Annotated in this window: 95 protein-coding genes, 1 tRNA gene and 2 riboswitches (2 of these 98 cut by a window edge); of the genes, 31 read left to right on the forward strand and 65 right to left on the reverse strand. The window is 40.1% G+C overall.

Annotation, left to right across the window (positions count from 1 at the left end):
- From BLS33_RS10385 to mraZ, 21 genes are all read right to left on the reverse strand, one after another.
- Positions 1–589, reverse strand: partial view of an HAD-IIA family hydrolase gene (locus BLS33_RS10385; protein WP_089888325.1) — the 5' portion only. It extends 191 nt beyond the left edge of the window; 589 of the gene's 780 nt are visible here — the first part of the coding sequence; the start codon lies at positions 587–589; the stop codon falls past the left edge of the window.
- 111 nt (positions 590–700) lie between these two features.
- The gene (locus tag BLS33_RS10390) at positions 701–2,446 is read right to left on the reverse strand and encodes a RagB/SusD family nutrient uptake outer membrane protein (protein ID WP_089888863.1); all 1,746 of its coding nucleotides are present in this window, start codon (positions 2,444–2,446) and stop codon (positions 701–703) included.
- A gap of 12 nt (positions 2,447–2,458) precedes the next feature.
- Positions 2,459–5,626 (reverse strand): SusC/RagA family TonB-linked outer membrane protein, encoded by a 3,168-nt coding sequence (locus BLS33_RS10395; protein ID WP_089888328.1) that lies wholly within the window; start codon positions 5,624–5,626, stop codon positions 2,459–2,461.
- A gap of 16 nt (positions 5,627–5,642) precedes the next feature.
- A complete protein-coding gene (locus BLS33_RS10400; protein WP_245731382.1) occupies positions 5,643–7,250 on the reverse strand; it encodes a glycoside hydrolase family 32 protein in 1,608 nt (535 codons plus the stop codon).
- Positions 7,251–7,276: 26 nt separating this feature from the next.
- Positions 7,277–8,629: a sugar porter family MFS transporter gene (locus tag BLS33_RS10405; protein ID WP_089888333.1), complete on the reverse strand. Its 1,353-nt coding sequence runs from the start codon at positions 8,627–8,629 to the stop codon at positions 7,277–7,279.
- Positions 8,630–8,872: 243 nt separating this feature from the next.
- Positions 8,873–11,620, reverse strand: a complete 2,748-nt coding sequence (locus BLS33_RS10410; protein ID WP_089888336.1) for a substrate-binding domain-containing protein — start codon at positions 11,618–11,620, stop codon at positions 8,873–8,875.
- Between the two features lie 637 nt (positions 11,621–12,257).
- Positions 12,258–12,331 (reverse strand) — tRNA-Arg (locus BLS33_RS10415).
- 5 nt (positions 12,332–12,336) lie between these two features.
- Positions 12,337–12,786, reverse strand: coding sequence for a GatB/YqeY domain-containing protein (locus tag BLS33_RS10420; RefSeq protein WP_089888340.1), 450 nt, complete (start codon positions 12,784–12,786; stop codon positions 12,337–12,339).
- 95 nt (positions 12,787–12,881) lie between these two features.
- Positions 12,882–14,825: a cell division protein FtsZ gene (ftsZ, locus tag BLS33_RS10425; RefSeq protein WP_089888343.1), complete on the reverse strand. Its 1,944-nt coding sequence runs from the start codon at positions 14,823–14,825 to the stop codon at positions 12,882–12,884.
- A gap of 35 nt (positions 14,826–14,860) precedes the next feature.
- A complete protein-coding gene (ftsA, locus tag BLS33_RS10430) occupies positions 14,861–16,192 on the reverse strand; it encodes a cell division protein FtsA (RefSeq protein ID WP_089888347.1) in 1,332 nt (443 codons plus the stop codon).
- Positions 16,193–16,201: 9 nt separating this feature from the next.
- Entirely contained in the window at positions 16,202–16,921 is a 720-nt protein-coding gene (locus tag BLS33_RS10435; protein ID WP_089888350.1) for a cell division protein FtsQ/DivIB, read from the reverse strand.
- Positions 16,911–18,263: a UDP-N-acetylmuramate--L-alanine ligase gene (gene murC, locus BLS33_RS10440; RefSeq protein WP_089888353.1), complete on the reverse strand. Its 1,353-nt coding sequence runs from the start codon at positions 18,261–18,263 to the stop codon at positions 16,911–16,913. Before murC ends, BLS33_RS10435 begins: the two co-directional genes overlap by 11 nt.
- Positions 18,264–18,292: 29 nt before the next feature.
- Complete coding sequence (gene murG, locus BLS33_RS10445) at positions 18,293–19,387, reverse strand: undecaprenyldiphospho-muramoylpentapeptide beta-N-acetylglucosaminyltransferase (RefSeq protein WP_089888355.1); 1,095 nt, start codon at positions 19,385–19,387, stop codon at positions 18,293–18,295.
- Positions 19,374–20,573 carry an FtsW/RodA/SpoVE family cell cycle protein gene (locus BLS33_RS10450; RefSeq protein WP_089888358.1) on the reverse strand — a complete coding sequence of 400 codons (1,200 nt, stop codon included), beginning with the start codon at positions 20,571–20,573 and terminating at the stop codon, positions 19,374–19,376. Before BLS33_RS10450 ends, murG begins: the two co-directional genes overlap by 14 nt.
- Complete coding sequence (murD, locus tag BLS33_RS10455) at positions 20,574–21,908, reverse strand: UDP-N-acetylmuramoyl-L-alanine--D-glutamate ligase (protein WP_089888361.1); 1,335 nt, start codon at positions 21,906–21,908, stop codon at positions 20,574–20,576.
- A gap of 2 nt (positions 21,909–21,910) precedes the next feature.
- The gene (gene mraY, locus BLS33_RS10460; protein ID WP_089888363.1) at positions 21,911–23,134 is read right to left on the reverse strand and encodes a phospho-N-acetylmuramoyl-pentapeptide-transferase; all 1,224 of its coding nucleotides are present in this window, start codon (positions 23,132–23,134) and stop codon (positions 21,911–21,913) included.
- Between the two features lie 25 nt (positions 23,135–23,159).
- The gene (locus BLS33_RS10465) at positions 23,160–24,623 is read right to left on the reverse strand and encodes a UDP-N-acetylmuramoyl-L-alanyl-D-glutamate--2,6-diaminopimelate ligase (protein ID WP_089888366.1); all 1,464 of its coding nucleotides are present in this window, start codon (positions 24,621–24,623) and stop codon (positions 23,160–23,162) included.
- Complete coding sequence (locus BLS33_RS10470) at positions 24,620–26,626, reverse strand: penicillin-binding protein (protein WP_089888368.1); 2,007 nt, start codon at positions 26,624–26,626, stop codon at positions 24,620–24,622. The genes BLS33_RS10465 and BLS33_RS10470 overlap by 4 nt, the downstream gene beginning before the upstream one ends.
- 4 nt (positions 26,627–26,630) lie before the next feature.
- Positions 26,631–26,954, reverse strand: coding sequence for an FtsL-like putative cell division protein (locus BLS33_RS10475; RefSeq protein WP_089888867.1), 324 nt, complete (start codon positions 26,952–26,954; stop codon positions 26,631–26,633).
- 14 nt (positions 26,955–26,968) lie between these two features.
- A complete protein-coding gene (rsmH, locus tag BLS33_RS10480; protein ID WP_176801376.1) occupies positions 26,969–27,871 on the reverse strand; it encodes a 16S rRNA (cytosine(1402)-N(4))-methyltransferase RsmH in 903 nt (300 codons plus the stop codon).
- Positions 27,852–28,316: a division/cell wall cluster transcriptional repressor MraZ gene (gene mraZ, locus BLS33_RS10485; RefSeq protein WP_089888871.1), complete on the reverse strand. Its 465-nt coding sequence runs from the start codon at positions 28,314–28,316 to the stop codon at positions 27,852–27,854. The genes rsmH and mraZ overlap by 20 nt, the downstream gene beginning before the upstream one ends.
- 263 nt (positions 28,317–28,579) lie before the next feature.
- On the opposite strand from mraZ, the gene BLS33_RS10490 reads away from it, so the two are divergent.
- Together BLS33_RS10490 and yihA are read left to right on the forward strand one after the other, a co-directional pair.
- The gene (locus tag BLS33_RS10490; RefSeq protein WP_089888373.1) at positions 28,580–29,344 is read left to right on the forward strand and encodes an alpha/beta fold hydrolase; all 765 of its coding nucleotides are present in this window, start codon (positions 28,580–28,582) and stop codon (positions 29,342–29,344) included.
- 168 nt (positions 29,345–29,512) lie between these two features.
- A complete protein-coding gene (gene yihA, locus BLS33_RS10495; RefSeq protein WP_089888375.1) occupies positions 29,513–30,130 on the forward strand; it encodes a ribosome biogenesis GTP-binding protein YihA/YsxC in 618 nt (205 codons plus the stop codon).
- 12 nt (positions 30,131–30,142) lie between these two features.
- Here yihA and BLS33_RS10500 read toward each other — a convergent pair whose 3' ends face one another.
- A complete protein-coding gene (locus BLS33_RS10500) occupies positions 30,143–30,538 on the reverse strand; it encodes a GTPase (protein ID WP_089888377.1) in 396 nt (131 codons plus the stop codon).
- 98 nt (positions 30,539–30,636) lie between these two features.
- Here BLS33_RS10500 and BLS33_RS10505 point away from each other — a divergent pair, with 98 nt between their 5' ends.
- The 20 genes from BLS33_RS10505 to BLS33_RS10605 all read left to right on the forward strand — a co-directional run bounded on the left by BLS33_RS10505 (position 30,637) and on the right by BLS33_RS10605 (position 53,055).
- Positions 30,637–32,265, forward strand: a complete 1,629-nt coding sequence (locus BLS33_RS10505) for a metallophosphoesterase family protein (RefSeq protein ID WP_089888380.1) — start codon at positions 30,637–30,639, stop codon at positions 32,263–32,265.
- Between the two features lie 245 nt (positions 32,266–32,510).
- Positions 32,511–33,140, forward strand: a complete 630-nt coding sequence (locus BLS33_RS10510) for a GyrI-like domain-containing protein (RefSeq protein ID WP_089888382.1) — start codon at positions 32,511–32,513, stop codon at positions 33,138–33,140.
- Positions 33,141–33,254: 114 nt separating this feature from the next.
- The gene (locus BLS33_RS10515; protein ID WP_089888384.1) at positions 33,255–33,494 is read left to right on the forward strand and encodes a thioredoxin domain-containing protein; all 240 of its coding nucleotides are present in this window, start codon (positions 33,255–33,257) and stop codon (positions 33,492–33,494) included.
- A gap of 53 nt (positions 33,495–33,547) precedes the next feature.
- Complete coding sequence (locus BLS33_RS10520) at positions 33,548–34,147, forward strand: MarR family winged helix-turn-helix transcriptional regulator (RefSeq protein WP_089888387.1); 600 nt, start codon at positions 33,548–33,550, stop codon at positions 34,145–34,147.
- A 191-nt stretch (positions 34,148–34,338) separates the two neighbouring features.
- Positions 34,339–35,445 (forward strand): nickel-binding protein, encoded by a 1,107-nt coding sequence (locus tag BLS33_RS10525; RefSeq protein WP_089888389.1) that lies wholly within the window; start codon positions 34,339–34,341, stop codon positions 35,443–35,445.
- A complete protein-coding gene (locus BLS33_RS24840) occupies positions 35,426–36,553 on the forward strand; it encodes a nickel-binding protein (RefSeq protein WP_176801370.1) in 1,128 nt (375 codons plus the stop codon). The genes BLS33_RS10525 and BLS33_RS24840 overlap by 20 nt, the downstream gene beginning before the upstream one ends.
- A 14-nt stretch (positions 36,554–36,567) precedes the next feature.
- On the forward strand, positions 36,568–37,650 hold the full coding sequence (locus BLS33_RS10535) for a nickel-binding protein (RefSeq protein WP_089888391.1): 1,083 nt from the start codon (positions 36,568–36,570) through the stop codon (positions 37,648–37,650).
- A gap of 21 nt (positions 37,651–37,671) precedes the next feature.
- Positions 37,672–38,754 carry a nickel-binding protein gene (locus tag BLS33_RS10540; RefSeq protein WP_089888393.1) on the forward strand — a complete coding sequence of 361 codons (1,083 nt, stop codon included), beginning with the start codon at positions 37,672–37,674 and terminating at the stop codon, positions 38,752–38,754.
- A 492-nt stretch (positions 38,755–39,246) separates the two neighbouring features.
- Positions 39,247–39,777, forward strand: coding sequence for a hypothetical protein (locus BLS33_RS10545; protein ID WP_089888396.1), 531 nt, complete (start codon positions 39,247–39,249; stop codon positions 39,775–39,777).
- A gap of 307 nt (positions 39,778–40,084) precedes the next feature.
- Positions 40,085–41,131, forward strand: a complete 1,047-nt coding sequence (locus BLS33_RS10550; RefSeq protein ID WP_245731384.1) for a c-type cytochrome — start codon at positions 40,085–40,087, stop codon at positions 41,129–41,131.
- A gap of 97 nt (positions 41,132–41,228) precedes the next feature.
- Entirely contained in the window at positions 41,229–41,909 is a 681-nt protein-coding gene (locus tag BLS33_RS10555; protein ID WP_089888399.1) for a Tat (twin-arginine translocation) pathway signal sequence containing protein, read from the forward strand.
- Between the two features lie 45 nt (positions 41,910–41,954).
- A complete protein-coding gene (locus tag BLS33_RS10560; protein ID WP_089888401.1) occupies positions 41,955–42,371 on the forward strand; it encodes a DsrE family protein in 417 nt (138 codons plus the stop codon).
- Between the two features lie 21 nt (positions 42,372–42,392).
- Positions 42,393–43,193 (forward strand): sulfite exporter TauE/SafE family protein, encoded by an 801-nt coding sequence (locus BLS33_RS10565; protein WP_089888403.1) that lies wholly within the window; start codon positions 42,393–42,395, stop codon positions 43,191–43,193.
- Between the two features lie 426 nt (positions 43,194–43,619).
- Complete coding sequence (locus tag BLS33_RS10570; RefSeq protein ID WP_245731386.1) at positions 43,620–44,816, forward strand: acyl-CoA dehydrogenase family protein; 1,197 nt, start codon at positions 43,620–43,622, stop codon at positions 44,814–44,816.
- A gap of 141 nt (positions 44,817–44,957) precedes the next feature.
- Positions 44,958–45,191, forward strand: a complete 234-nt coding sequence (locus BLS33_RS25050) for a hypothetical protein (RefSeq protein WP_218129550.1) — start codon at positions 44,958–44,960, stop codon at positions 45,189–45,191.
- Positions 45,192–45,620: 429 nt separating this feature from the next.
- Positions 45,621–47,645 carry a helix-turn-helix domain-containing protein gene (locus BLS33_RS10580; protein ID WP_089888406.1) on the forward strand — a complete coding sequence of 675 codons (2,025 nt, stop codon included), beginning with the start codon at positions 45,621–45,623 and terminating at the stop codon, positions 47,643–47,645.
- 235 nt (positions 47,646–47,880) lie between these two features.
- A complete protein-coding gene (locus BLS33_RS10585; protein WP_089888409.1) occupies positions 47,881–48,384 on the forward strand; it encodes a YybH family protein in 504 nt (167 codons plus the stop codon).
- Positions 48,385–48,763: 379 nt separating this feature from the next.
- On the forward strand, positions 48,764–51,202 hold the full coding sequence (locus BLS33_RS10590) for a TonB-dependent receptor (RefSeq protein WP_089888412.1): 2,439 nt from the start codon (positions 48,764–48,766) through the stop codon (positions 51,200–51,202).
- Positions 51,203–51,589: 387 nt separating this feature from the next.
- Positions 51,590–51,802, forward strand: a complete 213-nt coding sequence (locus BLS33_RS10595) for an alpha/beta fold hydrolase (protein ID WP_176801371.1) — start codon at positions 51,590–51,592, stop codon at positions 51,800–51,802.
- A gap of 719 nt (positions 51,803–52,521) precedes the next feature.
- Complete coding sequence (locus BLS33_RS10605; protein ID WP_089888419.1) at positions 52,522–53,055, forward strand: dihydrofolate reductase family protein; 534 nt, start codon at positions 52,522–52,524, stop codon at positions 53,053–53,055.
- 27 nt (positions 53,056–53,082) lie between these two features.
- On the opposite strand, the gene gldC is transcribed toward BLS33_RS10605, so the two are convergent.
- Positions 53,083–53,418: a gliding motility protein GldC gene (gldC, locus tag BLS33_RS10610; RefSeq protein WP_089888421.1), complete on the reverse strand. Its 336-nt coding sequence runs from the start codon at positions 53,416–53,418 to the stop codon at positions 53,083–53,085.
- The gene (gldB, locus tag BLS33_RS10615; RefSeq protein ID WP_089888878.1) at positions 53,418–54,380 is read right to left on the reverse strand and encodes a gliding motility lipoprotein GldB; all 963 of its coding nucleotides are present in this window, start codon (positions 54,378–54,380) and stop codon (positions 53,418–53,420) included. The genes gldC and gldB overlap by 1 nt, the downstream gene beginning before the upstream one ends.
- A gap of 91 nt (positions 54,381–54,471) precedes the next feature.
- Between gldB and nadE the strand changes: the two genes are divergently transcribed.
- Both nadE and BLS33_RS10625 read left to right on the forward strand, forming a co-directional pair.
- Entirely contained in the window at positions 54,472–55,260 is a 789-nt protein-coding gene (gene nadE, locus BLS33_RS10620; RefSeq protein ID WP_089888423.1) for an NAD(+) synthase, read from the forward strand.
- Positions 55,261–55,431: 171 nt separating this feature from the next.
- Positions 55,432–56,061, forward strand: coding sequence for a response regulator (locus tag BLS33_RS10625; RefSeq protein WP_089888426.1), 630 nt, complete (start codon positions 55,432–55,434; stop codon positions 56,059–56,061).
- 63 nt (positions 56,062–56,124) lie between these two features.
- On the opposite strand, the gene dnaG is transcribed toward BLS33_RS10625, so the two are convergent.
- Together dnaG and BLS33_RS10635 are read right to left on the reverse strand one after the other, a co-directional pair.
- Positions 56,125–58,107, reverse strand: a complete 1,983-nt coding sequence (gene dnaG, locus BLS33_RS10630) for a DNA primase (RefSeq protein WP_089888428.1) — start codon at positions 58,105–58,107, stop codon at positions 56,125–56,127.
- Positions 58,108–58,178: 71 nt separating this feature from the next.
- Positions 58,179–59,447 (reverse strand): PQQ-dependent sugar dehydrogenase, encoded by a 1,269-nt coding sequence (locus tag BLS33_RS10635; protein ID WP_089888431.1) that lies wholly within the window; start codon positions 59,445–59,447, stop codon positions 58,179–58,181.
- A 149-nt stretch (positions 59,448–59,596) separates the two neighbouring features.
- On the opposite strand from BLS33_RS10635, the gene BLS33_RS10640 reads away from it, so the two are divergent.
- Positions 59,597–59,842: a zinc-ribbon domain-containing protein gene (locus BLS33_RS10640; protein ID WP_089888433.1), complete on the forward strand. Its 246-nt coding sequence runs from the start codon at positions 59,597–59,599 to the stop codon at positions 59,840–59,842.
- Here BLS33_RS10640 and BLS33_RS10645 read toward each other — a convergent pair.
- From BLS33_RS10645 to rsgA, 12 genes are all read right to left on the reverse strand, one after another.
- Positions 59,839–60,912 (reverse strand): porin family protein, encoded by a 1,074-nt coding sequence (locus tag BLS33_RS10645; protein ID WP_089888435.1) that lies wholly within the window; start codon positions 60,910–60,912, stop codon positions 59,839–59,841. The genes BLS33_RS10640 and BLS33_RS10645 overlap by 4 nt on opposite strands.
- A gap of 98 nt (positions 60,913–61,010) precedes the next feature.
- A complete protein-coding gene (locus BLS33_RS10650) occupies positions 61,011–61,754 on the reverse strand; it encodes a hypothetical protein (RefSeq protein WP_089888438.1) in 744 nt (247 codons plus the stop codon).
- Entirely contained in the window at positions 61,741–62,304 is a 564-nt protein-coding gene (locus tag BLS33_RS10655) for an RNA polymerase sigma factor (protein ID WP_089888440.1), read from the reverse strand. Before BLS33_RS10655 ends, BLS33_RS10650 begins: the two co-directional genes overlap by 14 nt.
- Before the next feature lie 162 nt (positions 62,305–62,466).
- Positions 62,467–63,444 carry a polyprenyl synthetase family protein gene (locus tag BLS33_RS10660; RefSeq protein WP_089888442.1) on the reverse strand — a complete coding sequence of 326 codons (978 nt, stop codon included), beginning with the start codon at positions 63,442–63,444 and terminating at the stop codon, positions 62,467–62,469.
- A 141-nt stretch (positions 63,445–63,585) separates the two neighbouring features.
- Positions 63,586–64,632 carry a dual-specificity RNA methyltransferase RlmN gene (rlmN, locus tag BLS33_RS10665; RefSeq protein WP_089888446.1) on the reverse strand — a complete coding sequence of 349 codons (1,047 nt, stop codon included), beginning with the start codon at positions 64,630–64,632 and terminating at the stop codon, positions 63,586–63,588.
- Positions 64,633–64,742: 110 nt separating this feature from the next.
- On the reverse strand, positions 64,743–65,792 hold the full coding sequence (queA, locus tag BLS33_RS10670) for a tRNA preQ1(34) S-adenosylmethionine ribosyltransferase-isomerase QueA (protein WP_089888448.1): 1,050 nt from the start codon (positions 65,790–65,792) through the stop codon (positions 64,743–64,745).
- A gap of 174 nt (positions 65,793–65,966) precedes the next feature.
- The gene (locus BLS33_RS10675; protein ID WP_089888451.1) at positions 65,967–67,196 is read right to left on the reverse strand and encodes a 3-phosphoshikimate 1-carboxyvinyltransferase; all 1,230 of its coding nucleotides are present in this window, start codon (positions 67,194–67,196) and stop codon (positions 65,967–65,969) included.
- Positions 67,197–67,297: 101 nt separating this feature from the next.
- Positions 67,298–67,624, reverse strand: a complete 327-nt coding sequence (locus BLS33_RS10680) for a nucleotide pyrophosphohydrolase (protein ID WP_089888453.1) — start codon at positions 67,622–67,624, stop codon at positions 67,298–67,300.
- A complete protein-coding gene (locus BLS33_RS10685) occupies positions 67,590–69,653 on the reverse strand; it encodes a DUF3857 domain-containing protein (RefSeq protein WP_245731388.1) in 2,064 nt (687 codons plus the stop codon). The genes BLS33_RS10680 and BLS33_RS10685 overlap by 35 nt, the downstream gene beginning before the upstream one ends.
- A gap of 5 nt (positions 69,654–69,658) precedes the next feature.
- On the reverse strand, positions 69,659–71,557 hold the full coding sequence (locus tag BLS33_RS10690) for a DUF3857 domain-containing protein (RefSeq protein ID WP_089888456.1): 1,899 nt from the start codon (positions 71,555–71,557) through the stop codon (positions 69,659–69,661).
- A gap of 79 nt (positions 71,558–71,636) precedes the next feature.
- Positions 71,637–72,089 (reverse strand): D-aminoacyl-tRNA deacylase, encoded by a 453-nt coding sequence (gene dtd / locus BLS33_RS10695; protein ID WP_089888458.1) that lies wholly within the window; start codon positions 72,087–72,089, stop codon positions 71,637–71,639.
- A complete protein-coding gene (gene rsgA / locus BLS33_RS10700) occupies positions 72,090–73,043 on the reverse strand; it encodes a ribosome small subunit-dependent GTPase A (protein WP_089888460.1) in 954 nt (317 codons plus the stop codon).
- Positions 73,044–73,225: 182 nt separating this feature from the next.
- On the opposite strand from rsgA, the gene BLS33_RS10705 reads away from it, so the two are divergent.
- Positions 73,226–73,669 carry a hypothetical protein gene (locus tag BLS33_RS10705; protein ID WP_089888463.1) on the forward strand — a complete coding sequence of 148 codons (444 nt, stop codon included), beginning with the start codon at positions 73,226–73,228 and terminating at the stop codon, positions 73,667–73,669.
- An 80-nt stretch (positions 73,670–73,749) separates the two neighbouring features.
- Here the strand turns inward: BLS33_RS10705 and BLS33_RS10710 are convergent, their stop codons facing one another.
- From BLS33_RS10710 to BLS33_RS10725, 4 genes are all read right to left on the reverse strand, one after another.
- Positions 73,750–74,832, reverse strand: coding sequence for a bifunctional 3-deoxy-7-phosphoheptulonate synthase/chorismate mutase type II (locus BLS33_RS10710; protein WP_089888466.1), 1,083 nt, complete (start codon positions 74,830–74,832; stop codon positions 73,750–73,752).
- Positions 74,833–74,925: 93 nt separating this feature from the next.
- A complete protein-coding gene (locus tag BLS33_RS10715) occupies positions 74,926–75,798 on the reverse strand; it encodes a prephenate dehydrogenase (RefSeq protein ID WP_089888469.1) in 873 nt (290 codons plus the stop codon).
- Positions 75,799–75,869: 71 nt separating this feature from the next.
- The gene (locus BLS33_RS10720) at positions 75,870–77,018 is read right to left on the reverse strand and encodes a pyridoxal phosphate-dependent aminotransferase (protein WP_089888472.1); all 1,149 of its coding nucleotides are present in this window, start codon (positions 77,016–77,018) and stop codon (positions 75,870–75,872) included.
- Positions 77,015–77,842, reverse strand: coding sequence for a prephenate dehydratase (locus tag BLS33_RS10725; protein WP_089888474.1), 828 nt, complete (start codon positions 77,840–77,842; stop codon positions 77,015–77,017). The genes BLS33_RS10720 and BLS33_RS10725 overlap by 4 nt, the downstream gene beginning before the upstream one ends.
- A 412-nt stretch (positions 77,843–78,254) precedes the next feature.
- Between BLS33_RS10725 and gldA the strand changes: the two genes are divergently transcribed.
- Together gldA and BLS33_RS10735 are read left to right on the forward strand one after the other, a co-directional pair.
- Positions 78,255–79,148, forward strand: a complete 894-nt coding sequence (gene gldA / locus BLS33_RS10730; RefSeq protein WP_089888885.1) for a gliding motility-associated ABC transporter ATP-binding subunit GldA — start codon at positions 78,255–78,257, stop codon at positions 79,146–79,148.
- 52 nt (positions 79,149–79,200) lie between these two features.
- On the forward strand, positions 79,201–80,403 hold the full coding sequence (locus tag BLS33_RS10735; RefSeq protein WP_089888476.1) for a redoxin domain-containing protein: 1,203 nt from the start codon (positions 79,201–79,203) through the stop codon (positions 80,401–80,403).
- A 94-nt stretch (positions 80,404–80,497) separates the two neighbouring features.
- Here the strand turns inward: BLS33_RS10735 and BLS33_RS10740 are convergent, their stop codons facing one another.
- The 17 genes from BLS33_RS10740 to BLS33_RS10820 all read right to left on the reverse strand — a co-directional run bounded on the left by BLS33_RS10740 (position 80,498) and on the right by BLS33_RS10820 (position 98,694).
- Entirely contained in the window at positions 80,498–80,965 is a 468-nt protein-coding gene (locus BLS33_RS10740) for a hypothetical protein (protein ID WP_143017601.1), read from the reverse strand.
- Positions 80,966–81,120: 155 nt separating this feature from the next.
- A complete protein-coding gene (locus tag BLS33_RS10745) occupies positions 81,121–82,254 on the reverse strand; it encodes a serine hydrolase domain-containing protein (RefSeq protein ID WP_245731390.1) in 1,134 nt (377 codons plus the stop codon).
- Between the two features lie 173 nt (positions 82,255–82,427).
- Entirely contained in the window at positions 82,428–83,264 is an 837-nt protein-coding gene (locus tag BLS33_RS10750) for a head GIN domain-containing protein (RefSeq protein WP_089888480.1), read from the reverse strand.
- A 12-nt stretch (positions 83,265–83,276) separates the two neighbouring features.
- Entirely contained in the window at positions 83,277–84,377 is a 1,101-nt protein-coding gene (locus tag BLS33_RS10755) for an acyloxyacyl hydrolase (RefSeq protein ID WP_089888482.1), read from the reverse strand.
- Positions 84,378–84,465: 88 nt separating this feature from the next.
- The gene (gene metF, locus BLS33_RS10760; protein ID WP_089888485.1) at positions 84,466–85,419 is read right to left on the reverse strand and encodes a methylenetetrahydrofolate reductase [NAD(P)H]; all 954 of its coding nucleotides are present in this window, start codon (positions 85,417–85,419) and stop codon (positions 84,466–84,468) included.
- 176 nt (positions 85,420–85,595) lie between these two features.
- Positions 85,596–88,322 (reverse strand): methionine synthase, encoded by a 2,727-nt coding sequence (gene metH, locus BLS33_RS10765; RefSeq protein ID WP_089888488.1) that lies wholly within the window; start codon positions 88,320–88,322, stop codon positions 85,596–85,598.
- Positions 88,319–88,678 (reverse strand): four helix bundle protein, encoded by a 360-nt coding sequence (locus tag BLS33_RS10770; protein ID WP_089888490.1) that lies wholly within the window; start codon positions 88,676–88,678, stop codon positions 88,319–88,321. The genes metH and BLS33_RS10770 overlap by 4 nt, the downstream gene beginning before the upstream one ends.
- A gap of 11 nt (positions 88,679–88,689) precedes the next feature.
- Complete coding sequence (locus tag BLS33_RS10775) at positions 88,690–89,691, reverse strand: homocysteine S-methyltransferase family protein (protein ID WP_089888491.1); 1,002 nt, start codon at positions 89,689–89,691, stop codon at positions 88,690–88,692.
- Between the two features lie 110 nt (positions 89,692–89,801).
- Positions 89,802–89,919: riboswitch (SAM riboswitch) on the reverse strand.
- A 154-nt stretch (positions 89,920–90,073) separates the two neighbouring features.
- Positions 90,074–91,135, reverse strand: coding sequence for an NAD(P)/FAD-dependent oxidoreductase (locus tag BLS33_RS10780; protein WP_089888493.1), 1,062 nt, complete (start codon positions 91,133–91,135; stop codon positions 90,074–90,076).
- Positions 91,128–91,727, reverse strand: a complete 600-nt coding sequence (locus tag BLS33_RS10785; RefSeq protein ID WP_089888495.1) for a precorrin-2 dehydrogenase/sirohydrochlorin ferrochelatase family protein — start codon at positions 91,725–91,727, stop codon at positions 91,128–91,130. Before BLS33_RS10785 ends, BLS33_RS10780 begins: the two co-directional genes overlap by 8 nt.
- 31 nt (positions 91,728–91,758) lie before the next feature.
- Positions 91,759–92,580: a uroporphyrinogen-III C-methyltransferase gene (gene cobA / locus BLS33_RS10790; protein WP_089888498.1), complete on the reverse strand. Its 822-nt coding sequence runs from the start codon at positions 92,578–92,580 to the stop codon at positions 91,759–91,761.
- Between the two features lies 1 nt (position 92,581).
- Positions 92,582–94,672, reverse strand: a complete 2,091-nt coding sequence (locus BLS33_RS10795) for a HEPN domain-containing protein (RefSeq protein ID WP_089888501.1) — start codon at positions 94,670–94,672, stop codon at positions 92,582–92,584.
- A 129-nt stretch (positions 94,673–94,801) separates the two neighbouring features.
- Positions 94,802–96,049 carry a sulfate adenylyltransferase subunit 1 gene (locus BLS33_RS10800; protein WP_089888504.1) on the reverse strand — a complete coding sequence of 416 codons (1,248 nt, stop codon included), beginning with the start codon at positions 96,047–96,049 and terminating at the stop codon, positions 94,802–94,804.
- 128 nt (positions 96,050–96,177) lie between these two features.
- On the reverse strand, positions 96,178–97,119 hold the full coding sequence (gene cysD, locus BLS33_RS10805) for a sulfate adenylyltransferase subunit CysD (RefSeq protein ID WP_245731398.1): 942 nt from the start codon (positions 97,117–97,119) through the stop codon (positions 96,178–96,180).
- 49 nt (positions 97,120–97,168) lie between these two features.
- A complete protein-coding gene (locus BLS33_RS10810) occupies positions 97,169–97,792 on the reverse strand; it encodes a phosphoadenosine phosphosulfate reductase domain-containing protein (RefSeq protein ID WP_089888507.1) in 624 nt (207 codons plus the stop codon).
- 18 nt (positions 97,793–97,810) lie between these two features.
- Positions 97,811–98,074, reverse strand: coding sequence for a DUF2061 domain-containing protein (locus BLS33_RS10815; protein ID WP_089888509.1), 264 nt, complete (start codon positions 98,072–98,074; stop codon positions 97,811–97,813).
- A gap of 194 nt (positions 98,075–98,268) precedes the next feature.
- On the reverse strand, positions 98,269–98,694 hold the full coding sequence (locus tag BLS33_RS10820) for an RrF2 family transcriptional regulator (RefSeq protein WP_089888511.1): 426 nt from the start codon (positions 98,692–98,694) through the stop codon (positions 98,269–98,271).
- A 195-nt stretch (positions 98,695–98,889) separates the two neighbouring features.
- On the opposite strand from BLS33_RS10820, the gene BLS33_RS10825 reads away from it, so the two are divergent.
- Both BLS33_RS10825 and BLS33_RS10830 read left to right on the forward strand, forming a co-directional pair.
- Complete coding sequence (locus BLS33_RS10825) at positions 98,890–100,728, forward strand: Xaa-Pro dipeptidyl-peptidase (RefSeq protein ID WP_089888513.1); 1,839 nt, start codon at positions 98,890–98,892, stop codon at positions 100,726–100,728.
- A gap of 149 nt (positions 100,729–100,877) precedes the next feature.
- Complete coding sequence (locus tag BLS33_RS10830; protein WP_089888515.1) at positions 100,878–101,243, forward strand: hypothetical protein; 366 nt, start codon at positions 100,878–100,880, stop codon at positions 101,241–101,243.
- 157 nt (positions 101,244–101,400) lie between these two features.
- On the opposite strand, the gene BLS33_RS10835 is transcribed toward BLS33_RS10830, so the two are convergent.
- Positions 101,401–102,432, reverse strand: a complete 1,032-nt coding sequence (locus BLS33_RS10835) for a metallophosphoesterase family protein (RefSeq protein ID WP_089888518.1) — start codon at positions 102,430–102,432, stop codon at positions 101,401–101,403.
- A gap of 496 nt (positions 102,433–102,928) precedes the next feature.
- Between BLS33_RS10835 and BLS33_RS10840 the strand changes: the two genes are divergently transcribed.
- The gene (locus BLS33_RS10840) at positions 102,929–104,437 is read left to right on the forward strand and encodes a TolB family protein (RefSeq protein ID WP_089888521.1); all 1,509 of its coding nucleotides are present in this window, start codon (positions 102,929–102,931) and stop codon (positions 104,435–104,437) included.
- A 340-nt stretch (positions 104,438–104,777) separates the two neighbouring features.
- Here BLS33_RS10840 and BLS33_RS10845 read toward each other — a convergent pair whose 3' ends face one another.
- From BLS33_RS10845 to BLS33_RS10865, 5 genes are all read right to left on the reverse strand, one after another.
- A complete protein-coding gene (locus BLS33_RS10845) occupies positions 104,778–105,944 on the reverse strand; it encodes a trans-sulfuration enzyme family protein (protein ID WP_089888523.1) in 1,167 nt (388 codons plus the stop codon).
- A gap of 78 nt (positions 105,945–106,022) precedes the next feature.
- Positions 106,023–109,409, reverse strand: a complete 3,387-nt coding sequence (gene thrA / locus BLS33_RS10850) for a bifunctional aspartate kinase/homoserine dehydrogenase I (RefSeq protein WP_089888524.1) — start codon at positions 109,407–109,409, stop codon at positions 106,023–106,025.
- Positions 109,410–109,461: 52 nt separating this feature from the next.
- Positions 109,462–110,736: an O-acetylhomoserine aminocarboxypropyltransferase/cysteine synthase family protein gene (locus tag BLS33_RS10855; RefSeq protein ID WP_089888526.1), complete on the reverse strand. Its 1,275-nt coding sequence runs from the start codon at positions 110,734–110,736 to the stop codon at positions 109,462–109,464.
- Positions 110,737–110,967: 231 nt separating this feature from the next.
- Positions 110,968–111,077, reverse strand: a riboswitch (SAM riboswitch).
- A gap of 134 nt (positions 111,078–111,211) precedes the next feature.
- On the reverse strand, positions 111,212–112,468 hold the full coding sequence (gene metK / locus BLS33_RS10860; protein ID WP_089888529.1) for a methionine adenosyltransferase: 1,257 nt from the start codon (positions 112,466–112,468) through the stop codon (positions 111,212–111,214).
- Between the two features lie 301 nt (positions 112,469–112,769).
- On the reverse strand, positions 112,770–115,343 hold the 3' portion of the coding sequence (locus BLS33_RS10865) for a carboxypeptidase regulatory-like domain-containing protein (protein WP_089888532.1). The gene runs 105 nt beyond the window's last position; 2,574 of the gene's 2,679 nt are visible here — the last part of the coding sequence; the start codon falls outside the window, past its right edge — the gene reads right to left on this strand; it ends in the stop codon at positions 112,770–112,772.

A 115,343-nucleotide genomic window follows, 5' to 3' on the forward strand; every position in this document is an offset into this window, starting at 1 on the left:
GGGCTTCCAAACCTAATGTTTTACGAGCAGCGCGCATCATTACCGGACTCGGTTTTCCAACAGAGAAGGCCTTTTTACCGGTTGCCTCCTCAATCATTGATACTATAGCTTTTATACCCAGATTAGACCAACCTTTTTTCTTGGGAGAAGGGTCTAAATTGGTCGCTATAAGTTTCGAACCGGAAAGAATCATGTCGACCGCATTGCTCACCATTTCCAAAGTAAAATTTCTTCCTTCACCCACAACAACAAAATCTGGATTCTGATTTACCAAGGTATACCCCTGTTGATGCAGACTGGTAATGAGTCCGCCTTCGCCCAGTACATAAGCTGTACCTTTAGGGTTCATAAAAGACAGGAACCAAGCTGTGGCCATGGCACTGGTATATACATTTTCTTCGGTAATATTTATACCCATTCTACTCACCTTGTTGACAGTATCTAAAGGTGTGCGTTGGCTATTATTGGTCATAAACAGAAAAGGTATGTTCTCTTTTTGCAGTGTAGCGATAAATTTATCGGCGCCTTCGATCATGGTATCACCACTATAGATAACGCCATCCATATCGATTAAGAATCCTTTTTTCATTTATTTAAATTTTCATTGAATTTACTAAAAAAGCACGGGTAACCATCCCGTGCTTTCAAAAAACTAACTCCAACTAACTCTAAGATTAAAATCAATCTTAAAAAGGGGGAACTAATACTTGGGGTTTTGTTTATAAACCCCGCCAGTAAAATCGATTTCTCTCTGGGGTATGGGATAGTATTCATCCCTACCTGCCGTAAATAAGGCATTTGACAAGAAGTCTCGTTTCGTGCTTTCTTCCGTTAAATAAGCATTCAGCACCTCAGCAGCTTCTCCCCATCTTACCAAATCGAACCATCGATGGCCTTCCATTGCAAATTCGAGTCTTCTTTCAAACTTTAAGGCTTTTAAAGCGAATTCCTTATCGGGAAAAGATGTGTATGTACCTATATTATAAATATCGGTAGCCCCGGCATCAATAGGTCGCTGCACGCTGGCTGCTGCACGAGTTCTTATCTGGTTGATGATTGGCATGGCTTCGTCCCATCTATCCAACTGAATAAGCGCTTCGGCTTTAAACAGCAATACATCGGCATAACGAATAAAATCCATGTTTTTAGAGGTTCCAACAAAAGGTCCTTCTTTCACATAACAGGAGCAATCAGGGGCCTGCTGTTCTTTCATGTTTCCAAAATAACCATATACCCCGGGGTCTCTAGCCCAACTAAAGTTGTAAACCATATCTCCTGTCTCATTTACCGTATTTCGATACTTGAACGGTCTTCCGGGAATTCCGATGGTATGATCTAATCTGGGATCAACGGTCAATCCGGCATCCGGAGGGGTTTCCCCATCCGTATTTACGGTTGAAAATATGTCAACATCATTAAAAGAATCAACGAGAGGTAAACCATCTGCGTCGGTCTTAAAGGCATTTACCATATTCTGGCTAGCCAAATGAAAACCACAACAACCATATAATCCTGTTCCGTGGGGAGAGTTCAATCCTGTTACGAAACTTACCCTTCCCACTGTAGTACCATCATTAATCGAAAATTGTGCGGCCCAAATCGACTCTGGCCCATTATCGAAGCCATCCAAATAATTGTTTCCGAAATCGGGCTCTAAACTCGCAGTCACCTCATCTGCAAAATCGATAACCTCTTGCAGCCGTGCAGGATTGATTGCGGTAACTTGATGGTCATCATTCTGTTCATAGGCCTGATATAGGCGTAACTTTGCCAAATAGGCCGTGGCCGCATTTTTATCGGCTCTTCCGACCTGGTCCTGTGATTGGGGCAGGTTGTTGTAAGCAAAAAGAAAATCTTCAGCTATCATATTCCACAAGGCATCATTATCTATATCATTACTGACCTCTGCGGCTTCTTCTTGAGTCAGCTCTTCAGTGATATAGGGAATTTTCTTAAATAACAACTTCAGTATAAAATGTGAATGTGCACGCAAGAAACGTAGTTCTGCCTGTCTTAAGGTTTTGTCGGCATACTCGCCCTCTGGAATATCATTGATAACCGATAGCGCAAAGTTTGCCCTTGAAATAGCCTTGTAATAGTTGGTCCATGTTCGCGGTCCGAACCAATCTAGGGGATCATCGGCCACAGTCAAATTGTACTGTTCATATCGGTCAACGATATCTACGTCACCTCTACCTCCGCCACCTTTGTAGGCATCGTCAGATCGCACACTACCAAAAGCCCACATATGGGTCAATGGCCCGACCATATCATCATTTGCTATACCTGCATAAGCAGCTACAACCAATGACTCCGCATTTTCAGCAGTAGCCACATTCTCGTTTGACAGCACTCCTTCGGGCTCGTACTCGAGAAAGTCCTCACCACAGGAAACTAGAAGAAATGACGCTAACATTCCTAGTATATATATTTTATTGCTTTTCATGATTTTCATTTTTTAAAAGTTCAAGTTAAGTCCTATAGAATAGACCGTTGGCACAGGTATTCCATCAATACTGGTTCTTTCGGGATCTGCACCAATGTAATCCTTAGGGGTCATCCAAAATAGATTCTCTCCCTGTAGATAAATTCTAAAACCTGTAAGTGCTCCCCATTTTTCAAGTAACTCTTCTGGGAGTGAATACCCCAATTGTAAGTTTCGCAACTTAAAATAATTGTTCTTTCTATAGTGGTAATCGGTATTATTAGGAAGGTTGTTCACCAATGTAAGTGAAGGAACATCGGTACTCGTATTGCTGGGAGTCCAAGAATTCAAAACTCCTAGACCGGCATTTTCCCTTCCTTGAACAAAATTATTATAGTTGATATACGGGTCAAGACCTATTCTCCCGGCAACCCCTGATCCAAAAGCTGAAAAATCAAAACTTTTGTAAGATAGGTCTATGCGGATACCATATTCAAGGTCAGGCAAAGTTGTACCCAAGAAATCCCTATCAGCTCCATCAATGACTCCATTATTGTCGCGATCAACAATTCTTATTCCACCAGGTCTTGCATTACCTGTTTGAATTCCACCGGTCGGATGGCTATCAACTTCAGCTTGACTTTGGAATAGCCCGTCGGTCTTGTAACCAAAAATAGAAAACTGAGATCGTCCAATAATTGAGTTCTCAAGTGTCCCCGGGAAAGAAGATACTACTTCATCCGGCAAGGCCGTTATTTCATCTTTAAACGAACCGAAATTTGTTGATACGCCTATGGAAAATCCACTCTCAAAAGTTTTAGAATACCCTAGGGCAAGCTCCCATCCTTTTGTTTTAGTAGTAGCTCCGTTCAACGTTCGTAATTGCCCTTCCCCAATAACCGAGGCAATTGGTGGAATGGTCAAGATATCACTAGTTTCCCGAGTAAAATAGTCAAATGAACCTGCAATCTGATCATTGAAAAGACTGAAATCTAACCCAAGGTTTATCTCCTTTGTGGTCTCCCATTTCAATTCAGGGTTTGCCGCTTGAATGGAAACAAATCCTGAAGGGAGATTTCCAGTATCCCCACCGTTAAGATCATAAGCGGTACCTACATTATAAAATGTGTTAAAAAAGAAATCATCTCCTGTAGCCTCCAATTGATTCTGTCCATATCTAGATTGAAACAAACCGAAACGGGCAACATCTCCAATTGACTGGTTACCTACTTCACCATACCCAGCCCTAAGCTTAAAGTTGGTGACGACTTTATTTTCAGGCCAAAATTCTTCATTGCTCACTCTCCAACCCAGCGTACCTGCAGGGAAGAGACCGTATCTATTATCGGCACCGAATCTTGATGAACCATCTCTACGAAGTGTGAAAGATGCCAAATAGCGATCTGAATAAGCATAATTCACTTTTCCGAATTGGGACAAAAGTCGGCTTCCTGTTGAAGAACCAGAATTTGTTCTCGCCCCAGTTGCTGCATCTAATTGAAAGAAAGATTCTGTTTCAACCGCAAAACCATCAGCTTGGGCGGCCACACTGGAAAAATCGTCTTTGATAGATTCCGCACCGACCAAAACACCGATTCTATGCTCACCAAGTTCAACATTATAATTTAGCGTATTGGTAAATACCACACTGGTAAATTTGTTGGTATCTTCAATTAGCCTGTTGTTCCCCCGTGTAATAAAACCATTGTTAACTTTAGGTTCTATATCCCTTCTTTTGAAATCTCCGTAATCGAGTCCGACGCTACTTCTAAAGGTCAAGTTGTCACTGATGTCGAACTCCCCATAGACATTTCCAAAAATCGTTGTACGGCCCGTATTATCCCATCGGTTCAAATACTGCATTAAAACTGGATTGTTACGGTCGGAATACCCAGCACCAAGGGGACCTGCAAACTCACCATTGGTATCATAAACGGGCAAAGTCGGAGCCAATGTAACTGCTAAACTTGGTACAAAGGCACTCCCCACATCGCGGGAAGCGAATCGTTCATCTGAAGTAGAAATTTGAGTATTGATTCCGAACCTTACCCGATTATCAAACAGATTAAAGTTTGAATTCAATTTAGCTGTAAATCTTTCGTACATAGTATTCTTTAAAATCCCTGTGTTTTTAAGATGACCTATGTTTATAAGGTGAAAGGAATTATCGGTTCCAGCAGATACCGTGAGCTCATTGTTGTACACATAACCAGCCTGATAGGTTTCATCTTGCCAATCAGTGTCGCCCGCAGGCACAGTCGAATCACCTCCAACAAAAGGTTGAACCGTAACACCGTTAAGTACCGGATTGGCATAATCATCGTTCCAATCAAAATTGTAGATTTCACCATAACCGCCGTTGGGATCAGCACCATCATTCACTGAAGCACGCCACAAGGCTTCGCCTCGTTGTACTGAATTCAACATATCATACCGCTGTTGTCTTTCAGACAAAACCGAGAGATTGGAATTAATACTAACCTTGAATTTCTCGCCACCTGCAGCCTTTGCCCTATTTTTAGTAGTCACAATAATAACCCCGTTACCTGCACGGGCACCATATAGTGACGATGCCGAGGCATCTTTTAAAACCTGAACCGATTCGATGACGCTAGGATTAATACTTTGAAAAACCTCAGGCCGAACTGTTGGCACCCCATCGATGACAAACAAGGGATTATTATCTCCTAAAGTTGTCGCTCCCCTGATGAGTATACTTGCCGATCCCGAGGGGTTACCCGATTTTTCGATAAAAAGACCAGGAACCCTACCTTGTAGTGCTTGAACAGGGCTACCAGAACTCATGCTCTGCCCTTCAACAGGACCCATTTCAACTACTGTAATCGCCCCTGTCAAATCAACTTTTCGCTCGGTAACGTACCCTGTGAGTACAACCTCTTCAAGTTGTTGGGCATCTGCCTGTAAGACCACATTGATTGTCGATTGGCCCGCGACAGGAACATCTTGAGCCGTAAAACCAATGTAACTGAATGCTAAAGTAGCATCTGAAGCGACATCACTTAGCACATAGTTACCATCAAAATCAGTGATAGTACCTGTGGTTGTGCCTACCACTATAACCGATGCACCGGGCAAAGGCATGCCATCATCGGCAGAGGTAACTGTGCCTTTTACCTCTTCTTGTGCCATCAGGCCAAAAGGAGCAAGGATCAAAAAATAAAATAAGAGTTTCCATTTCATAATAGTTGAGTTTTAATTAAAAGTTTAATTCATGTATTTCAAAGTGTTCAAGCATAAATTCGTTGTCTTCAGAATCGACCGAAAGCATCTCGAATGGCGCATTCGGAAAGAATATTTCAGTCATTACTGTCTGCCCATCATCATAAAACAGTTCAATCGATGTTTTGTCCAATAGGATAGTACCCTTGAGATCCGTATTATTGGAAGTTCTGGGAGCCGTAGTTGTTTCGTTGGCAAACTTTTCAGAGAAATCAGTCTTACCCGCTTTGGATCGTTCTATATAGAAATTTGTAGTCGAGGAGTTATAACCAAACACCAATTCGTTACCTAAACTATTGGAAAGCGTAAACTTGAAACCGGCATTTTTAATATCAGCGATTGCAAAGTTGATTTCGGATTTGGTTAAATCAACTGTTTTCGAATCTGTCAATTTCACATTTCCCTTAACTGAAATTGCCTCCTTTTTATATTTTTTACCGCGATATTGGTTAAGCTCATCAACTGGTAAAGAAGTCAAAACATAGCCATCGTCACTTTTTTGTAGTTTTAGTTCGCGTGCTATAGTCATTGCACTACGCCATGTTTCGGTAGGCACTACCTGTGCATAATCCCAATTTGACATCCAACCCATAAAAAGTTTCCCACCACTGGAGGTAGTTACGTTCGACCAGGTTACTCCGGCATAATTGTCACGTCCGAAATCAACCCAAAAATCATGTCTTTTATTTATAGCTTTTTCAAAACTGGGATCCATAGTAAATTGCTTACCATCGAAATCACCTATAAAATATTGAGTAGCACTGCCGCCATTCGGGCCACCTGGATTAATACTTACCAAATGCACCCATTTCACCTCATCAGAACCATCGACGGGTAACGGGAAAAGGTCAGGACACTCCCAAACTCCATCGTGATTCCCCACACCTTCCCCGAACTCAGAGAGCAGTTGCCAATCTTTAAGATTGGTGGAGCTGTAAAACAATGTTTTTTGACCTGCGGCCAATACCATAACCCATTGCTCCCGAATCTCGTCCCACATGACTTTGGGATCTCTAAAATCCCTATCACCTTGATTTTTAATTACCGGATTTCCCCTATATTTTGTCCAAGTGAGTCCTTCATCCAACGAATAAGCTATACTCTGACTTTCGACATCGGTTTTTTTCTCTTTCTCCTTAATTGGATCATGACTAGTGAACATGGCTACAATCGGTATAGCGCCATCTTTTCCAAATCCTGAGGAATTATTGTGATCGACTACCGCGCTGCCCGAGAAGATATAGCCCAGTTCATCGGGATAAATTGCAATGGGCTGCTCTTTCCAACTAATCATATCGGTACTAATCGCATGCCCCCAATGCATTGGCCCCCATTTGTTCCCTTCCGGGTAGTATTGGAAATAAAGATGATAATACTCATTATAAAAGAACATGCCATTGGGATCGTTCATCCAATTCTCTTTCGGAGTGAAGTGAAAATTTGGTCTGTACATCTCTTCTTCAGAATTCATTGTAATCTTCTCATCATTAACCTCAGAGTTTGTTTTTTCCTTTACCTCTTTGCATGAAGTTGCAAAAGCCATGACCATTAAAGCCATTATTAATTTTTGTACCCGGTTTTTCATTTTGCTCATTTAAAAGTTCTACTTGTTTATTTCTTGACATCGATAATCTTGCTGTTCACGTTTTTTTTATTGGTCAACATTTTACTCAGTTGCTCCAAGGATATTCCTTTGGTCTCTGGCATGATAAATACCACGAACAATAACTGCAGTACCATCATAAAGGCGAAGAAAGAGAATACGACACCTGGACCAATGGTGGTAAACAATATGGGAATCAACGAAGGAACGACTGCCGCCAAAATCCAATGGACGGAACTCCCGAACGATTGCCCAGAACCTCTTAGGTGGTTCGGGAAAATCTCCGATATGAATACCCAAATGACCGTACCTTGCCCAACCGCGTGAGACGCTATAAAGAGGAATAGAAAAATGGGAACCGCCATGCCCCCCCACTCAAAGAAAAAAGCACAAGACACCAAGGAAAGGGAAACGATATAACCCACTGAACCAATGTACATCAGTTGCTTTCGGCCTAATCGATCTATCAGATAAATTCCTAAAAGTGTGAATGCCATATTGATTACACCAATACCAATACTACTAAGCAATGCGGTGCTTTCACCAAGACCTGCTTCCTCCAAAATGCGTGGCGCATAATATAGAAATGCGTTTATGCCCGAGAGTTGGTTAAAAAAGGCGATTAAAAAAGCAAGCAGTAGAGGAAAGCGATACTTCTTCATAAAAATATTCTCACCTGAAACCGTGTTTTCATTTTCAGTTTTTATTTCCAACATCAATTTCTCGACATCTTGGTCTGGGTTTATCAGGCGAAGTACATTCTTGGCCTCATCATTCCTAAGTTTGGTAAGCAACCATCTTGGACTTTTCGGCACGGTTAGGGTAAACAGGGTATAAATTGCGGCTGGTATAGCCTCTACTCCAACCATCCAGCGCCACGCATTTTCCCCAATACCATTTAATAAATAGTTGGAGAAAAAAGCGACTAAAATTCCAAAAACAATGTTGAACTGGTATAGGCCCACCAATTTACCTCTGTCTTTGGCCGGTGCTATTTCAGATATGTAGGCCGGTGCGGCAATAGTTGATGCCCCTACACCAAGCCCTCCAATAAATCTAAAGACTGCAAAGGTAATCGGGTCATTCGCAAAAGCCGAACCCAAGGCGGAAACCGTATAGAGTACACCGATCCAAATCAAGGTTTTTTTACGGCCTATTTTATTGGTAGGTATGCCACCAAGTAATGCGCCGACTACAGTACCCCATAAGGCCATCGCCATGACTATGGTGCCATGAAATACGTCAGAGGAATTCCATAACATCTGTAATTTTTTATCGGCTCCTGATATGACTACGGTATCGAAACCGAAAAGGAAACCAGCTAATGCTGCAGTAATAGACCAGATCCATATTTTTTTCATAATCCTCAATTATTATACGACACAGCTAATGTATCCTTATAAATTGATGAACTATTTTGCTGATGTTGCAATCTCTTGTGATTTCGTTAAGAAACCCTAGATAAAATTCATATATTTGATTATCAGGTTTTTACGATATTTATTTTATAATTAGATTGCCTAGTGGTTACACTAAGGTTACATGAAGTTTAAAATTGATACATGCGCAGAAGGTAGAATCGAAAACGATAAGAGAAATTTGACTTATAATGTTTTTCTATAGGTCACCGGAGAAGTACCAAATCTGTTTTTAAAGGAAGTGGAGAAATAATTTGGCGAAGAAAAACCGTTGGCGTATGCAATCTCCGAAATACTCAACGATGTATTTTCAAGCATTGCCTTGGCTTTCTCCAATCGAAAATTGCTTATATAGTCGCTTACACTAATACCCATCATTGCCTTCACTTTGCGGTAGAGCTGCACGCGTGAAATGTTTAGGCTTTCAGCAAGATTTTCGACCGAAAAATCATCATTGTTCAAATTCTCCTTTACCAGTGCATTTAGTTTATTAACAAACTGCTGTTCTAGATTTCCGAAAGAATCGGTCTGTTCAATCTTATAGATGTTGTTGGTAAAATAGAACCGTAATCTTTCCCTATTGTACAATAATGATTTCAGTGACTGTATCAAAATTGAAAAACTAAAAGGTTTCGTCAAGTAAAGATCGGCACCCGATTGTAAGCCTTTTAGATAGGATTCCTTATTCTCTAAAGCGGTAAGGATTACCACAGGTATATGGGAAGTACGTAAATCCTTTTTTAATTGTTCACAGATTTCAAATCCGCTTTTATCAGGTAGGTTGACATCACATAGAATAAGATCGGGTATTGTTTCAAAAGCCCTCTCCGTAGCGTCGGTACCATCTGATAATATAATTTCATATTCCGACTGAAGCTTACTTTTTAGAAAGAACGATAAATCTCTGTTGTCTTCAATTATTAATATTGAAAATCTATCGACTTCAGAAGCTGCTTTTTCTATAAAAAAAGGTTCTTCCAAAACTATTTCCGAAGACAGATCCATCAATTGGGTATCATCCAATTCAGGCTCATTAATAACTTGGTCTTCATTAAAATGGGTTTTACCTTTGAATAGTTTGATGATAAATTCCGTTCCCTTGAATGAAGTTACCTTTATTTCTCCCAAGTGCAACTGTACGAACTGCTTACTTAAATGAAGACCTATTCCTGAACTATTCTTTCTATTGTTAGACCCTTTAAAAAAAGGTTCAAAAACCTTATCGATTTCTTTGGCAGGAATACCAATTCCATTATCCTTTATATGTATTTCAGCATCATTCCCTTCTGTATTATCTACGATATATATTTCTATTTTACCATTGTCAGGGGTGAATTTAAAGGCATTGGACAAGAGATTGAAATAAACCTTATCCATTAAATTTCGGTCAATAAACAATTCTAAAAACTCGTTATTGGTATGTACATTAAATTCAATATTTCTTTTCTTTGCCTCTCTGGCAAAATCGTTATGAATATTTTTTGAAAAGTTGTACATATTCGTTTTCGAAGCACGAATATTGAAATTTTTATCCTCTACCCTTCGAAAATCTAGTAAATTGTTGATTAGTCGAAGCAAACGATTGCTGTTATTGTGAATCAATTCGACCTCGTTCATCATTTTAGACCCACTTTCTCGGGTATTGTCGCCCATAGACTCTACAGAGCTCATAATTAAGGTAAGCGGTGTTTTGAACTCATGTGAAAGCCCTGTAAAGAAATTTAGTTTTGCTTCGTTACTTTCCTTGACCTCGGCGGCTATCTTTTCAATTTGGTTGCGCTGTACCGTAATTTTTTTATTGGTAAGCTCAAGTTGTCTGTTCTTTTTCTGAATCGCAAAAATGGAATACACGCTATAAATGGCAAGACTTAAGATAATGGCCAAAAGAGCCATGGTTATTTTTAAAAGATTATTTTGCGCATAGTACAATTCCCTTTGTTGGTGAATAGCTGTTAACTGTGTTTCGATTGCCGTACGTTGTTCATTAATTTTATCGAATTGATTCTTCATTATATCAGCGTTCACCTCATTAATGACCGTTGTTGATAGAATATTGTTTTTTGAAACCGGTTCATTATTCAAAATTCCCAAAGCAAATTTTATTGCCTCGTCACCTCCCGTAGGATATAATACCGTTGCTTCTAAAATACCGTCCTCCACCATTTGAATACCTCCATTAGGCCCGTTAAGACCATCTACACCAATAAAAGACATCTTTTTTTCGAGTCCTAGTTCACGAGCTACCTCCCATGCTCCCTTTGCCATTCGATCATTATGCGCAAAAACATAATCGACATTTCCATCTTGTTGTAAAAACGCCCTGAATTTATCTTGAATAGATTCCTTTTCCCAATCTCCTTGAATCTGAGATACTATCGAAACATTATCATATTGATCAATAACCTGTCTAAATCCTATAGTACGCTCTTCAGCAGGAGAGGAGCCTGCCATTCCTTGTATCTCTACTATTCGGACCCTATCTTGAGCTTTTGAAGCAATAATTTCCTTAGCGGCATTTCTTCCTACCTCAATATTATCAGCCCCCAAATAGGCGGTATAGTTCTGATTCTCCGTTTTTCGATCTACTACCAACACGGGAATGCCAGCATCCAACGCTTTTTGTACCACTGGGGTAATCGGTTTTGATTGGATAGGAGAAACGATAAGAATATCAACACTATCGGCAATAAATACTTCAATCTGATCTATTTGCTTCTGTATTTCATAATTGGCATCTTGGATAGTCAAAACGATATTCGGGTATAAAGATGCCTGCAGCTGCATTGAATTGTTCATCGAACGCCGCCAATCATCTTTAGTCATCGCTTGGGAAAAGCCGATACGTATCTGATCTTCATTACTTCCCTTTTTACAGGAAAATAAAAAACATAACACCATGACAGTGACAACAAACAGTGTTCGATTACATTTCATTTAGGCAGAATACTTTAGGTAAACTTAATGAAAATCAATCAAAACCCTATCGTACAAACAAAAAATGGAACAGCCCCAAAAACGTAATACCAAAGATGAGAACACGATTTTATCCGCAGGCCTAATAATCATTCTTCCATAAAAGACCAGGTCTATATAGTGGGAGTTTTCCTTTGAATTAAAAAAACTTGGATAATTTACTATCTAAAAGAAAGGAAACCGTATTTCTATACGACTCATATAATATTCCTCAGTTTTCACCACTTGTACTTTAAATAATAGCTCATTTTAAACATTAGAGCACGTCTGAGCAACTAGGAAAAATGATTGAGCGCCAATGCACAACTGCACCAGCAAAACATGACAGTCTAGACGTCCTGTTTTTGAACTGTACACTAAAATGACCTCCTTGTATATTTGATATTGGATATACAAAACCGCCACAAGCAAATACCGGTTTGACGGGAGAAGCAGATATCGTGATTACAAAAACAATCTATGCTAAAGATAACATTCCTATTCCCTTATTCTTTGAGTATCAAATTCTGGAATAAACTGGACCTACCCATTCTAGTATGGTCCTTCAGAAATGCTATATAAATAAAAAACCACGTCTAAAAGACGTGGTTCCTTATAGTGACCGCGAAGGGATTCAAACCCCCAACCCTCAGAGCCGAAATCTGATGCGCTATTCAGTTGCGCCACGCGGCCTTATTTTAAGCTAATTTTTTCTTTACAATTGTAGAAATGGTCTTTCCATCGGCCTGACCCGCCAATTCTTTGGAAACCATTCCCATTACCTTTCCCATATCTTTCATTCCTGAAGCACCTATGGCTTCAATGGTCTGAACAACAACTTTCTCAATTTCCTCTTCGGTTAACTGTTCTGGCAAAAATTGCTCGATAATAGCTACCTGTGCCAACTCTGGTTCGGCCAAATCGCTTCTACCTTGTTCTTGAAATATAGCGGCACTATCTTTACGTTGTTTGACCAACTTCTGTACCAATTGTATTTCTGACTCCTCACTCAAGCCATTACCAGAACCAGTTTCTGTCTGAGCCAATAAAAGTGCAGACTTAATGGCACGAAGCGATTCCAAGGCTACCTTGTCCTTGGCCTTCATCGCCACTTTCATTTGTTCCATCACTTTGTCCTGTAAGGCCATCGATTTTATTTTGGACTGCGAATATAAATATAAACCCGAAAATATCACCTATTTTCGGGTTTAAAATTATTAAAGAAACACGTTACGTGTTATTCTTAATCTACATTGTCATGCAGAAAAGAATTGTTCGACCGTAATCGCATTTCATCATTGCTATCTTCACTCAAAGTAGTTCTTGAAATTCGACCTTCATTACTATTTTCGTTCAAATCTATTCTTTGACGTTTATACGCAGGTTCTTTCTCTATTTCATCGATGTTAGCAACGGTGTTGTTCTGAAATTTATAATTAAAATCTTTTAATTTTCTTCTACGTTCATCAGCCCTTTCCTTCAACAACTCTTCTATAGGGCTATCCATAGGATCAACTTTTTTAGCCTCTTCTTGAATGGTTTCCGTTTCACGCTCCACTTTCTTTCTTTCAAAAACCAACTCTTCCTCGACTACTTTAGGCTTGTAATTTTCAGCTTTTGATTTGGCACCGGTCAATTTCTTTTCCAATTCCATGTAATCATCCAAACTATAGCGGGTTTCCCCTTCCTTATTGTATTCCAATACCGGAATAACCTCAATGTGATCGTTAACGTCAATATCTTTTACATCCTCATCCAGACTAAACGTTATAACATTCTCTTTTTCTTCTTCCTCATCGTCCATATTAGCAAGGGGAAGATCAAAACTCATGGCAAACTGATCTTCTTCAAAACTTTTTGAAGAAACTACTTGTGGATCGATTACCTCTATATCGTTCAAGGTATCACGTGAGTCGATAATTATAAAATCTTCTTCTTTAACATCTTTGGCAACTACTTCATCAACCACTTCTTCGTAAAATACATTGAAGTTCTTGATATAAGTAGATGTTGGAATTAGGTCCATGCCCAGTTCCTTATCGCTTGCCAAAAAATTGCTCTTTGACGCAGGCTTAGCAGTCGGTTCATCTTCTGACAACTGATGTACAACATTTTTAGGTGTTAGGTCATGTTCCGCCTTTTGACCATCTTCAAGGGTATGGATAATTTTCTTTGACTCTGTGTTTACGATATTATCTTGTTGATCGCTATTAAAACCAGTTGCAATCACCGTAACCGCAATAGCCTCGCCCAGATCTTCATCTTCACCAACACCCATTATGATATTGGCACCATGACCTGCTTCAACTTGAATATGATCATTGATTTCGCCAATCTCATCAATCGTAATTTCCTGGGCTCCAGAAACGATTAGCAACAATACGTTTTTGGCACCTTTGATTTTATTATCGTTCAACAGTGGGGAGTCCAACGCTTTCATAATCGCCTCGTTGGCCCTTGCCGAGCCCGTAGCAATAGAAGAACCCATAATAGCGGTACCACTATTTGAAAGTACGGTCTTCGCATCACGTAAGTCAATATTCTGTGTATAGTGATGGGTAATCACTTCGGCAATACCACGGGCCGCAGTGGCCAATACCTCATCCGCTTTTGAGAAACCTGCTTTAAAACCTAAGTTTCCGTACACTTCCCTAAGCTTATTATTATTAATGACGATCAGCGAATCAACATTGGCACGTAACTTTTCGATACCCAACTGAGCCTGTTGGCATCGCATTTTACCTTCAAAGAGAAAGGGCATGGTAACGATTCCTACCGTTAGAACATCCATTTCCTTTGCCTGTTTGGCGATGATAGGAGCAGCACCAGTACCTGTTCCCCCACCCATACCTGCAGTGATAAAAATCATTTTTGTCGTGGTATTAAGCATAGCCTTTATTTCCTCCATGCTTTCCAATGCCGCCTGCTCGCCGACTTCAGGATTAGCGCCTGCGCCAAGACCTTCGGTGAGCGACACCCCCAATTGAATCTTATGTGGTACCGGACTATTGTCCAACGCTTGTTGGTCGGTATTAAGAATTACGAAGTCGACCCCATTTATTCCGGCCTGGAACATGTGGTTGATGGCATTACTGCCACCACCGCCCACGCCGATGACTTTTATTACGTTGCTTTGATTCTTGGGTAAATCAAAAGCTATACTTTCAAATTCGCTGTTGCTGCTCATACTATATATTTACTGGTTAATGTTTTCAATTTATTTTACTCCGCATTGTCTAAAAAGTCCTTCAATTTTTCCGACCATTTATCAAACACGGATCTTCGCTCTCTTCTTGGAGCTCCCTCTCCCTCAGCTTGCTTTTCATCGCCCGCCATGACAAGTTCCTCTTCCGGAGGGGTTTGTTCTTTTTCCTTTTCTGTAATCTTTTTTCCTTCGTTCTTCACTGCATTCATCAATAAACCGACGGCGGTCGCATATAAAGGACTTGCAATCTCATCATCGGAATCACCGGCCAAATGCTCATTGGGGTACCCGATTCGGGTATCCATACCTGTGATGTACTCTGTCAACTGCTTTAAATGTTTCAATTGGCTACCGCCACCGGTAAGCACAATACCCGCAATCAATTTTTTCTTCTGCTCTTCGTGACCGTAGTTTTTTATCTCTACATATACCTGTTCGATAATTTCAACCACTCGCGCATGAATAATCTTCGAAAGATTTTTCAGTGTTATCTCCTTAGGCTCTCTTCCCCGTAATCCAGGAATAGAGACTATTTCGTTATCCCTGTTTTCACCTGGCCATGCAGAGCCGAACTTTATTTTTAAAAGTTCGGCCTGCTTTTCAATTATAGAACAGCCTTCTTTAATATCTTCGGTAATCACGCCACCACCAAAGGGAATTACCGCGGTATGCCGTATAATTCCATCTTTAAAAATGGCAAGATCCGTGGTACCGCCACCTATATCTATAAGAGCCACACCGGCCTCTTTTTCTTCTTGGCTGAGCACCGCATCGGAAGAAGCCAATGGCTCCAAAGTGATATTACCCAAATCCAATCCTGCACTTTTAATACATTTACCGACATTCTTGATCGAGGTCACCTGCCCCACGACCACATGAAAATTGGCTTCCAAGCGCCCACCATACATGCCCATCGGTTCTTTCACTTCTGCCTGCCCGTCTACTTTATACTCCTGGGGCAGAACATGAATAATTTCTTCGCCCGGCAACATAATCAACTTATACACTTGATTACATAGTTTATCGAGATCTTCTTCATTGATCACTTCTTCAGAATCTGACCTGATGATGTAGTCACTATGCTGTAAACTTCGAATATGCTGACCGGCTATACCGACTACCACGGAACTGATTTTTATTCCCGCATTGGACTCTGCCTCTTCAACGGCCTGCTGAATCGATTTTATGGTTTGGGTAATATTGTTGACCACGCCACGGTGTACGCCCAAACTTTTGGACCTACCGATACCCTTGACCTCAATTTTACCATATTCGTTTTCCTTTCCGATGATAGCCACGATCTTTGTGGTTCCTATATCTAGCCCAACTGAATAATTACCTTGTTCCATTGATTTAATTTAAATTTTCGTACACACTACTTGATTGTTGAATTCTAAACTTACTACAGTAAAATCATCCAAAGTTTTATCTCTGTGTGCTTTGACGTAGAATGCTTTTAAATTGCTAAACTTCTTTTCAAGATTATCAACTCCTCCTAAATTCACCACAAACTGTTCAGTGCGAAACTTCAATTGGTATTTCTGCTCACCTTCAATATGGATTCCTATCACATTCTTATAGAGAAAATCATCTTTATTGATATATTTTAAAATTCTATATACATCTTCCAACCCTTTTCCCGTAATCTTACCTGTGATTATAGGCACCCGTGCTGAGTGACTTTTAGATAGCGGCATACGCTTTCCTTCATCATCTAAATAAAATTTCGGATTACCCTCAATACGTCCAATTGGTTTGCGTTGTACTATTTTGGACGTAAGCTCACCATTAATTGAAAGATAAACTTGGGCTTCTTTGACCATTTCATTGGCCCCAATGACCTTCTCTATCGTATTCAAAGCTAATTTTTCTTTGGGCACATTTGTAAGGCCTCCATATTTTTGTATTAACAATTTATTAACCGTGCTTTCTGTGATGTAAAGGTTCTGATCACCAACGAATTCAATATTCGCTGCCTTGACCATTTTCAGCTCGTTTCTGTGGTTCGAAAATGCGAAAAGCCCACCCAAAATCAGCAGTAAAACCAAGAGCTTTATGTAGTTCCAATTAATTCGCATATTCAAATTCCTTTTGTATTTTAGATACTTCAAGACCTATATCGCCTGCTCCCATAGTGATGACGATTTCGGGCTTTTGTTTTTTTATTTCTTCAATAATCGTTGATTTTTCGATTACTTTTTTATTCGGATTTTTAATTTTATCGGACAACCATTGTGAGGTGATTCCGAACATCGGTTCTTCTCTAGCCGGATAGATCGGCAGCAAAAGAACACTATCGAATTTTGATAAACTTTCGGCAAAATCATCGGCAAAATCCTTGGTGCGCGAAAATAAATGGGGTTGAAATACGGCCAAGGTTTTTTTATTCGGATGCATTTCTAAAACAGCCTCGTATACTGCATTAATTTCTGTAGGATGATGTGCGTAGTCGTCTATAAATACAAAGTCGTCCGATTTTATCTTATAGGAAAATCTACGCTGTACCCCTTTGAATGTATTTAGTGCTTCCGCCAAGCTATCTATGGAAGCGCCTGTTTGTTCCGCCATTGCAAAAGCTACCAAAGCGTTAAGCAAATTGTGTCTTCCAGGCTTATTAAATTTCACTCCGAACAAAGTGGTTTCAGGTGTATGCAAATCAAAAACATAAGCTCCCTGTTCGATCTGGACGTTTCGAATGCAATAATCGGAATCGTCTTCAATGCCGTACGTCAAGCCCTTCATCGGCAGACCTTTGCGAACAAATAACTTTCCTTCAGGCTTGATTTTTGCAACAAATGCCTCGAACGATTTTCGAAGCTCATCTTTGTTTCCGTAAATATCCAAATGATCGGCATCCATAGAGGTCACACAAGCGACATCGGGGTACAACCGCAAAAACGACCGATCAAACTCATCGGCCTCTACAACAGAGTACTCATCACCTTGGAAGAAAAAATTACTATCAAAATCCTCCGATATTCCACCTAAAAATGCTGTCATCGGAGTTCCCGCCTCCTTTAACAAATGGGCCAATATGCTAGAAGTCGTCGTTTTGCCATGGGTGCCCGCAACGGCCAGACAAAAAGTATCTTTGGTAATAACCCCCAAAACTTCAGACCGCTTTTTTACTTCAAAGTCATTATTCAAAAAATACTGATATCCGGAATGACTTGTGGGTACGGCAGGTGTATAGACAATGAGCGTACGCTCTGAATCAAAATAGGACTCCGGAACCATTTTCAAATCGTCTTCATAATGAATTTCGATTCCGGCCGCAACCAAATCCCGCGTGAGGGGACTTTCAGTTTTGTCATATCCCGATACACTTTTTCCGATCAGTTTAAAATATCGGGCCAAAGCGGACATACCAATACCTCCGATTCCGATAAAATAAACGTTATGTATCTTTTGCAAATTCATCTCAATTACCTCCTGACACGTTTAGTGTCTTATTTTTTCAATATTAATTTGTCAATCTCGTCTACAATTTGACTGGTGGCATGTGGCATGGCCATGCGTTTTATATTTTCTCCCAGTTGAGACTGCTTTTCCTTTGATTCGTACAATTCTTTAAAAACTTTTTCGAATTGGTCTTCAAGATCCTTTTCCTTCAACATCAAAGCGGCATCTTCGACCAATAAAGCCTCTGCATTTTTAGTCTGATGGTCTTCGGCCACATTGGGCGATGGTATAAAGACCACAGGCTTACCGACAATACACAATTCAGATACTGATCCCGCTCCGGCCCTTGATATGATGATATCGGCAGCAGAATAGGCATAATTCATATTATTCAAAAAATCGAATACTTTTACATCTTCCGATTCATACTTTTTATATTCTTCAAAATAGAGCTTACCACATTGCCAAATCAGCTGGGCGCCCAACGCTTTAAAAAAAGGCAATTGCTGTTCGATCAATTGATTGACCCGCCTAGCCCCAAGACTTCCCCCCAACACTAATATGATAGGATTATCGTTTTTCAACTTGAAAAAATCGATGGCCACACTTTGATCACTATTCGTTTCGACAAGATCACCGCGCACAGGGTTACCCGTCTTTACGATTTTTTCCAAAGGAAAAAATCGCTCCATACCATCATAGGCTACACAGATTTTTGCAACCTTGTTTTTTAATAACTTATTGGTTATCCCGGCAAAAGAATTCTGCTCTTGCAATACGCAAGGAATACCCCTACCAGAAGCCACTTTTAAAAGCGGACCACTAGCAAACCCCCCGGTGCCCACAACGGCATCAGGTTTAAACTTTGTCACTATTTTACCCGCTTTCAACAAACTACTTATCAGTTTAAAAGGAAACATCAAATTTTTAAGGGTTAGTTTCCGTTGTAACCCCGAAATCCACAAACCTTCGATTCGATAACCTGCTTGGGGAACTTTTTCCATCTCCATGCGGTCAGCAGCACCAACGAACAAAAATTCGGCATCCGGATGCCTTCTTTTCAATTCGTTCGCAATGGCAATGGCTGGGTAAATATGCCCCCCAGTACCGCCTCCTGATAGTATAAATCTATAATTGCCCACTCAACACTTCTAAAGGGTTCGTATCATCAATTTTCGATCTGCTTTTTTTCTTCACCTCTTCTTTTACACTTGCACTCAAAATAATTCCGATCGCCAGACAGGTCATCCAGCTAGAGGTTCCTCCCCTACTGATTAGAGGCAATGTTTGCCCCGTTACAGGAAAAAGCTCAACCGCCACTGCCATATTTATCAAGGCTTGAAATACAATCGGAAGTCCGACCCCAAGCACCAATAACTTTCCAAAAATCGTTTGATTGCCATTGGCGACCACTACGATGCGAAACAATAATAGCAGGTAAAAGAACATTAAGGTGAAACCACCTATGAGTCCGTATTCTTCGATAATAATGGCATAGATAAAGTCAGAATAACTCTCTGGCAAAAAGTTCTTCTGTATACTTTTTCCGGCACCTTTACCCACGATACCCCCGGTTGCAATCGCAATTTTCGCCTTCTCTATCTGATAATCCGCTTCGGTATCGGCGGGGTTTCTAAAATTTTCTATCCTACTCATCCAGGTATCAACACGGTTCGGGAAAATATCCGGTACCGCCTTGGCCAAAAGAACGAAGAGGGTAAGGCATAAAATTCCGCTACCTACGATACCCAACAAATATTTGATCGGATAACCTCCTAAAAAACACAACATCAAAACCATCGAAAAAATGATAGCGGCCGTTGACAAGTTGGCCGGCAATATCAGGATGACCACAAGAAATACGGGCAACCACAGCGGAAGGATACTCTCTGAGAAAGTAATGGTCTTATCTTTAATTTTGGTCAAATATCTCGCCACATATACCATCAATACGACCGAAGCCAAATTGGAGGTTTGAAATTTTATACCTACCAACGGTAACTGGATCCATCTACTCGCATTCGCCCCTTCATTTGTTGTGCCCTGCGCCAAGGTAAAGCCCAACAATACCAACACAATTGGCAATGCGATCAACGATAACCCTTTAAAAAAATGAGTCGGAATACGGTGAACTCCATAAATAATTCCGAAGCCCAGAATCAGCAACATGGCATGTTTGACCAAATGCCCCATAGTGGTACCAGTGCCGACAACATATTCTAAATTGCTGCTGGCACTGTAAACCGGTAAAAATGAAAAAAGGGCCAAAAGGGCCACTACGGCCCAAATAGCTTTATCTCCTTTTATATTTTCAAATACTGTTCTCACTTACAGGTTTTTGATAGCTTCTTTAAATTGGTTTCCCCGATCTTCATAATTTTCGAAAAGATCAAAGCTGGCACAGGCCGGCGACAACAAAACTGTATCACCACGCTCCGCAATCTTATAGGCCACTTTAACAGCTTCATCCATAGCAAAAGTTTCTACCATAAGATCCACCACATTACCAAATGCATCTTTTATCTTGGAATTGTCAAGCCCCAAACAAACAATAGCCTTTACCTTTTCTCTCACCAACGGCATCAACGTCTTATAATCGTTGCCTTTATCAGTACCCCCTACGATCCAAACTGTAGGCGAACTCATGCTATCAAGTGCATAATACGTAGCATTGATATTGGTAGCCTTTGAATCGTTGATATACTGAACATGATGAATTTTAAGTACTTTTTCCAATCGATGTGGTGCTCCCTGAAAATTCTCGATGCAATTTCGAATCGTCTCTTTTCGTATGCTCACCAATTTGGCAGCAGTAGATGCAGCCATAGTATTCTTAAGATTGTGTTTCCCTTCCAATGCCAGAGTGTTCGATTTCATTGTAATTTTTTTGTTTTGAGTGTTAATTTGTATGTCTTCATTTTCAATATATGCGCCTTCTTCCACTATTTTTTCTATGGAAAAAGGCAATTCTTTGGATTTGACCGGATGACTCTTTAACCAAGCTACCAAGACCTCATCATCAGCATCATAAATCAAATAATCTTCGGACGTTTGATTTTCAACTATGCGAAACTTCGATGCGATATAATTGTCAAACGTGTAGGAATATCGATCCAAATGATCAGGAGTGATATTCGTGATTATCGCAATATGTGGCCTAAACTTTTCAATACCATCCAGTTGAAAACTACTGATTTCCAATACGTAGTAATCAAAATCATTCTCAGCTACCATTTGTGCGAAGCTATCTCCAATGTTTCCCGCCATACCCACGTGTAATCCGCCATCTTTCAATAGCTGATATACAAGCATCGTAGTAGTGGTCTTTCCATTACTACCGGTTATTCCAATTATGGTGGCGTCGGTATATTGTGCCGCAAATTCGATTTCCGAAATAACAGCGATGCCTTTTTCACGCAACTTTATCACCAGCGGGACCGTATCCGGTATCCCCGGACTCTTCATCACCACATCAGCGTTCAGGATAAGCCCCTCCGTATGTTGGTTTTCTTCCCAATCAATCCCAAAATTTTTAAGAACGTCTTTATATTTCTGCTGAATCGGACCATTATCCGACACGAACACATCATATCCCTTTTTCTTCGCCAAAATAGCAGTGCCTACACCGCTTTCACCTCCACCCAACGCCACCAATCTCTTCATCGTTATCGTACTTTTAAAGTAACTATGGTTACAATGGCCAATAGAATTCCAATAATCCAAAAACGGGTCACTATCTTACTTTCGTGATATCCTTTTTTCTGATAATGATGATGAAGCGGCGCCATTAAAAAAATGCGTTTTCCTTCACCGAATTTTCGTTTGGTATACTTAAAATAGCTTACCTGCATCATCACAGAGAGTGATTCGGCAAAGAAGATTCCGCAGAGTACGGGAATCAATAATTCTTTACGAATAATAATGGCAATTACAGCTATAATACCACCTATGGTCAGACTTCCCGTATCACCCATAAAAACTTGGGCAGGAAAGGCATTGTACCACAAGAATCCTACTAGGGCGCCAAGAAATGCCGTGATGAACACCACGAGCTCGCCGGCCAAGGGTATAAACATGATATCTAGGTAGTTGGAGAAAATATAATTACCCGAAACCCAAGTAAAAACACCTAGTGTAAAGACAATTATGGCCGAGGTTCCGGCGGCCAGTCCGTCGATACCATCCGTAAGATTGGCCCCATTAGACACCGCAGTAACAATTAAGATAACAACGGGAATAAAAATCAACCAAGCATATTTTTCAGCTTCCCCTCCGGCCCAAGTAATAAAACTACTATAGTCGAATTCATTGTTCTTAAAAAAAGGTACCGTTGTCATCGTCGATTTAATTTCTTTCCCCTCTACTTTCTCGACTGTAAACGATTCAGTAATTATCGTACGGCCCTCTTCCTTCATGGTCACATCGGGATGAAAATACAGCACGGAACCAACGAAGAGTCCTAAAATGACCTGACCCATTATCTTGAACCGTCCTTTAAGGCCCTTTTTATTCTTTTTAAAAATTTTGATATAGTCGTCTGCAAAGCCGATCAACCCCATCCAAATCGTAGTAACAATCAATAAAATCACATAGATATTATCTAACCAACGCGCAAATAGCAAAACAGGAATCAAGGTTGACATTATAATAATCAACCCTCCCATCGTAGGGGTACCGGCCTTTTGCTTTTGTCCCTCAAGACCTAAATCACGAATGGATTCCCCAATTTGTTTGCGCTGTAGAAAAAGGATTACCCGTTTTCCATATGCCGTAGCTATGACCAACGCAAAAAGAATCGCCATAGCTGCCCTAAAGGTGATAAACTGAAAAAGTCCAGCCCCAGGCAATTGGTATTCTTTTTCCAAAAAATCAAACAGGTAATACAACATTTTTGTGGTGTGTTATTTAGTTTTCTTATTTGTTCAAGTCTTTCAACACATTGGTTACAATCTTGAAATCGTCAAAATCAATGCGTACGCCATTGGTTTCCTGGTAGGTCTCATGACCTTTTCCGGCAACCAGAATAATATCATTGGCCGATGCCAATTGACAGGCCGTTTTTATTGCCTGCTCCCGATTTTCTATCGATAAAATTTTTCTTGTATTTTGAGGATCGACCCCTTTTTCCATTTCTTCAATTATGGTCGCCGGGGATTCAGAACGTGGGTTGTCAGAGGTGAAAATGATTTTGTCACTCATTTCAGAAGCGATTGAGCCCATCACCGGGCGCTTCGACCTGTCTCTGTCGCCACCACACCCCACAACGGTAATGACGTTTTCATTTCCAGTTCGCAATGACTTGATAGTTTCAAGAACATTTTTTAGCGCATCCGGCGTATGGGCATAATCAACAATAGCCGTGATTTTCTCTTTGGAAATATAGTATTGAAACCGCCCATCGACATTCTCAAGTTCGCTCATTAGACGTAAAGTCTCCAACTTCTCCAATCCCAATAAATCGGCTGTCGCATAAATAGACAGCATATTGTAGGCATTAAAATGCCCGATTAACTTAGACCACAGTTCATTGTCATCGATTTTCAGTAGCTGCCCATCAAATTGATTTTCTAAGATTTGGGCCCTGTAGTTGGCAAATGTCCGTAGGGCATATGTATACTTTTTGGCCTTTGTATTCTGCAACATTACGAGACCGTTTTTATCATCGATATTGGTGAGTGCAAAAGCTTTTTTCGAAAGATTGTCGAAAAGTTTTTTCTTTGTATCCCGATATTCGGCAAACGTTTTATGGTAGTCTAAATGATCGTGGGAGAGATTGGTGAATACAGCCCCTTCAAATACCAGGCCGTCCGTTCTTTTTTGGGCAATACCGTGAGAGCTTACCTCCATAAAACAAAATTCGACCCCTTCATCGCTCATCATGCCCAAATGTTCATTAATGGTTAGAGCGTCGGGAGTGGTATGACTGGTATTGTATTCTTTATTGTCAACCATAATCTTAATGGTGGAAATCAACCCCACCTTATAGCCCGCTTTCTTGAATAGCTGATATAAAAGACTGGTGACGGTAGTTTTGCCATTAGTACCCGTCACTCCTACAAGCTTTAAGTTTTTTGATGGATTCCCATAAAAGTTAGATGCCATAATAGCCAATGCCGTATTGCAATTATTAACTTCTAAATAAGTGACACCATTGATTATTTGTTCAGGCAATTCTTCGCAAACAATTGCCCTTGCCCCCAAATTAATAGCTTTCTCAATGTATTGATGCCCATCAGTGATAGTACCCCTGATAGCTACAAATACATCATCAAGACGCACCTTTCTCGAATCGAAACAGATGGAATTTACCATAACGGTAGTTGTACCGCTTACCGCAGTAAGTCCCACTCCATATAATATGTCTTTGAGTAACTTCATGACAGTTCCAATACAATTTTCTTAACTTGTTTTAAATCGGTTCCTTGGGAGATGGATTGTCGCTTTACGCTTCCATTGCCCCTGACCTCTACTTCCAAACCTAGATTTTCCAATATGGAAATGGCGTCCATACCACTCATACCCTTTACATTGGGAACCTTGTTGTACTTTTTCTGTGCTTCGGCATAATATTTTTGATAGGAACGCTCCGTGGCTTTGTCTTTCGTATCTCTCATGTCAACCTCATCGACCAATGGCGAGGTAGCATAAATTTTTTGAGCTATGGATTTAAAGACCGGACCTGAAACGTCGGCTCCATAAAATCCCACATTTCGATCTGGCTCATGAATGACCACAATACAAGAATATTTGGGTTCATCGGCCGGAAAATAACCTGCAAATGTGGAAATGTACTGGAGCTTATCGGGATCTTTGGAAACGTAGTTTTTCTGGGCCGTTCCCGTTTTTCCTGCCATTGAAAAATTTGGTGAATACAATCGATGCCCCGTACCCCATGGTTGCTCTACTACATTTTTCAACAAAGCCTTCATTTGCACGGCCGTTTCCTTTGAACAGATAGCCGGATTCATCACTTCTTTGCTAAACTTTTGAATGGTAGTATTTAGTTCCTTTACTTCTTTTATCAATCTAGGCTTCACCATTTCACCATCATTGGCAATCGCATTGTAAAACGTGAGCGTTTGTAAAGGAGTCAAGGAAACTTCGTAACCATGTGACATCCATGCCAACGATATACCCGACCAACCTTTATCGCCCGGATATCGGATGACCGGTTTGCCTTCGCCCTTTACGGGAAGACCCAATTCTTTATGTAGCCCCATGCTCATCAACCGATTCACAAAGCGCTCTGGGTTATCCTTATAATTGTTATGGATCATTTTGGCAAATGCCGTATTCGAGGAAACTTCGAAAGCTTTTGCCGCGGTAATTTTTCCGTACCCACCATGTTTTGAATCACGCACCGTATTCTTATAAATGCGCCAAGTTCCTTTTTCGGTATCAAAAACAGTACTGGTATCGATGACCTTATCCTCCAAGGCCGCCACCATACTCATCAATTTAAAGGTAGAACCCGGCTCATGCGATTCTCCAATAGCATAATTCAAACGCTCATAATATTTGCCCTCGGGCGTTCTACCTAAATTGGAAATAGCCTTGACTTCCCCCGTCTTGGTTTCCATAACAATGACACAACCGTGGTCTGCCTTATATTTTTCAAGTTGTGCCAATAGGCCGTGATGGGCAATGTCTTGGATATTGATATCGATGGTCGAAATAACATCGTACCCATCTTTAGGTTCTACAATATTGTCAAGCCCAATGGGTTTCCACTGGCCGTTGGCAATTTTTTGTTTTAACCGTTTCCCCTCAACACCTCTCAGATACTCCCCAAAAGCACCCTCAAGCCCCACGCGGGTATAGTAGCCGTTTTCATCAACACGTTCATAACCCACACTACGCTCTGCAATCTTGCCTAATGGATGCTCACGAACAGTTTTCTGATCAACGATGAGCCCGCCTTTGTAAGGCCCTTTATTAAACAGCGGAAAATCTTTGACCGCCATATACTCGGAATAGTCAAGATTGCGGGCAACCAGGGCATATCGGTTTTTGTTCGTTTTCGCTTTTCGTAATAACTGCTGATAATGCGATGAAGATTTTCCCAACAATTTGGAAAGGGCCTCCGATAGCGGCTTAATATTCTCTTTAAAGTTGCGATCGCTTACCGTTACCGCATCAAAACGAATTGTATAACGCGACACCGAAGTAGCCAACAAACTGCCATCGTCGGAAATCAAATCGCCACGGTTAGGTTCTATGGTGAACATTCTTTCCGTTCTTTTTAGAGCCAACTTTTGGTATTTCTCCCCATCGATCAACTGAATGCTCACCAATTTGAACAATACCGCAGCCGCAAACAAAAAAAGGAAGCCTGCTACGACATATAATCGGGTCAATATGTTTTTGTCCGTTACGGCCATTCAATTATTCCTTTTCGGATGATTTTACCATTATTTTTTTTGGTGGGGTCTCTGAAGGATACAATCCCCGAACCTCAAGTGATTGTGCAATTTTTGATTCCAACTTCAAACGCTGAACGCTCGATCGTACATCTACAAATTCACTTCTCAATTCCTTTATCGTTTCGTTCAATGCCGCGATTTGATGTACTTTTCTATCGGCACTATGGGAACTGCCAATCATAACCGTAGCCAGAAAGGAAGCAAATATGATGAACAACCAATTTTTTGGTGCATCGCCACTGACCAAAAACTTTCCTTTTAATATGTCTAATAATCCGTTTCTCACTATTACTTTTTTCATCAAATTCGTTCGGCAATTCGCAACTTTGCACTACGTGCCCTATTGTTCAAAGCTATTTCCCCTTTCGACGGAACGATTAGCGGTCCTACTTTTTTAAAAGGAACATCAATATTTCCGTAAAAATCCTTTTCCGGTTCCCCTTCAAACTGACCTGCTCTGATAAAGCGCTTTACCAATCGATCTTCCAAGGAGTGGTAACTGATAATACTTAATCGGCCTCCTTCATCCAATAAATCAGGAGTTTGCCCTAAAAACTCTTTAATAACCTGAATCTCTTGATTGACCTCGATACGTATGGCCTGATAAATCTGTGCCAGTATCTTATGCTCCCTCCCTTTTGGAAGAAATTGGCGCAGCACTTCTTTCAAACGATCTGTTGTTCGTATCGGCGCTAGCTCTCGCTGCTCTAAAATCGTTTTCGCCATGGCGTTCGCATTTCGCAAATCACCATACTGAAACAAGACCCGACGCAAATCATCATATGTATAATCATTGACCACGTCGTTGGCAGATATTGCATTGCGCTGACTCATTCGCATATCGAGATCTGCATCGAAACGGGTCGAAAACCCACGTTCCGCCTTGTCAAACTGATGCGAGGAAACACCGAAATCTGCCAGTATCGCATCTACCTTCCGAATACCATAGAACTTTAAAAACTGCGTGATATACCGAAAATTCTCATTGATCAAAGTAAACCGTTCATCATTAATCGTATTGTCTAGCGCGTCTTCATCTTGATCAAAAGCGAACAGTTTTCCGTTACTGCCCAAATACTTGAGTATTTCCTTTGAATGTCCGCCTCCACCGAAGGTAACATCTACATACACCCCATCTTCCTTGATGGCCAGCCCTTTGACGGACTCTTGGAGCAATACCGGATTATGATACATCGTCCCCATCATCACCCATTACCTCTTCGGCCAAGGCCGCAAAATCTTCCGCAGTCTCGTCCAACACGTTTTCATAACTATCTTTATCCCAGATTTCCACAATGTTTATTGCCGAACTCAAAACCACTTCCTTTGAAATTCCAGCGATAGAAACCAAATTTTTAGGAATCAACAGTCTTCCTGTCGAATCGATTTCAACAACCTTCACCCCTGCCGAAAAACGGCGAATAAAATCGTTGTTCTTTTTCACAAAGCGATTTTTCTTATTCATTTTCTCCATTAACAGATTCCACTCCGCCATAGGGTATAATTCCAAACACGGTTGAAAAACCGATCGCTTGATTACAAAACCATCGTTCAATATGGGCGACATCTGATTTTTTAGGGCAACAGGGAGCATTACCCTACCTTTGGTATCTGCCTTACAATCATATGTTCCAATGAAATTGATCACGTAACTGACTGGTTTTTCTTTTAATAACTCAAATATATCAATTTTATTACCACTATTTACCACAAATTACCACATTGTTAATAAATTCCGTCCGTTTTGGAGTCAAAACACCCATTTCCGTCGTTGAACAACTGTGATTAGTTCGTAAATGCATTTACCATATGTAGGAAAACTTCGTCGATATTTTGACGCAACTTTGAGAGCGTACTGTTGTGTAATAAGTAAATGCCTATATTTGTCAATGAAGACCAGAAGTATTTTGAATGGAAAAACAGATTATTACCGAAGGAAAATTTAGGTATATCGAGATTGGGGAGGGTACTCCCATTATTATTTTACATGGTCTTATGGGCGGGTTGAGCAACTTTCAAGGCGTAACCGATCATTTCCCAAAAAAGGGATACAAGATATTGATTCCCGAGCTCCCTATCTATTCCCTACCCATGTTAAAGACGAATGTAAAGCAGTTCGCAAAGTTTTTAGAGCGATTTATCGAATTCAAAGGACTAAACGATGTCATTCTTTTGGGCAATTCACTCGGTGGCCATATCGGACTTTTACATACCAAATTATACCCCGAAATGGTACGGGCCTTGGTGATTACTGGAAGTTCAGGACTTTATGAAAGTGCCATGGGTGACGGGTATCCCAGACGTGGGGATTATGAATTTATCAAAAAGAAAGCGGAAAATGTTTTCTATGATCCCGCTATTGCTACAAAAGAAATAGTAGACGAAGTTTTTGCAACGGTCAACGACCGTAACAAAATTGTAAAAACACTTGCAATTGCCAAGAGCGCCATTCGCCATAACATGTCAAAAGACCTACCAAAAATGCGCACGCCTACGTGTATCATTTGGGGTGAGAATGATAGTGTGACACCGCCTGATGTAGCTAAATTGTTTCACGAATTGCTTCCTGATTCAGAACTGTTTTGGATTAAGGAATGTGGGCACGCCCCAATGATGGAACATCCTGAGGAATTCAATCAGGTCTTGGATGCCTGGTTGGAAAAACGTGGGTTTTAACACTTAAATAACGAAAAATCAAAAGACCACAGTTGACCACTCCCCTTTTCAAATCGGGATAGCTCAAACAAAGAGACCTAATTGATTTCTTACGCCTATTGGCGAGCCTGTGGTATACACAGTTACAAAAAAATCACCTATGTGCGCCTGCACTTTTAAATACAAATAGTGAAAATCAAAACCGCCAACTTTGTAATAAGTAATACGGATGTGGACAAATGCCCCAATGAACCCTTGCCGGAATATGCATTTATAGGGCGTTCAAATGTGGGTAAATCATCGTTGATCAACATGTTGACCGAACGGAAAAGCTTGGCCAAGACTTCTGGCAGACCAGGAAAGACGCAACTCATTAATCATTTTAAAATCAACGCCAACTGGTTCTTAGTCGATTTACCTGGCTACGGCTATGCCCGCACCTCTAAAAAAGATAAACGAACTTTTCAGAAATACATTACCAATTATTTTTTGAAGCGTGAACAGTTGCTCTGTGCATTTATTCTAGTCGACATTCGCCATGAACCCCAAAAGATTGACCTTGAATTTATGGAATGGATGGGTGAAAACGGTATTCCGTTCAGCATCATATTTACAAAAGCGGACAAATTAAAACCAAAAGTTATAGAACGTCAGGTCGGCGAGTATATTCAAAAACTTTTGGATGGTATGTGGGAAGAAGCACCTCCGTATTTTATAACTTCTTCAACACACGGCGCTGGTCGAGACGAGGTATTGAACTATATTGACACTATCAATTTGGGCTTTTTTGAGCAACAAAAAAAATAGAGAACTAACCCTTTACGACTGAGATTCCATCTTTGATAAACGGTTTTGCAGCAAGGCAATCAATTCCTCTAACTTGCCCAAACCATTCAATTCCTCTGTTGATACAAGGAGTTGTAGTTCGTCTTTTTCTTCGTACAATATCACAGGAAATGTAAACTTGTGGCCAAATTTGGAGGCATACAGTTTTTCAAACTCGTCTTTGTGTAAAAATTCCATTTCAGTTGCGCTGCCTTCTCGAAAAGACTTCCATAACTTATGCTCTCGAAATACACCATGGGTAAGGTCGCAAAGGCTGCATTCATAGGTACTAGGGCTTATCAGTTTGTGGGCAATATCCATTACACCATTACGAAGGCCCGAGTTCGCATTGTAGATAAAAATCAATCTTTTTGGTTTTCCGTTTTTCATAATAATTGCAAAATAGTACATTTAAGCTTTGTAGTTAGTCTGTAACCCAGAGCCTATCTTACAATTAATAGCATTTACATTCAATTTATCTAGCCAAAATGAAAAAAACTGTATCGTTTCTATGTCTATGCCTAGTGCTTATCGGATGTGCAGAAAATAAGAAAGATAAGATTGCCGAACGCATTCCGCCGGTAATAGCACCCTTTACCGGTCTCGATACATTGTCAGTCAACGATTGGTGGAATCGTAGTGACAACCCCATCGTTAATTTAAAAGTAGATAGAGACAGTGTGGTCGCATTTGGCCTTTACACCGTATCGAACCAGACCTTAAAATTAAGCGCCCAGCTATATCCGCTTTACCCTGAGGAAACTCGAGAAGTACGTCTGGAAATCGAGAAAAATGGCACCTGGCAAGAGGTGCAACGGCAAAAGGTCAACGATCTGGGATGGTCGGCCCTCTTTCGAATAGAAAATTGGGATGACACCCAAAATGTCAAATACCGAATCTTGCATGGCGAAAAAGCAAGTTTTGCAGGATTGATCAGAAAAAATCCGAAAGAAAAGAATGAAATACGATTGGCGGCATTGTCATGTAACTCGAATCAAGATCGAGGTCTTCGTGAGAATTATGTGCGCAATATTAACTTTCAAGACCCCGACCTCATGTTTTTTGCCGGTGACCAATCGTACGACCATACCGAGCACACAGCGGCTTGGCTCAAATTTGGCCTACAATTCAAAGAGACCTTTAGAAACCGTCCTGCTATTTCAATTCCTGATGATCATGATATAGGTCAAGGCAATCTTTGGGGCGAAAATGGAAAAAAATCTATAGAAAAAGGTTCCAACGATGGTGGGTACACCTATCACCCAGAATACGTTAAAATGGTGGAACGCTGTCAGACGGCGAATTTACCGGACCCATTTGACCCTACACCGGTGGAACAAGGTATCGGCGTCTATTATACCAACCTTGAGCTAGGAGGAATCGATTTTGCAATTCTTGAAGACCGAAAATTCAAATCTGGGCCGAACGGTAAAATTCCCCAACAAGGGCCGCGCCCCGACCATATTCGTAATCCTGATTACGATCCGGCATCAATTGATCTACCGGGACTAAAACTTTTAGGGGATCGCCAACTGTCCTTTTTAGAAACTTGGGGCGATACCAATTCCGATGCACTTAAAGTTGTACTCTCCCAAACAGGTTTTTGCGGTGGAGCCCACATACATGGTCAAAAGGAAAATCGCCTGCATGCCGATCTCGATTCGAACGGCTGGCCCCAGACCGGGCGCAACAAGGCCCTGACGCTTATCAAAAAAGCAGGAGCGGTTCATATTGCGGGCGACCAACATTTGGCCACGGTAATCAAACAAGGAATTAATACTTTCGGAGACGGACCTTGGTCATTTATCGTACCTGCCATTGTTAATGATTATTACAGCCGTTGGTGGTGGCCCGAAGATGAAAAAGCAGGACCACATCCGAATAAAAACACCACCTTGCCCTGGACGGGGGATTATCTGGACGGCTTTAACAATAAAATTACCATGATGGCCTATGTCAACCCTGAAAGTCCGTCAAAAGGTGGAGGCTACGGATTGATACGGTTTAGCAAAAAAACAAAAGAAGCTACTTTCGAATGTTGGCCTAGAAATATCGATGTAACAAAAGAAGGTGCCAAGCAATTCGAAGGCTGGCCGATAACGGTAAATATGGAGTAAATTTAGATATTCCAAACTTTAGCATGACCCCTTGTTTTTAAGGCAAATGAGACTTTATTGCGCACCTGCCCTCTATTTTTAGTGCTAGGCACCGGTCATATCATGCCCTAACTACAACAGAAATATTCGTTTCATAGGTAGAAAAAGTCAATTTAAGCGAAAATCAAAACTCTTGCTGACACAAGGCTGTCACCCCTACCCTTTATATTTGGCTCAGTAATCATTAGTACATAAAGCAACCCGATATGAAGCACGAATGGCGGAAAAAGGAAAAGAAGCTATATCTACCCAAAAACAGACCCGAACTTATTGATGTTCCAGAACAACAATTTCTGACTATTGAAGGCGAAGGCAACCCCAATGATACTATATTTCAAGAATATATAGGCGTTTTGTACGCTTTGTCATATGCCATAAAAATGACATTAAAAAGGGGAAGCGAAGTGCCAGGTTATTATGACTATACGGTTTACCCGCTAGAAGGTATTTGGGATATTACCGAAGAGGCCAAGAAACGATTCAAGGGGACCATCGATAGAAATAGTCTGATCTTTAAATTAATGATTCGTCAACCCGACTTTGTCAATGAATTTATTATCGAAGAAATAAGGGCATTCACAAAGAAAAAGAAACCTGATACCCTCCTAGAGGAAGTCAAGTTCGAAAAAATAGCCGATGGCCACTGTGTTCAAATGATGCATCTCGGCAGCTACGACAACGAAGCCGAAAGCTTTGAAACCATGGAAACTTTCGCGGAAAAAGAAAATCTTCTTAGAACCTCAAAAGTACATCGTGAAATTTACCTTTCCGATTTTAGAAAAGTGGCACCCGAAAAGTTAAAGACGGTTTTAAGGTTCAAAGTCACCAATAGCTAAGGTTGACCCCTGATTTGGAACTATAAATTGAAAAAATACAGATATATTCTATATAGTAAGTTAAACTAACTATATTTGTATAGACACTATTGTCATAACTTAAAAATTACCGAAATGAAAAAAGCAACATTTTATCATGCCGGCTGCCCCGTTTGTGTAAATGCCGAACAAGAACTGCTAAATCTGGTCGATACCTCAAAGGTGAACCTTGAAGTCGTTCATTTAGGTGAACATGCTAACCGAATCCCCGGTGCAGAAGACGCCGGGGTCAAATCCGTACCGGCCTTGGTACTCGACAATGGAAGCGTACTGCATATAAACCATGGGGCCACCATGGCCCAAGTCAAAGGCTAATTTTTTACCTCAAATGGTTAGGTTAACTAATCATTTGAGGTTATTTTTGATTTATGAATACTTTTGACCCCAACTATCAAAGTAAGAATATCGAGGGTAAAATCGTTGTTGCCCTAGAGCGTATTTCAAAGGCGTTTAGGGTATTGTTATGGCAAGAAGGAAAAGCAAATGCCCTCACTCCTTTACAGCTACAATTACTACTGTTCTTGAAATTTCATTCTCCCCATAAATGCAAGGTTAACTATTTGGCAAAAGAGTTCAATGTGACCAAGGCCACCATCAGTGAAACCGTTCGTCTTTTAAGTAAGAAGGCCTATATTTTCAAAGAAACGGACCCCATAGATACCCGAAGTTATTCAATCTATTTAACGGATAAAGGCAAACAAATTGTTACTAAAACCAGTTCGTTTGCCGGGGCCATTGAAAAACCTATCCATACTTTTACCGAAAGTCAGAAAGAGGTGCTATTCCAAAGTTTACTGGAACTTATCGAAAAATTGAACAAAGCGGGTATTATTACCGTTCAACGCATGTGTTTCTCGTGTCGGTTCTATCAATCGGACGAAAAACAAGACTACTGCCGACTATTGCAAAAACCACTCCGCACCAATGATATACGCATCGATTGCCCTGAGCATGAGACAGCGGTTTGAGCCGCTGCATGAACCTCCTGCTATTTATCAGCAAGTCGTTCTGATCATTATTAGTTCAACATAAAATACTGTATCAGAACCATTTGTGCCAGTTTTTGAATCAATTGTGCGATTTTCCTTCTGCGAAATCCGTATATTTATACTATTCCCCTTTCCGTTGAATCAAAAATCTTATTTTAAAATTTTAAGCCATGCCAATTTATATGGATTCACATATCGTTCCGGGTGTTGAGGCCAAACATGTCGCGGGGGCACATAAGAAAGATTTGGGCATACAAGATCAGTTCGGTTGCCGCAACATGACCTATTGGGTCGATGAGGATAGAGGAAGGGTCTTTTGTTTGATCGATGCCCCGAACGAAGAGGCGGTTCGCCAAATGCATGATCACGCTCACGGGATGGTACCTCATGAAATCATACCGGTAAACGGCAAGGTGGTAGAAGCCTTTTTAGGAAGAATAGCAGATCCCGAAACCTATTTTGATCCTAGTGAGCCGGGTCTTAAAATATTCAACGATCCTGCCTTCAGGGTCATTTTATCGATTAAGACCAAAGATGTAAGATTGCTGCTTCATAATCTGGGAAAAAAAAGAACCAAACAGTTATTCTCACTCTATTACGAAACGGTAAGGGAACAAGTACAAAAACACGAAGGCAGTGAAGTGGAAATGAAAGGAGAAGTCTTTGTTCTTTCATTTACATCGGTATCACTTGCTGTTGATTGTGCCATAGCCATTCAGAAAGCCCTACACGTGGCCACTGAGCTCATTGACCTGCGAATGGGTCTCCATGCTGGCCTTCCAGTAGATCAAAGCAATACCATATTCGGAAAAACAGTGCAATTCGCGCAATACCTCTGCACCCTTGATCATAAAAATCAAATCATAATGTCTTCCATAGTGAGTGAACTTTATAAACCAGATTTACGAAAGAACGAGAACATACAAGACAATATAAAAAGGCTTAGCGCATCGGAAGAAAAATCATTGGAACACATTATTCATATCCTTGATGAAAATTGGCAGAAGCCTGAATTTGGAATCCAAGACTTTTGCCAAAAGCTTTCCATAAGTAAATCACAGCTCTACCGAAAATGTACGGGGGTAACCGACAAATCGCCCAATGCCCTTTTACGCGAATATCGATTGTTAAAATCTTTGGAATTGTTGGGGAAAGAAGGGCAGAATGTTTCCCAGACCACTTTTGATGCAGGATTTAGCAGCCCCTCCTATTTTATAAAATGTTTTCAGAAACGCTTTGGCCTGCTTCCGTTGAAATATGCCAAATTACAAACATAATAGTTTAAACGAGTTCTATAAAAAAGATAAGATTATGCCGCTATATATGGACATACACAAGGTCGATTCCGACGATTTTACAGTTGAAGATGTGATAAAGGCACATATGGAAGATATGGCAGTACAAGAAAAATTTGGCGTGATACAAAGGAAATATTGGGTCAACGAACCCGATAAAATGGTGTTTTGCCTGATGGAAGGCCCCAATAAGGAAGCCTGTCACAAAACACATGAAGAATCGCATGGTATGACGGCCTGTAATATTATCGAGGTCTCCGATGATGAATACAACCTGTTTATGGCCAGGGGCAGTACCGAAGAAAACGATCTGGCTTATAAATTGGACGGAGAACTTGATTCGGGCTTTCGCACCATCATGCTTGTGAGCACATCGGATCTATGCGGCAAATACGGACACTATATTAAGGAAATACATAGATTGCTAAAGCAGTATAACGGAGTCATCGTACTTCAGCCGAACGATGAAATCATGGCCTCGTTCCTTTTGGCATCCGACGCTATTCTATGCGCCTTGGCCATCGCCAAACTTTTGAAGTCGATACCCGATAATTTTGAATATCGGCTGGCCTTGGTCAGTGGAAATCCCGTGGACCAGAACGGCACGGACCTGTTCGAAGACACCAAACAAAAAGTAAAGATATTGTGCCAGATCGGTCTGAGTAAGGTCATCTATCTCGATGCCACCACTAAAGCCCTTTCAAGCAAAGAATCCAACACTCCCAAAGTAAATCACAGTGACCTTAAAATAGTAGGGAACCATGATTTTTCTTTTTGCGAAAAGTTATCCGACATTCTGAACGGAGGTTTGAGCGATCCTAATTTTAAAAGCGAGGATCTAGGCAGACAATTAGGTTTGAGCAAGGCACAGACCTATAGAAAGATTACGGCCTTAACCGGTATGTCGCCCAACACTTTGATTCGGGAACTTCGATTGCGAAAATCGCTCAAGGCCCTAAAAACCAATCATAAAACCGTGGCCGAAATAGCTTATGACTTAGGATTTAACAGCCCAACGTATTTTACGAGGGTATTTCGGAATAGGTATGAGGTATTACCAACTTCATTCGCTAAACTAAACGCTTCGTAAGAAAAATATAGCTTATGCCACTTTTTATGGACATACATGTTGTCGAAGACAATGCCTTTAATGAAATAGCTGCGCAGGTAGGGCATCATAAAGATATTGCGGTGCAGCACAGATTTGGAGTGAAACATATAAAATATTTCTTGAATCTCCCTGAGAGAAAGGTTTTTTGCCTTATGGAGGCTCCCGATAAAGAAGCCTGTATAGACAACCATTTGGCGGCACACGGAATAGGCGCCTGCAACGTAATAGAAGTTTCCAACGAAATCGATTTTAAGGCATTTTTAGGTGAAGGGAGTAAAGACGAAAAAGATATGGCCCTCACTAAAAATGGGGGAATCGATACGGGTTACCGTACCTTGATGATGATTTCCCTAGTTGATTTCACGGAAGATTATGGACGTCATATACCTATTGAAGAAGTTTATCAGTTGGTAGAAAAACACCACGGAAACATTATTAACCTACCCAGCGATAAAATCATGGCGTCTTTTGTGAATGCGTCCGATGCTATTTCCTGTTGTATGGCATCGTTCAGTTTGTTGGAATTCAATCCGAGAAACATTGATTATACTATAGCACTGGTTACCGGTAAACCTGTAGATGAGGTTGGTTCGGACTTCTTCGGTGAAGCCAAAGAACGTCTACAGACCCTTTGCCAAATTGGTCTTAGCAATTCGATTTATATCGATGCCGCCACAAGAGCCCTTGCCAAAGGAGAACCCGAAACCAGTGGTAACGGTAAAACCAAAATTTTGTTTGTATCGGAAAACGATTTTTCGCTATATACGGCCTTGTGGAAAATTCTCGACGAGCAGATTACGGATCCCGATTTTAAGAGCGAATACCTCAATAATGGGTTAGGCCTTAGCAAAGCACAGGCCTATCGAAAGATAAAGGCCTTGACGGGCATGTCGCCGAATACGCTGATCCGTGAAATACGATTACGCCGATCTCTAAGTGCCTTGAAAAAGAATAGTAAAACCGTTGCCGAGATAGCATACGAACTAGGCTTTAACAGCCCAACCTATTTTACACGGGTTTTTCGGAATCGGTACGAGGTACTCCCAACCTCATTTGCCAAACTTCATAGCGCATGATGTTTAAGTAAAAATAGAACTATGCCGTTATACGTAGACCTTCATCATATCCATTCCGATTACTTCTCGGAAGAAGATGCATTTAAGGCCCACATGAAAGATCTTAATGTGCAAGATCAGTTTGGCGTGACCCACAAAAAATACTGGATTAATTTTGATCAAAAGACCATGTTCTGCCTAGTGGATGGGCCAAACAAAGAGGCATGCAACGCAGCCCATCAAATGGCACACTTAGATCAGGCTTGCAACATTATAATAGAGGTATCGGACAATGAATTTATTTCATTTTTGGGTATAGGTAAAAAGAACGAAAATGATATGGCCCTTACCCTTTCGAACGAAATTGATAGCGGGTATCGTACCATAATGCTGGTACGCATATGTAATCTTTCCACGGAGCAGAATTATACGGGTATGGTATATGGGCTTGTTGAACAGTACGATGGCAAGGTCGTGCCACAACCCAATGACCGGATTATGGTTTCCTTTATTCATGCGTCCAATGCGATAGCGTGTGTTACGGAAATACGCAAAAGATTAAAACCAATCTCCGATAATCTAGATTTAACTATGGCCTTGGTCACTGGAAAACCGGTTGATGATCATAGTGCGGTTCTTTTTGAAGAAGCCAAGAAAAAAGTGGAAACCTTGTGCCAACTAGGCCATGACGGAGCAATATATATTGACAGCGAATCAAAAGCCTTGTCGCGACAGGAACCCAATCTACCAGAAACGAAGGATAATTATATTAAAATAGTGAACTCTAGAGATTATGCCTTGTTCGAATCATTATTGCAAATTTTTGACGATCGTTTAAAGCATCCTGATTTCAAAAGTGAACATCTTGGCCAGGAATTAGGCCTAAGTAAGGCACAAACCTATCGAAAGATAAAGGCATTGACCGAAATGTCTCCCAATGAACTAATTCGAGAAGTGCGGTTGCGACGCTCTTTAAACGCCCTAAAAAACAATAACAAAACAGTAGCGGAAATAGCATACGATCTAGGCTTTAATAGTCCAACTTATTTTACCCGGGTTTTCCGAAAAAGATTCGGAGTGCTACCAACTTCCTTTGCCAAGCTCTCAAATTTCCACAGTTTATAGCGATTTGCCAAGATGATTCATTTGTTTCATCATTTGAGCCAAAAAGTACAGCCATGGTTAAAATGTTCGAACCTTTGAAACAAAACTTACATTTTTCCTACATTTTCCATCGTAACTTTACTGTATTAATTTAGATAAGCTCGGTAGTTCTCCCAGTTGATTCTCCCCTAAAAAATCCGGAATATGGAGGTGGACACATTATGTCCGCAGAGGACTTACTGTGCTAAATTTTGACACCGCAGTCCGCTAAAAAAGGAACAGAAACAACATTGAAACGGCTAAACAACACCGATGTATCCTAGGTGCTGAAAAGTTGTTCGGCTCAAAGTAAAACTTATTCTAAATGAAATGCTTGTAGAAATCGACGAAAATTTAAAAAATTCATGACCAGGTTTTTACGAAAAAAATGACAATGCAACTGCCTTAATCATCGATTAGGCCAAATTCGAAGAACGCGTTCAAATAAATATTAATCTTTAAAATTATACTATCATGAAAAAGCTAATAATCGGCATATTTTTTCTGAGCCTTGCCAGTCTAGTTTACCCACAAGATCCATGCAGGGAATCGAGAGAAGTTGTACTCGAGGGCGTTACGATATCGCCAATAAACATCGACTACCTAAACAAAGTAATAGACAATACAACAGCCAAGCGCGTGTTCGACCTACAAGCCCAAGCGGCCTCGTTCAATCTTTTGAATTCACGCTATTTCAAGGGAAAGGGCGGATTATATTGGGTTACGTTCAAACAACATGGTGGGCTGATTTTCACCACTTTTGATGACAAAGGAAAAATACTCCGCTCAAACGAATCGTTCAAGGACATTCTTTTTCCGAAGGCCATTTTAAAGTCAATCTACCGAGCGCACCCGGGCTGGACCATGAGTAGCAATGAATATTTGGTTTCCTATTCCCATGGCAAAGATGTAAAAAAGTCCTATAAAGTGCTGCTTTCGAAAGGTAATCTTAAAAAGAGAATACTGATAAATCCCGTAGGCGACCTCTTGGCACTTATCGATTGAGCAATTCTAATCTGCCCTATCCATCCCATTGGATAGGGTGGGTTAAACCCATGAACCATTTGTTTCATCATTTGGACCAAAAAGTACAACCGTGGTTCAAAAGTGCGAACCTTTGAAACAAAACTTACATTTTTCCCGCATCTCACATCCTAACTTTACTGTATTAAAATCAGACAACCTCACGGGGCCGTCTGTTTGATTTCCCCCACGATAATTTCGAATATGAAAGCGGACATGCTATGTCCGCAAGGGTGTTAGTGTGTAAAATTTTGAAAGTACAGTCCAACAAAAAAGGAAAAGAGCCAAAATGGAAACTGCAAAACGACATCGATGTATCCTAAATGCCAAGAGGCTTATTGGAAAGCTTTCAGTTGCCTTTTTGCTATTGCTAATGCTTGCCTTCATATTATTATGGATAGGTTTTCAAGGCCTTTCCCAACCAAATGGATACGATGACCCCGCTATGGATATCTATACCATGAGTTATGATGTTTCACAGTTGGACGATTCCGAAGAGAGCAAAATAATAAAACTAGGTTACGAAGTGTTCCGTAATACATCAAAGTATATCGGTCCGGCCAACACGGATAAAAATATGGCGTATGCCGGAAACAATTTATCATGTACCAATTGCCATTTATGGTCCGGCACAAAACCTTATGCAGCCCCATTGATCGGTATCAAACAACGGTTTCCTCAGTTCAGGGGTAGGGAGAATAAAGTCGGCACCATTGAGGAACGTATCAATGGGTGTATGGAACGCAGTATGAATGGCCGCATGTTTCCACCAAATGCTCAGGAAATGAAGGTTTTGGTCGCCTATCTAAATTGGTTGAGTCGATTTGCTCCCGAAGACGGGAAAATCAAAGGGCAGGGCCTAATGAAAATTGAGATTCCAGACAGGGCCGTCGATTTGGAAAAGGGCAAACTACATTTTGAAACACATTGTGTCTTGTGTCATGGAAAAAACGGCCAAGGGAAGATATCAATAACGGGCAGTTTTTATGAATATCCACCTCTTTGGGGTAATGACTCGTATAACAATGGCGCAGGAATGACTCGAGTAATTACGGCTGCGCAATTCATAAAGGGCAATATGCCTTATGGAACGACCTATGACAGTCCCGTTTTGACCGATGAAGAGGCCTATGATGTGGCAGGTTTCATAAACCAAAAACCACGGCCAGAAAAAACAAATCTAGCCAAAGATTTCCCTGACTTAATAAAAAAACCCGTCTCATCGCCGTATCCACCATATGCCGATACTTTTTCAGTAACACAACATCAATTGGGTCCTTTTAAGCCCATTATGGAATACTATAAAACAGCGTATAATATTGATAAATCAAAATAGCTAAGTATGAAATAAGCCATAACGATTCTTTGTGCAAACCGGGGTGTTTAATGGCAATTTACATCTAACCGAATATTAATCAAATAAATAACTACAGATGAAAACAAAAAGTAAAAATTCGAGGAGATCTTTCATGGGAGCAATTTTAATGGGTGCCACTGCAAGCACGTTATCGCTTTTAACCGACCCCATCTATGCCAATGTACCATCATTTAATGAGGAAAAAATGGACGAAGCGGAAGATTGGTTTAAAAACATCAAAGGGAAGCATCGCATTGTTTATGATGGCTCTACGCCACATAATGGTTTTCCTATTATTTGGAACTGGGCCTTTTATTTAAGTAATAACGAAACCGGTTCCGAAGATAAAGATATAACCGCAATGACTGTTTTGCGTCACAATGCTATTCCCTTTGCATTAAAATCAGAAATGTGGAAAAAATATAAGCTGGGTGAGGTTTTTGGGGTGAACGATAACACCACCAAGGCACCATCCCTACGAAACCCATACTATGAGCCTAAAGAAGGAGATTTTCCCTTGCCCGTAATTCAAGGCATCAAAGAGATGCAACAGCGCGGGGCCTTGTTCTGCGTCTGCAATCTGGCCCTATCGGTACAAAGTGGTTCGGTAGCCCAGAAAATGGGCTTAGACCCCAAAGTCGTCTATCAAGAATGGGTCGATGCCATTCATCCGGGAATACAATTAGTACCCTCCGGCGTTTGGGCATTGGGCAGAGCTCAGGAAAATGGTTGCGGGTATATTTTTGCGAGCAATTAAATAGCAACAGGCCTGTGTGTTATGCGGGCCTTAAAAATTTAAAACATGAAAAAGTATATCATACTACTATGTATAGTAATGGCCGGCACATCATTGTTATTGGCCCAAGAAAAACCGATCAAAGTCGTATTCGATGTTACCAGTGACGATACTGCCGTACATGGGTCGACCATGCGACATGTACAATATATGTCAGAGGAATATCCCACTTCAAAATTTCAAGTCGTCATGTACAGCGGTGCTTACGACATGGTCAACAAGAAAAAATCGACAGTGGCTGCTGCCATGGAAGCATTGGCCAAAAGAAAAAACGTAGCGTTCGTTGTTTGCAAGGCCACCATAGAGCGGCACAACATTGCAGATTCCGACCTTATTCCCGGGGTAACCACGGTTCCCAACGGAATCTATGAAATTTTTACGAAACAAAAAGAAGGTTGGGGGTATATAAAAGAAGGGAAATAAAGAACCAATTTTGGACATAAAGTGGAAACCATACAAATTTTTGGATATTTCGGTGCCTTGGCCATAGGTCTCATTTTGGGTCTTATGGGAAGTGGGGGTTCCTTGATGGCCGTTCCTGTTTTGACCTATTTGTTTCATATTAGTCCGGTTACTACCACGGCATATTCTCTGTTCGTGGTGGGAACTTCGGCATCGGTCGGTGCCTTTCGAAATTATAATAAGGGTTTGGTAGATTTTAAGGTTGCCCTGATATTTTCCATTCCCGCCTTTATTACGGTTTATACCACACGAAAGCTTGTAATGCCCGCCATACCAAAGGAATTATTACTGATGGAAGGGTTCGTCGTGACAAAGGATGTAGGGATTATGGTCTTTTTTGCATTGTTAATGGCGGCCGCCTCGATTAGCATGATACTCGAAAAAGGGTTGTCGACTGATGATAGTGGTCCCATACGATACAACTATCCCCTCATCCTATTCGAGGGCGTGATTATTGGAATGCTAACGGGTATCGTCGGCATTGGCGGCGGGTTTCTAATTATTCCTGCCTTGGTACTGTGTGTAAAACTGCCCATGAAGAAAGCGGTAGCCACCTCCCTATTCATTATCGCCCTGAAATCACTAATCGGATTTACGGGCGATTTAGACAACTTGGAAGTCAATTGGACTTTCCTGATTAGCTTTACATTGATTTCCATTCTAGGAATTTTTATGGGGATGTACCTATCGTCTTTTGTAAAGGGCGATAAGCTTAAAAAGACCTTTGGTTGGTTCGTTCTTTTCGTAGCAATTGGAATTTTTTATAAGGAACTTTTTACCTAGTACGGATTTTGTACCCAAACGATATGATTTAAAATGAAGTGATTCCACCCTATTTCACCAGTATCGGAAGGGCTTTTAAAATTTGACAGGTACTCGGTATAAATTTCACACCCTTAGCATAGCCGAAGGTTAAAGGAGTATCTAGAGAGGCTTTCACATTCGTGTTTAGCCTATCGATATAATAACGGATAATCAAAAAATGAAACAAATGTTTCATTTTTTGATGCAAAACTTACACTTTTAGCACCATTTGTATTGTAAATTTATAACAAATAGATACTTCAGATAAGTATGCTATTTAAAACTTCCCCCATTTCGACCGGCGTAATACTCCTGCCATTAGAGTTGCTATTATAAAATTTAGTTGTGTGATTTTATTCAACAGCATTATATAAATAATTCGATAATTTCTAAAAATGTCAAGCCATGATAGAGACACAAACAGACCAGAAAAGCGAACTACTAAAAAATTTGGAAGGAATCTTCGTAAAATGTGGTGAACGGGCAGCACATTACGATGCCAACAATCTTTTTTTTCAAGAAGATTTTGATGAACTTAAAGAAGCTGGGTATTTGCTTATGGCCGTCCCTGAAGAATTTGGCGGTTATGGCATGTTGCTAGACGAAGTAGAACAACTTACCAGAAAATTAGCCTACCATGCGGCACCGACGGCGCTGGCCCTTAATATGCATGTCTATTGGACGGGGCTGGTCGCTGATTTATGGCGAGGTGGCGATACTTCCATCCAATGGCTTCTCGAAGAAGCGGGAAAAGGCAAAGTTTTTGCTGCCGGCCATGGGGAATCGGGTAATGATTCTCCCGCAACCTATTCTACCTGTAAAGCAGAAAAGGTAGATGGCGGCTATAAATTTACGGGGCATAAAATGTTTGGTAGTTTGACCCCCGTTTGGGATTATTTAGGTTTTCACGGTCAAGACAATAGCGACCCCGACAATCCTATGGTCATACATGCCTTTATGCCGCGGGATACCGAAAATTACGAAATAAAAAATTCGTGGGACGACGCGCTTGGTATGCGTGCCACCCGCTCTGACGATACCATCTTAAATGGCGTCTTTGTACCCGATGAACTAATTGTCAGAAGGCTTCCCACTGGTTTTAAGGGTATGGACGGCTTTGTACTCGGGGTTTTTTGTTGGGCTTTAATGGGGTTTGCAAATGTCTATTATGGTTTAGCACAATGTGTTTTGGACAAGGTTTTGGAAAAATTGCCAAAAAAGAAATCAATTTCTTTTGACCGGCCATCCATGGCATACAATGGGGTCATACAGCACGATGTAGGTGAAATGGTCATGGAAATCGAAGGAATCGGACCCCATTTGGATACCATTGCCCGTGAATGGAGCGAGGGTAAAGATTATGGTCCTGCTTGGGGCATAAAAATTGTTGCGGCTAAATGCCGTTCGGTCGAAGGCTCGTGGCGGGTTGTGGACAAGGCTATGGATATCATGGGTGGTTACGGGTTGCTACGCAAGGCAGGTTTTGAACGTTTGTTCCGTGATGCGCGATTGGGCAAGATACATCCGGCGAACGGTTATATATCACGCGAATTTTTGGCAAAAGCCATGTTAGGGATCGATCCTGACCTTCAGCCGAGATAACCTTAAAAGCAATTTATTTTAAAAATAATTGGACCGCAAGTGCAGATGCGTTATTAGCGGAGATTTCAAGTTGCGATTATTTTGGAAATAATAACTGAATCCTAAACGGAAATCAAATTCAATAGCTGAAAATCCAATATTATGAAAATCAACAAAAATGATATTCCAATCACCATGGAAACCCCAGGTACTATAATGCGCGCATTACCAAATTATGGCGGTATGACCGTATGTTTCAATGAATTGCCAAAAGGAACGGATTTCACCCCCTTATTGCAGGGATTAAGCAATGACAGCTGCCATTGCCCCATTGGGGTTATATTACCGAAGGAAAGATATTGGTTAAATACGACGATGGCCAAGAAGAGACCGTAGGTGCGGGGAAGTTTTCTATTGGCCCGCCGGACATACCGCTATCGTGCAAGAAGATGTGAAGCTAATCGACTTTAGTCCATCAAAAGAATTCGACGAGGTGATTGCCCATGTCGGTAAAAAAATGGCTGAATTAGGAGGGTAATTGTGAAGGTGCCATTTTTCGAAAATCTTGTCCCTATCTAATCAGATTAAATGACCTGCGACTACTTTTTCCTGTTATATACGGGACTTTTGTTGAAGAAGGACCTAGTGCCTTCCCTATACTTTTAATTACAAGTTTGATTTTAGCACGACAGAATATTCGTAATTCATAAAAACCGGAACTAACCCCCTCGGTTTTTTATTATGTGGTTCTTGCAAGGCTGATTTGAGCAATTGTTCCGAACTTTACTTATCTTAAAGGCCCTGTAGAAACAATTTAGTATTAAGATGGGAAAGGGAGATAGTTTACCGATAGTTGCCAAAAGTAAATCTTCTCAAATAGCACTCGTAGATAAACTCTCGAAAGAAATCGAGGCCAACCTGAACAATGACCAATTCGGGGTAGATAGTCTTGCCCGATCAATAGGTATGAGCCGATCGAGCCTACATCGAAAACTGCATAAAACACTAGGTATTTCAACGAGCCAATTTATCAGGGAATATCGATTAAAAAGAGCCTTGGAAATTCTAATTCAGGAAGAAGCTACGGCTTCCGAAGTAGCCTATCGGGTAGGTTTCAGTAGTGCCACCTACTTCAGCACATCATTTCATAAGTTTTATGGGTACACTCCTGGGGAGGTAAAGTCTAAAAGTGCTGATGAAATAATGAATAGAAAGGAACCTCCTTCTAGAGAAACAAGGCAAGGAATACTTTCTCATGACGACATCTCAAAAAAACAAAAAGTAAATTTTAAAAAGATAGTACGCTGGTCCGTTTTATTAATAGCAGTGGCATCAACTGCCACATTTATTTACCATACTACTTCGGAGGAAAATATCAATACAATAGAGGCAGGCAACATCATAGATGTGAAATCGATTGCCGTACTGCCCTTTAAGAATTGGACTGGAGACCCAAATCTGGAATATATAAGCGATGGAATGACAGATGCCGTTATCTCGAGACTCACCAAAATCAAATCAATTGATAAAGTTATCCCATTTACATCTACCATTAAATTCAAAGAAACGAATAGGTCTACCAAGGAAATTGCCGATGAGTTAGGTGTTGACAATCTTTTGCAGGGCAATCTTCAAATATCCGGTAATCAAGTTAAAATCAACCTACAATTGATTAATGGAAACTCAAATGAACATATTTGGTCGGAAGAATACACCAGGGATTGGAAAACTGACGAGATTTTTAAAATGCAGACCGAAGTGGTAGAAGGTATTGCCACCAACATGAATGCTGTTATTGCTGACAACGAACTTGAAATTATTCAAAAAATCCCCACAAAAAGCAAACAGGCCTATTCTTATTATCTTCAAGCTGATTTTCAAAGAAACAAGGGAAATGAACTTTCCTATTCCAACGCCATTGCCCTATATAAAAAAGCGATAGCACTAGATTCAAATTTTGTACAGCCCTATTTAGATATAGCAAACATTTATAACTTAGGAGGTGGCGTATGGGGTTTATACGATGAGCGTACAGCTTGGAAAAATGCCAAGGTACTATTAGAAAAAGTATTAAAAATTGAACCTGAAAATCGGCAAGCAGAAGAAGAGTTTCATACTGGGAGTTTTTTTTACGATTGGAATTTTGAACTTGTCGAAAAATATTATCAAAATATTTTAACGAATTCTTTCTACGACAAATCACCGGTAATTTCGCTTGATTATGCTATAAAAACGGGAAGGCCCAAAGAAACCTTGAAAGCAGTTGAAAATCTTATTTTGATTGATCCATCAAGTGTGTTTTTTCCCTTTTTTAAGGCAGAGGCCTTGCTTTTTTCAGGCTCCAAAAGCGAGGCCATTAAAGCATTGAACAACTCAGATGCCTTGTATAGCGACAACTGGTTTTATTTAAGAGAGTCTGCAAAACTATATTTCTATCTTGATGAATTTGATAAATCTAAAATCCAGCTTGAGAAAATATTAGCTCAATTTTCCGATTATCCTCCCATCCTGATGTGGCTGAAAGCCGTTTATGAACAAATGGATGGAGGCTCTAAAACCACGAATAAATACTTAGGTCAATTGTTTGAAGAGTATAACAAAGGTTCGTCAGGTAGCCCAGCCTGGTTTCTTGCACTATTTTATTGCACGCAAAAGAACTATGAAAAGACTTTTGAGTGGCTACAAAAGTCATATAAGAGGCATGAGGTAGAAATGACTTGGCTAAGAGAAGAACCACTTCTAGCTCCGCTAAGAAATGATCCACGATACAAAGAATTGTACGAGAAAGTCGGATTTTCTCGAATCGGATTACCAATAAAGACTTCTTCAAAAATCTACGCGTCAAAGTAAGATTTTCAACATCATTTAAAGGTGTTGCACCATAATTTAAACTCTCGTATAAAAATTTAACACCTTCGCAACATACCTGTTATGCAGCGCTTTAAGCTTCTTTTAATCTTTGGCATCAGAGATTTAGAAGCTAAAGATCGAAAATTCCTGGTTGCCTTTTTGAGGATAGCGATTGAACAGAAATCTCAAAATATCCTAAAACACAAACAATTAGTAACTATTTAAATATAAGATTATGAAAACAAAGATGATTTTAGCATTGATTATGATTTTTGGAATTTTAAGTTTAGGATGCGAACAAAAAGTAGAGGTGGATGAAATTGATTTAGTAAATGATGAGTTTCCGGAAGCGAAACAAGAGGTGATGGAAACCTTTGGTGCAATTGCACAAAGTATTAAAGATGGAGATTTAGATAAACTAATTTCCTTTCACGCCTATGGACCGAAGTTTACCGAATTTAAAAATGGAGAACCTAGAAATGGCGGTGAAGCCAACGAAACCCATGAACGAAGTGTTTTTGGTTCAGTTACCGAAGTAGTTAAGTTCGATGCAAAAGATTTACAAATTGCGGTATACGGTAATGTAGCTAATTTAACCTTTCATTCTGATTTTCATTTGAAGTTTGGGGAAGATATAGCTGTTGTAAATGACCAAATTACTTTGTTATTCGTGAAGACAGCTAATGGATGGAAAATGGTTCACGAGCATCACTCGCCTTTGGCAGAAGAAGAAATTTAGAAGTGAAGAATGGTGTTGGCTAAATTCAAATACGTGTTTCTCACCTACTCGGAAAAACACCTGGACTTTCATCGTACTGCTCACCAAATCAAGAAGTAGGTCTTGCTAAAACGGTCATAAATATTTGCTATAACGTAGGTAGTTCCGTCGATTTCACCGAAACAGTGGTAGAATGAAAACTCCATTTAGTTTGATGCTGAGAGCAGGGATATAATTTTAGTGTCTGTTTTAAGTGAATGGTACATACAGCAATACCAACTAAACAAATTATCGAAGATAACCTTGGGTAAAGTCTATTTTTAGTATCCGACAGTTTACCCGATTGATACAAAGGTAGGTTCCCCCTCATAAAAAGTATAAAAAATTTAATTTAGGTAAGATGCACCAGACAAACCATCATCTTCCCTTTATCTTCCTGTTGCTATCAACCGTACTATTTACATATGGCCAGGAAAGTATAACTGGAAAAGTACAAAGCGAGACAGGTAATCCGCAAGCCTATGCAAACGTCTTATTGCTCAAAGCGGGCGATTCTACTTTTGTCAAGGGAACTATAACTGAAAACAACGGTTCATTTTTACTGAACAATATCGAAGAAGGAAAGTACATGGTATCGGTAAGCATGATAGGCTTTAAACCCTTTGTGACGGACACCTTCGATTTTGACGGGAGTACTAAGAAAAACCTGAATTCGATTATACTTTCTGAAGGAGTTGAGCTAGATGAAGTTACAGTATCGTCAAAGAAGAATCTATACGTGCAAAAAATTGACCGTATGGTTATCAATGTGGCCAGTAGTATTCTATCGGCCGGTTCATCGGCACTGGAAATTCTCGAACGCTCGCCCGGTGTTCTTGTCGATAGACAGAACAGTGCCATTTCATTGGTGGGCAAAAGCGGGGTTGTGGTAATGCTCAATGGCAAACAAAGCTATATGCCGGCATCGAGTTTGGTTCAACTTTTGCAAAGTATGAATGCAAGCAATATCGAAACCATCGAATTGATCACTACCCCACCGGCCAATTTCGATGCCGAAGGTAATGCTGGTTTCATTAACATTGTTCTTAAAGAACAGACCGATGTTGGCCTCAATGGTTCGTATGCCCTATCCTTTGGTGTCGGTAATGGCACGCTCACTTCTGACAACATCAACTTTAATTATAGAAAAAGGCGGGTCAATGTTTTTGGTAGCTATTCTTTTCTAAGGGATGCACAAGGTCAATTATTTAAATTCGACCGAAACTTTATAAATAGTGATGAAATTCCTGTAGCCATCGCTACGACAACAGTTCGGGATCCCATTCAACGAAATCATAGCATTCGCACAGGCTTAGATTATCAGATATGCGATAAAGCGGTTGTGGGGCTATTGCTTTGGGCTAACGACAACAAATGGACCATGGACGCCATCAACAAAAGTAACGAGACCGAAAACGACATTCCAACCTCTTTTGTAGAATTATTGAATACCGAGCGGAACCAATTACAACATTTTGGCTCGAATATTAATTTGAAACATAATTTTAAAGACGACCGCTACCTCAGTTTTGATTTTGATTATCTCAAATATCGCATTGAAAACCCAACACTGTATACCAATAGCTTTTTTGATGGGAACAATAATTTCTTGAGGGAAGAACTAACCCAGAGTGACAAAACTACACCTATAAATATTAAGGTGGGCAAGTTGGATTACAGCGATCAAGTAAACGATAAAATCAAATTAGGACTAGGAATAAAAGGGGCGTTTAGCAATTTCGACAATGATGTACTGGTCGGAACTTTTCAAGGGCAGAATTTAGTCGAAGATCCAAGTCTTACCGATGTAAGTAATTTAGAAGAAAAAATACTTGCCGCATACAGTAGTATCGATTACGAAATAAGTAAAAAAACAAGTTTACAAGTTGGCCTTCGTTATGAGCATACAGCATCTGAACTCAATTCTGATAAACAGGGTATAGTGGTCGATAGAACATTCGGAGAACTTTTTCCCACCGCCTACATCTCGCATACGATAAACGATACTTTAGGTTTAAATTTTTCCTATTCGAGACGTATAACCAGACCGACGTTCAATGATATGGCCCCATTTGTTATTTTCATTGACCCAACCACTTTTTTTGCAGGAAATCCGGCTGTTCAGCCTGCTATTTCCAATTCGGTAAAATTTGATATCAATTACAAGTCCGCCCTATTATCAGCACAATACTCGGTCGAGGATGGAACAATATCAAGATTCCAATCACGATTCGACGAGGAAAGTGAGCGTTTGATTTTCGGGGCAACCAATTTAGATCAAACCAAAACTTTTACACTTACATTGGGGCTTCCTATTACCGTTACCAATTGGTGGAAAATTCAGAACAACCTTATTTACTTGAATACGAAAATTGATAATACGGTAAATGGTTCGATATTTAATTTTGAACAGAATACATTTAATATAAACCATACCCAGTCGTTCACGATGGCAAAAAATCTTACTTCCGAAATAAACATCAACTATAATAGTCCATCGATTATTAGTTATACGGGCACTGGTGTTTTAGAGGAATTTTATGGACTCAATATTGGCATCCAAAAAAAGTTTGGTGAAAGAGGAGGTACATTGGCATTCAAAGTAAACGATTTGCTGGATTCGATGAAATGGACGGTAACGAACAATAGCCCCGAACAAAATTTGAATACGGTAAATACTTTTGATTTTTTCAATCGTACCTTTTTAGTTACCTATTCCAGAAATTTTGGAAATAGTAAACTAAAGTCTTCGCGGGCAAGAGGCACCGGGGCTGAAGAAGAAAAGCAGCGGGTACAGTAATATTTTTGGTTTTAGGGGCATGTTGATCTTGGTTTTGAAAAGATTAATATTGTTGCGCATTCCTAAGGAACCTTTACGGCCCTGACCATGGGCTTAAACCATCCAAAAATCGTTGAATCCCTCGTGCTTGGTTGATCTACGTCAGCCTCGCTAGCCAAAAATACTGAAAAGACTAGAACAAGTTGGGATGCATTTTACAGAACAATCTCAGACCAGCCAGACAAGATTTTCCAACAAACAAGGATGAAGAGGCTTTGGAACATTTTTTCAAAGGTATGTTCGGTGCTAATTTTCAGTTGGGACTAATGTCTCAAAATGTAAAACAAGATAGGATGGATAATCTGGTGGAAATTTAGGGGAATTGCCAAGAAGGAGGATTTTCCGTCATTGGATCCAATTGCAATACAATCTTTGAACATTCCCGTTCTGGTTTTGGTTGGAGAACTTTTCCCCACACACCTTATTGAGATTTCAAGAGAACTCGAGCGTTTGTTACCTAACAGCCAAATGGTGACATTGGAAAATTCCTCTCATGGCTTGTATTTTGAGCAACCTGAAGCAGCTGATAAGGCAATGATGGAATTTTTGGAGCGGAATTGAAAAGTTAAACGAGTTCGAGATACATTATTTAAGATTATGGAAAAAGTAATTCAAAGCTAGTTCTATTAATATTAATTAAAGTCTAAAATTTATGAAATGGATTCGCCTATTACCGCCGTTGATATTCCTCAGCTGCAATCAAAATGAGGCAGAATTTTCTTCAGATAAAATTGAGCGTATAAAAAAGACATTATTCTTGTTTCGGAAAAATACGCACAAGATTTAGTAAATAAGGATTTCGAGGAAGTAATGAAATTTTATGGTGATGATGACGGTTTTATTATTTTTGGTGACGGCTATTACTGAGTTCGATATGAGGTAGTTGAAGGAATTTGGAGAGACTTTCTTGGTGACGAAAAGAAAATGTTAAAATGGGATTTGAAAAATCATAAAATCTATGTTTTTTCAGAAGATGCCCCCTCTTATTTAGTTGAATTCAATAATGAAAGAGTAGAGAAACTGGAACCACTAAAAAACAGGTTGTTTCACTTATGGAATGAAAAAATTGAGGACCATTGGAAGGCTGTAACTGTTTATATTACCCATAATTGTAAACCGGGGAAATAGTTTTGAAAAAATGCATGTTGGGTATGGTGCTGAAAAAAATGGAAATAATTGATAGAAATATTATTCTATGGAAAAATAAGAAATACGCCTCTAGTTCATTGTAAATAATGCTGCTGCACTTAAAGTGCCAGCTCTCTCACAAATAAAAACTCATGAAAAAAATCATTTACTATGTCGCCACCTCCATTGACGGTTTTATCGCTGGTCCTGACGATGATATCAGCGGTTTTATTGCTGCGGGTGATGGTGTAAACAAATATCTGGAAGATTTGAAAGACTTTACAACCGTAATTATGGGCCGTAAGACCTATGAGTTCGGGTACAAATATGGTTTGAAGCCCGGTCAACCAGCCTATCCGCATATGCAGCATTACATCTTTTCTGAAACGTTGAAATTTGAAAATCAAAGCGACCAACTCACACTTTGCGATTTAGACCTTGACATCATTAAAGAATTAAAAGAAGCCTCGGAAACCGATATCTACCTCTGCGGCGGCGGCCAATTTGCAGGGTGGTTGTTGAAAAATGAGCTTATCGATGTGCTAAAAATAAAAATGAATCCCCTAGTTTTAGGTGATGGTATTCCCTTGTTCGGCACTTACAAAAAAACCTTAAAGCTCAAATTGACCGAAAGTAAAGCCTATAATGATGGGCTAACAATCAATAATTATGACATTCTATATTAAGGGAAAGGCATCGCGGCCATAGAAACTTTATTTCTTAAGCTCCAGCTTTTCGGCAAAATAATCGCAAAAGTCCTTCATCGTGGCGGTCATTTTCTCGTCTTGGGTAGCTTTCATAAAAGTATCGGAGAGCGAGACAAGGGTTTGATGAAAGAATATTTTCATTTCATCAACGGGCATGTCCTTTGTCCACAAATCGATTTTTAACGACTCTTGGTTCTCGCTGTCCCAAACCGAGAGCAGCATGGCCTTGGCCTTTTCATTGTTGATGCCACCATCTTGTGCTGACCACGTCAGCGCTTCGGGCACCCGATTCTCGTCTAATTCTACCTTTAATGTTATTTCTGATGTATGTAGATTTGCCATTATTTCTTGGGTTTGTAGTTGCTCTTTTTAAATATTTCTTCTGCGGAAATATTTAAAAGTTGTTGTAATTCTATTTTATTTTTTTCCATGAAAGACCGTACAATTTGCCATCCCACATAACGACCGATACGCCCAGGGGATTCATTATCAAGTTCAAGGCCAAATTTTGAAAAGGGTGCCGGGTCTAAGAATCGGGGTCCCAATTTTGCATTTGTGCTATATAAATGTTCTTGTTCGATAAAATTACGCCAGATAGGTTCTTCATTGGCCTTTGCCCAAGCCAGTTCCTCTTCTGAATAAACTATCTTCTGGGCATCGGATGCCAAAGGCATCAACTTATCCTTTAAATACAATTCTTTGCCATAATATATCATCTGCGCCAAGAACGTACGATCACTCGGTCGCGGAACAACTTGTTTGGCAAACGCGCTGGCCACGTCACTTATTAAATACTCCTTATCAAATCCATGCGCTATATATCGCTGGCGACTCTCATAAAACCGATGTTCGGGTCCCAAATAATTATCTAAGCCTATCAATAAAAGACTGTCTGTCAAAATAATCCGGTTTTGATAATCAACATCGCTGGTTACAGTAACCACGCTGGGCACTTTATATTTTGGAAAATAGTATTTGATATGCTTGAATAAAAGTTCAAGGTCGTTCGCCTGGGTTTCGAAATCGGAGAATACTTGATCGACCTCTTCCAACAATTCGATTTGAAGCGTATCCTGTAATTTCGCCACCCACACACTATCGGTATACCTTGCCGGAAAAAGATAGGGAAAGGCTTTTTTCAAAATGGGAATATCTAGAGGCTCGGCTTTTGCAAATTCTCGGTCAAAACGAGCAATTTTTAGATTTATATCAATTTTTTCAATTTCTTCGGATACCTTTTCCTTATCATTACATGCCCAAAACAGGCTAGAAATCAATAAAACCATAAAAATTCGCTTTCCCATATAAAGTAATTTCCCGTTTGCTTTCCTTTTAAGCGCGCGCTTTTTATTTTTAGGGGCAAAGTTAATTGATTTCCATTTAATACGATATCCTATGCAGACCGAAAAAGTAATAGACCACATTGTGGACTGGTTAAAAGATTATGCTGATAATGCTGGTTTAAAAGGATTTACTATTGGTATCTCCGGTGGTATCGACTCAGCTGTTACCTCAACGCTCTGCGCCAAGACAGGTCTTGAACTACTCTGTCTCGAAATGCCTATACATCAGGCAACCAATCAGATCGGTCGCGCTTCAAATCATATTGATTGGTTACAACATAATTTTGACAATGTAAAAAGACAGCAAGTAAACCTCACTCCTATTTTTGACAGTTTTATTGCCGAACTTCCTAAAGTCGACAACGAAGAGTCCCGTTTTTTGACACTTGCCAATGCCCGGGCACGTCTACGCATGACCACTTTATACTATTTCGCCGCCCTTGAAGGTTACCTAGTAGCCGGAACCGGCAATAAAGTGGAGGATTTTGGTGTAGGGTTTTACACAAAATATGGGGATGGCGGGGTTGACCTTAGTCCGATTGCCGATCTTCTAAAAACTGAGGTGTACGAAATCGCTCGCTTTTTGGGTATTAACTCGGAAGTAATAGAAGCGGCACCTACAGATGGTCTATGGGGCGACGATAGAACCGACGAAGACCAGATAGGTGCTTCGTACCCCGAATTGGAGTGGGCCATGAAAATGAGCGGTGAGGGTAAGTCGGTTTCCGATTTTGTAGGTCGAGAAAAAGAAGTATTCCGCATATACAAGAAGCTTAATTCTGCCAACCAACATAAGATGGTTCCGATTCCTGTTTGTGAAATCCCAGAAATGTTAAAATAAACCACTCAACTAAGAATCAAGTAGATAAAACGAATAAATTGTCAAGAATAATGATTTTTAATAAAAAAAAGCCATTTTTGTCTACGAAATTAGATATTTAAACCTTACATTACATGTGAGTATTTTTATACTACTCATGATTGGTATTCTTATCTTGCTAAACTTATCAAAATGATTAAAGTATTAATTGCGGACAACCATCCGATTATACGAATGGGAGTGAGACAGGTATTAAACTCCGCTTCAGGTTTCGAGGTTGTCGATGACGTTGCAACAACTTCCGAACTTTTAGAAAGATTAGAAGAGGTTACACCAGATGTTGTTTTATTGGAAATGGACATTCCAGAAATTAACGGTATTGCCACCTTGAGAAAAATTAAAAAAGATTTTCCCGAGGTAAAAGTCTTGATGTACAGTGGACAGTCTGAAGATGTCTATGCACTTAGTACAATCAGGGCCGGTGCTTTTGGATATCTATCAAAAGCTTCCGATGTTGATTACATCATCTCGGCCATTCGAAAAGTAAACGAAGGTAGTATGTTTATTACCAATGAGTTAGCTCAACGTCTAGCTTTCGATGAAGGCACACAAAAACCTCGTAGATTTTTCAGAAAACTCTCTACAAGAGAAGTTGAAGTCTTAAAGTTATTGGCCAGTGGTAAACGTAACAAAGATGTGGCCATTGGGTTGAATCTTAATGAGAAAACCGTTAGTACCTATAAGGCGCGTTTGATGAAAAAATTGAATGTTGACAATATGGTGGATCTTTTGCAACAAGCTAAGGCACTAGAGTTATACTAAATACCTTTCCAAAAAAGTGAAGGACCCAACGTCAAAAGCGTTGGGTTTTTTTTGTTTATAGCATTAGAGTACCCGATTCAATTTCTTGTTTAGAAGTTTATTAAGTTGCAAGTAATTCATAATTTCTTCCAAAGTTTCCCGATTGTCTGTAAGACTTTCTTTCGTTTCGTTTTGTAAGGCAAACATTCTTTTTTTTATCAAAAAGCAACGCAGCGTCAATATGGTCTCGCTCACCAATTGTGCTACCCCTTTTCTTTTATCTTTCGGATAAATGTCTTTTCGTTCCCAATTGTGCAATGTATATTTTTCTTCTTCCATCATTATCGATGAAATCTCAGCGACGAGGTCTTGATCTAGTTCCGACAAAAAAGTGCTGATTGAAAATTCTTCCTTTTCATTCAGTTCTTCAATTAATTTGTAGTAGATATTTCTAAATTGAACGTTCGCCAATTCTATTTCATCTTCCTGCAGATCAAGATATATTTTTTCATATACTTTAGATTCTAACGATTCGGGTTCGAGAATTAAATCGCCCTCTTCGTTTTCTTTTAAAACCAGGTCTTCAAACTCTTCCGACTCATTGCCGTACAAAAGCAACATTTCTATAATCTTTCGTTCAAGCTCATATTGTACGTCAACTTTTTCTACGGCCTCTTCATTTCTGACCACAGCAAAAGCTTTCTCTTTTTGCTCTTGATATTCCCTTTTCGAAGTATCTGTGCGTTCTTTTTTACTTATCTGTGCCAAGGTGGTAAACAATACCCCCTCGGAAACGTTCATTATTTGTGCACACTCTTGAATATAAATTTCCTTTTTAATAGCATCGGGAACCTTGGCAATACTGTTTACGATATCGCGTACCGTCTCGGCTCTTTTGATAGGGTCATTGGCCGCTTCTTTGGCCAAAAGGTTCGCCTTGAACTGAATAAAATCCTTTGAGTTTTCTTCTAAATAGGTTTTAACCTCTTCGAACGCGTGTTTCTTAGCATAACTATCAGGATCCTCTCCCTCGGGAAACGAACAAACCTTAACATTCATGCCTTGTTCTAAAATCAAATCGATTCCGCGTAAGGAGGCACGCAGTCCGGCGGCATCACCGTCAAACAGTACAGTTATATTCTTGGTAAGTCTATTGATAAGTCGAATCTGCTCGGGCGTAAGTGCGGTACCACTAGAAGCCACGACATTTTCGATGCCTCGTTGATAGAATTGGATTACATCGGTATACCCTTCGACCAAATAGCAATTGTCTTCTTTTGCAATAGCTTGTTTGGCATAATAGATTCCATATAGTACTTTGCTCTTATGATAAATATCGCTTTCGGGAGAATTCAAGTACTTGGCCGCCTTTTTATCGTTCTTCAAAATACGGCCGCCAAAACCTAATACTCTACCGCTCATGGAATGAATAGGAAACATTACCCTGGCCTTGAAGCGGTCAAACTTTTTTGGATTATTCGGATTATTGGCGTCTTGCTTTACAATGGTGAGACCCGTTTTTTCTAAATATTTCAACTGATACCCTTTATCAAGGGCCGCCATAGTGAAACCGTCCCATTGGTCGAGACAATACCCCAATCCGAATTTTTTGATGATTTCATCGGTAAATCCACGCTCTTTGAAATAGCTTAGCCCAATTGCCTTTCCTAATTCACTGTTCCATAACATCTCGGAAAAGTGCTTTTGTGCGAACTCGGAGACCAAATACATACTTTCTCGTTCGTTGGCCTCTTCCTTTTGCTCATCGGTACGTTCGGTTTCCTCAATCTCTATATTGTATTTCTTGGCCAGATACTTAATGGCTTCGGGATAGGTAAAATGTTCATGCTCCATTAAAAAGGCCACCACATTGCCCCCTTTGCCGCTACTAAAATCTTTCCAAATTTGTTTTACCGGCGACACCATAAAGCTCGGCGTACGCTCATCGGAAAAAGGGCTCAACCCTTTAAAATTCGATCCCGATTTTTTTAACTGTACAAAATCGCCGATGACCTCCTCTAAACGGGAAGTTTCATATACTTTATCAATGGTAGATTTTGAAATCAAAGTATTTCGTAAAAAAGAAAATAGTGTCTAAAGATAAGACACTATTTCCCATTCTAAAATCAAATATAGTTTTATTCTGCAGCCACACGCCATATAGTACCACTATCGTCATCATTGACCAAAAGCGATCCATCAGTTGCAACAACAACACATACTGGGCGACCATATACTTCACCCGCTTCTTCATCAGCAATAAAACCGGTCAAGAAATCTTCCGGGGTTTGCGGTTCACCATTTTCGAAGGGAACAAATACAACCTTGTACCCCGAAAAAAGTGCTCGATTCCAGGAGCCATGCTGACCTACGAACGCCCCGTTCCTATATTTGGAAGGAAACTGGTCAGCCGTGTAAAACGTAAGGCCTAATGATGCGGTGTGGCTTCCTACCGGAACATCCGGTACAATTGCTTTAGCTACCAAATCTTGGTGTGGGTCGTCTTTCCATCGTGGATCATTTACTTGACCGTAGTAGCTATACGGCCAGCCATACCAACCATTCTTTTTCACACTGGTAATATAATCGGGCACTAAATCATTCCCCAATTCATCTCGCTCATTTACCGCAGTCCAAAGTTCACCCGTAACAGGGTTCCAGTCCATGCCTACCGGATTACGCAATCCATCGGCATAAACAATCTCTCCGCTACCATCAGGATTAACTTCCAAAATATTGGCTCTTCGCTTTTCCATTTCCATTCCTTGCTCGCCGACGTTACTGGCAGACCCTACCGATATGTATATCTTACTACCCTCTTCATTGGCAATAATATTACGTGTCCAGTGATTGTTGTATCCGCTGGCGGAAAGTTCAACAATTTTATCACCTTCCCCTTCAAGCTTATTTCCCCCCTCATCATAGGGGTAACGATAAAGACCATCTGTATTCGCCACATAGAAGAATCCGCCCAAAACCAACATACCAAAGTTTTGGTTCAAGCCTTCGGCAAAAATATGGCGCTCGTCAACCTCTCCATCATTATTTGTATCCCTAAATAGGGTAATCTGATCCGCACTGTTCTCGGTGTCCGACTCTGCAACAAATATGTCGTTGTTGGGTGCAATATACGTCCACCTCGGGTGTTTAAGTTCGTCAGCAAACTTTGTAACCGTAAAACCCGCAGGTGTCACCGGTGTTTTGTCACCCCAACCAATCACTTCACTTTCTTTAGTTACCGATTCCGATGAAAATGGTGCAACTAACTCAAACGAACCAACAGCCGTCTGCACCGTATTAGGCTCGCTATCGGCTAAATCCTCCTTGGCTTCTTCAGAGATTTTAACTTCATCTTTACAGCCTATAAAGACTGCCGTACTTAGTATAAATAAAAGTATCTTTTTCATTGCTTTGTTTTAAAGTAAGATAAAACTTAAACCCATACCGCTCAAGCGACGGCTGCCATTTAGGATTATTTTAACTAAACAGTCAGCCGTATGTTTTAGCGGCTTGTATAACTTTATACTAACTGGCCCATGCGCAAATAACAGCAAATATGATTCTCTTTTTAGGAACCCGCCCAGGTCAAACGAAAATCAAACAACTCACCAATACCCCTTGTCCTTTTTGTGAGCAGACGGGAACACTTACCGTTTCTAAAACCTCTAATTGGTTTCATATCTTCTGGATACGACTCTTTAGAATTTCTAAAAATGTAATTGCAGAATGCTCACATTGCAAAAGGGTATATTACAAACAAGAATTCAACGATGCTATGTTACGTGCTGCGGAGGAAGATTAATTCAAATCAAGCCGTAGACCTAAAGAGATATTGCGTTGTTCTACGACTGCATTCTTAAAAATCGGATTTAAATCATATTTTACATAAAGCAACATACTATCAAAGCCAATATAACCACTAAGTCCGTAAACGAAATTGCTGGTGTTATAACTTCTTTTTAGTTTGTCTTTAACGTGATTACCATCCAATTCATATTTTAGTTTTTGTTTTGACACCAAATTAACCCCTGCATACCCTCCTAAACCTAACCGAAATTTATCATGAATATTATAGCGAATACGCTCTTCGGTTTTGGTGAATTTTGAAGGTCCGAATTCAAAATGTACGGGAAGCACAAGATTGTCCATTCTAAGTTTTGATTTTTTAAGATCAAGACCAAACTCTTCCAATTCTGTCTGACCATTATTGACTACGAAGTATTGATTATCGATTGGTTTGAGGCCATTGAACTGAAATGAAAGGCCATAATGCAAACGTAAAAAATTAGTGTTCTCGAAAACCCGAGTACGCCAAGCCCATCCAATTTCAAAAAAACGGCTTCCCCCAACCTTATACGGCGAATCTTCTAAAGACTGCCCCTCGACAATTGCATTGTTCAAACCAAAAGCGATAATTGGCTCCCCGTAGGTTCGCTTGTCATAAACGGGCTTCTTTTGATTTCCTGAATTATATTTAACCCCAAAAAGTACATCACCTTCATTATCGTCTCCGCCGAATGCAATTTCGATACTACTGGTCTCCGTATTTAGGTCTACCGCCCCCTTCCGCTTTAATAATTCTATGGTATGCTGTAAAATGGCAACCTTATTCTCGATGTTTTTTGCATGCTTTTCTGCGGCCACCTTTTTTAATTCCAGCGCTTTTTCTTGTGAAATTTCCTTTTTATGGAGACTTTCATTTATAATTTCGACTTCCTTTTTCAATGCTTCACGCTCCATCACAGCAACATCCTCTTTTTTCTTTTCAAGTTCTTCTATCTTGTACTTCAGGGTTTCGTCATCTTGTGCCAGCAGATTTTGGGTAAGCATTGAAATTAATAGCAGTACCAAATACAGTGTAAGAGTTCTCATGTGATTTTGATTTATTACCCTTGTGCATCGCTACGCCACCTCATGCCTATTCGGGAGGCGAAGCGATGTTCAAGAGTTTGATTAATGATTGATGAATTCTATTTATTACGGTCGGCCACGGCAGTTCTGACCTTAAGGAGGCCATTTTTAAGGGCATCGAAAATTTCGTCTCGAAAAGACTTGTCCAATTCATTTTCCACATCGGCCAAAAGCGCCATAGCATCAACTGAACTATCTTTTCTAAAAATATTGTTTTCTAGAATTTCTTGATGTGCCTTGAGCAATAGCGCATCGATTTCTCCGTCGGTTACTACCCTATTTTCCATTTCAAGCCTACCGACTTGAACTGCAATTTCATTTATTTTTGAATTAATTAACTCGTCGGAACCCTTTGGGACAATTGTGAGCTTTTCCAACTGAACACTAGGTTTGGCCACAATGGCAATCGGCTTTTTTAACTCTGGCTCTATTTCAGGTAGTACAGCTACCTTGATCGTATTTTTTGATTCTCCTATTTTTTTAGTTTCGGTATTATCCTCCATTGTCTTATCTTCTAAAACAACTTTTGATGTCGGTAATTCTTGTGTTGCGGGATTCGCTGATTTTTCCTTTACTACGATCTGTGGTGCATCTGGCAACTTTTCATCAATTAAATACCAGACAGAAACTAGTAAAAGACCAATGATACTTGCTGCGATGCCATACCAATAGTAACCCTTCGATTTCGGTTTTTCGGAAGCCTCCAATTGCCCGGAAATTCTATCCCAAGCATTCGCCGAAGGACGAATCTCTCGTTCTTGCAAGGTTTTCTTAATATGCTTCTCAAATTTACTCGGTGCCATAACCTACGATATTTTGTTGCTTTAAGCGTTCTTGTAACCATTTACGGGCTTTATAAAGCTGCGATTTAGAAGTACTTTCTGAAATATTCAAAATTTCTGCAACGTCTTGATGTTTGTAACCCTCTACGGCATACAACACAAATACTGCCCGATACCCTTCAGGCAAAGCATCTATCAAACGTTGAATGTACTCTGCATCAAATTCAGAAGTATTATTTACATTCTGCAAAGTCGCTTTTTCAAAAAGACTGTCATCATAAACAACGAACTGCTGCTTACGTAAATGGGAAATACTTTCCCTGACCATAATTCTTCGTAGCCACCCTTCGAAACTGCCCTCATGTCGAAAAGTATTCAAATTCTTAAAGGCCTTTACAAAACCATTGATCATTGCATCTTCAGCAAACTGCAGGTCTTTGATATACCTTCTACAGACCCCCAACATTTTAGGTGCATACTTCTCATACAACCGCTGTTGCGCATCCCGGTTACCGGATGCCGATTTTTTGATCAGCTGTTTTTCGTTTTTGTAGAATGGAATAATTTTCAAGCCTTTTGATATTACCTTCTATAAAGATAGACGCATCATTTTACGAAAAGGTTGCCTGAGAAGTATAATTTTTTTAATGAGGGAAATCTGGAAATTCCAAAAATAACAGTAACTCTAGAAATGGTATCGATTATTTGTGCTGTAACTGATATGACATTTCAGCTACTTCTTTCGGTCTACCACATAGTTGACCATCAATTCAAGTGAATTTTTATAATTAGATTCCGGGTAGGTGCTTAATAAGGTCAGCGCTTCTTCCTTAAAGGCCAGCATTTTTTTAACGGCATATTCCAAGCCCCCTCTTTCCTTTACAAAAGTGATGACTTCCTTGACCCTCTTCTTGTCTTTGTTATGGTTCTTTACTGAATTGATAAGCCATTTTTTCTCGTCAGCGCTGCAATTATTTATAACATAGATCAGGGGTAAAGTCATTTTCTGTTCCTTAATATCGATACCTGTCGGTTTGCCAATTTTATATCCTCCATAATCGAAAAGGTCGTCCTTTATTTGAAAGGCCATTCCACAGAGTTCCCCAAATTTGCGAAAGGTCTCTACATCTTCAGAATCAGGTCGTACAGAGCATGCGCCGAGACTACAACATGCTGCAATCAATGTAGCTGTCTTTTGCCGGATGATATCATAATAAACGGCTTCTGTAATATCTAATCTTCGTGCTTTTTCAATCTGTAGGAGTTCGCCCTCGCTCATTTCCCGTACTGCAACAGAAATAATACGTAGAAGGTCAAAATCGGAATTATCAATCGACAACAACAACCCTTTTGATAAAAGGTAGTCACCGACAAGAACTGCTATTTTGTTTTTCCACAGGGCATTTATAGAAAAGAATCCCCGGCGCTTGTAACTCTCATCGACCACGTCATCATGAACCAATGTAGCGGTATGAATCAATTCAATAACCGAGGCACCACGATAGGTCCGTTCATTTACCGCACCGTCATTCAATAATTTAGCGGTTAAGAAAACGAACATAGGCCGCATTTGCTTCCCTTTTCGATTTACGATGTAATAGGTGATTCTATTAAGTAACGCAACATTGGAAGACATGGAATCACGAAACTTTGTTTCAAAAAGTTCCATTTCCCTTTCAATGGGTTCCTTTATTTGGGATACAATTTTCAAGAAGTTCGTTTTACAGCTTAGGCCCTATCAAATTTGAAGCTCTAAAAATAGGTAAAATGAGGCAGTAATCAGTCTAAGATAGGCAGTATTCAGCGGCTAATATTCCTTTCCTTTAAGAGAAACTTAAGACTTACCTTTATTTTACTGTTTGTTGGCTAACTGCCCACATGCGGCATCGATATCCTTACCGCGTGAACGACGAACGGTCACCACAATACCATTTTTTTCCAAGGTAGCTACGTAACGTTCAATCGCCTTGTTGGAGGCTTGTCTGAACTCACCATCATCTATGGGGTTATATTCAATTAAATTAACTTTTGACGGGGCAAATCGACAGAAATCAACAAGTGCATCAACATCTTTTTGGGCATCGTTTATTCCTTCCCAAACAACGTACTCGTAGGTAATGCGACTGTTTGTCTTGGTATACCAATAGACAAGGGACTCGCGAAGTTCGGCCAAGGTAAATGTGGCATTAAACGGCATAATCGATGTACGAATCTCATCAATAGCGGAATGCAACGAAACTGCCAATTTGAACTTCACACCCTCATCGGCCATTTTTTTGATTATTTTCGGAACTCCTGAAGTAGAAACTGTAATACGTTTGGGCGACATACCCAAACCTTCGGGGGATGTAATCTTGTCAATGGCTTTTAAAACATTGTTATAGTTCATCAGTGGCTCGCCCATACCCATAAAAACAATATTGCTCAAGGGCCTATCAAAATACAATCGGCTTTCGTTATCAATGGCCACTACCTGATCGTAAATCTCATCAGGATTCAAATTACGCATCCGTTTCAATCGTGCCGTTGCGCAGAATTTACAATCTAGGCTACAACCGACCTGACTTGAAACACAAGCCGTTGTTCTACTGCTGGTGGGAATCAAAACCGATTCTACGATCAAGTCATCATGTAAACGAACGGCATTTTTTATAGTGCCATCTTTACTGCGCTGCATTTGATCTACTTTAATATGGTTGATCACGAAATTGGCTTCAAGCATATCTCGGGTTTCCTTCGAAATATTGGTCATAACCTCGAAAGAGTGAGCCGATTTGTGCCATAGCCATTCATAGACCTGGTTTCCTCGAAATGCCTTATTTCCTTGAGAAACAAAAAATGCTCTCAATTGTTCCTTTGTAAGGGCCCGTATGTCTTTTTTCTTTATCTGCTCTGCCATTGTATTAAAGATAGAAAATCAAAAAATCCCGCTTAAAATTAAAATTGTTTAAGCGAGATTTTAATATAGTCATTTCAGGACTCCCTACGAAACCGTAGCTTCCTTGAATATTATATGATCAACATGGCATCCCCGTAGGAATAAAAGCGATAACCCTCTAAAATAGCCTCTTTATAAGCCTTCTTCATCAAGTCATGCCCCATAAATGCCGATACCATCATCAATAGAGTAGATTTTGGTAAATGAAAATTAGTAACCATGCAGTTCGCAATACTAAATTCATAGGGAGGAAACACAAATTTATTGGTCCACCCGTCAAAAGTATTCAATGTATGACCCGAAGAAACAGCGCTTTCCAAACCTCTCATGGCCGTTGTACCTACAGCACAAACCTTTTTTTTGTTTGTTTTTGCATTATTTACAATTTCGGTAGCCCTTTCATCGATGATCAATTCTTCACTGTCCATCTTATGTTTTGATAAATCTTCTACCTCAACCGGATTAAAAGTACCCAAACCTACATGCAAAGTTACTTCTGCAAAATCGATACCTTTAATTTCAAGGCGTTTCAACAGATGTTTTGAAAAATGCAAGCCGGCTGTCGGAGCTGCTACAGCGCCTTCATGCTTGGCATAAATTGTCTGATATCGCTCTTCATCTTCTGGCTCTACACCACGTTTGATATATTTTGGCAATGGGGTTTGGCCCAAATCACGAAGCTTTCTTCTAAAATCGGTATACGAACCATCATATAAAAATCGAAGCGTACGCCCTCTTGAGGTTGTGTTGTCAATAACTTCGGCTACCAAGGTCTCATCATCACCAAAATAAAGTTTGTTACCGATTCGTATTTTTCGGGCAGGATCTACAAGAACATCCCAAAGTCGTTGTTCTTCATTTAACTCGCGCAACAAAAATACTTCGATACGTGCACCCGTCTTTTCTTTATTGCCATAAAGTCGTGCCGGAAACACCTTCGTGTTGTTCAATACCATGACGTCTCCCTCATCAAAATAATTGATAAGGTCTTTGAACATTTTATGTTCAATTTTTCCCGTATCTCTATGGACAACCATTAATTTGGACTCATCCCTGTTTTCAGCCGGGTATTCAGCCAATAGATTGTCGGGCAGTTCAAAACTGAAGTGCGATAATTTCATATGTTGTTGTTATTATTTTGAATAAAAAACATGAATTCTACAGGTGAAACCTTACTTATCTAAGAATTTCGGAAGTTTTATGTCATGTAAAGCGTTTCGGTTCGCAATTTTTGCGGCTGCAAATATACAATCCTAGAATAGGGGTTGTCAAGTAAAACGATGATTAAATGCTAATTATAATTTTTTAATCTGAATTTGCAGCTTTTCCAAGTCATTCCAAAAATCAGGATATGATTTAGAAACCACTTCGGCATCATTTATTAAAATTGATGTTCTCAATGCCAAAGGGGCAAAAGCCATTGCCATTCTATGGTCGTTATAGGTATCTATTGCCACATCCGATTTTATAACATTACCCGCTCTCAGCGTTAGCGCATTATCGGTTACCGAAATGGCTGCGCCCAGTTTCGACAATTCGACGTACAAAGCCTCTAAACGATCGGTTTCCTTAATTTTCAATGTGTGCAAACCTGTTAGGTGGCAACCTATACCTAAACCAAAACAGGTTACGGCAATTGTTTGTGCGATATCGGGGGCATCTTGAAGCTCACAGTTTATGGTGGTCATTTGCTGGTGAGCTACTTTTCTTAAAACAATCGTATTTTTTTCAAAAGTAGTTTCGACGCCAAATTGTGTATAAATTTCTGAAAGCACACTATCTCCTTGCAGACTATCTTTTTTATAGGCGGACAACGTTATTTCCGTATCTACCTCACAAAGTGCTACAATACTATAAAAATAAGATGCAGAACTCCAATCTGATTCCACTACCAAATTTGTCGCACCTATATTTGGTTTCGGGGCAACTTTTATGATATTACCCTCAAATGAGGTTCGTATACCTACCCCGTTTAACAAAGCCAAGGTCATTTTTATATAAGGTATCGACGTAATCTTACCGACCAATTCGAGTTCTAAACCTTCCTGCAAACTGGCAGCAATGAGCAACAAAGAAGAGATATATTGACTACTTACATCGGCTGGAAGACTCACCTTGTTTTTGGTGATTTTTTTTCCCTTAATCTTAATGGGTGGATAGCCTTCCTCCTTTTCATACGTGATATCAGCTCCCAAACTGCGCAAGGCCTCGACTAAAATTTTTACAGGCCTTTCCGTCATTCGTTTCGATCCGGTCAAAACCACTTCCTTACCTACCTGAGAGGCAAAATATCCCGTTAAGAAACGCATTGCAGTTCCTGCATGGTGTATATCGACAACTCCGTTTTCTACCTGTAACCCTTTTTGCATCACTTGGGCATCATCGGAATTAGAAAGATTATCAATGGAAATATTGGGATACAGCGCTTGCAAAAGCAATAATCGATTTGATTCGCTCTTAGAGCCTGTTATTTCAATATTTGATTTTAAAAGATTACTCGGGGGAGCAGAAAGATGTAGTTTCAATGTTCTCTATATTTTTAGGGCAATGAATAGATGTGAGCTACTAGCGCATAACCTTTGCACCTCATTATTCACATCAAAGCCGAACGAAGCACAAAGATAAATTATTTAAGCTTTTTATTGCTATGATGGCGATCGTGATCGCGTTCGGTTTTGAGCTCTAATTTTTTATAAAAAGCTTCATCAAGATCTACACCTGTCTGATTGGCCAAGCAAAGTACCACAAAAAGCACATCGGCTAATTCTTCCCCTAAATCTTTTTCTTTATCCGATTCCTTTTCACTCTGCTCACCATATCGCCGTGCAATGATACGGGCTACCTCTCCCACTTCTTCGGTAAGCTGTGCCATATTGGTAAGTTCATTGAAATATCGGACGCCATGGGCCTTTATCCAATCATCTACTTCCTGTTGCGCTTTCTGTATACTCATCACCAGTAATTTTGGATAAAACTACCTTTTCTGTTTCTTTTTCTACCAATTGTCGATAAAATTCTTTCAGGGTATCATAATAATTAGGCGGAATGATGCCAGAATTGATGCTAACGCTTGCAGTTAAATCTATTTCTTGGGAATTATTTTTTATTACGTATCTGAACAATCCTAAATTTTCCGGTAGGCTAATAATTTTAGATTCCGGCAAAGTCTCTACTTGATATCCCTCTGGAATTTTAATCTTGATTATGAACTTATCTTCCCACGGAAAACCAAAATCAACTGGAAACTCCCGTTTCTCAAGCTTAAATGGACTTTCTTCCGATGCCAAATGAAGCATCGGGGAAAAATATAACTTGTTGGCCACAACATCTACAACATCTTCCTTAAAGAAATTATAGAATTGAACTATAGGTTTACCTATTTCTGAATTATTGGTCAGTTTATAATCAGATATTTCGATATCATCGTTTACCTTTTCTTCTTGTTCCAAAAAGGCATCTTGGGTAACTTTATTAAACTTACTCCTAAAAATCATAGCATAATGGCCTCTATACTGCTGTCTGAATTCGCCATCGACTGAACCATCATCATTAATAACCACCTCGATCATGGCAGTATCAGTCGATTTTTTTGAAGGAATTAAACTGATAGATCTCGACGTTCCATTCTCGGCAATAACTCTCCCTTCCCAATTCAATGCTCTCACAGGAATCATATTTGGTGCATTGAATGGGCTCGTAGCATCTAATAAAACCATACCATTTGATGTTTCTACTCCGGAAACAACGTAGTTATAACCCTCGCGGGTCGGGAATAATGGAATACCATGAGACCTTGTACTTATAAGCACAGGATCAGCCTTCAACCCTGCGTTTCTCAACATTGAGGTAAGAATCAGATTGAGCTCGGCAACATTGCCTGTACGATCTTTATATGCCTTTTTCACACCGTCTGTAGCATACTTTCCATAGAGACCGTTCCATTTAATCTGCGACTTGACGAAATCAAAAATCAATTCCATTCGATCTAGAGGCTTCGACACCCCTGAAATAATTGTTTCTAAATCATCATCGTAATACCCCTTTTTATTTAATTCTGTACCAAAATTAGGGTGGTCGTATATCTTTTTAACTACATCTTCCCATGTTGTGGCATAATACTTAAGTCCACCATTAGGGAACTTTGTATACGACAATTCATATTTAATGGCGGAGCGGTAGTTATCGATATTGTTAACAAAAGGTTCTTCTTTCAAAGCAGGCACATCAGATAATTCATAGGTTGCAATTTCTTTATTAAAACTGACAACGCTAGTACTAAAATCAGTATTCCTAGATGAAAACCCCTGCCCCCCTGATCTTGTTTTATTCAGAAAAGATATTTTATCGGTTACTGTACGTTTATCTGACTTTATTAATAAAAAACCTTTCGTATTCAATCTGAAATTAAAGTACTCCGGAGATTCCATAATTGCCACGGTCTTTTTTATGGGTATATCTTCCTGTAGGATAAATTCATCAATATTGGAAATAAAAGGTGAAAGCACGGAATATTGATATTCTATGACCGAACCCTCTTTTACATTAGGCATCGTAAAAGATTTTTGATCATGATATCTAGATAATTCTATTTCAAATTCACCGTCCTTCCTTAATTTTGATTCTACTATTTCTCCTTCATGTAAATTGTAGGTGACTCCTTTTAATCCTGAAACTTTTTCTTTACTACTACCTTCCTTATAAAGATTTATTTTTTTTGTAGCATAATCGAATCCCTCCTTACTGTATATTTTAAGTCGATTATGGAATTCGGTAACAAGTTCGAATCCTTTATCTTTACTGTACATAAAATATGTTTTTCTATACTTATACAGGTACGTTGCATCGGACAATGAATCTTTTGAATTGTATTTTTCGGTTAGCTCCTCCATGGAGACCTTTCCAAATTTAATTTCCTGCGCCTGTAGTTGTAACGTAATAAAAATAAGTGCCACCGTTAAATATCTCCCTTTTATAATCGTCATATTATTTATTTAGATAAAATGATTTTTAGATTGTCAGCTTTGGCTACCGTTCTCCTGAAGTCACGGTATAAATTGTATTCTTCATTAGCATATCTTCCACGTCGTATCAAAAGCTTTCTTGTATACAGTAAATCATTGGAGCCCTGTTTAGCTATCTGCATGCTGTAGGTTCCAAATTTTGTTTCTATAATTTTAGGTTCGGGCAGAACGCCAATTTTGTAGGACTCCGGTATAGTTATAGTGTAGATGTCTTCATCTAAATATCCTCTTGCAACTTCAAAATCTTGTTCCCTGTTTCGGTATCGATCTGGCACAAAATTATTGGCATCAAAAGGGTTTAGCCGAATAAGCATATCATCTGCAACTTTACTTGCATATGACTGGGCTTCTAAACTTATATTCTCAACGTATGCAACGGCATCCTTATCATTATTCAATTTGATTTCGTTGATTTTCAATCCGTTGATATTGCCCCAATACTCCTTGTAATATTTATCTCTTTCTTGGTCGGTCAGCATTGATATGGAAGAGTGTTTGTCGTACTGTATGCCTTGACTTGATATAACGACATCAGACTTAAGGTGCCCTTGTGGAGTAATAATAACTTCAGCTCGGGTCATCTTTTTATTAGCCGAATCAAGATAAGCCGGAGTGTGTTTAATGGTTCCTCCTTCGGGAGTAATTACCAGAACGTCACGGTCATCCGTAAAATCTCCCAAGAACCCAAAGGGTATTTTTTGGCTCGTACATTCAAGCCAGATATCATTACCTCCATTGGGTATATTTAATATTATATGGTTGCCTTGCATCGAGGCAAAATCTCTTTCTATATTACGTTTGTCATTACCTGCCCAAACAACAGTGTAATACGATTCAATACCCTGTGATTTAAGAAGTGCCCGTGTATAGTTTGTGAGACCCTTGCAGTCGCCATATTTTACACGGTCTACCTCTTCTGCAGCGATAGGCATCCAACCACCGATACCTAACTGAACACTAATATAGCGCGTGTTATCTTGTACATATTTATATACGACCTTAGCTTTCTCAACGGGATCCGTAATTCCTTGCAGTAAATCTTTGATCTTCGCCACTGTGGCCGGTGAAAGTGCGTCCCTACCAGCAAGCATTCTGTCATAACGCCATTTTCCAAAAGATTTCCAATCACTAGCCTCACCATCGATACCTTCTAAATGAAATTTATCGAGGGCAAGTATCAACTGGGGTTTTGTATCACTGAAAGAAGGACTTATCATTTCCTTTTTTAAGCCTGGAATATTGATGGCCTCATAAATCAAAACATTGCCGGAAGATTTATTGGAAACAGCATATCCATCAAAATTTTTCTCAAGTTTCCTGACATTGGTTCCCTCAGGATATTCAAAACTATATTGACTCTTGACGACCCCCACCAAATAATCGTCAACAGGAGTCCATTTTGGAATGAAAGTAGTGTTGGAAGTCTGATAACTATAGAAGAAATCTATGGTATAGGGATAGCTAAGGGGTATATACTCAAAATACTTGATTCTCGAATCTTCGTATAATGAAATACTTGATACTGCGCTAACATCTTTAAAATCTTTCTTTTTTATTCTATCGACCTGGTTTCCGAGTGCATCATAAATAATAGCCTCAAACTCGTCTAATTTAATTTCCGAGTCATAGTATACATAGTTTTTTATGGCATTTTTACCAGCCTTTCGAAATACGGTTGTCACCGTTCTGCTTTTGACCGCCATTCTATCACTCGAAAGTAACTTAATGTCGGTTTCATCTAAGCGCACAACTGCATTGGCATTTTTGATAAGATTCTCATCCAAAACAACCGACTGATACTCAGTTTTTTGAGCAATAGAATTATGAAAAAATAGCAGGAAGAAAAGAAATTTAAATGGGCGCATTTGTTAGATTTGGGCAAAACTTACAATGGCAAAGCACCTAAATTTCTTACAAAAAGAAACAAAAATTCGATAAACAGTCTTATTCCTTGTTCTTTGTATCAATAATAATGGTTACCGGACCATCATTTAACAAATTTACTTTCATATCGGCACCAAAAATACCCGTGCCTACTTTTTTACCAAGGTCATTTTCAAGTTGTCTGACAAAATTTTCATACATGGGTACGGCAACATCGGGTTTTGCCGCTTTAATGTATGATGGCCGGTTTCCTTTTTTGGTTGCGGCGTGCAAAGTAAATTGACTAACGACCAACGCATCCCCTTGAACTTCAAGAAGGGACTTGTTCATGACTCCTTTGTCATCATAAAAAATTCTAAGATTGACGATTTTCCGCGAAAGCCATTCAATATCTTGCTGATTGTCAGCGTCTTCGATACCTAAAAGAATAAGAAGTCCATTGCTGATTTCAGCAATTATCTTTTCATCGACCGTAACACTTGCCCTTGATACCCGTTGTATGACCGCTCTCATCTATTTCTCCTCACCGTAGTTATCAATTCTATAGGTATCGTCATCACCGGTAACCATCTGTACATAGCTCTTATACCGGCTCCACGATACTTCATCATTTTCCAAAGCTGCCTTGACCGCGCATTTTGGCTCATCTAAATGCAAACAATTATTGAATTTACAATCGCCTTTCAATGCAAAGAATTCTGGAAAATAATCACCTATTTCCGCGGGTTCCATATCAACAATACCAAAACCTTTGATTCCAGGGGTGTCGATAATCCGAGCTCCAAAGCTCAAATCATGCATTTCGGCAAAGGTAGTTGTGTGTTGCCCTTGAAGATGTTGCTCCGATATCTCCGCCGTTTTTATTTCCAAGTGGGGCTCGAGTTGATTGATCAAGGTTGATTTTCCTACTCCGGAATGCCCTGCGAACATACTGGTCTTGTCTTTCATCAACTGCTTTACCTGGTCGATATTTTTACCGGTTTTGGCCGATATACCCACACATCGGTAACCGATATCGCGATACATGGCAGCCAAGTATTTAACTTCGGTCAACTCATCGTCATCATAACTATCCACCTTATTAAAAAGCAAAACTGCAGGTATCTCGTAGGCCTCGGCGGTAACTAAAAATCGATCAATAAACAAGGTATACGTTTTCGGATTATTTAAGGTTATTATCAAAAAAACCTGATCCAAATTCGCCGCGATGATATGCGTTTGCTTTGACAGGTTCACCGACTTGCGAATGATATAATTCTTTCGGTCCTCGATTTCCGAGATCACGCCTATCCTATCGTCTCCTAATAGTTCAATTTCAAATTTGACAATATCCCCTACTGCAACAGGATTGGTACTTTTTATACCCTTGAGCCTAAACTTTCCCTTGATCCTGCATTCGATAAAACGCCCGTCATCTTCCTTTACCGTGTACCAACTACCCGTCGATTTATAAACAGTTCCCCGCATATTGCAAAATAACGGTTTTTTAACGTAATGGCGGCGATTCTTTTCCTTTGCCCCTAAAACTATTTCAATGATTTATAGGTAAATTTAAAACCCATTCTTTTTTATAAATAATTTTATTTTTGAAAATTGAAGAGGTTTTTTAAACACTCAAAAGAAAATCATCCAATAAAAATTTAAAAAAAATGAAAAAAATTTCCATTGTTTTAAGTCTGTTTTTATTCGCATTTTTAGAGAGCAATGCCCAACAATTCAAAGTAATTACCAGTGTAGAATCTATTGTGCCCAGTGGTCTTGGAAGATCTAGAATCATTGATGCCCAAGAAGATAAAAATTTTAAGGAGTTTGCTTCAGAGCAAACCGAAGAAGACAACACTCGTAATAAATCTAAACGAAGTGAAATTCGGGTAAAGAATTTTGAAGAAACAAAACTTCTTAATTTTTATAATATTGCCGGCATACGTTTTCAGAATATCGCCGCCAACGATGCAGTAATCTCATCAAAACTTTCTGCGTTGGCCGCTGAGGGTTGGGAACTAGCTTTTGTTACCAGTGCGGTTGAAGCCGACGCGGGCCAAAATGATGGTCAAGGTATTTTTATTACCAGATATATTTTTAAGAAAGATTGATTTAAGCCAGCGTTCGTGCAGTCGAAAAGTTTTAACAGACTTCGACTGCACAAAACGTGACAAACTATTGACCAAGAAGATTATGCATTAATAATCTTTTCTTGATGATTTATTGATTCTTGGTGAATGGCCTTGAACATCTTCAAGACAAACTCTTCGCTCAATCCTTTCGACTCACCTTCCAAGATCATGGCACCCAAAATTTGGTTCCATCGTGTGGACTGTAAGACCGCAACGTTCTTTTGCTTTTTCAAAGCCCCGATACCGTCAGAGATTTTCATTCGTTTTCCTAAAGTTTCGATCAACTGATGGTCGAAGATATCTATCTGGGTTCTCAGATTGCTCAGTTTACTATTGTATTCCGCTTCGCTATCAGTCTCTTTTCGAATTTTCAAATCTTTCATGACCTGTACCAATCGATTTGGGGTAATTTGCTGGGCAGCATCACTCCAAGCATTATCAGGGTCATGATGCGTTTCGATCATCAATCCGTCAAAATTCAGGTCTAAAGCTGTCTGGGAAACATCGAAAATCATATCCCGATTTCCGGTTATATGTGATGGATCGCTGATAATAGGAAGATCGGGAAACCTTGTTTGAAGATCGATAGCCAACTGCCATTCGGGAATATTCCTGTATTTGGTCTTTTCATAAGTGGAGAACCCTCTATGAATAACACCCAAGTTTTTAATGTTTGCAGTATGTAAACGTTCAACAGCACCTAACCATAAAGACAAGTCTGGATTTACAGGATTCTTGATAAGCACCACTTTATCGGTTCCTTCCAAAGCATCGGCAATTTCTTGAACGATAAATGGGCTCACCGTAGAACGGGCACCGATCCATAATAAATCGATATCATGTTCCAAAGCCAATTCGACATGGGCACGGTTGGCAACTTCGGTAGCGGTTTTTAATCCGGTTTCCTCTTTTACTTTCTGTAACCATTTTAAACCCAAGGCGCCAACACCTTCAAAGTTCCCAGGACGCGTACGTGGTTTCCATATTCCGGCGCGATAGTAATTCACGTCGGTATCTTTCAAACTGTGGGCTATACCCAACACCTGTTCTTCGGTCTCAGCACTACATGGCCCTGCTATCACCAAAGGGTGATCCAACCCCATATTATCCAACCATGATCTCATTTCTTTTGAATTCTCCATTACTTGTTAATTTTACTTTTTGATATTGCTTCTTTAATGCGATTTGTACTTCACTATTGTTTTGGCGACTATTAATCGGAGCCTACCGTTGTTTTAACCTGTCAGTTCTTTCTTATTTTGGGGCATCCCTTTTAATATTTCCTTTATTTTATTTGTATCGTTCATTTCATTATATATACCCTCATAATCACCATCTTCGAGCAGCTGTTTGAACTCTTGAAGATTTTGAATATACTCGTTCAGGGTCTTGACTACATTGTTCCTATTCTGCTCAAAAATAGGTGTCCACATGGCTGGAGAACTTTTTGCCAATCGCACCGTGCTTTCAAACCCACTGCCCGCCATGTCAAAAATATCCCTTTCATTCTTTTCTTTATCGATAACCGTCTTTCCCAACATAAATGAACTTATGTGTGATAAATGAGATACATAGGCAATGTGCTTGTCATGTGCCTCAGGGTTCATATATCGAATTCGCATGCCCATTTGCTGAAAAAGCTCTAAGGCTCTTTCTTGTAATTTAAAGGCCGTTTTTTCAATTTCACAAATAATATTTGTCTTGCCGACATACAGCTCATCAATTGCCGCCGATGGACCTGAAAACTCGGTTCCCGCAATAGGATGGCATGCCAAGAAATTGCGTCTTTTCGGATGATCTTCCACAATTTTGCACACCATGGCCTTTGTTGAACCTACATCAAAAACCACACAATCATCAGAAATGGCATCCAATATATTAGAAAGTTCAGCTACCAAAACGTCGACCGGGGTACTGACAACTACAATATCTGCTAAATGTAAATCGGCATAACTTGACTTTACATCGATAATATTCAAGGCCAGAGCTTCTTCCAAATGGGATGCGTTGGCATCGATTCCAAAGATTTTACCCTCTAGCCCGAGTCGCTTTATGTCTTTGGCCATTGAGCCGCCGATTAATCCGATACCGATGATAAATATGTTCATTTTACTGGTGCTAAATTTCAGAAGCTCACGCTACTTACTATCTTTTTATTATTTATTCCAAGGTGACAAAACTATTCAAATCTGTTTATGGCTTCTTGTATTTTCTCTTCGGTTACGCATAGTGAGAATCGAATGTACCCTTCTCCCATACTCCCAAAAATAGTTCCAGGAGTTAGAAATATATCTTTGTCATACAAAATTCCATTAATAAACTCTTCTGCGGAAGGGATTCCTTTTGGCAATTTTGCCCAAACGAACATTCCAACCGAATTCTTATCATAGGTACAACCCAATTTATCGGCTAATTTAAAAATCAGTTCTTGTCGGGCCCGATACACCTTGTTCAATTCTTGAAACCAGTCCTCTCCACTCTTTAAAGCGGCAATGGCTCCTTTTTGGATTCCATAAAACATACCGGAATCCATATTACTCTTTACCTTTAAAACGGCATTGATATGTTCTGCACTTCCGAGCACCATACCCACACGCCATCCGGCCATATTGAAAGTCTTGCTCAGCGAATTCAGTTCCAGGGAGAACTCCTTAGCCCCATCAACCGCCAAAATACTTGTTGGATTCTCGTTCAGTACAAAACTATACGGATTGTCGTTGACCAATAAAATATCGTTTTGTTTGGCGAAAGCTATGAGTTGCTCAAATTGCTCATGACTTGCTGTCGCACCGGTAGGCATATGCGGATAATTGATCCACATCAACTTTACTTTCGATAAATCTTGTTCCTGTAAGGCTTCCAAATCTGGAAACCAATTATTTTCCGGGCTCAAGTTGTAGTATCGTGCTTTGGCACCAACCAGTTTTGTGACCGAGGTATATGTTGGATAACCTGGATCAGGGATCAACACCTCGTCATTTTGGTTTAGAAAGGCCATACTGATATGCATGATTCCTTCCTTAGACCCCATTAAAGGCAAAATCTCGTTTTCAGGGTTGGCCGTTACATTGAACTTTGCAGCATAAAATTCGGAAATGGCAGCTCGCAATTCTGGCAACCCTTGGTAACTTTGGTACTGGTGTGCACCAACATCAAAAACTGCGTTCTGAACACTTTCAATAATCTCTTTTGAAGGTGCAAGGTCGGGGCTACCGATTCCCATATTTATAATAGGACGTCCTTCGGCCATAAGGCCCCTAACCTCCCTTAATTTCTTCGAAAAATAGTATTCTTCAACTGTATGTAAACGGTCGGCGGTACGTATCATATTCTGGCATTTTTATATTCCCCCAATACCTTAAAATCTTCTGACATAATTTTCAATAACGACTTTGCCTTCGCAAAATGCTTATACTTTTCGAAAGTTATATCCACAAAAAAGGAATACTTCCAAGGTTCTTCAATCACCGGCAATGATTGTATTTTTGTCAAATTCAAATTACAATCACTCATTACATTGAGCACGGTGGCCAAACTGCCCCTTTTATGATCGGTCAAAAACCGAAGCGATGCCTTATTGATCTGTGAGAGCGGTAAAACTTTGTTCTTTGTTCGTACGATTATAAATCGCGTGGCATTGTTTGAAATTGTCTGTATTTCGGAGGCGATAATTTCAAGATTATACAATTTGGCGGCCACTTTCGGTGCAATTGCCGCAATATCTTTCAAACCTCGTTCTTGAATTCGCGCAGCTGTTTCGGCTGTATCTACCGCTTCTACCAACTTGATGTGCGGATATACCTTAAGAAAGTCTTTACATTGCAACAAGGCCATCGGATGTGAATGTATTTCCTTTATGTCCTCCATTTTTTGGCCTTTCAGAACCATAAGGTTATGATGTATGTTCAAGTAATGTTCACCAACAATATGGAGGTTATTATGATTTACAAGCGCATAATTGGGAATTATAGAACCCGCAATCGAGTTCTCAATAGCCATTACGCCTACATCAGAATCTTTGCTTATCAAGCTATCGACCAGCTCATCAAAAGACATACATTCTACAAGATCGACATCTTCAGAAAAATACTCGTTCGCAACCTGATGATGGTTCGATCCCCTAACGCCTTGGATAGCTACTTTTAAACCCATATACTTAAACTAACCCCGAACCAATGGTCGGGAGATTTGTTGTTGACCAACTTTTAATTAACGATTCTTCTTTCGAACACAAAAAACACAAAATTGAACAAAAAAAAAGCCCCATTCTTCATGGGACTTCAACTTGTTTATATTTTTTAGAATATACTACAACAGTCCCTTACCTCCTTTAAAAAAGAAGTAGAAATAAAAACCGTTCCAGAAATATCTCTTTGTCATTATTTTGTAAATATTTGGCTAATGTACTAATTATATTTAAAAATCAAGTTTTAAGGGAATCTTTTTTCGATTTTTTAGGGTATACAAGAAATCACTGTTGATTTTTTTATAATATTCTGATTTGTTGCGAATAATGAACTAGAGCCATCTTCCGTTTTTGTTTATTTTTGAAAAAAATGTAATTATGTCCATATCGGTACAACATATTTCCAAATCATTTGGCTCACAAAAGGCACTTAATGATGTGTCTTTTGAAATCAAAAAAGGAGAAATCGTTGGTTTTTTAGGACCCAATGGTGCCGGTAAGAGCACCATGATGAAAATATTAACGACTTCTAGCCTTGCCGATGAAGGGGAAGCTACCGTAAATTCATTTGATGTTCAGTCAGAAAAAAAGAAGGTACAGCAATGTGTGGGGTACTTACCGGAACACAATCCCTTGTATTTAGATATGTACGTCAAAGAATACCTTCTTTTTAATGCGGAGGTATACCAATGTGAAAAAGGTAATGTTCAAGCAGTTATCGAACAAACCGGATTAACCCCTGAGGCACACAAAAAAATAGGACAGCTTTCTAAAGGCTATCGACAAAGGGTCGGACTGGCAGCCGCCCTTTTACACGATCCCGAAGTTTTGATTTTGGACGAACCCACTACCGGCCTAGACCCTAATCAATTATTAGACATTAGAAAACTCATCAAGGAAATAGGAAAACAAAAGACCATCATGCTTTCGACCCATATCATGAAAGAGGTAGAAGCTGTCTGTGATCGTGTTATCATCATTAATAAAGGCGTGGTCGTTGCCGACAAAAAACTGGAAGCACTCCGCGATACCCAAGAACAACTGATCGAAGTGGAGTTTGATTACAGGGTCGAGGAGGCATTTTTAATCAAACTACCAAATGTTGTCAGCGTAAAAAACACCGGTGGGTTTGTCTATGAGATTACCTTCAACACTTCAAATGACATGCGTCCTGCCGTATTCGATTTTGCCCATGACAACGAACTAAAGACTCTACAACTTAGTCGAAAGAACAAAAACCTTGAAAGCCTATTTACTGAATTGACAAAATAGTTGGTCTATTTAGATTTTTTTGTTACTTTTTAGAGGTTTTAAACTCCTAAAAATGAATACCCTACGGCTATATTTTCTAGTAATTACCTTATGTACTTTTAATTTCTCTTGTAAGCAACAAAAAGAAAAGACCAAAGCCGTGGAAGCTTTACAAAAAGAGGAGACCGCATTTTTTAAGGCTAGTCCACAAGAAGTACCCGAACAAACTGTCGTTACGCTGAAAGTAGGAGCACAGGCACCAAAATTTAACCTTCCGGGTACCGATGGAAAATTCCACAAATTAAGTGATTTCAATAAGTCTAATGTTTTGATCATTATTTTCACGTGCAACCACTGCCCCACGGCCCAAGCTTATGAAGAGCGTATGATTACCTTGACCGAAGATTATAAGGATAAAGGCGTTCAAGTGGTGGCCATTTCACCCAATTCAATCAACGGTATTTTATTGAACGAACTCGGTTATAGCGACTTGGGCGATTCCTTCGAAGACATGATCGTTCGGGCGAAGGATAAAGGTTATAATTTCCCTTACCTCTACGACGGCGATACCCATGAAGCCTCCCTAAAATATGGTCCGGTTGCAACGCCGCACGCCTTTGTGTTCAATAATGAGAGAATCCTCACGTATGTCGGCCGCCTTGATGGCTCGGAAAAACCGGGCACTGGTAACGCTGATGACATTCGAGCGGCTATCGAAGCCACCTTAAAGGGAGAACCCGTGACCTTAAACACCACAAAGACCTTCGGTTGTTCCGTTAAATGGGCTTGGAAGAATCAATACGCAAAGAAAATCAACAAGGAATGGCAAGAAAAAACAGTAACCCTTAACGAAATTGACGTTAATGGCCTGAAAGAGCTCATAAAAAATGATTCCGATAAACTACGGCTTATTAATATTTGGGCTACCTGGTGCGGACCCTGTGTATTGGAATACCCCGAGTTTATAGATATTCATCGCATGTTCGAATTACGTGATTTTGAATTTGTTTCGGTCAGTGCCGATCATTTGGAATCCAAAGATAAAGCATTGGCCTTTTTACAAAAAAAATCTTCGGCACTTGACAATTATATTTTTTCGGAAAAAGATAAATATGCGTTGATTGAAGCGGTCGACCCTGAATGGAACGGTGCCTTGCCCTATACCGCCCTAATTGAGCCCGGTGGCAAAATCGTTTTCCGAAAGATGGGTCCGATCGATCCCTTTGAACTCAAACAAACCATTGTAGAACACCCCATGATCGGGCGGTATTATTGATTTGCCCAAGCCAGTGCAGCTACGCTTTGCATCAATTATAAAAAAAGACTGAAAATAAATTTCAGACTCGCATAAATCAAATAAAATGGTAATTCTAAAACTTCAAGGCCAAACCTATACCGTTTTCGTTGCTCGTAGGCCTTAGCCGAAAGGATGTTGACTTATCTAAACTATCATTATACTCTAGAATGGCCTGCTTTTTATTCTTCATGGCCAAATGATAAAATATAGAGCCTATAATCGCAGTGCCGGCAAAACTGACAATCGGAGCCGTCGTATCTTTGTCATCATTCTCGTTGACCAGATACCAGATGGCCGAACCTAAATTGGCAGTACCCGCAATGAGCCCACCGAACATTTGCTTTTTCGATTTTTGCCAATACATTTCAGAGGCCCGGCTCTCGGTCATAATTGTATTGATTTCTTTCCAACTCAATTTCTCTTTATCCTGATAAAAATGTTCGCCCCACATACTATGGAAAGATGTAATTTCCTGTGCAGACGAACTAGTTAATGAGAAGACGATAAAAGAGAAAAGAAACGTGATTTTTATATATTTCATAGCACTGCATTTTTTTATTTACAACAAAAATACATATCACTCAAAGATATATTGACTCCATTAAAGTATTGTTTAGCCCATATCGGCTTGAAAATGAGAAGTAATTTCTCAATGGAGACTTAGGCTGACCGTCAAATTTCACAGGCTTAAATTTGTTAAGACTCTTCCGCACAGGATACCAGTAGCGTGTCGATTACCTCATCCAATTCCATTTGAATATTAGGAGATGTGCAATTCACTAAAATAGCAAATACCATTTGTTGTTCTGGATATACAAAAAAATTGGAATACCCCCCTACCCCGTTACCAACATGACCATAAAAGGGCCTACCCTTTTTATCTTGACTTACTTGCCAACCGAGTCCATAATATGTCGGAGTTCCTTTAACTACCACGGATGTCAAAAATTGCGATAGCACATTCTCGAATAAAATTTTCCCATCCAAGTACGTTTGACCAAATTTGGCAATATCATCAGAAGTAGATAGGTATCCACCACCGGCCATTTTAAAAAAGTTGTTGACGGGAATAGCCTTTCGAAACCCTTTACGGTTTTTGGAATAGAATGCTGTGAGATCGAGTGTATTCGAGGCCGCTTTCCCATCCGAAAAACCTTCTACTGTACCCAAATTGACATTTGGGACAAATGTGTTTTTCATTCCTAAAGGCGACAATACCTTTTCCCGTACATAGTCTTCAAAAGGAATTCTGCTTATCTCTTGCATCGCCAAGGAAATCAAAACCCAATCGTAGCTAGTATAAAAATAATCGGTTCCCGGTTCAAAAAGTAAATCATCATCTTTAAAAACGTTGATGCCTTGTTTGATGGAATAGGGTTTATTCAAGCCATACTCTATTCCTCGGTAGCCTCGAATACCGGCCGTATGACTCGCCAATTGCCGGATAGTAAAATCATAGGTTTTCCTTGGATAATAAGGCACGTAGGTATAGAGAGAGGCGTCCAAATCAATTTGGCCATCCGCTACCATCTGTGCCAAGGCGGTGGCTGCAATGGGCTTGGAAACGCTTGCTATTCGAAAAATAGTCTTTTTAGGATGAACTGGAATCTTCTTTTCCAAATCGGCATGCCCATAGCCCTTTTGAAGTACTATCTCTCCTTTTTTTAATACCGTAACAGAAATGCCGGGCACCTTTTCTTCATTGACCAATGAAGTCAAGATGGCATCCGCCTTCGCTAAACCAGTCAGTTTTGCATCGTTTCCCAAAACTCGTTTTTTGGCAAAGAGGTTTTTAAGATATTTTTGGATCGGGTTCATGTGTTCCTTCATTGCGAGCTACAACTTGCCTGCGGCAAGTCTATAGCTTGGCAATCTGTTAAATTTATTCTCCAGCGTATTTTGACCAACTTTAAGCCTCTGCCACGCCCACACAATGTTACGTATCACTTCGTCGTCGTCATTATTAGGCAGGTTTAACTTTCCATAGGCTCGTCTTGAAGACATTACTTGAAAATCAACCTCCCGTTGAACAGCTCCTCTACATTAATTTCAGGTGGTCGGCTCACACTGATAACATCACCGGTACCGCGTATTACGCCACTTAAAGATAGTTGTGGATTGATCAGCACATCATTGGTGCCCCGGTGGTTCAAGATAATGTTTTGAGCTACTAAACTTTCGGCCTCTATTCGAGAATCACCTGCGGCAATGTTGATATTTAAATTTTCAGTGGTTCCTGCCAATTTAAAATAAGTGATGCCATTCACCACAATACTGACATTTTCGGAGGCGAGTTGTAAATCAAATTCACCATCGGTGGTTTCCGATTCGGTATTTACATAACTCTCTGAAATCAGCATCAAAGATGGGTAACCAAGTGCACCTTCACTTTCGACAGGCAAACCACTACTACTGCGTATTTCGGTAATATTGGGTGAAGTGATATATACTTTCGTCAGGTCATATTCACGAAGAAGATTACATCCATTATCATTTCGAAGTAGCAAACGACCTTCTTGCACTTCGGCGCTAACTCCCTCGATAAGAAATTCACCACTTTCAATTTCAACTTTTTGTTCGGTTCCTTCTTTTAAGATCAACGCCACTTTTTCAAAAACTGTAATTTGAGAGAAGTCCGGCACCGCTATTTCCATGCGGACAATATCTCCTGAATTTTGAAAACAATCGGGGGCATTCTCAGAATTACAGCCCCATAAAAAAAGGCTTAACCAACCGATTATTATTTTGGTGGAAATGAGTTTGTGGCGATTGGAAATCGCCACAAGGTTCAAATTCCCTGTTCCAAATTTTAACACCTTTAACTTTTTTACTTTCAACATTCGACCTCGATCTTACAAGCGTATGCCCAACCCAAATTCAACAGCTTCCGCAGCAGCCCCATGTGACTTCAAACTCACGGCCACAAATACTTTTTTTCCGAAATACCGTTTTAAGCTGACCCGGTTATACATTTTCCCTTCAAAATCGAAAGGATAATAAACATAGTAGCCCAATTGAGTACCAATACTCAATTTATTAATAAATAACTCATGGCCGACAAATAAACCGACACGTTTATAATCATCATCCGTAGAAACTCCATTTTCTGGAAAGGAGATTGATTGGTAGCGAATCAGTTCCTTTAAGAAATTGGAAAAGAACACATCGGCACCCAACTGTAGGGCACTTCTTCTCCCTACCCTTTTATCGGCATAAGCTGAAAGCACTACAAAACCGTATTGCCCCGAGTTAACAACATCACTTTCATTAAGACCTGTTCGAAATACCAGATTATAGCGAATCGGCTCTACCACCTTTTCGGGTTTGGCAGTCGGTAAATATTCAACGGATTTCCCTCCATCAAGATCATATACGAGTCCCGCATTTAGGGCAAAGGTATTAGTCGATGTATTGGGGGCCTTAAAATTCGCATTCGAATAATGAATTATCGAAATGCCTGCCTTAAAACCAAGTCCCTTAAAAATATTTTCTTTGTGATAATTGAGCATTAGAAAAGTAGAGCTCAAAAAATGGGACCCGTAGGCATTATTTCTAAAATTGGTGATCCTATCGTAGGGATTAGTGTTATAACTAATTCCTTGACCGATTCGAAATTGCAGATTCCTTTTAAGAAAATAGAAATTAAAATGGGCAAAGAGACCGTAATTGGCTCCTAAGGTACCATTGTTCATGTTCTGATAAATAAAAGAATACCCTAAATCTGGATAATTGTATAACCGCTGCCATGGTTTAGAACCGTAGGTTTTGCGGTTATATCCTAAAATGAATCCAGCAGGGTGGGCATTTATCAAATGTGAAATATCGGAATTGTGCAATAGTACTGAACCATAGAACTGGCTCAGATCAACCGTATGCTTTTTTGGAAAACTTGTTTCCTGAGAAAAACAGAAAGATGCCAAAAACAGAAAGATGGGAAACAACCTTGGGTTCATGGGGCGCAAAAGTAGCTAAATTAGTTATTAATTGACCTCTCGGGGGCGACCAAAAAAATTGGGAACCCGTCTACTTGACCCGTATTTATTAAAACAATTCTTTGGCGATTGCCCTAATATTGTCAGATTTACCCATCGAGTAATAGTGTAATACGGGAACCCCGGCCGCCTTCAACTCCTTCGACTGTTGTATTGCCCATTCTATGCCTACCTGGCGCACGTCTCTATTGGTAGCGCAACTATCGACCGCATCTATCAAATCTTGAGGCAAGTCGATACGAAAAACCTGGGGTAGCAATTGCAAATGCCGCTTGACGGCAATCGGTTTAATACCCGGAATAATGGGTACATCAATCCCCATATTTTTTGCCGCTGCTACAAATTCAAAATATTTTTGATTATCAAAAAACATTTGGGTCACAACATAATCGGCACCGGCATCTACTTTCTCCTTTAATCTTTTTAAATCAGATTGTAACGATGGCGCTTCTAAATGCTTTTCGGGGTAGCCTGCAACACCGATACAGAAATCGCCACAATTATCCCGTTCTACGGTTTCATGCAAATAGCGCCCACAATTGAGGGCCTCAATTTGTTTTACCAAATCACAAGCGTAAGGGTGTCCGCCTTTGGTCGGTTGAAAATATTTTTCTTCTTTCATGGCATCTCCCCGAAGTGCCATCACATTTTCGATTCCTAAATAATGACAGTCGACCAATAGATATTCCGTTTCTTCCCTCGTGAAACCTCCACACAGAACATGGGGCACGGTATCTACATCATACTTGTGTTTGATCGAGGCACATATACCCACGGTACCCGGGCGCATACGTGTTACTTTTTTATCCAGTAATCCGTCGCGATCGATATAGACATACTCTTCCCGTGATGTAGTCACATCAATAAAAGGAGGGTTGAATTCCATCAACGGATCAATATTATCGTACAATTCTTGAATGTTCCTGCCCTTTACCGGTGGAATAATCTCAAAGGAAAACAATGTTTTTCCGTTCGCTTTCGTAATATGGTCGGTTACCTTCATGTATGCTGAACTTCTATCAGTATCTATTAATTTTTCTTTTTGGGCGTTCGGGCGGGCTATCCGCTCTATTTTTTACTGTTCCCTTTTCCGTGCGCTCATTTTGCACTGAATCACAGTAAAAAGATGCCGCTTTTATCCCTAACGCAATTTCATTTGAATCCAGTTTATTGATTCAATTAATCGTCCGCAATGTTCGGCGCTAGCCATTTGGCCGCTTCCTCAAAGGAAATTCCTTTTCTATCGGCGAAATCCTTCACCTGGTCTTCTTTTATTTTTCCTAGTCCGAAATACCGGGCTTCGGGGTTTCCAAAATAGTAACCTGAAACCGAAGCTGCGGGCCACATCGCCAGACTATCGGTCAGTTCGACCCCGATTTTCTCCTTTACCCCCAAGAGTTTCCATATGGTCAGTTTTTCCAAATGATCGGGACATGCGGGATATCCCGGTGCAGGCCGAATACCTTTGTAGGCCTCTTTGATCAAATCTTCTTTCGTCAAATCTTCATTGCTCGCATAGCCCCAGTGTTCTGTTCGTACTTGTTTATGCAAATACTCGGCAAAAGCTTCGGCCAATCGGTCGGCCAAGGCTTTGACCATAATCGAATTATAATCATCAAGATCTTTTCTATATTTTTCGGAAACCTCATCGGTTCCAAAACCTGTCGAGACACAGAAAAACCCCATATAATCCACTGGCCCCGATTCTTTGGGCGCTATAAAATCGGACAGCGCCGTGTTCGGCACGCCATCGCGCTTTTTCAATTGCTGGCGCAGTGTTCGAAAAATAATAGTATTCTCACCCGAAACTACCTCAATATCATCATCATTGATCGTATTCGCTTGAAAAAGTCCGAAAACGGCTTTTGCCTTCAACCATTTTTCATCGAATATCTGTTGTAACATCTTGCGGGCATCTCCAAAAAGTTCCGTGGCCTGTTCGCCCACGATATCATCCGTGAGAATGTCCGGATATTTACCGTGTAACTCCCAACTTCTAAAAAAGGGCGTCCAATCAATAAAATCTTCCAGTTTCCGTAGCTCAAAATCTTCCAAAACCTGAATACCCTGTTGGTTTGGTTTTACTATTGTGGCGATATCCCAATCTATCTTGAACTTATTCTTTCTAGCTTCCGACAAAGTACGGTATTCCTTATGCTTTCCGCGTTTTGCGAACTGTTTTCTAAACTCCTCATAATCTGTCTTAACGGAAGCTTTGTATGCCGTAGATGTTTCTTTTTGTAGCAAATCTCCCACTACGGTGACCGCGCGCGAGGCATCGTTTACATGTACCACTGCATTCTTATACTGCGGGTCGATTTTGACGGCAGTATGCGCCTTGCTCGTCGTGGCCCCACCTATCAATAGCGGAACCTTAAAATTTTGTCGCTCCATTTCTTTGGCCAAGTGTACCATTTCATCCAGTGAGGGTGTTATTAACCCGCTCAGACCTATGGCATCGACATTGTGCGCTATGGCTTCTGCGATGATTTTCTCGGGTGGAACCATCACACCCAAATCTACAATCTCGTAGTTATTACAAGCCAATACGACACTTACAATATTTTTTCCGATATCATGAACATCTCCCTTAACGGTCGCCATCAAAATCTTTCCATTGCCCTGATCATCGCCCTCTTGAGGATTTTTTAATTTTTCTTCCTCTATATAGGGCAAAAGGTGTGCTACGGCCTTTTTCATTACCCTGGCCGATTTCACCACTTGGGGAAGAAACATTTTTCCACTACCAAAAAGATCGCCAACGACGTTCATTCCCGTCATTAAATGCCCTTCGATAACCTCAATAGGTTTGTCAACGCTGAGCCGGGCAGCTTCAACATCTTCAACAATATATTGATCAATACCTTTGACCAAGGCACGCGTAATTCTATCTTGTAACGGTTCTTCTCGCCATGAAAGGTCTATTTTACTTTCCTTGGCCTTACCAATGACGCTTTCGGCAAAATCAAGCAATCGCTCGGTAGCATCATCCCTTCGATTGAGGATAACATCTTCGACCATTTCCAATAAATCTTTTGGAATATCGTCATAGATTTCCAACATCGTCGGATTTACAATACCCATGTTCATACCTGCTTTAATCGCATGGTATAAAAACACGGAGTGCATCGCCTCCCGAACGGGGTTATTGCCCCTAAAACTAAACGAAACGTTACTGACGCCTCCACTGACACTGCAATAGGGCAAGTTCTCCCTAACCCATTTTGTGGCGCGAATAAAATCTAATGCATTCAGTTTATGCTCATCCATCCCCGTTGCTACGGGGAATATATTCAGGTCAAAAATAATGTCTTCCGGAGCAAAACCTACTTTGTTGACTAAAACATCGTATGATCGCTTCGAAATCTCGATACGTCGTTCATAATTATCGGCTTGACCCGTCTCATCGAAAGCCATGACAATAACTGCCGCACCATAGCGCTTTATCAACTTGGCGTGGTGTATGAACTCTGCTTCACCCTCTTTTAGACTGATAGAATTCACCACACATTTACCCTGAACAACTTGGAGTCCCGCTTCAATAATTTCCCATTTTGAACTATCGATCATAATGGGCACCCGAGAAATATCAGGCTCGGCTATAACCAGATTAAGAAACTTGACCATGGCCTCTTTACCATCGATAAGTCCGTCATCCATATTAATGTCGATAATCTGCGCACCATTTTCTACCTGGTCGCGGGCGACGTCGAGTGCTTCCTCAAACTTTTCCTCTTTAATAAGGCGAAGAAACTTCTTTGAACCTGCTACATTGGTACGTTCCCCAACATTGACGAAATTACTTTCTGGAGTTACGATCAACGGCTCTAGACCTGACAACTTTAAATATCTAGTTGCCGGTCGTTCGTTGTCAGTTGATGGTATTTTTGAATTACCCTCTATCATCTGTTGCTACTTTTATAATAGTTGATAAATCCGTTTATCAATTTTTTACACTTTATTATTTGATTCTTTGAGGAATCGAAATCAGTTTGGACCAAATATTTTTGGTCCAGTACTAAATACAATTGCGTTTCCATTTCATAGTTAGAACCTCTTGAAACATGCAAAAATTGAATAGTTTCTTTTGATGTTCTTCTACCACAACCCTCGGCAATATTTGATGGCATTGAAACCGCGCATCTTCTCAACTGACTTGTTAACCCATAGACTTCTACCGTTGGAAATTGTTTAGTAGCTTCATAAACACTGTTAACCAGTATACTGCATTGTTTCCAAACTTCCAATTCAATATAGTCCATACAATTAACTATTAACCGGCAACCACCAACGACCTTGGGTCATAATCTTTCACCAATTCTGCAATAGCCGTTATATGCTCCGGTGTAGTACCACAACAACCACCTACGATATTTACCAAGCCTTTTTCCATATATTCTTTGATCTGCCCTGCCATTTGCTCGGGAGTTTCATCATATTCCCCAAAAGCATTCGGCAATCCGGCATTCGGATGGGCAGAAACGGCATAATCGGTCTTGTTCGATAAGACTTCCAAGTGAGGAACCAATTGATTGGCACCCAAGGCACAATTAAATCCAACGGACAAAATCGGAATATGCGATATGGAAATCAAAAAAGCCTCCGCGGTCTGCCCCGACAATGTTCTTCCAGAAGCATCCGTAATCGTTCCACTGACCATTATCGGCACATCGATGTTCCGTTCTTCCTTGACCTCTTCAATTGCAAATAACGCTGCCTTTGCATTCAAGGTGTCGAAAACAGTCTCTACCAATAAAATATCGGCTCCGCCGTCTAATAGAGCCTCTATCTGTTGTTTATAGGCAATGCGCAACTCATCAAATGAAATTGCCCTAAACCCCGGATCATTAACATCGGGAGACATACTGGCGGTTTTGTTTGTGGGACCTATACTGCCCGCAACAAATCTTGGTTTGTCAGGTTCTTTGGCGGTGAACTCATCAGCCACCATTTTAGCAATTCTGGCCGACTCAAAATTAAGCTCATAAACCAATTCTTCCATATGATAATCGGCCATGGCAATAGTCGTACTTGAAAAAGTATTCGTTTCTACGATATCGGCACCAGCCTCAAAATATTTACGGTGTACGTCGGCAATGGCCTCTGGCTGGGTCAAGGACAACAAATCATTGTTCCCCTGCAAGGGAGATTTCCAATCTTTGAACCGCTCACCGCGAAAATCAGCTTCAGTAAACTTATAGCGTTGTAACATGGTACCCATAGCGCCATCAAGCACCAAAATACGCTCTTGCAATATCTCTTTAATATTTTTCATGTATCCGTTCGCAATTCCGTTATCATCCTCATAAATCCAAAAGGTCCAAAACGGTTTTTTTCAGTAAAATATATCAAGTTAGGAATAGGGACAGACAAGTTTGCCTCTCTTTGTTATCTGCCGGGATACCGAAACGAATTCGAAACCAGGTAGAATGTAGCACCTTCTTTTGGCAAAGGGTTGCTAAGGCTTCACAGGGTCTAATCCCTCCGCCTTTCTTGATAACTTACAGTTTTTTTAATGAACTCACGAACCTGTCTCTCAATAGGTGACGGGTTCAAATGCAAAGTAACAGCACAGTCTGCTCAAAAGCAAGGAAAGTGTTGGGTTTTTGATAAGATTGAAACCTGCCAAGTTCTAAACTGACAGGTTTTTATAGCGTTCAGGATATGCTTTGTACCACTTCCTTTTTAGCTTCTTTTTTACTTCCGTCAAATCCTTCTACCCCTCCTACAGTGGTATACTTCATGACATATCTCTTACCGGGATTGATAAGTTGGTAGGCAAACTGGCACATAACTGCGGCTTCATGAAAACCTGACAATATCAATTTCAACTTCCCTTCATAGGTATTGACATCTCCAATGGCAAAGACTCCAGGAATATTGGTCTGATAATCTTTAGCGTTGTTGACCTTTATAGCGTTTCGTTCGATTTCCAGTCCCCAATCGCCTATAGGGCCGAGTTTTGGAGAGAGTCCGAAAAGGGGTATAAAACTATCGACCTCCACATAAGTCTCACCTTTAGAGGCATCGTTATGTTTTACTACGACAGCTTCTAAGTGCTCATCACCGTACAATTTTTTAACTTCGGCTTCGGTAAACAATTTGATTTTACCCGCTTTAGCCAATTCCGCTGCTTTTTCAACAGAATCTAAAGCTCCTCGAAATTCGTTTCGTCGGTGCACCAAAGAAACTTCAGAAGCTACATCAGCCAGAAATATGGCCCAATCCAATGCAGAGTCACCTCCACCAGCGATAACTACTTTTTTATTTCGGTAAACCTCAGGATCTTTGATCATGTAGGCTACTCCTTTATCTTCAAAGTCCGTGATATTTTCAATAGGAGGTTTTCTTGGTTCAAAGGAACCCAACCCACCTGCGATTACCACCACGGGTGCATGGTGTTTCGTTCCTTTATTCGTGGTAACCACGAAAGAACCGTCTTCCAATTTATCAAGGGTTTCAGCACGTTCCCCCAACGTAAAACCTGGTTCAAAAGGTTTGATTTGTTCCATCAAGTTGGTAACCAGATCGCCCGCTAAAATTTCAGGAAAGGCCGGAATATCATAAATAGGTTTCTTCGGATAAATCTCAGAACACTGACCTCCAGGCTGTGGCAACGCATCGATCAAATGCGTTTTCAATTTTAACAACCCTGCCTCAAAGACTGTAAATAATCCCGTTGGGCCCGCTCCTATTATAAGTATGTCTGTTTTAATCATTTTTACCTTCTTTATTTTTTTCGACCAATTTTTGGGTTATTTCGTTCATTTTATCCACTTTATGCTCGAAATCACCTTTTATTGTTTTTCTATACTCATTTAAATTCTGAACCATTTCATCGATATCTTCGGGAATGACTTCCTCGAAAAATTGTCGCAACCTCTTGGCTGTTGTAGGTGATTTTCCATTGGTAGAAATGGCAACCTTGACATTTCCTTTGGTTACAATGCCTCCCATATAAAAATCACAATAGGGCGGATTATCCGCTACATTGACCAATTTGTCCAACGCCCGACAATCTTCGTACACCTGAATGTTCACCTTGGGATTATCAGTGGTCGCTATGACCAAATGATTGCCTTTTAAATATTCTTTACTGTATGTATCGGTTATTAAGGTAACATCATATTTTTTTGCCAGTTCTGAAGTACCCTCTCGAAACATGGGCGATACTAAGGTTACTTTTGCGTCAGGACTGGATTTTGTCAAAAAGGTAAGCTTCTCCTCCGCCACATTTCCTCCACCAACAATAAGAATATTCAATTGCGCTGTCTTAAGAAATATGGGGTATAAGTTGTTCCTTTCTGTCATTATTTGCTTCTTTCTTTCAATCAAAACAGCATTATTCGCCTGCCGAATTATCTTCGAATACGCTTAAACTTTTTAAATCTTGCATATAGGACCGATGACGCACCACTTCTCCGATAACAATAATAGCCGGATTGGCCAATTGTTGTTTTTCAACTTCCTTTTCTATTGATGCAATCGACCCCACTCCTACTTTTTCATCCTTAAAGGTACCGTTTTGAATAATGGCTATGGGTGTTTCTGCTTTTCCTTCTTTCTTAAAGAGTTCCACGATCTGTGGTAATTTTGACATCCCCATAAGAATTACCACGGTAGCATTCGACTTTGCCGCGAGACTTACGTCTTGCGATAGTTTATGATCTTTTGTAGTACCAGTAATGACCCAAAAACTTTCGGCTGCCCCCCTTTTTGTCACTGGAATGTTCTGCGATGCAGGAACTGAGATACAGGAAGAGATACCTGGAATCATCGCAGTTTCCAACCCTTGGCTTGCAGCGTATTCCATTTCCTCGGCACCACGCCCAAAAACGAAAGGATCACCTCCTTTTAATCGAACCACATGCCCATGGCTTTTGGCCCGACTTACAATCAATTCGTTAATTTGTTCTTGTCGATGGGAATAGCACCCCTTTCGCTTGCCAACAAAAATATGTTCAGCCTGCGGAGCATAATCCAACAATTGGTCATCAACCAAAGCATCATATAAAACCACATCGGCTATTTGCAAGGTCTTGATTGCCTTCAGTGTGATCAATTCTACATCACCAGGACCCGCACCAATCACCGTCAGCCGTGCTTTACGACCAGAAAAAGTCTCTGGTTCCAATTTGTCGGTATGTATATTGCTTTGCACCATATTATGCTTCTACCAATTCTTGCTTTCTATAAGCTTCAATTTTCTTCAATACGGTTTTTGCATTTTCCATATAGCCTTTTGCAAATACCTCTGTAGGTTCATTTTTATTTAGCTGGAGGACCAATTCTTCAAATGAAGAACCTAAATCTATTTTACCCGTGACCACGAATTTTGTATCAAAATCTTTTATGATACCAATGTGTGTATTCGTTTTGGTTTTTTCGGCAGTCAATATTGCTTTTGCCGAATTGACCATTGATGAATAGGAATGGTAAATACTTGCTGCCCACTTCCCTTCTTCAAATGTTTCTCTGGCATTTTCGATTTTCTCTTCACTCTCGAACAATAAGGTGGCTATTAGATCAATTACGACACCTGCACATTCCCCTACGCCAATCGCCTTTTCGTAGCGCTCGGTAGTACCCCAGTCGATGAAGTCTTCTGGAGTTAAATTATCGGCATCCGATAAATGGGTAAGAATATCGTAAAAATACATTTGTCCTTTATCGGCATAGTAATCGGCATACGAACGGCCATTGCCATTCTTATCAAAATCATCTAATATTAAACGTAAGGCCTCAGGGCCACGTTTACTTGGTACTTTGACCACTTTATCGGCATAACGCCCATTTCCATCACCTAAATTACCACCTCCCAAAAGTACTTGCAGGGCTGGCGCAACCAATTTATTCTTGGTGCGAATGCTCATCCCTTGGAAACCAATGTTGGCCATGTTATGCTGCCCACATGCGTTCATACACCCACTAATTTTTATGGCCACATCGGGATTGGCAATATAGTGCGGGTATTCCTTTTTAATAATCCGCTCCAGTTCTTCGGCGATTCCCGTACTACTTGCGATTCCAAGGTTACAGGTATCCGTACCGGGGCATGCTGTAATATCCAACGCCGTATTGTATCCTATTTCGACAAATCCCATTTTTTCCAACTCCGTATAGAAAAACGGCACAAGCTCTTCTTTTATATAAGGTACCAATATGTTTTGTCGCAAGGTCATTCGTACTTCCCCAGCAGCATATTTTTCGACCAAATCGGCCAATAACCGTGCTTTGTCCGTATAAAAATCACCTAACAAGACCTTGATTCCGATGGCTACAAAACCTTCTTGTTTTTGAGGCACGAGGTTTGTTGACTTCCACTTCTCAAAAGTTTGTTGATCTTTTATTTCAACCTTTGGCGCAACGGCGTCGCCTATTTTAATTTTTGGATAAGTTTCCGCATCGATCGGATAAGAAGTATAGGGTACAGCCTTTTGCTCTTCCTCCAACAACACTTTAAATCCGTCAAGACCAATGTCTTTCATCAAAAACTTCAAACGCGCTTTTGCCCTACTTTTTCGTTCTCCAAATCTGTCAAAAACACGAACAACACCATCCATTAACGGAATGATCTTATCGGAAGGAAGAAAAGAAAACAACTCATCGGCATGTCGGGGTTGCGAACCTAATCCGCCACCTAATAATACTTTAAAGCCGCGAACGCCATTCTCGATTTTTGCGATAAACCCAAGATCGTGCATATAGGAAAGGCCTGTATCTTCGTCGCTAGCCGAAAAAGACACTTTGAACTTCCTGCCCATTTCTTGACTAATCGGATTTCTTAAAAAATACTGGAACAAAGCATGGGCATACGGAGAAACATCAAATGGTTCATTTACGTCGATACCTGCTGTCTCACTAGCAGTAACATTTCGAACGGTGTTACCACAAGCCTCGCGAATGGTCACATCGTCTTTTTCCAATTGCGACCATAATTCCGGGGTGCGGTTCACATCAACATAGTGAATCTGAATATCTTGTCGGGTCGTTATATGCAACCGTCCTGTAGAATATTCGTCGGATACCCCACAAATTCTTCTCAATTGATTGGAAGTCACCTTACCATAAGGCAATTTGATTCGAATCATTTGAACTCCAGGTTGTCGCTGTCCATAAATTCCCCTCGCCAAACGTAGGCTACGGAATTTCTCCTCGTCTAACTTACCTTCTTTGAACTCATGTATTTTGGCTTCCAAAGCCAAGATATCTTTTGCTACTACCGGGTTTTCTATTTCAGTTCTGAAACTTTGCATATGTTGAGATTCTAAACGCTTGACGTAAAACGTCTGATGAATTATTTTATTTGACTATTATACCTATAGATTGAATAGGTAAAATTTAAACTGTACTTCTAAGACCACTTTCTGGACAATTTGCTCTGATTAATTAATAAACCCTACTCCTGCCGTGGCATTGGTATGGGAATCAATTAAAATAAAGGAACCATTCGTACGGTGGTTTTTGAATGCATCGTAAAAAATCGGCTTGTTCAATTTAAAGGAAACCTGAGCGATGTCGTTCATTCCTAAAGCATCGGTTTCTGCATCGATACCGGAATAATCGGGTTGGATTTTATGGTGAATACGATCAACTTTTGCCAACACCTTATTTACACCATGCTGGAGCACATATTTACTACCCGTGGTCAATTTCTGGGAGTCCATCCAAGAAATAGTGGCCGTAAATTGCTTGTCTATCGTGGGTAAATCACCAGCTTTTACCAACATATCACCACGGCTGACATTCACCTCATCTTCTAAAGTAATGGTCACCGAAGAGCGTCGGGTCGCCTTTTTGTATTTCTTGTCGTAAAAGTAAATATCCTTGATTTTAGATCGGGTCATTGATGGCAATACAACAACTTCGTCGCCTACGCTCAATTCGCCACCGTATACTTTACCGGCAAACCCACGAAAATCGTGAAACTCTTCCGTTTTGGGCCGAATAACGTATTGCACAGGGAATCTAGGGGTACCCACATTGAAAATATCTTTTCTATCCAACTCTTCCAAATGTTCTAGAAGCGTTTGCCCTTTATACCAAGTCATACTTTCAGACCTATTCACCACATTATCTCCTTTTAACGCGCTAACAGGAATAAAAGTTATTTTTTGATCTTGGTAATCGCGTTTGCTCATCAACTCCTCAAAATCAGCTTTGATCGAATTGTATTTTTCTTCGGAAAAATCAATAAGGTCCATTTTGTTAATAGCAACGATCACATCTTTGATACGCAACAGGTTGTTGATAAAAAAATGTCTGTTGGTCTGCTCTATCACTCCCTTTCTAGCATCAATTAGGATGATTGCCGCCTGCGAGGTTGAAGCACCTGTAACCATGTTACGCGTGTACTCAACATGGCCTGGGGTATCTGCAATGATATAACTCTTTGATGCCGTAGAAAAATAAATATGAGCGACATCGATAGTAATCCCTTGCTCCCGCTCTGCCACTAAACCATCTGTCGCCAAAGAGAAATCAAGATAATCATATCCCTTTTTCTTACTGGTCTTTTCGATAGCTTCCAACTTATCGTCGGTCAATGATTTGGTATCATATAAAAGTCTCCCTATCAAAGTGCTCTTACCATCATCTACACTGCCCGCCGTTGCTATTTTCAGTACTTCCATTTTGTATTTTGTTGTCGGCCGATCGCTCTCAGATTACACTAAAACTTTCAACCTATATTTTGATTCGTTAACTACACCCTTTGTTGTCTTCGATATTTCTATCGTGAGGCAACACTAATCAATGGCTATTAAAAGTAGCCTTGTTGTTTTCTTTTTTCCATTGCCGCTTCTGAACGTTTGTCGTCGATTCGGGCACCACGCTCCGAAATTTTTGATTCACGAATCTCAGCCACTACTTTGTCTATTGTATCGGCATGCGAAAAAACGGCTGCGGTACACGACATATCACCAACTGTTCTAAAACGTACGGTACGCTCTTCGACCAATTCATCATCCGCTCTAAAAACAACTTCATCTTCAGCTGACCAAATCATTCCATCACGCAAAAAGACGTTACGTTTATGTGCAAAATAGATAGAAGGTATTTCGATATCTTCCTTTTCGATATAGCTCCAAACATCTAATTCCGTCCAGTTGCTAATAGGAAAGACACGAACATTCTGTCCCATTTCAATTTCACCGTTCAGCATATCGAAAAGCTCTGGGCGTTGATTTTTTTCATCCCATTGACCGAAGTCGTCACGAACTGAAAAGATACGTTCCTTAGCTCTCGCCTTTTCCTCATCCCGTCGGGCTCCACCAATACAGGCGTCGAACTTGAATTCTTCGATAGCATCTAAAAGTGTGGTAGTCTGCAGCATGTTTCGGCTGGCATATTTACCGGATTCTTCCACTACTTTTCCTTCATCTATGGAGTCTTGCACATTTCTTATAATAAGTTCGAGACCCAATTCTTTTACCAAACGGTCACGGAACTCAATGGTTTCCGGAAAGTTATGTCCCGTATCGATATGCATTAATGGAAAAGGGATTTTAGCAGGATAAAAAGCCTTTTGCGCCAATCGCACCAAGGTTATCGAATCTTTTCCACCGGAAAATAATAGCACAGGTTTCTCAAATTGCGCTGCTACCTCTCTTAAGATGTATATAGCCTCGCTTTCTAATGCATTGATTTTAAGTTTAGGCAAACCTTCTGTTTTAGTTGGGGTATCTATAATTGTTGTTTCCAAATCGTATTTTTTTTCAAATTAAGATGCTATTCCTTAGTTGTCTCCTGTACTAGGTATGCAATCCGCATTCCCTATTTTCCAAAACTTTTGTGGGATCAAAATATTTATGCTCGTTGGGCAAATTCCGTTCTTCTAGATAAGCATCTAACCGAACATCGCTATAGTGATAAAATGGACTCACTTTTAAAACGCCATCTTTACTAAGGCTTAAAATATCTAACGAATCACGCAAGGCGGTCTGCCCTTTTCTAAGGTTGGTGAACCACACATCGGGCGCATGTTCTTTCATCGCCCTTCTAAAAGGCTCCAATTTAACCTGTTCGGTGAATTCAGCATGTTTCGGGTCGTCAATACCAGGAATACCCATAACAACATCTCTGTGCGAAGACGTTTGTCTTGGCACATAAAGTTTGACATTAAGGCCCAAATCGGCAATAAGCTGTTCCGCGTGTTTGTAGGTATTCGGCGTATTATAACCTGTATCGCACCAAATCACCGGAATCTCTTTTTCTACCTCGACCACCGCACTAAGAATAGCGACTTCATAAGGTCTAAAATTCGTAGTGACCACTGCTTTTTTGGCATTGGTAATCGCCCATGAAATAATTTCTTTGGGTGTCGCCGTTGCAAACTTCGCATTCAATTCTTCTATTTGTTGCTGTGTAAATGCCATTTTCTCTATCTTTTGTAATTATCTTCCCCATTTGATTTTGTTCCAAATACGCTCATGGAAAAAATACAATATCATTTTAGTAAAAAGCTCCACAACACCAATAGAAAAAGCTACTGTTAGGGTTCCTGTTACGACCCACGAAATAAGTATGGTATCCATTGTTCCTATAACACGCCAGCTAATGGATTTCACTATACTCCTTTTTGGGCTTTCTGATTCCTTATCGTCTTTATAGCTGGTTTTGCTAGTTTTACTATCTAAAATCAATTGATCGGCTATCATTTAAATGTATATTTCTAATACCCTATAGATTTAATAGGATATTCAAAAATAGTACTATTAGCCGAAAGTTAGACGTTAAAAATCCTTAAAAATTAGATTTACCCTATAGTTTTAGTAGATTACTCGGAAATATCACACATTTTTGAGGATATTTTAAAAAAACGGGGAAATTTTACGAATCGTCAAAAGCATCCTTAATCTCCTTTCGATTTCACCAGTATATCTGCCAGGGTATGACTTCGATACACCCCTAGATTGGCGTCGCGCACCATCAACATCAGCTTGTTTACCGAACAGGTAGCCTCATCGGGACAGTCATCACATTTTTCGTAGAAATTAAGACTGACGCAGGGTACCATTGCAATTGGTCCCTCCAAAATACGCATTACATCGGTCATTAGAATATCGGCCGGATTCTTAATTAAATAATATCCACCGCCTTTTCCCTTCTTTGAACCTAGCATTCCTGTTTTTCGTAAGGATAACAGAATACTCTCCAAGAATTTCTGGGAAATGTTCTCGTGTTTGGCAATCTCCGATATTTGAACGGGACAGTTCTCTGACCTTGATGCCAAATAAGTAAGTGCCTTTAGGCCGTATTTTGTCTTTTTGGAAAGCATAGTGCGAAGATAGGGAAATTAACAAACTCAATCGGTCTGGCCCCTTTTGAAAATTGTATTGATTTATTTCATTGACCTTCTCATCGCTAAATTTAAAACCAACTTCATTTTGTGTCGCCATCCACGAGAATTAGTTTCACTTTAAAAACTTAACTTTAGCGCTGGCATTAGTGCCTTTAAACGAATCTTTATTCAATGAAAAAATATAGTACGCTAGTCTATCTGATTGTTCTTTCTTTTACCAACGTATTTTTAGCGCATTCCCAAACCGATTCGAAGACCGCGCCCGTTTTTAAGAATGGTGAAGCCCAAATCGTTGAAGCCTTCGAAGATCCCTCGAAATGGATTCGACACGACCTTTGGGTAGAAACCGCTTTTGATACCGATGGTGATAAGAAACCCGACAGGATGCATTTGTCGGTAACACGACCGTATCAAACCGATAGCGAAAAACTTCAGCTACCCATAGTTTATGTTTCTAGTCCGTATTTTGCGGGAGTCGCCCCTTTTGTCGATGGTCTTTTTTATGATGTAAAACATGAATTGGGTGCAGTCGCGAAAGAACGGTTGCACCCAGAGGTAACTCGTACCGGCGAAAGACCGATTATTTCCAATTCCCATATCAAAAAATGGGTTCCGCGAGGCTATATTGTAGTGCATTCTTCTTCCCCGGGAACCGGACTGTCGCAAGGGTCTCCTACCGTTGGCGGTGATAATGAATCATTGGCCCCGAAAGCTGTAATCGATTGGTTGTGCGGACGGGCAAAAGGGTATACCACGCCAGATGGCAACGAAAAAGTAAAAGCCTACTGGTCTACCGGAAAAGTAGGTATGACCGGCACTTCCTATAACGGCACCATTCCCTTAGCCGCGGCCACAACGGGCGTAAAGGGTTTGGAAGCTATTATCCCCATTGCACCCAATACTTCTTATTATCACTATTACAGATCTAACGGATTAATCAGATCACCCGGTGGCTATTTGGGTGAGGACATTGATGTACTTTATGACTTTATCCATAGTGGTGATGAATCAAAACGCGCCTATAACAATGCTACGGTTCGCGATACTGAAATGAAGAATGGCATGGACCGTATTACCGGAGATTATAACGATTTCTGGGCCGGGCGCGATTATCTAAACGATATGGAACCCATGAAGGCCGCCCTGCTTATGTCACACGGTTTCAATGATTGGAACGTAATGCCCGAGCACAGCTACCGTATTTATAAAGCGGCCAAAGAAAAAGGATTACCTGCCCAAATCTACTACCACCAAAACGGGCATGGCGGACCGCCACCCATGAAACTCATGAACCGTTGGTTTACCCATTACTTACATGGAGTGGAAAATGGAGTCGAAAACGACGCTAAAGCATGGATCGTTCGTGAAAACGATGCCCAAGACCAACCGACACCATATTCGGAATACCCAAACCCCGATGCCGCCATGGTGCGCTTACACTTGCAGCCGGGTGCCCCAAAGATTGGTGGGTTGGGTATCGAGAAAGCCAGTAACCCTGGAACAGAAACCTTGGAAGACAATTACTCCTTTTCAGGTACTACTTTAGCGAAAGCTGAAATCACCGACCATCGATTGATGTATGTCACCCCGACCTTGAGCGAAGACCTACACATTTCAGGAACCGCAAAAGTTACCATCAAGTTATCAAGCAGTAAACCTGCAGCAAACCTTTCGGTGTGGTTGGTATCTTTACCATGGAACGACGAAAAAAATTCAAGAATAACTGACAATATCATTACACGGGGCTGGGCCGATCCACAGAACTATAAATCTTTGACCGAAAGCGAACCTTTAAAGCCTGGTGAATTTTACGAACTATCGTTTGACTTGATGCCCGACGATCAAATCATACCTAAAGGGCAGCAGATTGGGCTTATGGTCTTTTCTAGTGATCGCGAATTTACGCTATGGCCAGAACCGGGCACCAAACTAACCGTTGATTTGAGCGCTACTACAATGGACTTGCCTGTAATTGGTGGTACGGCAGCATTTACAAAGGTGGTGGAATAAGGCAGGAGACTAAATACAGACAGTCATTTACCATTGGTAAAATAGTAATGGGTTATACTTTTATTTCTAAAATTAGACGTATACAGTTGTAAACCAATGCTATATAAAGAAGTTGTAACATTATAAAATCATAATGAAAAAGTAAAATCATGAAACTCTCACTTTTCTTGATTACGTTACTTTCTTTCTTGACTTCTCCGAGTTTTGCTCAGCAAAAAAGTCTATTTCAACAAGATTCTACTTTGAATAATCTATCAGTCTTCAAAATGTGGAAACCTTTGAACCAAGGCATGCTCGGAAAAAGCAATGGAATGACAAGTAATTTTCCCAATCGTTTAAAGAAAGATTCACCAAAATTTATGTTTAAGGATTCTCACAATAGTACGGTCCTCGAAAAGGATAATGAATTTGTTTCTGGAATGCCCGTAATCGAGCCAAAAGGTAATTATCCGATGAGGATAGTACCAATTGACTCAACTATACAATATAGTTTGCTTATTGTAAAACCGCATTAAAAATCCACTGCTACCCTCAAAAGTGCCGTAAACAATACCGACTTAAGACTTAAAAAAAGAAATGACCTCTAAAGCGTTTATCACCAGTTTAAATCTAATTGGTCCAGATTATTCGGAAGACACCATGTAAACTCTCCTTAAAAACCGAATTATTTCCCTAAGATTCAGCAATTAATTCCTTGTCTTTATTTTCCAAGGGTAGAAATTGTACATCCAAATAACCGCCACTGGCATTGTCGTCTGTCACTATTTGAGGGGTTCCTTTAACCAATTCCATAGAAAAACGATGCGTATGGCCGGCAAATACCCCAAGAAGGTTTGAGGCAGAGAACACCTCTTTGTGAAAGTCAAATGTTGTTTGAGTGTGGCCTGACTCCGGCCATTTCGGTCTTCGCTCAATTTCAAAATTAGTATCACTCTCGGCGCCCCAATTCGGGTTTCCGCAACCAAAGGAGATACGCTTTCCCGGGGCGTACATCGGGATATGAACTAAAAGTACCAATGGCAAACCACTCGCTACCTGCTCTCTAAAAAAAGCGAGTTGGTCTTGATTAATTTGGTAAGTAGAATTATCGATGGCTATAAACCGAACCCCTTTTACATCGGTAGTTGCCATCAACGGATGCTTTCCCTGATATAAGGGCAACAATCTTTTTTGAATCCATGTATCACGCAAGTCTTCAAGCGCACCTTCCATTCCTTCATAATGCCAATCATGGTTTCCGGCAATATAAATATATGGAATACCTGTTTCCTTCAATCGTTCCAAAACCCATTCGATAGCAATTTCAGAAGGAAAACTAAAAAGGTCGCCCACCAATGTAATTAAATCTGCATTTGCTTCTTTGGCCAGTTTTAGAGTTGCAACAAATGTCTCTTCAGGGTTGGTCTTTTCTCTCGTTTGAAAATGCGTTGTTTCATTATAGGCCTTGGCCATTCGACCACTAAACTCTTGAAAAGGAATTCCTCTTGCATCATCTTTAAAAAGATGGGTGTCGGTAATATGAAAAACAGTGATCGGTTCTTTAATAGCCTCTGAATAAAAGGATAACTTATTCTCTTCAACAGTTGCGCAAATTTCAGACTTCATTTTTGGCTTCCCATTCCTTTTGTTTGCAAAAGCCTTTCCTGTAAGTCCTAACCCTAATAAGGCCGCGGTGGTTTTTTGAAAGAATGATCTTCGTATCATGACTAGTTGAATTGATTTTATAAAATTTTCTATCCTTAAAATTCGATTGACACAAATATAACATAATTGACCTGCTATTTGGAGAAAAAGCAACCGTCGCAATCTGAAGATGCTTGTAGTTTAATAGCTAATCTCCATCTTTAACTTCCGAAAATATTGTATCGTATTGATGCTAATATGCATATCCCCTAAGAATGGACGTCTATTTTTTATATCCTCTACTCATCAATTTACATTCTTATATTTCTTAATTTGGAAGAATGAACAGGTTTAAGCCTAACAAGTGGGTTTCTCCCTGAGAATTTAAATTCCATGGGGTTGCACTAAAAAATTGTAACGAAATGCAAAAAAATAGGTGGTGAATACTTCACCCTAAAAAGAAGTGTGCTTTTAAAATAGGGAAGGTATAAGTTGCGTATTGAAAATTTGATAGGTGTTAGAACCAATAATATAGGTAATACTTCTGCCGATACATTAAACTACAAAAATTAAAAAAATGCGATATATCAAAGATGCCATAGCTATCCTAATTCTAATTTTGATAATTCAACCCATAAAAGGCCAGACGGACTTGGGCATATTCGACAATCATTTAGATATAGGCAACTGCGCGAATAAAGGATTTGCCTATTATCAAGAAGCAGATCAAACCTATGTAATCGGCGGAAGTGGCAAAAACATGTGGTTCAACGAGGATCAGTTTCATTATTTATGGACTACACTTCAAGGTGATTTTATTTTAAGGGCCGAAGTTGATTTTATGGGAGAAGGGGTCGACCCGCATCGAAAAGTTGGCTGGATCGTTAAAAATGATTTAAACAGCGAAACACCCCATGTCAATGCCACCACTCATGGAGACGGATTGACTTCTCTACAATTTCGTAAAACGATTGATGGCAATACGGAAGAAATAATTTCGAATGACAGCTTACCCGATGTTATTCAATTGGAAAGAAAAGGGGATGATTTTATAATGTCGACCGCTAAGTTCGGGCAAGATTTTGTTGAGGTTAAATTGACAAGTACGCACCTAAGAAACCAAGTCTACGTGGGCCTCTATGTTAGCTCGCATAACTCGGATATTGTAGAAGTTGCCAAGTTTAGAAATGTTAAGATTGTTCGCCCGGCCGCCGCGGATTTTCAGCCCTACAAAGACTATATCGGTAGTAATCTAGAGATTATGGAAGTAGCTACAGGGCATCGAAAAATACTTCACAGCACATCGAACTCGATTCAGGCACCTAATTGGACGGTAGACGGAAAACAATTAATCTATAACTCCGAGGGGCGACTTTATCGATACCATCTGAATAACGGGGTTATAAGTCCGCTGAACACCGGTTTTGCAATCAAAAACAACAATGACCATGTATTATCATTTGATGGCACCTTATTGGGCATAAGTCATCACAACGGCAATGACAACAATAGTTCTACAATATATTACCTGCCTTCTCAAGGTGACTCACTACCTGCAGTGGTTACGAAACCTGGTGTCGGGAATTCTTACCTACACGGATGGTCTCCCGACAATCAAAAGATGATATTTACAGGCCACCGAAAAGGTCAATACGATATTTATTCCGTTGATTTAAAGACCGGCAACGAAAAACAATTGACCAATCAAAAGACATTAGATGATGGACCGGAATACAGCCCTGACGGTAAGCAAATCTTCTTCAATTCGGCAAGGAATGGTAAAATGAAACTTTGGAGCATGGATTCCGAAGGAAAAAATCAAACACAACTAACTTTTGACGAATACAATGATTGGTTCCCCCATGTTAGCCCAGATCAAAAATGGATTGTTTTTATATCTTTTCCAAAGGAAATTGACCCAAATGATCACCCGTTTTACAAGCATTGCTTATTGCGCATTATACCCTTTAAAGGTGGTACTCCAAGGATAATTGGATATTTATATGGTGGACAAGGCTCAATAAATGTACCCAGTTGGTCTCCTGACAGTAGGTTTATATCATTTATTTCAAATTCGAAGTTATAGCTGACCAGTTGCAACTGAGAATTCATCAACTTTTCTATGTTTGGAATAAAAAGAAGGTATTTTATTTACCAATGCTGCCAGATTTTAAGCTTGAGCAATGAAGAAACTGAAAAGCATAAAAGTCAATAAATTTCAGCCTATAAAACTCGCCCCATGAAAATCTCCAGTTTTTTTCAGCATGGTTGACATTCTTTGAGAACAATAAGGGGTGTTTAAAAAGGGGGTATCAAACGCTATTACGAACAAAGTGAAGTAATCTGTGTCTAGATTTCCAGTAGTTTACAGATTGCTTCGTGCCTCGCAAAAGCGGTTGCAAACACTTTTTAGCCACTCCCTCCCTTTATTGTAATGCCTGTTCAATATCAGCAATAATATCGTCGATATGCTCCAACCCTACCGAGACGCGTACCATACCATCGGTAATGCCTGTTTGATTGCGCTCTTCGACAGATAATTTACTATGGGTCGTAGATGCCGGGTGCGTTACGATACTACGTGAATCACCTAGATTAGCCGAAAGCGACAACATTTCTATGGCATCGAAGAATTTTCGCCCGGCTTCTAGTCCGCCTTTGACTTCAAAAGCTACGACACAGCCGCCTGCCTTCATCTGTTTTTTTGCAATTTCATGTTGGGGATGCGATTTCAAAAACGGATATTTCACCCAATTCACTCCCTCATGGCCTTCTAAGAATTCGGCCAATTTCAGTGCATTTTCACAATGCCGATCGACGCGAACGGCCAAAGTCTCTAAACTTTTTGATAACACCCAGGCATTAAAGGGGGATAACGAAGGACCGGTAATTCGTGAAAATCGATAAATTTTATCGATAAGCGCAGCCGTACCCACGGTAATTCCGGCCAGTACCCTACCCTGTCCGTCCATAAGCTTGGTGCCTGAATGAATGACCAAATCTGCCCCGAACTTAATCGGCTGTTGTAAATAAGGCGATGCAAAACAGTTATCGATGATAAAAATCAAATTGTTTTTCTTGGCAATTCTTCCCAAAACTTTCAAATCAAGAATATCTACCCCCGGATTTGTCGGCGATTCGGCATATAGAATTTTGGTATTTGGTGTGATCAGGCTTTCTATGGTGTCGACCTCATCAATCTTAAAATAGGAATGATCGATATTCCATTTTGGAAATACACTATCGAACAGTCCGTGTGTAGAACCGAAAATACTTCGTGCGGAGATTACATGATCTCCACTATCGAGCAATGCGGCAAAAGTTGAAAATACGGCCGCCATACCCGAAGCAAAAGCAAAACCACTTTCAGCACCTTCCATCTGGCATACCTTCTCAATAAATTCTGACGTATTGGGGTTCGCGTACCTTGAATAGATATTCCGTTCCTTCTCTTCTGCAAAGGAAGCGCGCATATCTTCGGCGTCATCGAAAACAAAGCTTGAAGTCAAATACATCGGCGAGGAATGCTCTAAAAATTGTGAGCGTTCCAATTGGGTACGTATCGCGTTGGTTTCGAATTTTTTATTGTTCATTATAATCCACTTTTTAATCTTCTACTCCGTTCAATCTTCCTATAATCCTAATTAATGTCCCTCAGGGATTAGTCGTAACTACCCCTTCTCAGCTATCCGTAGTATATCGCCAAAAACACCTCTAGCGGTTACTGCGGCACCGGCACCGGCACCTTGAATAACCAACGGGTTTTCACCATAAGACTCCGTATATATTTCGATAATCGAATCGGATCCTTTTACTTGCCCTAAAGCACTTTCTTTGGGTACGGATACTAATTTGACATCCAAAATTCCTTTTTCCTTTTGCAAATTACCGTGCAAATCGCCCACGTAACGCAGTACCTGATTCGGTTTTTGATTTTTCTTTATCTCATTGAACTTATCATCGAGTACATCAAGGTTCTTTAAAAAGAAATCTACATCCCCTTTCTGCAAGGCACCCGGAATCAAGTTCTCGATATTGATATCAGCGAATTCGTTATGCAAATCAAGCTCCCGTGCCAAAATCAGCAATTTACGCCCCACATCATTTCCGGAAAGGTCTTCCCGTGGGTCTGGTTCGGTAAACCCCTTTTGCATGGCATCTTTTAAAATCGAGGAAAATGGTGCGCCTACCTCTGAAAAGGTATTGAAAATATAGCTTAACGAGCCTGAAAAAACACCTTTGATCCTGGTAATGTTCTCTCCGGACAAATGCAAGAGTTTAATCGTATCGATTAACGGTAATCCGGCACCCACATTGGTCTCGTACAAATATTGTTTTTGATTTTTCACCAACTCTTCCCGTAGCAATTGATAATAATCGAACCCTAATGTATTCGCTATTTTGTTGGAGGATACCAGATCAAAACCATTTTCTACAAACTCAAAATAGTTCGCTACAAAATCGGAACTCGCCGTATTATCGACCACAATTAAATTCTCAAGATGGTTCTTTCTTGCATAGTCAAAGATGTCTTTTAATTCGTATGGCTGCCCCTTATCCTTAATGGCAGATTTCCACGTTTTAGGAATTCCATCTTTACTGAATAACACTTTTTTAGAATTGGCTACTGCAAAAACATTCAAATCGACCTGTTTTCTTTTTTCAATGGTCTTGGAAGATTTCAAGATTTGGTCTATCAACGTACCTCCTACATTTCCATGACCAAAAATGGCGATATTCACTTTTTTGTTGATGCCGAAAATTTGTCCGTGCATAACGTTCAATGCCTTATGCAAGTCAGATTTTTTGACAACCAGACTCACATTTTTGCCTGAAACGGTATTATTAAAAAGTAAAGGAACGATTTGGTTTTTAATCAATGCATTGTACGGCTTATGAAACGTACTCAAGTCTTGTCCTACAATGGAAATTACCGAAACCCCTTCCGTCACGGTAATCATATTTATGTCTTTGGATTTAAAATCACCTGTAAACTCTTCCTCTAAAGCTCTTTTGGCACGCTGTGCGCGATCTTGTTTTACGACAAGACCGATTCCTCTTTCCGAAGAACCTTGTGCAATGATACTTACGCTAATATTATTAGCCTCTAAAGTTTTAAAAATACGGGCATCGATACCTACTTTACCTAAAAGCCCCCTACCTTCTAAATTTATTAGCGCCACATCTTCAATGACCGAGAGCGACTTGATACCTTCCTTGCTTGATTTCGCACTAATCAAAGTGCCTTCGTTATCATCATTATAGGTATTGAGAATACGTAACGGAATGTTCTTCTCTATCAGTGGAATTATCGTTTTCGCATGTAAAATGGTAGCCCCGAAATTCGCCAGTTCATTAGCTTCGGCATACGAGAGGTTTGCTATGCGCTTCGCCTCGGAAACATAATCTGGATTGGCCGTAAAAATACCGTCTACATGTGTATAATTCTGTAATTCTTCGGCATCTAAAAAATTAGCGATCAAAGCCGCAGAATAATTGCTTCCGTTTCTACCCAAAGTGGTGGTCTCCCCGTTTAAGGTCGATGCAATAAAACCCGTTACCACTGCCACATGATCATCCCCTAATTCAGAAAATCGCTTGAGTATGTTCTCTTTGGAAACATGCTCCAAAAGTTTGGCATCACCAAAGGTATCATCTGTTTTAATAAGTTCCCTGGTATCGAACAATTCAGCCTTAATGCCTTTTCCGATCAACAATTTGGTAATAAGCTTGGCCGAAAACAATTCACCATAAGCCAATACCTCATCCTTAATTTTCGGACTATAATCGCCCAATAACGATACCCCTTCAAAGAGCTTTACCAACCCCCTGAATTCGTCAGAAAGATTGACGTTTTTAAAAGAATGTTTTTGATACTTCTCAAAAGCCTCAAAATCTTTTTTATAATCTTCCCCGTTAGCTGCCTTTTCCAACATGACCTCTAGCTGATCTGTACTTTTCCCTCTGGCGGAAAGGACTACCGCTATTTTTTCTTCATTTTTGACCTTATCGGAGATAATTTCGAGCACTCTGCCCAAGCCTTCACCGTTACTCAACGATTTACCACCAAATTTTAAAACCTTTATCTTTTTTGATTTTCCATTTTGGTTAAATATACCGTTTAGCAGTTTCTGCATCTGATCGAACTCAATCAAAAAGGCATCATGACCATGAAGTGATTGTACTTCGCCATAGGTCACATTACTGTTCGCCTGGGCCAATTGTTTGAAGGTGTCTTTATTTTCTTTTGCTGTAAAGAACAAATCTGAATCGACCCCAATAATATGAATATTGGTATCACTGTTCTGCAAGTCTATAAAAGCCTGTTCCCCATTTCTAGTGATGTCAATGGTTTTCAGCAATTGATTCATCAACTTATAGGCTGACAATTGAAACCTATCTTTTAATTTATCACCGTGGTGCATCAACCAACTTTCAACGTTGAACACCTGAAGTTCTTTATTGGTACTCCTTTTAAAACGCTCTTTAAACGATTCAGGCGTGCGGTAGCACAACATGGCGTGCATGCGCGCATCGTGTACCGGATGTTTTGAATTTATTAAAAATTGCTCTTGAATCTGGCAATTGGCGATAAGCCAATCGGTCGATTTCCAATCCGATGCCACAGGAACAAGATGCTCCGTAATTTTCGGATTCAAAGCGGCCATTTCCCAAGCGATGCCACCACCTAAGGATCCCCCGATTATGGCGAACAATTTCTTTATTTTGAGCTCTTGAAGTCCCCACAAAAATATTTGAGCCATATCACCGGACACAAAATCTTTATAATTCTCGATAACAAAACCATCATGCCCATTACCTGGAACATTAAAGGCTAGAACTGTATATTTATTGGTATCGATACATTTGCCTTCCCCAATAATGGCAGACCACCAACCATCGTCTCCGGTGACATTGGAGTTGCCGGTCAAAGCATGATTGACCAAAACAATTGGTGCCGAATGCAATTCTTTACCAAATACTTGGTAAGAAAGGTCGATAGGCTGAGAGACCCCGCTAAGCGTGGTGAAATTCTTAAGTTTGAGGTGATGTAACATAGTCATCAATTAGACCTTTCGGGTATTATCGACCCGAAAGGTCCGTTTCAATTTATAGTGTTGCGAAAGCTTGTTCTAAATCGGCTTTAAGATCATCAAGATCTTCCAAGCCTACGGACAAACGAATCAAATCTTGACCAACTCCTGCGGCATCTTGCTGCTCTGCTGTCAATTGTTGGTGTGTTGTACTTGCCGGATGAATTATCAAAGATTTGGTATCACCGATATTTGCCAACAAAGAGAATATCTTAGTCGCATCGGTAAGCTTCTTTGCAGCTTCAAATCCGCCTTTTATGCCAAATGTCACCAATCCACTTTGTCCTTTTGGTAAATATTCCTGTGCCAAATCGTAGTATTTGCTACTCTTCAAGCCTGGGTAATTCACCCATTCTACTTCTTCCCTAGCTTCTAACCAAGTAGCCAAAGCCAAGGCGTTTTCGCTGTGTTGTTTTATACGTACCGATAGGGTCTCCAAACCTTGAATAATTTGGAACGCATTAAACGGACTTAACGCTCCACCAAAATCACGTAATCCTTCTAAAATCAATTTAAAAGTAAAGGCGGCAGCACCCAAAGCTTCGCTATAGACCAAACCATGGTAGCCTGCGGAAGGCTCCGTGAATTCTGGAAATTTCCCGTTTGTCCAATCAAAAGTTCCCGCATCGATTACGGCCCCACCTAAAGAGGTTCCTTGACCACCGATATATTTTGTAAGTGAGTGAACGACCAAGTTTGCACCATATTCAATAGGATTTAATAGCGCAGGTGAGGCAACTGTATTATCAACGATGAATGGAACTTGGGCTGCTTGGGCTTGTTTTGAGATTGCCTTTAAGTCCAATACATCCAATTTCGGGTTTCCTAGTGACTCTACGAAAAATGCGCGGGTATTATCTTTTACAGCTTTTCCAAAACTTTCCGGATCGGAAGCATCGACAAACGTAGTCGTAATGCCCAATCTTGGCAACGTAACATTCAATAAATTAAAAGTCCCACCGTATAAACTACTCGAAGCCACAATATGGTCACCCGATTTTAATAGCGTCATTAAACTTGAAGAAATAGCGGAAGCGCCCGAAGCAAAAACTACAGCTCCGACACCACCTTCCAAAGCCGCCAATCTATTTTGTAAAATTTCATTGGTAGGATTGTTCAACCGTGTGTAAATGAACCCTAATTCCGCTAATGAGAACAAATTAGCCGCATGATCTGTATTATCAAAAACATACGATGAAGTCTGATAGATAGGAACTGCTCGTGTTCCTGCTGTTTTTGTTGTATCATGCCCGGCATGCAAAGCATTCGTTGAAAATTTTTGGTCACTCATAATCTTTTAGTTTTATGTATCCGTTATTATTTAGATACGGGTTTTTTAATAAACTCCCATTTTCAATGGGAATATAATTATTCTTGAGGCATGAAAGTGCTCAAAAAAAATTAAAAAGCCAAACCCTGCGCCGACCGCAATCAGGTAAAATCAAAAAGTTAAAAAGAAAGAGAAATTACTATTGTAATTCGTTTTTCGTTATCTATTCCTGCCTTTAAGGTAAAAGGTGTTGAATTATGTATTCAACGTCAAGATAGAATTTAGCACCTTCTTTACGTAAAGGTTGTAAAGGGTTGCTAAGGTTTCAAAGGGTCTATTCCCTCCACCTTTCTTGATAACCATTCAATATATGTTTGAACTTTGGATTGACAAATATAATGGCGGAAAACTAAAATGCAATACTTATTTTCAAAATAATTTTCCGCCAATGTGGGGAAACACCCCAAATAATGCTCAAAAAGAACAGTGGAAACGCTTACAATTTAAAAGCAGCCTTCACTTCATCGAGCATATCTAATTTTTCCCAGGTAAAGAGTTCAACCTCTTTTTCTATTCTCCCGTTATAGGGCGATTCGAATACCTTAGTTACCATTTTATTCGCTTTGCCCATATGACCATAGGCAGCAGATTCGAGATAGATGGGCTCCCGTAATTTTAACCTTTTTTCAATTGCAAAAGGTCGCATATCGAATAGTTCGGAAACCTTTTCAGCGATTTCCCCATCGGTTAAATCAACATTAGCCCTTCCATAAGTATCTACAAAAATAGAAGTTGGTTCCACTACACCAATAGCATAGCTTACCTGTACCAATATTTCATCGGCAACCCCTGCTGCAACTAAATTCTTCGCTACATGTCTTGCGGCGTATGCAGCACTTCTATCAACCTTACTCGGGTCCTTACCACTAAATGCACCACCTCCATGGGCACCTTTTCCTCCATAGGTATCAACAATGATCTTTCTACCGGTAAGACCAGTATCCCCATGTGGACCACCGATTACAAATTTTCCTGTAGGATTGATATGGTATGTAATCTGGTCATCGAACAAAGCTTGAATTTCTTTCGGTAATTGTGCTTTGACCCTAGGTATTAAAATCGAAATAATATCTTTTTTAATTTTCGCCAACATCGCATTGTCATCTTGATCAAAGGCATCGTGCTGGGTAGAGATAACAATGGTATCGATACGCTGTGGTACATTTCCATCAGAATACTCAATGGTAACTTGTGATTTCGCATCAGGCCGTAAATAATCGATTTCTTTTAGCTCGCGTCTTAAATCGGCCAAAACCTGCAGAATCTTATGAGAGATATCAAGTGCCAGAGGCATGTAATTCTCCGTTTCTTTTGTGGCATAGCCGAACATCATTCCTTGGTCACCCGCACCTTGCTCTTCTTTCGAACCTCGGTCAACACCTTGATTGATGTCTTGAGACTGCTCATGAATGAGTGAAATGACCCCACAGGAATCTCCACTGAATTGGTACTCGCCTTTAGTGTAGCCGATCTTGTTGATTATCTCTCGGGCAATAGTCTGTACATCTAAGTACGTATTGCTTTTCACCTCACCGGCTAAAACAACCTGACCCGTTGTAACCAACGTTTCACAAGCTACTTTACTTTCTGGGTCGAAAGCTAAAAAATGATCCAATAAAGCATCACTGATTTGATCGGCGACTTTATCGGGATGTCCTTCACTAACAGATTCCGAAGTAAACAAATACGACATGATATTACTTTTTTTTTGAAAAAGAAGATTTGAAAAAATTGCTGCAAGCTAAAGGAAGTATGATATAAAAATATCAACTGCTTTAGCATTTTTTAAACTGAATAAATTTTTAAATCAACCCTTTTATCGGGTCGCACAATTTATTCAGAATACTTGAGGTTGCAATCAGTCAAATCCCTCCTCATGATTATGAGCTACAAAAGTATAAAAAATGTTTTGTTCTGAAAGTGATCGGGTTGTAATTTGTCAAACAGTATCGAAAATCAGATTTAATGCAACCGTATAAAGAAGCCCCTTTACCTTATATATCGTACTTGATTGAGAACAGCACATACCTGGGCTGCACAAAATATGATTGTGTTGAGAAAAAGAGTTCATTGGTACTATCTTGGTTAAGTATGCTAGTATTAAATAGGTTGGTGCCTTTGATACCGAACTCCCAACGGCTATCCTTTTGCTGGTAGGTCAAATTTGATTCCAAAAAGCTATACGCATTATCAATGGTATTTTCTTTATCGGTATAGTTGTAATAATCATAATCAAGTGTAAAAATAAAATTCTTAAGAAAAGCTGTATCAAACCGGGCATAGGGTCTGCTTGTGTAATAGGTGGTTTCGCGACCGCCGTTGTCATAGTTGTTCACATTATAGCGATACCCCAGTTCAAGATTCGGCGCATTTTTAAAGTTGGTAGACAGTGCCCCGGTATAGTTCTGAGTCAAAGAATTCGAGGTGCGCTGCGCATTATCTACCAAGTTATTGGTCGTAGACCATGACAAGCTTCCTCTGACAGAACCCTTAATCTTACCGAAAGTACGCTCATATCGGCCATTTGCGGATAGTGATTCATCTTCAAAATTAGAGTTGATCGTCGTACCGATTCGGTTAATTGCTACAATATTGGCACTGCTTTTTAAAGCGTCGATTCTTTTGGTGTAGGTCACATTACCAAATATATTCGTGAAATTGAACATATTGAAACTGAAAAAATTTAATGAGAGGTTATGGTTCAATGCACTCTCAAGATCTCTATTACCACGATAGACCGAATTGTAATTGTTGAGCACATACCCTTGGGCAAATTTATTAACATCGGTAAATGAGCGGGTCACACGATAATTAAACCTTAGGTTTTCCGACTTTTTCAGTTGTGCATTAATGTATACGTCGGGTAATAACGAAGTAAGATTGTCTTCCACAACATTCCCCAGTTGATCATTTTTAACATTGAACTGATGTAAGGTAAGGCCCGGGTTGAAGGTGAAAATTCCTGATATTACTTTATAATGAAACCCCAAGTAGAGATCCGACACATTAAAGGTTACATCATTTTCAAAGTCCGTTCCATTCATATCCAAAGTGCTACCTCCATCTAAAATCTGATAAATCGCCGAATTAAAATTCTGATGGCTTTGTGTCGTTCCTAAAGTAAAGTTCAAATTACTTTTGGCTCCCAAAACATGATAATAATCGACTTTGGCATCGACTTTATTGGTTACGACGTTCTTGACTTGATTTAAATTATAAAGATTTTGATTTTCATCCACAGGAAATATACTAGTAAAAGCAAACTCATTTCGTACCGCTTCATAAAACGGGTCTTCATCTTGATACAAATGCTGGGCTTCTACCGCAAAGATATTTTTGTCATCCAAAGTGTAGTAAAGGTTCAAATTTTGATTTACCGACAAGGGCTTTTGTTTTTTGACTTCTGAAATTTCATCGGTAATATTAGCTATTGAGAGTACATCTACCACTTCATTATCGTCAGATTGTTTTAGCAGTGCATCATAGTCTAACTGAAGGTTAGCGGTCGGCTTGTACCTCGCACTCAATTTGGCCAGGCCCAAATGAACCGTCTGATCGGTATTCGTAGTTGCATTCTCAATATCGTCACTGGCAATATAAGTGGTACTTCTTTGTGATTTCATCAGGGTACCGGTGTAGGAATAGATTCCGAACCCACTCAGATCCAACGCTTTGGTCGGCGCATAACTAAAGTTTACCGCTGCAAATTTGGTGTCGATATCGTTTGCCCTATTGTTCTGGGCAGTAGAAAGTCCTAATCCGTCAGAACCGACGCCGATAGAACTACCGCCCCGAGAATTTATATTTCTAAAACCTCCAGTAAAATTTCGGTAATCGTTACGGGTAAAGGGAACTTCTCCCAAATTATTCAAATCCGTTATAATATTAATACTATAATCGGGACTATAATAAAATAACTTCGGATGTGCCAAATATCGGTCATCGGGGCCGTAACCAGCGGTTAGCTCACCAAACCAAAACTTCTTTTTACCTTCTTTTAGTCGGATATTCAGAGCCACATTATCATCATCGTTCGTTAGCCCCTTCAACTGTGACACCTCATTATAGTTCTTTAAGACCTCTACCTTGCTCAGCGCATTGGCAGGAATATTCTCGACGGCCAGTTTAGAATCGCCATCAAAAAAATCCTTTCCTTCGACCATCACTTTGGTTACAGTCTTTCCTTCCACTTCTATTTGACCGTCATCATTGACTTCGATTCCCGGTAAATTTTTCAGTACATCCTTTAATTTTTTCTCGGTACCTGAAACAAAGGAATCGGTATTGTAAATAATTGTATCCCCTTTTACTGACACGGGCATTTCGTAAGTTACTTCTACCTCATCAAGCTCGGCGGCCTGTTCTTGCATTACAATATCTTTGATAGCATTGACTTCACCTGCCGTAAAAGTAAAAGATTCGGTCTTCAGCCCTAAATAACTTACCTTAACGGTATACTGATTCGCCGTCTTTAATTTCAGTTTGTACTGCCCCGCATGATTGGTAATACCGTAAGATTCCAAACCTTTTGTCTCCGTATTGATGGCAATCACATTTGCCATATCAAC

Source organism: Kriegella aquimaris (genome assembly GCF_900103215.1).
GTDB classification, from domain to species: domain Bacteria; phylum Bacteroidota; class Bacteroidia; order Flavobacteriales; family Flavobacteriaceae; genus Kriegella; species Kriegella aquimaris.

What these genes read in the sequence shown, in the direction of transcription:
- BLS33_RS10390 (WP_089888863.1), bottom strand. Translation starts at nt 2,446, where the DNA reads ATGAAAAGCAATAAAATATATATACTAGGAATGTTAGCGTCATTTCTT.
- BLS33_RS10395 (WP_089888328.1), bottom strand. Translation starts at nt 5,626, where the DNA reads ATGAAATGGAAACTCTTATTTTATTTTTTGATCCTTGCTCCTTTTGGC.
- BLS33_RS10400 (WP_245731382.1), bottom strand. Translation starts at nt 7,250, where the DNA reads ATGAAAAACCGGGTACAAAAATTAATAATGGCTTTAATGGTCATGGCT.
- BLS33_RS10405 (WP_089888333.1), bottom strand. Translation starts at nt 8,629, where the DNA reads ATGAAAAAAATATGGATCTGGTCTATTACTGCAGCATTAGCTGGTTTC.
- BLS33_RS10410 (WP_089888336.1), bottom strand. Translation starts at nt 11,620, where the DNA reads ATGAAATGTAATCGAACACTGTTTGTTGTCACTGTCATGGTGTTATGT.
- BLS33_RS10420 (WP_089888340.1), bottom strand. Translation starts at nt 12,786, where the DNA reads ATGGCCTTACAGGACAAAGTGATGGAACAAATGAAAGTGGCGATGAAG.
- ftsZ (WP_089888343.1), bottom strand. Translation starts at nt 14,825, where the DNA reads ATGAGCAGCAACAGCGAATTTGAAAGTATAGCTTTTGATTTACCCAAG.
- ftsA (WP_089888347.1), bottom strand. Translation starts at nt 16,192, where the DNA reads ATGGAACAAGGTAATTATTCAGTTGGGCTAGATATAGGAACCACAAAG.
- BLS33_RS10435 (WP_089888350.1), bottom strand. Translation starts at nt 16,921, where the DNA reads ATGCGAATTAATTGGAACTACATAAAGCTCTTGGTTTTACTGCTGATT.
- murC (WP_089888353.1), bottom strand. Translation starts at nt 18,263, where the DNA reads ATGAATTTGCAAAAGATACATAACGTTTATTTTATCGGAATCGGAGGT.
- murD (WP_089888361.1), bottom strand. Translation starts at nt 21,908, where the DNA reads ATGAAGAGATTGGTGGCGTTGGGTGGAGGTGAAAGCGGTGTAGGCACT.
- mraY (WP_089888363.1), bottom strand. Translation starts at nt 23,134, where the DNA reads ATGTTGTATTACCTGTTTGATTTTTTGGAAAAAGAATACCAATTGCCT.
- BLS33_RS10465 (WP_089888366.1), bottom strand. Translation starts at nt 24,623, where the DNA reads ATGAAGTTACTCAAAGACATATTATATGGAGTGGGACTTACTGCGGTA.
- BLS33_RS10470 (WP_089888368.1), bottom strand. Translation starts at nt 26,626, where the DNA reads ATGGCCGTAACGGACAAAAACATATTGACCCGATTATATGTCGTAGCA.
- rsmH (WP_176801376.1), bottom strand. Translation starts at nt 27,871, where the DNA reads ATGGGGACGATGTATCATAATCCGGTATTGCTCCAAGAGTCCGTCAAA.
- BLS33_RS10490 (WP_089888373.1), top strand. Translation starts at nt 28,580, where the DNA reads ATGGAAAAACAGATTATTACCGAAGGAAAATTTAGGTATATCGAGATT.
- BLS33_RS10500 (WP_089888377.1), bottom strand. Translation starts at nt 30,538, where the DNA reads ATGAAAAACGGAAAACCAAAAAGATTGATTTTTATCTACAATGCGAAC.
- BLS33_RS10505 (WP_089888380.1), top strand. Translation starts at nt 30,637, where the DNA reads ATGAAAAAAACTGTATCGTTTCTATGTCTATGCCTAGTGCTTATCGGA.
- BLS33_RS10510 (WP_089888382.1), top strand. Translation starts at nt 32,511, where the DNA reads ATGAAGCACGAATGGCGGAAAAAGGAAAAGAAGCTATATCTACCCAAA.
- BLS33_RS10515 (WP_089888384.1), top strand. Translation starts at nt 33,255, where the DNA reads ATGAAAAAAGCAACATTTTATCATGCCGGCTGCCCCGTTTGTGTAAAT.
- BLS33_RS10520 (WP_089888387.1), top strand. Translation starts at nt 33,548, where the DNA reads ATGAATACTTTTGACCCCAACTATCAAAGTAAGAATATCGAGGGTAAA.
- BLS33_RS10525 (WP_089888389.1), top strand. Translation starts at nt 34,339, where the DNA reads ATGCCAATTTATATGGATTCACATATCGTTCCGGGTGTTGAGGCCAAA.
- BLS33_RS24840 (WP_176801370.1), top strand. Translation starts at nt 35,426, where the DNA reads ATGCCAAATTACAAACATAATAGTTTAAACGAGTTCTATAAAAAAGAT.
- BLS33_RS10535 (WP_089888391.1), top strand. Translation starts at nt 36,568, where the DNA reads ATGCCACTTTTTATGGACATACATGTTGTCGAAGACAATGCCTTTAAT.
- BLS33_RS10540 (WP_089888393.1), top strand. Translation starts at nt 37,672, where the DNA reads ATGCCGTTATACGTAGACCTTCATCATATCCATTCCGATTACTTCTCG.
- BLS33_RS10545 (WP_089888396.1), top strand. Translation starts at nt 39,247, where the DNA reads ATGAAAAAGCTAATAATCGGCATATTTTTTCTGAGCCTTGCCAGTCTA.
- BLS33_RS10550 (WP_245731384.1), top strand. Translation starts at nt 40,085, where the DNA reads ATGGAAACTGCAAAACGACATCGATGTATCCTAAATGCCAAGAGGCTT.
- BLS33_RS10555 (WP_089888399.1), top strand. Translation starts at nt 41,229, where the DNA reads ATGAAAACAAAAAGTAAAAATTCGAGGAGATCTTTCATGGGAGCAATT.
- BLS33_RS10560 (WP_089888401.1), top strand. Translation starts at nt 41,955, where the DNA reads ATGAAAAAGTATATCATACTACTATGTATAGTAATGGCCGGCACATCA.
- BLS33_RS10570 (WP_245731386.1), top strand. Translation starts at nt 43,620, where the DNA reads ATGATAGAGACACAAACAGACCAGAAAAGCGAACTACTAAAAAATTTG.
- BLS33_RS25050 (WP_218129550.1), top strand. Translation starts at nt 44,958, where the DNA reads ATGAAAATCAACAAAAATGATATTCCAATCACCATGGAAACCCCAGGT.
- BLS33_RS10580 (WP_089888406.1), top strand. Translation starts at nt 45,621, where the DNA reads ATGGGAAAGGGAGATAGTTTACCGATAGTTGCCAAAAGTAAATCTTCT.
- BLS33_RS10585 (WP_089888409.1), top strand. Translation starts at nt 47,881, where the DNA reads ATGAAAACAAAGATGATTTTAGCATTGATTATGATTTTTGGAATTTTA.
- BLS33_RS10590 (WP_089888412.1), top strand. Translation starts at nt 48,764, where the DNA reads ATGCACCAGACAAACCATCATCTTCCCTTTATCTTCCTGTTGCTATCA.
- BLS33_RS10605 (WP_089888419.1), top strand. Translation starts at nt 52,522, where the DNA reads ATGAAAAAAATCATTTACTATGTCGCCACCTCCATTGACGGTTTTATC.
- gldC (WP_089888421.1), bottom strand. Translation starts at nt 53,418, where the DNA reads ATGGCAAATCTACATACATCAGAAATAACATTAAAGGTAGAATTAGAC.
- gldB (WP_089888878.1), bottom strand. Translation starts at nt 54,380, where the DNA reads ATGGGAAAGCGAATTTTTATGGTTTTATTGATTTCTAGCCTGTTTTGG.
- nadE (WP_089888423.1), top strand. Translation starts at nt 54,472, where the DNA reads ATGCAGACCGAAAAAGTAATAGACCACATTGTGGACTGGTTAAAAGAT.
- BLS33_RS10625 (WP_089888426.1), top strand. Translation starts at nt 55,432, where the DNA reads ATGATTAAAGTATTAATTGCGGACAACCATCCGATTATACGAATGGGA.
- BLS33_RS10635 (WP_089888431.1), bottom strand. Translation starts at nt 59,447, where the DNA reads ATGAAAAAGATACTTTTATTTATACTAAGTACGGCAGTCTTTATAGGC.
- BLS33_RS10640 (WP_089888433.1), top strand. Translation starts at nt 59,597, where the DNA reads ATGATTCTCTTTTTAGGAACCCGCCCAGGTCAAACGAAAATCAAACAA.
- BLS33_RS10645 (WP_089888435.1), bottom strand. Translation starts at nt 60,912, where the DNA reads ATGAGAACTCTTACACTGTATTTGGTACTGCTATTAATTTCAATGCTT.
- BLS33_RS10650 (WP_089888438.1), bottom strand. Translation starts at nt 61,754, where the DNA reads ATGGCACCGAGTAAATTTGAGAAGCATATTAAGAAAACCTTGCAAGAA.
- rlmN (WP_089888446.1), bottom strand. Translation starts at nt 64,632, where the DNA reads ATGGCAGAGCAGATAAAGAAAAAAGACATACGGGCCCTTACAAAGGAA.
- queA (WP_089888448.1), bottom strand. Translation starts at nt 65,792, where the DNA reads ATGAAATTATCGCACTTCAGTTTTGAACTGCCCGACAATCTATTGGCT.
- BLS33_RS10680 (WP_089888453.1), bottom strand. Translation starts at nt 67,624, where the DNA reads ATGAGTATACAGAAAGCGCAACAGGAAGTAGATGATTGGATAAAGGCC.
- BLS33_RS10685 (WP_245731388.1), bottom strand. Translation starts at nt 69,653, where the DNA reads ATGACGATTATAAAAGGGAGATATTTAACGGTGGCACTTATTTTTATT.
- BLS33_RS10690 (WP_089888456.1), bottom strand. Translation starts at nt 71,557, where the DNA reads ATGCGCCCATTTAAATTTCTTTTCTTCCTGCTATTTTTTCATAATTCT.
- dtd (WP_089888458.1), bottom strand. Translation starts at nt 72,089, where the DNA reads ATGAGAGCGGTCATACAACGGGTATCAAGGGCAAGTGTTACGGTCGAT.
- rsgA (WP_089888460.1), bottom strand. Translation starts at nt 73,043, where the DNA reads ATGCGGGGAACTGTTTATAAATCGACGGGTAGTTGGTACACGGTAAAG.
- BLS33_RS10705 (WP_089888463.1), top strand. Translation starts at nt 73,226, where the DNA reads ATGAAAAAAATTTCCATTGTTTTAAGTCTGTTTTTATTCGCATTTTTA.
- BLS33_RS10710 (WP_089888466.1), bottom strand. Translation starts at nt 74,832, where the DNA reads ATGGAGAATTCAAAAGAAATGAGATCATGGTTGGATAATATGGGGTTG.
- BLS33_RS10715 (WP_089888469.1), bottom strand. Translation starts at nt 75,798, where the DNA reads ATGAACATATTTATCATCGGTATCGGATTAATCGGCGGCTCAATGGCC.
- BLS33_RS10720 (WP_089888472.1), bottom strand. Translation starts at nt 77,018, where the DNA reads ATGATACGTACCGCCGACCGTTTACATACAGTTGAAGAATACTATTTT.
- BLS33_RS10725 (WP_089888474.1), bottom strand. Translation starts at nt 77,842, where the DNA reads ATGGGTTTAAAAGTAGCTATCCAAGGCGTTAGGGGATCGAACCATCAT.
- gldA (WP_089888885.1), top strand. Translation starts at nt 78,255, where the DNA reads ATGTCCATATCGGTACAACATATTTCCAAATCATTTGGCTCACAAAAG.
- BLS33_RS10735 (WP_089888476.1), top strand. Translation starts at nt 79,201, where the DNA reads ATGAATACCCTACGGCTATATTTTCTAGTAATTACCTTATGTACTTTT.
- BLS33_RS10740 (WP_143017601.1), bottom strand. Translation starts at nt 80,965, where the DNA reads ATGAAATATATAAAAATCACGTTTCTTTTCTCTTTTATCGTCTTCTCA.
- BLS33_RS10745 (WP_245731390.1), bottom strand. Translation starts at nt 82,254, where the DNA reads ATGAAGGAACACATGAACCCGATCCAAAAATATCTTAAAAACCTCTTT.
- BLS33_RS10750 (WP_089888480.1), bottom strand. Translation starts at nt 83,264, where the DNA reads ATGTTGAAAGTAAAAAAGTTAAAGGTGTTAAAATTTGGAACAGGGAAT.
- BLS33_RS10755 (WP_089888482.1), bottom strand. Translation starts at nt 84,377, where the DNA reads ATGAACCCAAGGTTGTTTCCCATCTTTCTGTTTTTGGCATCTTTCTGT.
- metF (WP_089888485.1), bottom strand. Translation starts at nt 85,419, where the DNA reads ATGAAGGTAACCGACCATATTACGAAAGCGAACGGAAAAACATTGTTT.
- metH (WP_089888488.1), bottom strand. Translation starts at nt 88,322, where the DNA reads ATGATAGAGGGTAATTCAAAAATACCATCAACTGACAACGAACGACCG.
- BLS33_RS10770 (WP_089888490.1), bottom strand. Translation starts at nt 88,678, where the DNA reads ATGGACTATATTGAATTGGAAGTTTGGAAACAATGCAGTATACTGGTT.
- BLS33_RS10775 (WP_089888491.1), bottom strand. Translation starts at nt 89,691, where the DNA reads ATGAAAAATATTAAAGAGATATTGCAAGAGCGTATTTTGGTGCTTGAT.
- BLS33_RS10780 (WP_089888493.1), bottom strand. Translation starts at nt 91,135, where the DNA reads ATGATTAAAACAGACATACTTATAATAGGAGCGGGCCCAACGGGATTA.
- BLS33_RS10785 (WP_089888495.1), bottom strand. Translation starts at nt 91,727, where the DNA reads ATGACAGAAAGGAACAACTTATACCCCATATTTCTTAAGACAGCGCAA.
- cobA (WP_089888498.1), bottom strand. Translation starts at nt 92,580, where the DNA reads ATGGTGCAAAGCAATATACATACCGACAAATTGGAACCAGAGACTTTT.
- BLS33_RS10795 (WP_089888501.1), bottom strand. Translation starts at nt 94,672, where the DNA reads ATGCAAAGTTTCAGAACTGAAATAGAAAACCCGGTAGTAGCAAAAGAT.
- BLS33_RS10800 (WP_089888504.1), bottom strand. Translation starts at nt 96,049, where the DNA reads ATGGAAGTACTGAAAATAGCAACGGCGGGCAGTGTAGATGATGGTAAG.
- BLS33_RS10810 (WP_089888507.1), bottom strand. Translation starts at nt 97,792, where the DNA reads ATGGCATTTACACAGCAACAAATAGAAGAATTGAATGCGAAGTTTGCA.
- BLS33_RS10815 (WP_089888509.1), bottom strand. Translation starts at nt 98,074, where the DNA reads ATGATAGCCGATCAATTGATTTTAGATAGTAAAACTAGCAAAACCAGC.
- BLS33_RS10820 (WP_089888511.1), bottom strand. Translation starts at nt 98,694, where the DNA reads ATGCTTTCCAAAAAGACAAAATACGGCCTAAAGGCACTTACTTATTTG.
- BLS33_RS10825 (WP_089888513.1), top strand. Translation starts at nt 98,890, where the DNA reads ATGAAAAAATATAGTACGCTAGTCTATCTGATTGTTCTTTCTTTTACC.
- BLS33_RS10830 (WP_089888515.1), top strand. Translation starts at nt 100,878, where the DNA reads ATGAAACTCTCACTTTTCTTGATTACGTTACTTTCTTTCTTGACTTCT.
- BLS33_RS10835 (WP_089888518.1), bottom strand. Translation starts at nt 102,432, where the DNA reads ATGATACGAAGATCATTCTTTCAAAAAACCACCGCGGCCTTATTAGGG.
- BLS33_RS10840 (WP_089888521.1), top strand. Translation starts at nt 102,929, where the DNA reads ATGCGATATATCAAAGATGCCATAGCTATCCTAATTCTAATTTTGATA.
- BLS33_RS10845 (WP_089888523.1), bottom strand. Translation starts at nt 105,944, where the DNA reads ATGAACAATAAAAAATTCGAAACCAACGCGATACGTACCCAATTGGAA.
- thrA (WP_089888524.1), bottom strand. Translation starts at nt 109,409, where the DNA reads ATGTTACATCACCTCAAACTTAAGAATTTCACCACGCTTAGCGGGGTC.
- BLS33_RS10855 (WP_089888526.1), bottom strand. Translation starts at nt 110,736, where the DNA reads ATGAGTGACCAAAAATTTTCAACGAATGCTTTGCATGCCGGGCATGAT.
- metK (WP_089888529.1), bottom strand. Translation starts at nt 112,468, where the DNA reads ATGTCGTATTTGTTTACTTCGGAATCTGTTAGTGAAGGACATCCCGAT.